We start from the raw sequence: 110,139 nt of genomic DNA on the forward strand, positions 1-110,139 counted from the left end.
CGACGCCATCTTGATGCGCTGCTTCATGCCCTTGGAGTAGTTGCCGATCGGGCGCCCGGCGGCGTAGTCCATCTCGACGAGGCCGATGGCCCGCCGCGCGGCGGCGTCCGGATCGGGCAGCCTGTGCAGCTTCGCCATCGCCGTGATGAACTGCTCGCCGGTGAGGAAGTCGTACGCCGACTCCCGCTCGGGGACGAGCCCGAGGCTGCGGTAGGCGGACGGGTTCCGCCAGATCGGCGCCCCGTCCAGCGTGACGCTCCCCGACGACGGCGCGAGGAACCCGCCCATCATGTGGATGAGCGTCGACTTGCCGGCGCCGTTCGGGCCGAGCAGCCCGGTCACCCCGGGCCCGACCTTCATCGACACGCCGTTGACGGCGACGACGTTCCCGTACCAGCGGGACACGTTCTCCAGAATCAACTCGCTCATACCTTTTGTGGGGGGACGACCCCCCACACCCCCCGCCTCGCTTCGCTCACTCACGACAGCCCCGCCTTCCGGAACCGGCGGTACAGAACCCCGATCGAGCCGACGACGATAACGACGCACAAGGCCAGTGCCACGACGCCGCCGGTGACGCCGGGCGCGATGCCCGGCGAGGACGACTGCGCGCCGAGCAGCCTGACCTGGACGATGTCGACCAGGTTGAACGGGGTGGCCAGCCCGATCCAGCCCTGGAGGGTGAAGTTGGTCTGCGCCTCGGCGATGCCCTGCACGGCCCCGACGAACGCGGCGCTGATCATGTAGACGGCGATGACCGCGGCGACGCCGAAGCCGCGGCGCGGCGTGAACGCCGCGACGACCATCCCGATCGCGGCGAGCACCAGCGCGTACAGCAGGCAGCCGACGAGGGCGCCGAGGTACTTCAGCAGCTGCTCGCCGGAGTCGGGCATCTTGGTGATCAGCCCGCCGGCGTACAGGACGGTGACCGGCACCGCCATCAGCGCCAGCAGCGCGGTGGTCAGCGCGGCGCCCTTCGCCAGCACGAAGTCGAGATGGCCGACCGGCCGGGAGAAGTACAGCGGGATGACGTGGAACCGGACCTCGCGGGAGGCCAGCACCGGCGCCTGCGTGGCCAGGAAGATCGCCACGATGACCTGCATGATGTTCGCGTAGGACGCGTAGCGGATCAGCGCGTCCGGCTCCTTGCTGAACGCGAACGCCGCGACCGACCCGGACGCCGGCAGCAGCATGATCGCCGCCAGCAGGAACGGCATCACCTTGGCCCGCGCGGGGCGGCCGAGACCGAACGCGGCGCGCAGGTTGTGCACGTACAGCGACCGCAGCACGTACGCGCGGCCGTTGCGGCGGCCCTCGTAGTGGCGGTAGCCGATGTCGTGGATGGTGCTCGTGCTCATCGGGGGGCTCCCTGCTGGACGGGTCCGGCGGGCGGCGGGACGGCTCCGGCGGGGGCGGGCGGCGCGGGCGGCCCGGCCTGGAAGACCTCCTCGATGTGGTGGCGGCGCTGCTCCATCCGGATCAGCCGCAGCCCGAGGTCGGCGACGCCGTCGCGGATGAGGTCGTAGGTCGCCTCGCCGGCGATGTCGACGATGAGGAACCGGCCCTCCGGCCGGACGGACACGCCCTGGTCGTGCAGGTGCCGCCCGAGCACGTCGCGCCCCTCGTCGACCTCCACGGTCAGCACCCCGCTCGCGGCGGTGTACGCCTCGACGGCCTGGGACCGCAGCAGCTTCCCGCCGTCGATGATGACGACGTGGTCGCAGACCCGCTCCAACTCGCCCAGCAGGTGCGAGGTGACGAGGACGCTGATCCCGAACTCGGCGCCGATGCGCCGGATCAGGTCGAGCATCTCGTCGCGGCCGGCCGGGTCGAGGCCGTTGGTGGGCTCGTCCAGGAACACGAGCTTCGGGTCGTGGACGAGGGCCTGCGCGAGCTTCACCCGCTGGCGCATCCCGGTGGAGTAGCCGCCGATGGGGCGGTACCGCTCCTCGTAGAGGCCCACGTGCCGGAGCGTGTCGGCGGCCCGTTCGCGGGCGGCGGTCGGGGGCAGCCCGCACATGCGGGCCATGTGCACGACGAACTCGGTCGCGGACACGTCCGGCGGCAGGCAGTCGTACTCGGGCATGAACCCGACGCTCTCCCGGATCCGCAGGCCCTCGCGCGCGATGTCGAGCCCCAGCACGGTCGCGGTGCCGGAGGTCGGCGGCAGCAGCCCGAGCAGGATCTTGATGAGCGTCGACTTGCCGGCGCCGTTCGCGCCCACCAGCCCGACGACGCCCGGTTCGACGGCCACGGTGAGCTCGTCCAAGGCGGTCACCCGGGGGAACCTCATCGTCAGGCCCTGGGTGGCAATGATCGGCATGTTTCGAACCTAGCGGCTGCCAAGGTGGGGCACGTCACCCTCAAGGGCGATGCGGGGGCAGCCTTTCGTCCGATGCGGCGTAGACCTAAGTCCGCCGCCGGAGCGCCGGACGTCGACCGTCCCGCGGGACCATCCCCCCACAGCGCCTTCTGGGCTCGCGGATGCAGCACGGGCCGATGCTGCCGCGAACGGCGGGTCCGTGTGCCCGCGGCACCAGCCCATACGGTTTGATCGGTTATTTGCACGGCTTTTGGTGAAAAACAACGACAGCTACCCCCAGGGCGGTGACGGTATGGCGCTGCGTGGCCCGATGCCGCATGACCGGATGCGGCGTGAGCGGAGGCGGTTCGACCGGAGGCGGTTCGACCGGAGGCGGCGGGAACCGGGCCGGAGGCTGCTGGTCGCGGGCGCGCTCGCGCTCGGCCTCGCGGCGGCGACCGGCTGCGAGGCGACGCTGAGCGCGGGCGACCCGTCCGGCTCGCCCGGCGCGGGCGCGCCCGCCGCCGGTGACGGCCGCGCCGTCAGCCCGCTGGACAACCCAGACGGCACCAAGCCGGGCCTCGCCGCCATCACCTCCGCCGGCGACCGCGCCGAGGCCCGCAAGATCATCGCGAAGGTCGCCACCAAGGGCCGCGGCCCGAAGACCGGGTACGAGCGCGACAAGTTCGGCTACGCGTGGATGGACAACGCGCCCGACGTCCCGTTCGCCCGCAACGGCTGCGACACCCGCAACGACCTGCTGAAGCGCGACGGCACCGAGGTCCGCCACCGGTCCGGCTCCGACTGCGTGGTCATCTCCCTCACGCTGGCCGACCCGTACTCGGGAAAGACGATCGAGTGGCGGAAGGCGAAGGCCACCGCCGTCCAGATCGACCACGTGATCCCGCTGTCGTACGGCTGGCAGATGGGCGCGTCGCGCTGGCCTAAGGGCAAGCGCCAGTCCCTCGCCAACGACCCGCTGAACCTCATCCCGGTGGACGGCCCGCTCAACGGCGCCAAGAGCGACTCCGGACCGGCGTCGTGGCTGCCGCCGAACAAGCGCATCCGCTGCTCCTACGGCGTCCGCTTCGCGCAAGTGGCGCTGAAGTACGACCTGCCGGTCACCGCGCCCGACAAGGAGGTCATGCTCGGCCTGTGCGGCGGATGACCGGCGCGGGCCGCGCACTGCGGCACCCCGGTCGCGGGACGGCCGAATATGCTCGTCCGATGAGCAACGAACCCGACGGCACGAAGGACGGCGAGACCGACGAGACCGGCGCGACCGGCGCAACGCCGCGCGTCCGCACCGAACGGGGGGTCGGCGCCCGCGCGACCGGGGCCGAGGTGACCGGGGCGTCCGCGACCGGGCTCTCGGTGCGGCTCGGCAACGGGCTCGGCTCGCTCGCGATCGGGTCAATGGCGCTCGGCGCGCTCGCGGTCGGCGCCGTCGCGATCGGCAAGCTCGTCGTGAAGCGCGCCGTCATCGCCCATCTGGAGGCCGGCACGGTCGAGATCAGGCACCTCAAGGTGGGGCGCCTGGAGATCGACGAGCGCTAGCCGAGGACGGTCCGCACGACGCCGGCGAGGTGCTCGGCGACGGACTGGGCCTCGTCGTGCGACGCCGCCTCGACCATCACCCGGACCATCGGCTCGGTGCCGCTCGGGCGGATCAGCACGCGGCCGGTCTCGCCGAGCCCCGCCTCGGCGGCCGCGACCGCCTCCGCCAGCTCCGGTGAGGTCTTCGCGCGCGCCTTGTCGACGTCCTTGACGTTGATGAGCACCTGCGGCAGCCGGGTCATGACCTTCGCCAGCTCGTCCAGCGGCCGGCCCCGCCGGGCCATCGCGGCGGCCAGTTGCAGGCCGGTCAGGACGCCGTCGCCGGTCGTGGCGTGCTCCAGCATGATGACGTGGCCGGACTGCTCGCCGCCGAACCCGAAGCCGCCCTCCTTCATCGCCTCCAGGACGTACCGGTCGCCGACCGCGGTCTCCACCACGGTGATCCCGGCCTCCCGCATCGCGAGCTTGAAGCCGAGGTTCGACATCACGGTCGCGACGACGGTGTCGGACGGCAGCGCGCCCGCCTCGCGCAGGTCGAGCGCCAGGATCGCCATGATCTGGTCGCCGTCCACGACCTCACCGGCCGCGGTCACCGCCAGGCAGCGGTCGGCGTCGCCGTCGTTGGCGATGCCGACGTCCGCGCCGTGCTCCCGCACGGCCTTCCGCAGCGCCTCCAGGTGCGTCGAGCCGCAGCCGGAGTTGATGTTCAGGCCGTCCGGCGCCGTCCCGATCGTGAAGACCTCCGCGCCGGCCCGGCGCAGCGCCTCCGGGGCCACCTCGCAGGACGCGCCGTTCGCGCAGTCGACCACGACGCGCAGGCCGTCCAGCGACACCTCGACCGTCGACACCAGGTGCGCGACGTACTGCTCGACGGCGCCGTGCGCCTCCCGGACCCGGCCGACGCCGGCGCCGGTCGGCGGCTCCCACGCCTCGCCGAGCCGCGCCTCGATCCGGTCCTCGATCTCGTCCGGGAGCTTGTAGCCGCTGCGGTCGAAGAACTTGATGCCGTTGTCGGGGGCCGGGTTGTGCGACGCCGACAGCATCACGCCGAGGTCGGCGTCCAGCGCGTGCGTCAGGTACGCCACCGCCGGGGTCGGCAGGACGCCGAGGCGCAGCACGTCCACCCCGGCGCTGGCCAGGCCCGCCACGACGGCCGCCTCCAGGAACTCGCCGGACGCCCGCGGGTCGCGGCCGACCACGGCGAGCGGGCGATGGCCCCGGAACGTGCCCTGCTCGCCCAGCACCCGCGCCGCGGAGACCGACAGGTCCATGGCGAGCGGAGCGGTCAGATCGCGGTTGGCGAGCCCGCGCACGCCGTCGGTCCCGAACAGACGAGCCACAGTTCAACTCCCGATGAGACTGGATGACCCCGGAAAAGCGGACGAGCCGCCGCACCCGCCGCGCCTCCCCCACGGACCTGCCGCGTGGGAGCACGGGGTGCGACGGCTCGTACCGTCGATCAACGCTTGCTGTACTGCGGAGCCTTGCGGGCCTTCTTGAGACCGGCCTTCTTGCGCTCCGGCACCCGCGCGTCGCGGGTGAGGAAGCCGGCCTTCTTCAGCGCCGGGCGGTGCTCGATGTTCGCGAACTGCAGCGCGCGGGAGATGCCGAGGCGCAGCGCGCCGGCCTGGCCGGTGGTGCCGCCGCCGTTGACGCGGGCGAGCACGTCGAACTGGCCCTCCAGGCCCAGCAGCACGAACGGCTCGTTCACGATCTGCTGGTGCACCTTGTTCGGGAAGTACTGGTCCAGGGTGCGGCCGTTGATCTTCCACTGGCCGCTGCCGGGGACGATGCGGACCCGCGCGATGGCCTGCTTGCGGCGGCCGGTGCCGGCCGCGGGGCCGGTCGCGACCGGCTGGCCGAGGTAGCCCTCGCCGGGCGCCTCGGGGGTCTCGGTGCTGTACTCGGACGGCGCGTCCTCGTACGAGTCGAGCTCGACGCCCTCGGCGCCGGTGGTGTCGTCCACGGTTCTCCTCAGGGTGTTCTAGCCAGGGCGGCGGGCCCGTCCATCGGGTGCCCCGGCGGCCTCATGTCTTCGCGATGCCTTCGCTCGGCGTTCTCGCGTGCGCCCGGCCGGGCGCGGGTGTCACTTCGCGGGCTGGCTGATCTGGGTGATCTCGAACGGGACCGGCTTCTGCGCCTGGTGCGGGTGGTCCGGCCCGGCGTAGACCTTCACCTTGCCGAACATCTTCCGGCCGAGGGAGTTCTTGGGCAGCATGCCCTTGATCGCCTTCTCGACCGCCCGCTCCGGGTTCTTGGCCAGCAGCTCGGTGTAGGTGACCGAGCGGAGACCGCCCGGGTAGCCCGAGTGCCGGTAGGCCTTCTTGCGCTCCGCCTTGTTGCCCGACAGCGACACCTTGTCGGCGTTCACGATGACCACGAAGTCACCGGTGTCGAGGTGCGGCGCGTAGATCGGCTTGTGCTTGCCCCGAAGCAGCTGCGCGACCTGACTGGCGAGACGGCCAAGCACGACATCGGTCGCGTCGATGACGTACCACTGACGCTGGACGTCAGCGGGCTTAGGGGTGTACGTGCGCACGGTCGTCAGCCTTCGTTTCTCGTCGACTTTCAGCGGTTTCGATCCTCCGCTCCCCCTCGCGGGCGAGCGCCACATGTCAGCGGAAATCCTGCTCGCGCCGATCAGAGGATCATCCGACCCGGCGCTCCGGGAGGCCGGGGCCCCCACATCCGCGGCAGTTGACGCGAACACTCCGGGACGCACCGGCTCGCTGGTGCGTCGCCCCACCCGGAGGGCAGGCGTCACGCACACAACAAATAGGCAGGATACACGAGCCGCGGGGAAGGGGCGCAATCCGCGGTGCGGAGCGGCCTCAGCGACGCCGCAGAGCCCTTCCGCAGGGGACGTTCGGCAGCGTCATCGTGACCACGGGTAGCGCTTTCGATCTTTCTTAACGGATATCCGTAACACGGGGTGTATATGGGGATAAGGTGCCGGGCAACCGAGTCCACGCCGGCTCGCGCCGGCCCGCACCCGGGAGCCCTCGCTGTCCACTCCCCGCAGACCCGGCGACTCCGCCGGAGGCCGCCAGCCCAGGCACGACGGGCGGGGCGGCCGCGAGCCCCACTTCCGCGTCTCCCCTCCCCGCGACGAGCTCGTCGCGGGCGGTCCGCGGCGCCGCACGTCCCGCTCCGCGCCCCCGCCGGGCACTCACCGGGCGGACGGCGGCCGGGGCCAGGGCGGACCGGGCCGGGGAGGCCCGGGCCAGAGCGACCGAAACCAGAGCGGCCGAGGGCAGGGCGGCAAGAAGCGCGGCCGGTCCCGGCTGCGGAGCGCGTCCGGGCTGATGGCCGTCGTCACCGCGTCCGGGCTCGCCATCGGCATCGGCGTCACGATCGACCGGCTCGTCCTGCCCGAGCTGCGCTCGGACCGGACCACCGCGTCCGGTCCGGAGGCGGGCTCCCCCACCGGGACCCTGCCGGGCCCGCAGAGCGACATCCCGCCGAGCGCCCCCGCGTCCGGGACGCCGAAGAGCGGCACACCGGGCGCACCGAGCGCCACGCCCACGCCGGCGGCCACGGAGTCCGCGCCGCCGCTGAAGCCGATCCACCCCCGCAAGACCGCCTCGGCCGAGCCCTCGAAGTCAGCGGAGGCTCCCGCGCCCGGCGGTGCGCCACGGACGACGACGTCCGGCGGAGGGGGCGGGGGCGGCTCCACGGGCGGGTCGTCCGGGGGCTCGTCGTCCGAGGCCGCCGTCGTGTCGCTGACCAACGCCGAGCGCGCCAAGCAGGGCTGCAAGCCGCTGCGCATCGACCAGCGGCTCGTCACCGCGGCCCGCAGGCACTCCGCGGACATGGCGGCCAACGGTTACTTCGACCACACCTCGCGCAACGGCGACAGCCCGTGGAAGCGGATGGAGGACGCCGGCTACACGAGCCCCGGCGCGGAGAACATCGCCAAGGGCTACCCGACGGCCGCCGCCGTGGTGAAGGGCTGGATGAACAGCCCCGGCCACCGGGCCAACATCCTGAACTGCGGCCTGCGCGCCATCGGCGTCGGCCGGGCGTCCGGGCCCGGCGGACCGCTGTGGACGCAGGACTTCGGCTGGACGTGACGCACCCGCTCCTCCGAGCGCGACCTTAGGGGAATCACCGGCGTCCGGTTCGCCCCCATGTCATGGTGGGTGTCCGAACGTGAAGACCCCTGAATGAGGAACGGTAAGGTCCAACCCATGGGTTATCCGGGCGATCAAGGCAAACCCGGCGACTGGCCTCCCCGGCAGCCGCCCCGCGCGCCGTACGGACCCGGAGCCGGAGCGCCGCCGTACGGCCACGACGACGACGAGGCCCCCTTCGCACCGCGCGGGCGGGACGACGACCCCGCCGCGTGGAACGACGCGCCCACCGCCTCCTGGGACGAGCAGCCCACGGCCTCCTGGGACGAGCAGCCCGCCGGGGCCCGGAGCGAGCACCCGGCCCCGCCGTGGGACGACCGGCCCGTCGCGGGCGGCGCGTTCACCGGCGACGACTCCTTCGGCCCGCCCGAGGGGATGCCGCCGGGCCCGCCCGGCGCGTCCGGCGGCGGGCCCACCCCGCCCGAGCGGCGCCGCAACCTGCCGCTGATCATCGGCGGCTCGGCGGTCGCCGGGATCCTGCTCATCGGCGGCGGCGTCGGGATCTCCTCCATGCTCAAGGACGACGACGCGAAGCCCGCGAAGGCGGCGCCGTCGCAGGCCGCGCCCGCGCCGGAGCAGCCGACCCCGACCCCCACCGAGCCCGTCCTCACGCCGGTGAAGCTGAAGACCCGCACCACCGACCCGAAGCCGCTGACCCTCAAGGAGGTCTTCGGCAAGGCGAAGTTCACCGCCGGCGACCACAAGTACGTACGGACGGCCGTGAGCGCGCAGAAGAGCTGCACCGGCGTCGTCGGCGGCGCGAGCCTGGAGAAGGCCCTCAAGAAGGGCGACTGCACGCAGGCGCTCCGGGCCACCTACGCGCTCAGCAGCGGCTCCCTCATCGGCACCGTCGGCGTGTTCAACCTCAAGAGCGAGACCGCCGCCAAGGCGGCCGTGAAGGCCGCCGGCGGCAAGGACGCCTTCCTGCAGGCCCTGCCCGGCAAGGGCGTATCCAAGACCAACGGCAAGGGCGAGGCCTTCGGCACGTCGCAGGCGCGCGGCCACTACGTCATCATGACGTGGGTGCAGCGGCCGGACGGCAAGAAGATCGCGAGCAAGTACCATGCCGCCGTCCAGGTCTTCGGCACCCAGATGGTCAAGGGCAGCAACCTCGCCCTCGCCCTGCACTACAGGGAAACCGAAGGCAAGCCCCTCCAAAAGTGACCCCTCCGAATACCCTCACTGCTTATGTCTGGACCTGAAGACACTCGGGAGACCGCCGCGTCGGCGGGGACGTCAGGCGTCCCCGCCGATCCGGCGCCGCCCAGTTTCGGCGGGGGCGACGGCGAGAGCACCACCGGGACCGCCTCCGGCGGACCTGCCGCCGAACCCGCCCCGCTCCGGCTGCCCGCGTTCGGCCTCCAGGCGCCCTGGTGGGCCGCCGAGTCCGAGGCCGACGCCGCACCCGAGCCCGCGGCCGCCCCCGCGCCGACGGTCGACGCGCCCGCGCCCGCGGCCAAGACCGCCGCCCCCGAGCCGGAGGCCCCCGCCCCCGAGCCGGAGGCCGAGGCCGCCACCGAGACCGCTCCCCCCGAGGTCGCCCCCACCGAGCCGGCCCCCGCCGGCGCCTCGCCCGGGACGCTCGTCGCCGGCGCGGGAGTCCCGTCGGTCGACTCCCGCGGCGCCGTTCCCGCCGAGCCGCTCGTCAAGCCCCCCGTCTCGACCGACGACACCGACCCCGACGGCTTCACCGCCGTCCGTCCGGAGGGCGCAGCCCCCGAGGACGACACCGCTAAGGACGACACCACCGTGGACAACCCCGCCGTCAACGAGGCCGCGGAGGGCGGTCCCGCGTCGCTCTCCGCCTTCGAGAAGGCGAAGGAGGCCGAGAGCGCGGCGTCCGCGCAGACGGCCGTGCTGGTTCCCGACGCGATCCTGCCGCCCGGCGTGGTCCCGCCCACCGGCAGCGGACCGTTCCCGCACACCGAGACCGCCGACGGCGCCACGGCCGCCGACGGCCAGATCCCCGTGATCGCGCCGGTCTACCACACCGAGGGCGGCGTCCCGCTCGACACGCCGCCGCCTCCCGGCACGCCGCCGGCGCCGCCGAAGGGCGCGTCCGGCGGCGCGAACAAGCGCCGCACGGTGCTGATCGGCGGCGGCGCGGCGCTCGTCCTCGCGGCCGGAGCCGCGCTGTTCGCCCTGGGCGGGACGGGGTCGTCGGACGACAAGGGCAAGGCCCCCGAGCCGGCCCGGCCGTCCGCCGCCGCCCCGGCGCCGTCGTCCGCCGCCCCGGCACCGCCCAGCCCGACCCCGACCACCGCCGCGCTGACCATCGACAACGAGAAGAGCGACACCAAGGACCTCGCCTTCCGCGACGTGTTCCCGCAGGAGACGCTGAAGCTCGGCGGCCGGACCTACATCCGCGACCGCTGGTCCCTGAACCGCGACGTCAAGTACGCCGCCCGGGGCGCGATGCTCACCGCCCTGCAGCAGTACCAGTGCCGCAAGATCGTCCGCGCGACGTTCATCGACCGGAAGAACAAGCTCGCCGTCACCTCCGGGATCGCGGTGATGCCGACGAAGGACGCCGCGATCGCGGTGAGCCGGGCCGGCGACCCCGCCAAGTACGAGTGGTTCCGCGGCATGGCCGGCAAGCACTCCCCGGACATCGACCGCGCGGGCGGCTACGCGGCGGCGACCGTCCGCGGCCGGTACGTGGCCTACGCCTACGTCCAGTGGGCGAACGGCAAGAAGGCCGAACCCGGCGACCCCGTGATCAAGCAGGCCGCCCAGCGGTTCCTCGACTACGACCTGCGCCCGATCATGGCCCGCGCCCGCGGCTGACCGGACCTCTCACGGCCGCGCGCCCCACCGCGGGGTGCGCGGCCGTTCCGCGTCCAGACCGTGCCGTGTCTGGACCCTGCCGCGTCCAGGCCGTGCGGCGTCTGGACCGTTCCGTGTCTAGGCCGTACCGGGCTCGGACGAGGCGGGCTGCTGCTCGGCGGCGGCATTGGCGGCGGCGGTCGCGTTGAGCGTCCGGACCCGGCGGGTCTCCTGGGCGCGCCTCGCCAGGGCGTCGTCACCGGGGTAGCGGATCTCCTCCAGCGACAGCCCGTGCGCGGGCGCCACGTTCACGCCGGAGTCGCGGACGCGGGCCGCGAGCACCTCGGCGGGCCACTCCACGTCGCGCCGCCCGTCCCCGACCATCAGCAGCGCGCCGACGAGCGCCCGCACCATCGAGTGGCAGAAGGCGTCGGCCTCGACGGTCGCGAGCACCAGATGCGGGTCGCGGTCGTCGCGGGCCCACTCGTAGCGCAGCAGCTCCCGGATCGTCGTCGCGCCCTCCCGCTTGCGGCAGTACGCGGCGAAGTCGGCCTCCCCCACCAGGCGCCGCGCGGCGTCGTTCATCCGGCCCAGGTCGAGCGGGCGCGGATGCCACAGCACGTCGTGGCGGCGCAGCGGGTCGACCCCCACCGGGTTGTCGCACACCCGGTACACGTAGCGCCGCGACAGCGCGGAGAACCGGGCGTCGAACCCCTCCGGCGCGACCGACACGCGCCACACCCGGACGTCCGGCGGGAGCAGCCCGGCGAGGCGGCGCGGCATCGTGCCGTTGATCGCCGAGTACGCCGCCACCGGCACCACCAGGTGCGCGACCTGGCCGCTCGCGTGGACGCCCGCGTCGGTGCGGCCGGCGACGGTGAGCATGGGCGGCGGATCGAGCCGCAGCATCCGCGCCAGCGCGTCCTCGATGACGCCCTGCACGGTCCGCTGGTTCGGCTGCCGCGCCCAGCCCGCGAAGTCCGACCCGTCGTAACCGATGTCGAGCCGGAGTCGTACCAGTGCGGTCATGTCAGCCGATTGATCCTTCTGCAACGTTGCCGTTCCGATCCCTTGCGTGTGCGCGCCGCCGCTCCCCTGACCTGACCATGCGTCAAGTCTGGCAAAGAACAGGGCCCACCGCCCGATGTGGACGGTGGGCCCTGACGAATGTCGAGCAAACGCTCGGCCAGTTCGCGCGGCGGACTACTCCTTGCCGTCCTCCGCCTTGGCCTCCGCCGCCTCGTCCGCGGCCTTGGCCTCGGGCTCGGCGTCGGTGTCGGCGGCCTTGCTGAGGGTGACCTCGCCCTCGGCGGGCAGGTCCTCCTCGGCGACCTTCGCCGTCCTGCCGGTGGCGGCCGGCATCGGCTCGGTCACCAGCTCGATGACCGCCATGGGCGCGTTGTCGCCCTTGCGCGGACCGATCTTGGTGATGCGGGTGTAGCCGCCGGGACGGTTCTCGAAGCTCGGCGCGATCTCGGTGAAGAGCGCGTGGACGACGCCCTTGTCGCGGATCGTGCGGGCCACCAGGCGACGGTTGTGCAGGTCGCCCTTCTTGGCCTTGGTGATCAGCTTCTCCGCCAGCGGGCGCACCCGCCGGGCCTTGGCCTCGGTGGTGGTGATGCGGCCGTGCTCGAACAGCGCCGTCGCCAGGTTCGCCAGGATCAGCTTCTGGTGGGCGGCGCTCCCGCCGAGGCGGGCGCCCTTGGTGGGCTGAGGCATCGTGCTTCCTTCCTGCACCGGCCGTGTCAGGTACCGGTGTCAGCTGGTTCCGGTACGGCCGGGGCTCGCGCCCCGGCCGCCCGGCATCGGATTGTCTAGTACTGCTCGGTCTCGGCGTAGCTCTGGTCGTCGTCGCTGTAGTTGTCGGCCGCCGCGCTCGGGTCGAACCCGGGCGGGGAGTCCTTCAGCGACAGGCCCATGTCGTTGAGCTTCTGCTTGACCTCTTCGATCGACTTGGCGCCGAAGTTGCGGATGTCGAGCAGGTCCTGCTCGGAGCGGGCCACGAGCTCGCCCACCGAGTGGATGCCCTCGCGCTTCAGGCAGTTGTAGGAGCGGACCGTGAGGTTCAGCTCCTCGATCGGCAGGGCCAGGTCCGCGGCGAGCGCGGCGTCCGTCGGGGACGGGCCCATGTCGATGCCCTCGGCCTCGACGTTGAGCTCCCGGGCCAGGCCGAACAGCTCGACGAGGGTCTTGCCGGCGGAGGCGACCGCGTCGCGCGGCAGCATCGCCTGCTTGGTCTCCACGTCCAGGATGAGGCGGTCGAAGTCGGTGCGCTGCTCGACTCGGGTCGCCTCGACCTTGTAGGTGACCTTCAGCACGGGCGAGTAGATGGAGTCGATCGGGATCCGGCCGATCTCCTGGCCCGGCTGCTTGTTCTGCGCGGCGGAGACGTAGCCGCGGCCGCGCTCGACCGTGAGCTCCATCTCCAGCTTGGCCTTGTTGTTCAGCGTGGCGATGTGCAGGTCCGGGTTGTGGACCTCGACGCCCGCCGGCGGCGCGATGTCGGCCGCGGTCACCTCACCGGGGCCCTGCTTGCGCAGGTACATGACCACGGGCTCGTCGTGCTCGGAGGAGACGACGAGCTCCTTCAGGTTCAGGATGATGTCGGTGACATCCTCCTTCACCCCGGGAACCGTGGAGAACTCGTGGAGGACGCCCTCGATCCGGATGCTGGTGACGGCCGCACCGGGGATGGACGAGAGCAGGGTGCGGCGCAGCGAGTTGCCGATCGTGTAGCCGAAGCCCGGCTCCAGCGGCTCGATGGTGAACCGCGACCGGTACTCGTCGACCTGCTCTTCGGTGAGAGTGGGACGCTGAGCGATGAGCATGGTGGTGCCTTCTTTCCGCGGTGCCCGCTATTTGACGACCGCGTTCTGGAGTGTTCCCCGATCCGCCGGGGCCCCGTCGGGACCCCGGCGGACGCCTGAGCCCTACCCCGTTCCTACTTGGAGTAGAGCTCGACGATCAGCTGCTCCTGGACGGGAGCTTCGATCTGCTGCCGGACGGGCAGCGAGTGCACGAGGATCCGCATCTTCTCGCCGTCGACCCCGAGCCACGCCGGGACGGGGCGCTCGCCGATCTCGGCCTTGGCGACCTGGAACGGCGTCGTCTCCAGCGACTTGGGCTTGACGTCGATGATGTCGGCCTCGTTCACCAGGGCCGACGGGATGTTGACCTTCTTGCCGTTGACCCGGATGTGGCCGTGCCGGATGAGCTGGCGGGCCATGTCGCGGGACTTGGCGAAGCCGCCCCGGTAGACGACGTTGTCGAGCCGGCGCTCCAGGAGGGCGAGCAGGTTGTCGCCCGTCTTGCCCTGCTGGCGGTTCGCCTCGACGTAGTAGTTGTGGAACTGCCGCTCCAGGACGCCGTAGATGCGGCGCGCCTTCTGCTTCTCGCGGAGCTGGAGCAGGTACTCGGTCTCCTTCGGCCGACCGCGCCCGTGCTCACCCGGCGGGTAGGGACGGATCTCGATCGGGCACTTGGGGCCCATGCACTTGCTGCCCTTGAGGAACAGCTTCATCTTCTCGCGGCGGCAGAGCTTGCAGTCCGCACCGGTGTAACGAGCCATTGTTCTAGATCTCCCCTGCCTCAGACCCGGCGACGCTTCGGCGGGCGGCAGCCGTTGTGCGGAACGGGCGTGACGTCCTGGATCGAGCCCACCTCGAGGCCGGTCGCCTGCAGCGAGCGGATGGCGGTCTCGCGGCCCGAGCCCGGGCCCTTCACGAAGACGTCGACCTTGCGCATGCCGTGCTCCATCGCGCGCCGGGCGGCGGCCTCGGCGGCCTGCTGCGCGGCGAACGGGGTGGACTTGCGCGAGCCCTTGAAACCGACGTGGCCCGAGGAGGCCCAGGAGATCACGTTCCCGTTGGGGTCGGTGATCGAGACGATCGTGTTGTTGAACGTGCTCTTGATGTGGGCGTGCCCGTGAGCGACGTTCTTCTTCTCCTTGCGGCGCACCTTCTTGGCGCCGACACGGCTCTTAGGAGGCATGTGCTCTCTCTACTCTTGAGGTCATCGATCCGGAGGACCGACTCCGGACTGCTACTTCTTGCCGGCCTTCTTCTTGCCGGCCACGGTCTTCTTCTTGCCCTTGCGGGTGCGCGCGTTGGTCTGCGTGCGCTGACCGTGCACCGGAAGCCCGCGACGGTGCCGGATGCCCTGGTAGCACCCGATCTCGATCTTGCGGCGGATGTCGGCCTGGACCTCGCGGCGAAGGTCGCCCTCGGTCTTGTAGTTCGCCTCGATCCAGTCGCGGAGCTTGACCAGCTCGTCGTCGCCGAGCTGGTGCACCCGCAGGTCGCCGCTGATGCCGGTACCCGCCAGGGTCTCCAGCGCCCGCGTCCGGCCGATGCCGAAGATGTAGGTGAGAGCGACCTCCAAGCGCTTGTCGCGCGGGAGGTCGACGCCGAGGAGGCGTGCCATGTGGGCAGTTCCCTTCATAGTGCGGAGGTATGGACGCACCGCGTCCGCACACACCCTGCCCGGGTGGCGGCCCCGGCCTCCGGCGGTCCGAGGGTGGTCCTCACACGCGGCTGCCGTACGAACCGATCACCGGTTCGTACGGCGGCGTGTGAAGGCTGCGGTGCGCTTGTCGGTTGTGGCGTCAGCCCTGACGCTGCTTGTGGCGCGGGTCGGAGCAGATGACCATGACCCGGCCGTGCCGGCGGATGACGCGGCACTTGTTGCAGATCTTCTTGACGCTCGGCTTGACCTTCACTGGGTCTCCTAGGAGTAAGGGTCACCCCTGTGCCGCCACACACAGGGAAGGCAACCCCAGTGGGTGTTACTTGTAGCGGTAGACGATCCGACCGCGCGTGAGGTCGTAGGGGCTCAGCTCCACAACGACGCGGTCGTCCGGCAGGATCCGGATGTAGTGCATCCGCATCTTGCCGCTGATGTGGGCGAGCACCTTGTGCCCGTTCTCCAGCTCCACCCGGAACATGGCGTTCGGGAGGGACTCGATGACGGTGCCCTCGATCTCGATGGCCCCTTCTTTCTTGGGCATGTCCTCCGCGCTTCACTGATCGGCTCATTGGACGCGGCCCGGGTCTCCGGTGGAGAATCGACCGCAACCCACCACGACGCGCGTGCGTCGGAAACGGGGAATCAGGCGGCCGGCGACGGACCGACAAAGGAGTCTACGTCAACCGGACGCAGAACGTGAAATCGGCGCACGCCACGAGTCCGGAGACTGCTCCCGACACAAGCATACATCGCGTGCGCGTTGTACCTTTCAGGAGAGAGACGTCAGAGGAGGATCAGCATGCCGAGCTATGACTTCGCGCTGATCCTCAGCCGTCCCCTGTACGAGGACGAACTGGATCCGCTCTTCGACCGCACCCACGGCGCGGTCACGGTCTCGATCATCAGCGAGCCGCAGCACGCGGAGCGGCCCGGCAACGCGTCCTGCTCGTGGTCCGGCGCCACCCTCGCCGCCGCGATCATGGAGGTGGTCGAGCACGTCGAGGAGAGCGCGCCCGGCCTGCACGTGCTCCAGGTCGAGGCCGATCCGCTGCTGACGATCCGCGACATCGCCGAGCGCGTCGGCCGCTCGCTGGACTCCGTCCGGCACGCGATCACCGGCGCCCGCGGCGCCACCGGCTTCCCCTCCTCGGAGATGTCGACCGCCGGCCACCGGCTGTGGCGCTGGTCGAAGGTCGCCGCCTGGTACGGCCTGGACGACCCGCAGCTCGTCGAGGCCAAGCCCACCGTCCAGGCCATCAACGGCTGGCTGGCCCTGCGCGACGTCGTCCCCGACGTGGCCCCGCCCGCCGAAGAGGTCACCACGGCCCTGTCCCTGGTGATCCCCCACGTCGCCTAGCGACCGCGCCCGCCCGGCCGCGGGGCGGGCCTTCACCGGGTGGATCGGCAGCGGACCGGATCCGGTTCCACGCTCGCGAACCACCGGGACGGGATGACCCGGCCGTCGGAGAGGCGATGCGTCTCCGGGCCCGGCGCCGGGTCGAGCCCGGCCCGCCACAGCGAGCGGACGCTCGCGGCGTTCTCGGGCTCGGCGCCCGCCCGGACCTCCCGGAAGCCCAGATGGCGGTGGGCGAGCGCGAGGCCGGCGGTGAACAGCTCGGCGCCGAGGCCGCGGCCCCGGTAGCCGGGGGCCAGGCTGCCGCCCAGCTCGCAGCCGTCGCCGGACAGCGGCGTCAGGGAGAGCGACCCGGCGGTCGTGCCCCGGTCCGGATCGATGGCGATCATGCTCAGGCCGAGACGGGGGCTCGGCAGCCCGAACCGGCCGCGCCCCCGGCCCGCGGGGGCGGCCAGGAGGCCGGCGCGCTCCCGCTCGGGCACCAGGATCCCCGGCTCCCAGCCCAGCCACCGCTGCGCCTCGGCGTCGCTGGCGGCCGCCCGGATGCGCCGCGCGTCCGACCACGTCGCGGTGCGGAGGAACAGCCGGGGCGTCACGATCTCGTGGCGGCCGCCGGAGCAGCCCCGGACCCGTAAGGCGGACCGCTGACGCGTCCCCATGGCCGCACCTCCGGTGTGATCTATCGCCGAGCAAGGTAGCGGGTGGAGGCTGGTAACGGAAGGCGCCCGTAATGTCGTTGTGCACGGGGCGGAGTCGACAGTGCGGGCGGGCGAGGGCGAAGATCGTCCGGGGGGCGCGGCCCGGGGGTGGTGCGGAGACGGGCCCGGTCATGTGTTCAGGGCAAGGGGAGTGGATCGATGGCGATCATCGCGCAGCTGAGCGATATCCATCTGGCGGCCGGGCGCGACGGCGAGGTGGACGACGGCTCGGGCCCCGTGCGGGCGCTGCGGGCCGCCGTGTCGAGCCTGCTGTCGCTGCCGGCCCGTCCGGACGCGGTGGTCCTCACCGGCGACCTCGCCGACGCCGGGCGCCCCGCCGAGTACGCGCGGCTGCACGCGCTGCTGTCACCGCTGCCGATGGCCGTCTACCCGCTGTGCGGCATCCACGACGACCGCGACGAGATACGCAGGGCGTTCGCCGACCATCCGGCGGTGGCGGCGACCGGCACCTCCCCCAAGGCGCCCGTCCAGTACGCCGTGGACGTCGCGGGCGTGCGGCTGATCTGCTGCGACACGACCGTGGACGGCCACTCCCACGGCCACATGAGCGAGGACCGCCTCCGCTGGCTCGACGGCGTGCTGAAGGACGCCCCCGACACGCCGACGGTCGTCGCCACCCACCATCCGCCGTACCCGATCGGCATGCGGTTCATCGACGACCTGCGGTTCGTCGACCCGGCCGGTTTCGCGGCGGTGCTGGCCCGGCACCCGCAGGTGGTGCGGGTGATCTCCGGGCACGTCCACCGGGCGTCCGTCGGGTCGCTCGCGGGGCGGGTCTGCACCACCTGCCCGAGCACCTACCGGCAGCTGTTCCTCGACCTCACCAAGCAGGGCCGCGCGGCCGTCACCGGCGAGCCCGCCGGGTTCGCGCTGCACCTCATCGGCGCGGACGGCACCGCCACCACGCACTTCGCCCCGACCGGCAACTACCGGCCGCTGATGGACGTGGAGTGACCCCGGGCCGCGCCCGGGCGTCAGCCGTGGCCGGAGCGGCCCCCGAAGATCGTCCGCATCAGCAGGATGGCGCCCCACGGGCCCGCCACCCAGATCCACCACGGGTACACCGCGCCGGTGGTCACCAGCAGGATCAGCCACACGGTGAAGTTGATCGCGCTGACCGTGGCCCACGCACCCCACATCGCCCACGTCCCCCGCGACGCGAGGTCACCGGAGGAGGGCTTCGCCACCGAGGCGGTGCTCTTGGGCTGGGCGGCCGGGACGGGCAGCTGGTACAGGTCCTCCTCTGGCAGGTCGGAGGTCACCTCCTGCAGCTCCCCGAACGTCCTGGCCGCGTAGACGCTCTCCAGCCGCTCCTGGAGCTCGTCCATCGTGATGCGGCCGAGCGCGCAGTGCTCCCGCAGGCTCGACGCCACGCGGTCGCGGTCGGCGTCCGACGCCCGGATGTCAGGGTTCGGCGCCATCGTTCCTCCGCTTCTCAGGACGAGCTGTCAGTCCCATTCTGCGCGGTCGCACCGAGCTTCTGGAACCACCCGCGGCCCTCGTCGAGCGCGGTCAGCACGCGCGGGCCGTCCGCGGTGACCGCGAACGTGTGCTCGAAGTGCGCCGAGTACCGCCCGTCGGTGGTGACGACCGTCCAGCCGTCGTCCAGCTCGCGGGTCTCCTTGGTGCCGAGGTTCACCATCGGCTCGACCGCGAAGCACATGCCCGGCTCCAGCACGGGGCCGTGCCCGGCCTCGCCGTGGTTGGGGATCAGCGGGTCCATGTGCATCTCGGTCCCGATGCCGTGCCCGCCGTAGCCCTCGACGATGCCGTAGCGGCCCTGAGAGCGAATGTAAGCCTCGATCGCGTGCGACATGTCCGTGAGCCGTGCCCCGGCCCTTCCGGCCGCCAGACCGTGCCACAGGGACGTCTCGGTGACCTCCAGGAGCCGCCGCAGCTCGTCGGTGATCTCGCCGACGGGCACCGTGATCGCCGCGTCGCCGTGCCAGCCCTCGACGATCGCGCCGCAGTCGATCGAGATGACGTCGCCGTCGCGCAGCGTCTTGCCGGCGCGCGGGATGCCGTGCACGATCTCCTCGTTGATGGACGCGCAGATCGTCCCGGTGAAGCCGTGGTAGCCCTTGAAGGACGGGATGCCGCCGTTGTCGCGGATGTGCTGCTCGGCGAGCGTGTCCAGGTCGAGCGTGGTGATCCCCGGCTCGACCGCGCCGCGCAGCAGCTCCAGCGTCCGGCCGACGAGCAGCCCCGCCGCCCGCATCAGCTCGACCTGCTCCGGGGTCTTCATCTGGATGGTCGGCCTGCGCCGCTTGAACATCATTCCCCCTGCACGGGTTCGGCCGCCGACGGAAGGGGCGCGGAGCCCGCGGCTCCGCGCCCGTCCGTCACTTCTCGGGAGGGCCCGCCATCTCTCCGGCGGGGCCCGTTCACTTCTCCGGCGGGCGCGTCACTTCTCCAGCGGACGCAGCGCGGCCAGGGCGCGCTTCGTGACCTCTTCGACCGGGCCCGTGGCGTCGATGCCGACGAGGATGTTCTCGTCGGCGTAGAACTGCACCAGCGGCGCCGTGTCGTGCCGGTACACCTCCAGGCGGTGCATGACGACCTCTTCCTTGTCGTCGTCGCGCTGGAACAGGTGACCGCCGCAGTCGTCGCAGATGTCGTCCTGCTTGTCGTCGAAGTCGACGTGCCAGATCCGGCCGCACCGGTCGCAGGTGCGCCGGCCCGACAGCCGCCGGACGACCTCGTCCTCGTCGACGACGAGCTCCAGGACGATGTCCAGGCGCGCGTCCCACTCGGCGAGGATCTTCTTGAGCGTCTCCGCCTGGGGGACGTTGCGCGGGAACCCGTCCAGCAGGAACCCGTCGCGGGCGTCCTCCTCGCCCAGCCGGTCGCGCACCATCGCGATGGTGATCTCGTCGGGGACGAGGTCGCCGCGGTCCATGTACTGCTTGGCCTGCAGGCCGAGTTCGGTCCCGCCGCTCACGTTCGCGCGGAAGATGTCACCTGTCGAGATCTTCGGGACCGACAGATGAGATGCGATGAACTGGGCCTGCGTCCCCTTGCCCGCTCCCGGGGGGCCCACCAGCACGATACGCACTACCGGAGGAAGCCCTCGTAGTTGCGCTGCTGCAGCTGACTCTCGATCTGCTTCACGGTATCCAGTCCGACGCCGACGACGATGAGGATGCTCGCGCCACCGAAGGGGAAGTCCTGGGTCGCGTTCAGGAGTGCGAACGCCACCATCGGGATCAGGGACACGAGCCCCAGGTACAGCGCACCGGGTGTGGTGATCCGGGTCAGCACGAAGTCGAGGTATTCGGCGGTCGGCCGACCAGGACGGATACCTGGGATGAATCCACCATACTTCTTCATGTTGTCGGCGACTTCAGTGGGGTTGAAGGTGATCGCCACGTAGAAGTACGTGAAGAAGATGATGAAGACGAAGAAGATCCCCATGTGCCAGGCGTTGTCCTGCCGCAGGTACGGCTGGATCTTCTGCAGCCACTGCGTGTTGGGCCACAGCTGCGTCGCCAGGATCGGCAGGTAGAGCAGCGAGGACGCGAAGATGATCGGGATGATGCCGGCCTGGTTCACCTTCAGCGGGATGTAGGTCGACGTCCCGCCGTACATGCGCCGGCCCACCATCCGCTTGGCGTACTGGACGGGGATGCGCCGCTGCGCCTGCTCGACGAACACGACGCCCGCCATGATGGCGAGGCCGACCAGGATCACGACCGCGAAGACGAAGCCGTTCTTGGCCTTGTAGATGCCCCAGAACTGGGCGGGGAAGACCGCCACCACCTGGGTGAAGATCAGGATCGACATGCCGTTGCCGACGCCGCGGTCGGTGACCAGCTCGCCCAGCCACATGATCACGGTCGTGCCGGCGACCATGCAGATCACCATGGTGATGATCGGGAAGACGCCGGTGTCGTACAGGATGTCGTCGCTGCCCGCGGCGTTCTGGAACAGCTGCCCGGTGCTCGCCATCGCGACGATGCCGGTGGCCTGCAGGATCGCCAGGCCCACCGTCAGGTACCGGGTGTACTGGGTGATCTTCGTCGTGCCGGCCTGGCCCTCCTTCTTGAGGGCCTCCAGCCGGGGGATCACGACCGTCAGCAGCTGCAGGATGATGCTCGCCGTGATGTACGGCATGATCCCCAGCGCGAAGACCGACAGCTTCAGCAGCGCGCCGCCGCTGAACAGGTCGATGAGACCGTAGAGCTGGCTGTTCTTCTTGGCCGCGTCCGCGGTCTCCTTCAGGACCTCCACGTTCACGTTCGGTGTCGGCAGGATCGAGCCGATCCGGAACACCAAGATCATGAACAGCGTGAACAGAAGTTTCTTACGCAGGTCAGGCGTACGGAAAGCCCGAGCGAACGCGGTCAGCACCATTCCTCCTGCGCGACTGGCGGGTTCACGGCCACCGAGCGGCCGGTTACAGCATGAGAACGGGCGGAGGATACCCGAGGAGACGTGCAAGTGCGCAATCTCACGCGAGTCGCCTTCGCCCGTAGGACTCTAACAGCAGATGACGCCGGGGCCGCCCCGCCATTCCCGGAGCCTTCACGGCCCCGGGCGCTCGGCGAGTACGGCCCCGGCATCGGACGTCGTCCTTCTTACAGCTCGTCGGTGGATCCGCCGGCCGCGGCGATCTTCTCCTTGGCGGCGCCGGAGAAGGCGTGCGCCTTCACCTGGACCGCCACGGAGATCTCGCCCGTGCCGAGGACCTTGACCGGACGGCCGCGGCGCACCGCGCCCTTGGCCGCCAGGTCCTCCGCCGTGACCTCGCCGCCCTCGGGGTAGAGCGCGGCGAGCTTGTCCAGGTTCACGACCTGGAACTCGACCCGGTTCGGGTTCTTGAAGCCCTTCAGCTTCGGCACCCGGCGGATCAGCGGCATCTGGCCGCCCTCGAACCCGACGGGGACGGTGCTGCGGGCCTTGGTGCCCTTGGTGCCGCGGCCCGCGGTCTTGCCCTTGGACGCCTCGCCGCGGCCCTTGCGGGTCTTGGCCTTGTTGGCGCCGGGGGCCGGACGCAGGTCGTGGACCTTGAGCGGGGTGCCCTCGGAGGTGTCCTTACCGAGATCAGCCGCCATGTCAGTCGACCTCCTCGACGGTGACCAGGTGCGCCACCGTCCGGATCATGCCGAGCACCTCGGGGCGGTCCTCGCGGACCACGCTCTGCCCGATCTTCTTCAGGCCGAGGGTGCGCAGCGTGTCACGCTGGTTCTGCTTCTCGCTGATCACGGACTTGGTCTGCGTGATCTTCAGGTTGGTCATGACGACGCGGCCTCCGCCCTGGGCTCGCTGCCCGCCGCGCGGGCGCGCAGCATGGCCGCCGGGGCGACGTCCTCGATCGGCAGGCCGCGCTTGGCCGCGATCTCCTCCGGACGCTTCAACGACTTCAGCCCCGCGATCGTGGCGTGCACGATGTTGATGGCGTTGTCGCTGCCCAGCGACTTGCTCAGCACGTCGTGGATGCCGGCGGCCTCCAGGACGGCGCGCACCGGGCCACCGGCGATGACGCCGGTACCGGGGCTGGCCGGACGCAGCAGGACCTCGCCCGCCGCGTCCCGCGCCTGCACCAGGTGCGGGATCGTGCCCTGGATCCGGGGCACCTTGAAGAAGTGCTTCTTGGCCTCTTCGACGCCCTTGGCGATCGCCGCGGGCACCTCCTTGGCCTTGCCGTAGCCGACACCGACGGTGCCGTTGCCGTCACCGACGATCACCAGGGCGGTGAAGCTGAAGCGACGCCCGCCCTTGACGACCTTGGCGACACGGTTGATCGCCACGACCTTCTCGATGTACGACTGGCCCTTGTCGGCGCCACCGCGGCGGTCGTCGCGGCGATCGCGACGGTCGCCACCCTGACCGCCGCCACGCCTCTGCGCTGCCATCAGTGGTTCCTTCCCTTAACGGTGGTGGGTGGGGGCTGGAGCACGGTCATCAGAGCTCGAGGCCCCCCTCGCGCGCACCGTCCGCGACAGCGGCGATGCGGCCGTGGTACTTGTGGCCACCGCGGTCGAACACGACCGAGTGGACACCGGCGTCCTGGGCCCGCCGGGCGACGAGCTCGCCGACCTTGCGGGACTTGGCCGTCTTGTCGCCGGAGTCGGCGCGCAGGTCGGCCTCCATGGTCGACGCGCTGGCCAGCGTGTGGCCCTTGTCGTCGTCGATGACCTGGACGAACACGTGGCGGCTGGAGCGGGTCACGACCAGGCGGGGCCGCGCGGCGGTGCCCACGACCTTCTTCCGGACCCGCAGGTGCCGGCGCTTGCGGGACTTGGCCCGCGCCGACGTGGCCCCGGCGGCCAGGGTCTTGGTGCCTGCCATGACTACTTACCAGCCTTTCCGACCTTGCGGCGGATCTGCTCACCTTCGTAGCGCACGCCCTTGCCCTTGTACGGGTCCGGCTTGCGCAGCTTGCGGATGCGGGCGGCGATCTCGCCGACGAGCTGCTTGTCGATGCCCTCGACGGTCAGCTGCGTCGGCTTCTCGACCGTGAACTTGATGCCCTCGGGCGCCTCGAACGGGATCGGGTGGCTGTAGCCGAGGGAGAACTCCACGTTCTGGCCCTTGGCCACCACCCGGTAGCCGACGCCCTGGATGACCAGGGTCTTCTTGTAGCCCTCGGTCACCCCGACGACCATGTTGTTGATCAGCGTCCGGGTGAGCCCGTGCAGCCCGCGGACCTTGTTCACGTCGTTCGGCCGGGTGACGACGATCCTGCCGTCCTCCTGGCTGACCTCGATGGGCTCCGCCACGGTGTGCGACAGCGTGCCCTTCGGCCCCTTGACGGTGACCTCCCGGCCGTCGAGGCTCACCTCGACACCGCTGGGCACGGAGATGGGAAGACGTCCAATACGAGACATTGTTCGGTACCTCCCCTCACCAGACGTAGGCGAGGACTTCCCCGCCCACGCCGCGCTTGCCCGCCTGCCGGTCGGTCATCAGGCCGGAGGACGTCGAGATGATCGCGACGCCCAGTCCGCCCAGGACCTTCGGCAGGTTGTCCTTCTTCGCGTACACGCGCAGACCCGGCTTCGAGACGCGCTTGATGCCGGCGATCGAACGCTCCCGGGTCGGGCCGAACTTGAGCTCGATCACGAGCTCCTTGCCCACCTTGGCGTCCTGCACGTTCCAGCCCGAGATGTAGCCCTCCTGCTGGAGGATCTCGGCGATGTGCGCCTTGATCTTCGAGTACGGCATCGCCACCGAGTCGTGGTACGCCGAATTCGCGTTGCGCAGACGCGTCAGCATGTCTGCGATCGGGTCGGTCATCGTCATGGCCTACTGGCCCTCCCTCGCCACGGTTTCCTCGGGGTGATGCGTCCCGTGGACCTTTGGCGCGGTCGTGGACGCCCTCTCGGGCGCCCGGTTGGTCATTACAGGCCGGCGTCCGCCCCCCGGGGCGCGTGCCCCGGGGGAGGCGGTCACCAGCTGGACTTCGTGATGCCGGGCAGCTCGCCGCGGTGGGCCATCTCCCGGAAGCACACCCGGCAGAGGCCGAACTTCCGGTAGACGGAGCGCGGGCGCCCGCAGCGCGAGCACCGAGTGTACGCGCGCACCCCGAACTTCGGCTTCCGCGCCGCCTTGGCGATCAGCGACTTCTTCGCCATGCTCAGCTCTCCTTGAAGGGGAAGCCCAGGAGCTTGAGCAGCGCCCGGCCCTCGTCGTCGGTCTTCGCGGTCGTCACGACCGTGATGTCCATGCCCCGCTGCCGGTCGACCTTGTCCGGGTCGACCTCGTGGAACATGACCTGCTCGGTCAGCCCGAAGGTGTAGTTGCCGTTGCCGTCGAACTGCTTCGGCGACAGGCCGCGGAAGTCGCGGATGCGGGGCAGCGCGGTGGCGAGCAGCCGGTCCAGGAACTCCCACATGCGGTCGCCGCGCAGCGTGGCGTGCGCGCCGATCGGCATGCCCTCGCGCAGCTTGAACTGCGCGATGGACTTGCGGGCCCGGTTGACCGCCGGCCGCTGGCCGGTGATCACCGACAGGTCGCGGATCGCGCCCTCGATCAGCTTGGCGTCCTTGGCCGCGTCGCCGACGCCCATGTTGACCACGATCTTGGTCAGCGTGGGGATCTGCATGACGTTGGCGTAGCCGAACTGCTCGCGCATCTGCCCCGCGATCTCCTCGCGGTAGCGGACCTTGAGCCTCGGCGTCGGCACGGGACGCTCGGTGACGGTCTCGGTCATCGGTCTCAGATCTCCTTACCGCTACGGCGCGAGATCCGAACCTTCGTGCCGTCGTCGTTGATGCGGTAACCGACCCGTACCGGCTTGCCGTCCTCGACGATGGCGACGTTGCTGACGTGCAGCGGCGCCTCCACCGTGACGCGGCCGCTCTCCTTGCCGGCACGCTGCTGGTCGGCCTTGATGTTCTTGGTGATGAGGTTGACGCCCTCGACGACGACGCGCTCGGCGCGCGGGTCGACGCGCAGGACCTTGCCCGTCGCGCCCTTGTCCTTGCCGGCGAGGACGATGACCTCGTCGCCCTTGCGGATCTTCATCAGAGCACCTCCGGCGCGAGCGAGATGATGCGCATGAACTTCTTCTCGCGCAGTTCGCGGCCCACCGGGCCGAAGATACGGGTGCCGCGGGGGTCGCCGCCGTCCCGGATCAGGACGGCGGCGTTCTCGTCGAAGCGGATGTAGGAGCCGTCCGGGCGCCGGCGCTCCTTGCGGGTGCGCACGACGACCGCCTTGACGACGTCACCCTTCTTCACGCCCGCGCCGGGAAGGGCGTCCTTCACCGTCGCGACGATGATGTCGCCGACTCCCGCGTAGCGCCGACCCGAGCCGCCGAGAACCCGGATGCAAAGGATCTCCTTCGCACCCGTGTTGTCGGCGACCTTGAGTCGCGACTCCTGCTGGATCACGTCAACTCCTGTTCGTCACACCGGTTCTGCACCGGATCTCGTCCGGCCCAGCCTGGTGGAACCAGTCATGTACAAGTGCGGGACTCGCGCCCCGCGGGCCTACTTGGCCTTCTCGAGGATCTCCACCACGCGCCACCGCTTGGTGGCCGACAGCGGGCGGGTCTCCATGAGACGGACGCGGTCGCCCACGCCGCACTCGTTGCCCTCGTCGTGCGCCTTGTAGTTCTTCGTGCGGCGGATCACCTTGTGGTACCGGCGGTGGGTCACGCGGTCCTCGACGGACACGACCACGGTCTTGTCCATCTTGTCGCTGACCACGAGGCCCTCCAGGACCTTGCGGGTAGTCCGCTGCTGCGTCTGCTCGGTCATTCGTTGCCCTCCGCGGCGTCGTCCTCGGCGACCGTGACGATGCCGAGCTCGCGCTCCCGCATCACGGTGTAGATGCGGGCGATCTCGCGCTTGACGGTGCGCAGCCGCCCGTGGCTCTCAAGCTGGCCGGTCGCGGCCTGGAAGCGGAGGTTGAACAGCTCCTCCTTGGCCTCCTTGAGCTTGGTGACCAGGACGTCCTCGGGCTCGGTCCGCAGGTCGTCGGCGGTAAGACCCTTGGCCATCAGGACTCACCCACCTCTCGCTTAACGATCTTGCACTTCATCGGAAGCTTGTGGATCGCGCGGGTGAGCGCCTCCCGAGCGATCTGCTCGTTCGGGTAGGAGATCTCGAAGAGCACGCGGCCCGGCTTCACGTTGGCCACCCACCACTCCACGGAGCCCTTGCCGGAGCCCATGCGGGTCTCGGCGGGCTTCTTGGTCAGCGGGCGGTCCGGGAAGATGTTGATCCAGACCTTGCCGCCGCGCTTGATGTGGCGGGTCATCGCGATACGAGCGGCCTCGATCTGCCGGTTCGTCACGTACGCGGCCTCGACGGCCTGGATGCCGTACTCGCCGAACGTCACCCTCGTGCCGCCCTTGGCCATGCCACGGCGCTTCGGGTGGTGCTGCTTGCGGTGCTTGACCTTGCGAGGGATCAGCATCGGTTACTCAGCTCCCCTCACCCTGCGGAGCAGCCTCGGCCGCCGGGGCCGGCTGCTCGGAAACCTGCTGCTGCTGCTTCTGCTCGCCGCCGCGGGCGCCGCCGCGCTCGCCGCCGGCACCGCCGCGGCCACCGCGGCCACCGCGGCCGCCGCCACGGCGGTCACCGCGGCGCTCACGGCCGCCACCGCCGCCGGCGGCGCGCTGCTGCGCGGCCTGCTGCTCGCGCTCGGCGCGGGTCTGCGCGGCCTCGCCCTTGTAGATCCACACCTTGACGCCGATGCGGCCGAACGTCGTCCGGGCCTCGTAGAAGCCATAGTCGATGTCGGCGCGCAGCGTGTGCAGCGGGACCTGGCCCTCGCGGTAGAACTCCGACCGCGACATCTCGGCGCCGCCGAGGCGGCCGCCGCACTGCACCTTGATGCCCTTGGCGCCGGACTTCATCGCGGACTGGATCGCCTTGCGCATGGCGCGGCGGAACGCGACCCGGCTGGACAGCTGCTCGGCCACGCCCTGCGCGACGAGCTGCGCGTCGATCTCGGGGTTCTTCACCTCGAGGATGTTCAGCCGGACCTGCTTGCCGGTCAGCTTCTCCAGGTCGCCGCGCAGCCGCTCGGCCTCCGCGCCGCGGCGGCCGATGACGATGCCCGGCCGGGCGGTGTGGATGTTGACCTCGACGCGGTCACGGGTCCGCTCGATCTCCACCTTGGAGATGCCCGCCCGGTCCATGCCCTTCTGCAGCATGCGCCGGATCTGGACGTCTTCCTTCACGTAGTCCTTGTAGAGCTTGTCGGCGAACCACACGGACTTGTGGTCGGTCGTGATGCCGAGCCGGAACCCGTGCGGGTTGATCTTCTGACCCACTACCGGGCCCTCCTCGTCTTCTTACCGCCGCCCGAGGCGCTGGACGCCTCTTCGCGCGACTCCACGACCACCGTGATGTGGCTCGTGCGCTTGTTGATGCGGTAAGCCCGGCCCTGGGCGCGGGGACGGAAACGCTTGAGCGTCGGCCCCTCGTCCACCCACGCACGGCTCACGACGAGCGTGTCCGAGTCGAGCTTGAAGTTGTGCTCGGCGTTGGCGATGGCACTCGCCAGCACCTTGCCCACCGGCTCACTCGCAGCCTGGGGGGCGAACCGCAGCACCGCCTGAGCCTCCGCGGCAGGCAGGCCGCGGATGAGGTCCACCACGCGGCGGGCCTTCCTGGGCGTGACGCGGATGTACCGCGCCTGGGCCCTGGCTTCCATCGCTGTTCCCTCTCTCCTACGTGCGTACTGCTCTGCCTGCTCAGCCTCGGCGGCTGCGGCGGTCTTCCTTGACGTGGCTGCGGAACGTGCGCGTCGGCGCGAACTCGCCGAGCTTGTGCCCCACCATGGCGTCGGTGATGAACACCGGGACGTGCTTGCGGCCGTCGTGCACGGCGATCGTGTGACCGATCATGTCCGGCACGATCATGGAGCGCCGCGACCACGTCTTGATGACGTTCTTGGTGCCCTTCTCGTTCTGGGCGTCCACCTTCTTCATCAGGTGGTCGTCCACGAACGGGCCCTTCTTAAGGCTACGTGGCATGACGAGCGACTCCTACCGCTTCTTCTTGCTGCGACGACGGACGATCAGCCGGTCGCTCGACTTGTTCGCCTGGCGAGTGCGGCCTTCCTTCTTACCGGCGGGGTTCACCGGGTGGCGGCCGCCGGAGGTCTTGCCCTCACCACCGCCGTGCGGGTGGTCGATCGGGTTCATGGCGACACCGCGCACGGTGGGGCGCTTGCCCTTCCACCGCATGCGGCCGGCCTTGCCCCAGTTGATGTTCGACTGCTCGGCGTTGCCGACCTCGCCGACCGTCGCGCGGCAGCGCACGTCCACCATCCGCATCTCGCCGGAGGGCATGCGCAGCGTGGCGTACTTGCCCTCCTTGGCCAGCAGCTGGACGCCGGCGCCCGCGCTGCGGGCGATCTTGGCGCCGCCGCCGGGGCGGAGCTCGATGGCGTGCACGACCGTACCGGTCGGGATGTTGCGCAGCGGCAGGCAGTTGCCCGGCTTGATGTCCGCGCCCGGCCCGTTCTCCACCCGGTCGCCCTGCTTGAGGCCGCGGGGCGCGAGGATGTAGCGCTTCTCGCCGTCCACGTAGTGCAGGAGCGCGATCCGCGCGGTGCGGTTCGGGTCGTACTCGATGTGCGCGACCTTGGCCGGCACGCCGTCCTTGTCGTGCCGGCGGAAGTCGATCAGGCGGTAGGCGCGCTTGTGCCCGCCGCCCTGGTGCCGGGTCGTGATGCGGCCGTGGTTGTTGCGGCCGCCCTTCTTGGGGAGCGGACGCAGCAGCGACTTCTCCGGCTCGTCGCGCGTGATCTCGACGAAGTCGGCCACGCTGGAGCCGCGACGCCCCGGAGTCGTCGGCTTGTAGTTACGGATGCCCATCTTTTTCGTTCATCCCTTGTCTGCTTCGGGACCTCGGCCGTTTAGGCCGGGCCGCCGAAGATGTCGATCCGCTCGCCCTCAGCCAGGCTGACGATGGCGCGCTTGGTGTCCTTGCGCTTGCCGTAGCCGAACCGGGTCCGCTTGCGCTTCCCCGGGCGGTTGAGCGTGTTCACGTTCGTCACCTTGACGCCGAACACGGCCTCGACGGCCTGCTTGATCTGCGTCTTGTTGGCGTCCGGGCGGACGACGAAGGTGTACTTGTTCTCGTCGAGCAGCCCGTAGCTCTTCTCCGAGACGACCGGCGCGATGATGACGTCGCGGGGGTCAGCGATCTTGTTCATGTGCGACCCTCCTTACTTCTTCGCCGCGCGCGAGATGAACTCGTCGTACGCCGCCTTCGTGAAGACGACGTCATCGTTCACCAGCACGTCGTAGGTGTTGAGCTGGTCGGAGACGAGCACGTGCACGCTGGGCTCGTTGCGCAGGCTCTTCCAGGTCAGCTCGTCCTCGCGGTCCAGGACCAGGAGGACGCGCTTGGCCTCGGTGACCTCGCGCAGGGCCTTGAGCGCCGTCTTCGTCTTCGGGGTGTCGCCCTCGATGAGGCCGTCCACGACGTGCACCCGGCCGTACCGGGCGCGGTCGGACAGGGCGCCGCGCAGCGCGGCGGCCTTCATCTTCTTGGGCGTCTTCTGCGAGTAGTCCCGCGGCTGCGGGCCGTGCACGGTGCCGCCGCCGGCGAACTGGGGCGCGCGGGTCGAGCCCTGGCGGGCGCGGCCGGTGCCCTTCTGCCGGTACGGCTTCTTGCCGCCGCCGCGGACGTCGCCGCGGGTCTTGGTGGCGTGCGTGCCCTGGCGCGCGGCGGCCAGCTGCGCCACCACGACCTGGTGGATCAGCGGCACGCTGGTCTTCGCGTCGAAGACCTCGGCGGGCAGGTCGATGTCGAGCTTGGAGGTCACTTGCCCGTCCCCTTCACTGCGTCGCGGACCAGCACCACGCCGCCGTTGGGACCGGGAACCGCGCCCTTGATGAGGAGCAGGTTCTTCTCCGCGTCGACGGCGTGGACGGTCAGGTTCTGCACGGTGGTACGGGCGTTGCCGTGCCGCCCCGCCATGCGGAGGCCCTTGAAGACGCGACCCGGGGTCGCGCAGCCGCCGATCGAGCCCGGCGAGCGGTGCTTGCGCTGGGTGCCGTGCGAGGCGCCGAGGCCCTTGAAGCCGTGGCGCTTCATGACACCGGCGGTGCCCTTGCCCTTGCTCGTGCCGGTAACGTCGATCTTCTGGCCGGCCTCGAAGACGCTGGCGGTGATCTCCTGGCCGAGTTCGTACTCGGTGGTGTCGTCAGCCCGCAGTTCGACGAGGTAGCGGCGCGGCGTGACGCCGGCCTTCTCGAAGTGGCCCGTGCGCGGCTTGTTCACCTTGCGCGGGTCGATCTGCCCGTACCCGATCTGGACGGCGGCGTAGCCGTCCTTCTCCTGGGTCTTGAGCTGGGTGACGACACACGGCCCGGCCTGGACGACGGTCACCGGAACGATCCGGCCCTCATCGTCGAAGACCTGGGTCATGCCGAGCTTCTCGCCCAGGACGCCCTTCCTCTGCGTACTCATCTCTCGGTGCGTCCCTTAGAGCTTGATCTCGATGTCAACGCCGGCCGGAAGGTCGAGCCGCATCAGCGAGTCGACCGTCTTGGGCGTCGGGTCGATGATGTCGATCAACCGCTTGTGCGTGCGCATCTCGAAGTGCTCGCGGCTGTCCTTGTACTTGTGCGGCGAGCGGATGACGCAGTACACGTTCTTCTCGGTCGGCAGCGGCACCGGGCCCGCGACCTTGGCGCCCGTCCGCGTCACCGTCTCAACGATCTTCTTCGCGGAGGTGTCGATGACCTCGTGGTCGTAGGCCTTGAGCCGGATGCGGATCTTCTGTCCCGCCATGGTGGCCTCGGTGTCCTTTGCTGTAGTGCCGCTGTTTACTTCAGAGTCGTGACGCGGCGGCCCGGCGTGGGAGGTCCCAGCGGCCGGGCCGCCGCGTGACGAGGGGTGTTACTTGATGACCTTGGTGACGCGACCGGCGCCGACCGTCCGGCCACCCTCGCGGATGGCGAACTTCAGGCCCTCCTCCATGGCGACGGGCTGGATCAGCTCGACGCGCATCTCGGTGTTGTCGCCCGGCATGACCATCTCGGTGCCCTCGGGGAGGTTCACCACGCCGGTGACGTCCGTGGTCCGGAAGTAGAACTGCGGACGGTAGTTGTTGAAGAACGGCGTGTGGCGGCCGCCCTCGTCCTTGGACAGGATGTAGACCTGCGCCTCGAACTCGGTGTGCGGGGTGTTGGTGCCCGGCTTGATGACGCACTGGCCGCGCTCCACCTCCTCGCGCTTGATGCCGCGCAGGAGCAGGCCGACGTTGTCGCCCGCCTGGCCCTGGTCGAGGAGCTTGCGGAACATCTCGACACCGGTGACGGTGGTCGAGGTGGACTCCGGCTTGATGCCGATGATGTCGACGGTCTCGTTGACGTTGACGACACCGCGCTCGATGCGGCCGGTCACCACGGTGCCGCGGCCGGTGATCGAGAAGACGTCCTCGATCGGCATCAGGAACGGCTTGTCGGTGTCGCGCACCGGCTCCGGCACGTTCTCGTCGACGGCGTTCATCAGCTCGACGATCGACTCGGCCCACTTCTCGTCGCCCTGCAGCGCCTGGAAGGCGGACACGCGCACGACCGGGACGTCGTCGCCCGGGAACTCGTACTCGGAGAGCAGCTCGCGGACCTCGAGCTCGACGAGCTCCAGGATCTCCTCGTCGTCCACCATGTCGCACTTGTTCAGCGCGACGACGATGTAGGGGACGCCGACCTGGCGGGCCAGGAGCACGTGCTCCTTGGTCTGCGGCATCGGGCCGTCGGTGGCGGCCACCACCAGGATGGCGCCGTCCATCTGCGCCGCACCGGTGATCATGTTCTTGATGTAGTCGGCGTGCCCCGGGCAGTCGACGTGCGCGTAGTGCCGGGCCTCGGTCTGGTACTCGACGTGCGCGATCGAGATGGTGATGCCGCGCTCGCGCTCCTCCGGCGCCTTGTCGATGTCCTCGAACGGCGTGAAGGGGTTGAGGTCCGGGTACTTGTCGTGGAGCACCTTGGTGATCGCCGCGGTAAGCGTGGTCTTACCGTGGTCGATGTGTCCAATGGTGCCGATGTTCACGTGCGGCTTCGTCCGCTCGAACTTGGCCTTCGCCACTGGTTGCTCCTTGTTGCGATCCTCGGCCGTCTAGACGACCGCTTCGATGTACGTCCTGGTGATCTGTGGGCAGGCCCGGGTGCTTACTCGCCCCGCGCCTTGGCGATGATCTCCTGCGCCACGTTCGTGGGAACCTCGGCGTAGGAGTCGAACTGCATGGTGAAAACAGCCCGGCCCTGGGTCTTGCTGCGCAGATCACCCACGTAGCCGAACATCTCCGACAGGGGCACGAGCGCCTTGATGACGCGCATGCCGTGCCGCTCGTCCATGGACTGGACCTGACCGCGGCGGCTGTTGAGGTCGCCGATCACGTCGCCCATGTTCTCCTCGGGCGTGGTGACCTCGACCGCCATCATCGGCTCCAGCAGCGTGGGGGACGCCTTGCGGGCGGCCTCCTTGAACGCCATGGAACCGGCGACCTTGAACGCCATCTCCGAGGAGTCGACCTCGTGGTAGGCGCCGTCCTGCAGGGTGACCTTGACGCCCACCATCGGGTAGCCGGCGAGGACACCGAACTCGGCGGCCTCCTGGCAGCCCGCGTCGACCGACGGGATGTACTCCCGCGGGATGCGGCCACCGGTGACCTTGTTCTCGAACTCGTAGCCGTCGGACCCGCCGCCCAGCGGCTCCAGGTCGATGATCACGCGGCCGAACTGGCCCGAGCCGCCCGTCTGCTTCTTGTGGGTGTACTCGACCTTCTCGACCTTGCGGGTGATCGTCTCGCGGTAGGCGACCTGCGGCTTGCCGACGTTGGCGTCGACCTTGAACTCCCGCTTCATCCGGTCGACGAGGATCTCCAGGTGGAGCTCGCCCATGCCGGAGATGACGGTCTGCCCGGTCTCCTCCTCGGTGCGGACCTGGAAGGAGGGGTCCTCCTCGGCGAGCCGCTGGATCGCGGTGCCCAGCTTCTGCTGGTCGGCCTTGGTCTTCGGCTCGATGGCGACGTGGATGACCGGCGCCGGGAAGTTCATCGACTCCAGGACGATCGGGTCCTTGTCGTCGCACAGCGTCTCACCGGTGGTGGTCTGCTTGAGGCCCATCACCGCGACGATGTCGCCGGCGCCCGCGCGCTCGATCTCGGTGCGCTTGTTGGCGTGCATCCGGTAGATCTTGCCGATGCGCTCCTTGCGCTCCTTGACGGAGTTCATGACGTTCGCCCCGGCCTCCATGACGCCGGAGTAGACGCGCACGAAGGTGAGCTTGCCCAGGTGCGGGTCGCTCATGATCTTGAACGCGAGCGCGGAGAACGGCTCCTCCTCGCTCGGCTTGCGCGAGAGCACCTTCTCCTCGTCGCGGACGGCGTGGCCCTCGATGGCCTCGACGTCCAGCGGGGAGGGCAGGTAGCGGACGATCGCGTCCAGCAGCGGCTGCACGCCCTTGTTCTTGAAGGCGGTGCCGCACAGCACCGGGGTGAGCTTCGCGGCGATCGTCGCGCGGCGGATGCCCGCGTAGAGCTGCTCGACCGAGGGCTCCTCGCCCTCCAGGTACAGCTCCATGACCTCGTCGTCGTTCTCGGCGAGGGTCTCGATCAGCTTGTCGCGCCACTCGCGGGCCGTCTCGGCGTGCGAGTCGGGGATGTCGACCGTGTCGTACATCTCGCCGAGCTTGGCCTCCTCGTTCCACACGAGGGCCTTCATCGTGACGAGGTCGATCACGCCCTTGAAGTCGGCCTCGGCGCCGATCGGCAGCTGCAGCGGCAGCGGCGTCGCGTTGAGCCGGTTCTCGATCATGTCGACGCAGCGGTGGAACTCCGCGCCGACCCGGTCGAGCTTGTTGACGAAGCACATCCGCGGCACGCCGTACCGGTCGGCCTGGCGCCACACGGTCTCGGACTGGGGCTCCACGCCGGCGACGCCGTCGAACACCGCGACCGCACCGTCGAGCACCCGCAGGTTGCGCTCCACCTCGACGGTGAAGTCGACGTGGCCCGGGGTGTCGATGATGTTGATCGTGTGATCGGCTTCGTCCACGGACCAGTGGCAGGTGGTCGCGGCGGAGGTGATGGTGATCCCCCGCTCCTGCTCCTGCTCCATCCAGTCCATGGTGGCCGCACCGTCGTGGACTTCGCCGATCTTGTAGCTCATCCCCGTGTAGAACAGGATGCGCTCGGTCGTCGTGGTCTTGCCCGCGTCGATATGGGCCATGATCCCGATGTTGCGGACCTTGGCCAGGTCTACACCGGTTTTGGTAGCCACTGTCGTCCTCGCGTCGTCTCGTCGTTGCAGTTCCGCCGGGGTTACCAGCGGTAGTGGGCGAAGGCCTTGTTGGACTCCGCCATCTTGTGCGTGTCCTCGCGCTTCTTGACAGACGCGCCAAGACCGTTGCTGGCGTCGAGCAGCTCGTTCATCAGCCGCTCGGTCATGGTCTTCTCGCGGCGCTGCCGGGCGTAGAGCACCAGCCAGCGCAGGGCGAGGGTGGTGCTGCGGGCCGGCCGCACCTCGACGGGGACCTGGTAGGTCGCGCCGCCGACGCGCCGGCTGCGCACCTCCAGGGTGGGCTTGACGTTGTCGAGCGCGCGCTTCAGCGTGACGACCGGGTCGTTGCCGGTCTTCTCGCGCGCGCCCTCGAGGGCGTCGTACACGATGCTCTGCGCGATCGAGCGCTTGCCGTCCAGGAGAACCTTGTTGATGAGCGCGGTGACCAGCGGCGAGTTGTACACCGGGTCAGCGATCAGCTGGCGCTTGCCAGCAGGGCCCTTGCGCGGCATCAGCTCTTCTCCTTCTTCGCGCCGTAGTGGCTGCGCCCTTGCTTGCGGTTCCGGACGCCCTGGGTGTCGAGGGCACCACGGATGATCTTGTACCGAACGCCCGGGAGGTCCTTCACACGGCCGCCGCGCACGAGCACGATCGAGTGCTCCTGCAGGTTGTGACCGACGCCGGGGATGTAGGCCGTGACCTCGATCCCACTCGTCAGGCGGACACGGGCCACCTTGCGAAGCGCGGAGTTCGGCTTCTTGGGCGTCGTCGTGTAGACGCGCGTGCAGACACCCCGGCGCTGGGGGCTGCCCTTGAGCGCGGGCGTCTTGTTCTTGGTCACCTTGTCCTGGCGGCCCTTCCGGACCAGCTGCTGGATCGTGGGCACCGCGTCTCCGTCTTCCTCGTACCGAGCCGGTAAGTCTTATTGCTGCAATCACCACCTCAGGCGAGGCTGTGACCTGCCGGTTTCCCGACCTCTCCGACCCACGCGGTCGGGCGTGTCGCCGCCTCACGGAAATACACCCGCGCGAAACCGACACAGACCGCCCGGCCCCTGAAAGGGCCGAATCAAGCCGGGGAGTAGATGCGGCGCTGGGGCTGGCCGACCGGCCTCGCCGACGCGCACGCACAGTGGCCCGCAGAGCGGGCGCAAGTGAAGAGGTTACCTATCGCCGGGCCAAAGTGCAAAGCGAGCGCGCACTACCGTGCGCGCCCCTGCGACGCAAGCCGCGGGACGGTCAGGGAGCCTTCTCCCTGTGACGGTAAACGACGAAATGCCGACGGATGTTCCCCACCCTGAGCGTGTCCGCCCGGGGTGGGCACCCGTCGGCATTCTGTCTCACGTCCCCCCGGTTGGGGAAGATGTGGCCGAGGCTTTACCTGCGTTCTCGCGTCCTGCTAGAGGACGAACGCGACGACCAGGACGACGAGGATCACCACGACGGCGACCGCGCCGACGACGATCCACAGCATGTTCTTGCCGCCGCCCTTGCCCTCGCCGGCCGCGCCGCCGTAGCCGGCGGGCTGCTGGCCGTACTGGCCCGGCTGCCCGAACTGCGCCTGCTGGCCGAACTGGTCGGGCTGGCCGTACTGCTCGGGCTGGCCGAAGCCCTGCTGGCCGTACTGCTGCTGCTCGCCGGGCTGGCCGAACTGCTGGCCCTGCTGCCCCTGCTGGTACGGCTGGCCCTGCTGCTGGTACGGCTGGCCGTACTGCTGCTGCTGTTGCTCGCCCGGCTGCTGGCCCGGCTGCTGGCCGAAGCCCTGCTGCTGCCCGAACTGCTGGCCGCCGGCCTGCTGCTGGGGCTGCTGGCCCCACTGCTGCTGGCCGATGTCGAGCCGGGTGGCGTCGCCCAGGCCGCCCGCCTGCTCGGGGGCGGGGGCGGCATGCCGGCCCTGCGACGCGGCGGACGGGTCGAACGCCTCGGTGGCGCGCGCGTCCTCGACGCCGCTCTCCCCGGGCGGCCGGTACAGCTCGTCCACCGAGGGCGAGGGGCCGGACGTCGTCGAGCCGGCGCCGAAGCCGGACTCGGGCGGCGGCACCATCATCGTCCGCTCGTGGTCGGCCTGCTCCCCGCGGCCCTGGCCCGGCTGCGGCGCCTCCGGCGACCAGGGCTCCGGCGTGGACGGCGGGGCCGGCGCCTGCCACGGCTCGGCCGGCGGCTCCTGCCGCCGCTCGGGACCGGTGGCGACGGGGACGTCGGTACCGGGCGACCAGTGCAGGGTCGCCTGGTCGTCGATCGGGGGCCGCTGCGGCTGCTCGGGCTGCGGCTGCTCGGGCTGCGGCGCGCCCGTGCCGGGACCGGGGACGATCACCGTGCGGTCGCCGATGCCCTCCTGCGGCTGCTCCGCGGGCGTGGGCTGCGTCGGCTGCGCGGGCGGCGCGGCGGGCGGCTCGGGCGGCGGGAACCCGCCGGGCTGGCCGAACTGCTGCCCGTACTGCTGCTGCTCCTGCGGCGCGCCGTGCATCGGCTGCTGCGGGTACCCGGACTGCTGCTGCGGAGGCTGCTGCCCGTAGCCGGGCTGCGGCTGGCCGTACTGCTGCGGCTCGCCCGGCGGGACGTACTGCTGCGGGTCCTGCGGGGGCGTGAAGCCGCCGGGGCCGCCGGGGCCGCCGTAGGCGGGCGGCTGCCCGTACTGGGGCTGCTGCTCCTGGGGGGCGCCGTAGGGCTGCGGGGGCGGCGGCGGAGGCTGCTCGCCGAACTGCGGCATCGGCTGCTCGACCATGGTCGGCGGAGGCGGCGCGGGCCGCTCGTCCTCGCGCTGCTCGGGCGGCGGTGCGGGCGGGCCGGCCTGGCCGCCGAGCTGCGGGGCGCCGAACACCACGGTGCGGTCCCCGAGGGGGCGGGCGGGCGGCTCCTGCCGCTCCTGCGCGGGCTGACCCTCGTCCTCCGGCAACGGCCTCTGCGGTCCCTGCGTGCCGTCGTTCTCGGTCATCGTCGGGCTCCTTCAGCGCCGTCGGTCCGGGGCTCCTCAGCTCCCGGGTGCCCGGAGGCGGACGGCGCTTGTCGCCGCCTCCGAACCTTCACCCATGTCACCACGCGGCGGTCTCGCCGAGCGTGGGCGTTCTCGTCCACAGCCTGCCCCGATCGCCCGCAGGATCGCAAATCACCACCCCTGATAGACGCCGCCCGTCCCCGGCCAGTTCCCGGCCCGGGGACGGGTCCGTCCCACCTCGTCAGGAGTGCCCTGAAATCGCGTGCGGACGGTACGGGGCCTCCAGTCGCGCGACTTCCTTCTCGTCCAGTTCGAGGCGCTCCGCGGCGATCGCGTCGTCCATATGAGTGAGTTTCGTCGCTCCCACGATCGGTGCGGTCACCCCGGGCCGTCCGAGCAGCCACGCGAGCGCCACCTGCGCGGCCGGGACGCCCCTCTCGCCCGCGACCTCGCGCACGGCGTCGACCACGTCGAAGTCGTCGTCGGTGTAGAGGCCGTCACCGAAGGCGTCGTTCTGGGACCGGACGGTCTTGCGCTCGCCGCCCCGCTCCCGGTTCCCGGCGAGCATGCCGCGCGCCAGCGGGCTCCACGGGATGAGGCCCACCCCCTGGTCGAGGCAGAGCGGGTTCATCTCGCGCTCCTCCTCTCTATAGAGGAGGTTGTAGTGGTTCTGCATCGCGACGAACTTCGTCCAGCCGCGCAGCTCGGCGGTGTACTGCGCCTTGGCGAACTGCCACGCGTACATGCTGGACGCCCCGATGTAGCGGGCCTTGCCCGCCCGGACCACGTCGTGCAGGGCTTCCATGGTCTCTTCGATGGGCGTCCCGTAGTCCCAGCGGTGGATCTGGTACAGGTCGACGTACTCGGTGCCCAGCCGCCTGAGCGAGGCGTCGATGCCGTCCAGGATGTGCTTGCGGGACAGGCCGCGGTCGTTGGGCCCGTCCCCCATGGGCATGCAGACCTTGGTGGCGAGCACGTAGTCCTCCCGCCGCGCGAAGAACTTCGGCAGCAGGCGCCCGGTGATCTCCTCGCTGGCGCCCTGGGAGTAGACGTCGGCGGTGTCGAAGAACGTCACGCCGCCATCGACGGCCCGCCGGACGATCGGCTCCGCCTCGTCCTGCCGTAGGGCCCACTTGCGCAGCGCCGGGTCACCGTAGCTCATCATCCCCAGGCAGACCCGCGACACCTTCAGCCCGCTCTTACCGAGCCGCACCTGTTCCATGTCCAACTCCTTTCAGCCTTATCCACGGTGCATCGTCAGACCGCCGACCACCAGATCCAGACCGGCCCGGTTTCAGCCGGGTCAGCTCGCCGTAGTGGGCGGTCTCGACGGCGAGATCGACCTTGCGCACCCTGCCGGCTACCGGGACCACACCTATCTGCTGTCGGGCACCCTGCGTTGGGACGGCGACTCCACGGCTGGAAGCTCTGCAACACACCTCCTTGTGTCCGCCCCCGAGGCGGGCACTCCTGCAGCTCACCACCGCAAGTTGGCGGCTCCGCTTCCGAGCTGGCGGGCGGCGCTGGACCAGGTCAAGATTTCGTACGTGTCCACGGAGTGCGGATCCTTCGATGACGTCCCACTGCATGCACTGTTTCCGCAGAGCGAAGCCGTGGACGCGGAACTGATGCGCAGTGCTGCCAGAGCGGTGGACGCGAGGCGTCCCTCGTCTCACCGGCCGTTGTGGGAGTGGGCTCTACAACACGCCGTATTTCCGGGGACACGGGTTCCCGGCACTCCGGTGATCCTGCTTGCGGCCATCACCATCTCGGCCCGAGACGCCGACTGGCTTGAGTTCGAGCTCGGCGTCTCATGGACACGGGAAGGCCTGCTCTGCGCGTCCGCTGCCGTGAGCGTGGCCTGCTGGTGCGACCTGGACCACGGGACTCACTACATCCACCCTTTCACCCTGGTCGTCGGTGATGGCCTTGTGCGATCCGGGTCAGTTCAGATCCGCCTTGCTGAAGGAGGTGGCGCCCTGGAGGGTGAGCCCGAAATCACTGCCCGGGAAGACGAGGACGTGGCCCTGCCCCTCGCCGTAGTGGGCGGTCTCGACGGAGAGATCGTCCTTGCCGTCGCCGTTCAGGTCGGTGAGGGACGCGTTGGCGCCGAAGGCCCGCAGATCGGTTCCGGGCGGGACGGGCACGCTGGGCGCCGCCCTATCGATGCGCCGCGCCGCGACGGGATCGAGGCCGTGCTCGCCTCCGGACAGGGCGGTGATGAGGGTGGGGAGGCCGATGGCCGTCAGGTCCGCGTCGCCGTCGCCGTCGGTGTCGCCGATGGTCAGCCGCCTGACGCCGTCCCTGGCCGGAAACGTGATCTGCTTCGCGGGCCGGAGCCCGTGGGCGGTGCCGAGGAAGGCGGCGTAGGTACCGGTTCCGGGGGCCGCGGTGATCACGTCGGTTTTGCCGTCGCCGTTCACGTCACCGGCGACGGGAGCGCCGATGTCGTCGAGAACCTTGTCGTTGCCGAAGCCGACCGCCTTCGTGCTGAGCCCGTCGGCGGTGCCCAGGCGCAGTTCGGCGTTCCAGAAGTCCTCGCCCTCTTCACCGTCCGCGGCCGGGGTCGCGACGATCAGCACGAGATCCGAACGGCCGTCGCCGTTGACGTCGGCGGTGACCGACCTGCGGGCCGCCGCGACCTCGCCCGGTCCGATCCCGTTACGGGTGACCTCGGCTCCGACACGGCCCGTCACGGGCACCTGGACGGGGGTGACGGGCTCGGTGGTGACGTCGCGGTAGACCCAGCAGTCCCCTCTGCCGGTGACGACCAGGTCCTTGCCGCCCTTCCCGTCGAAGTCGCCGACCGCCAGCCCGTCGAAGGAGCGGGCATCGGAATGCTGGAGCAGCACCGTCCGGCCGCCGAGGCCCGTTGCCGAGCCGTAGAAGATCACGAGCGAGGACGTGTTGCGCGCTTCGAGCGTATGAACCACGAGGTCGGCGTAGCCATCGCGGTCGAAGTCGGCGGCATCGGTCGTCGACACGCCGTACGTGCCGGCGGGAAGGCCGGGGGTGGACGGGCCGAAGCTCTGGCGGCGGCCGGGGGCCGGCCCCTGCGGGCTGCCGTAGACGACGTCGATCAGGCTGAGCTTCTTCTTCGGGTCCTTCACGTCCGTGCGGCCCGAGACGACGAGGTCGCCGTAGCCGTCGCCGTTGAAATCGGCGGCCTTGGCGGGCTTGGTGAACGTGGCGGGTTGCGCGGGCGTGACGGGCCGCAAGGGCCCGGCCGGGCTTCGAGCGGGTGAAGGAACGGCGTTCGGGCGCCGGTCGTCGTCCAAGGTCGTCGCGGCCGCGGCACCGAGGCCGGCGATGAGGACGGCGCCGACCGCGATCAGTGAACGTCTCTGCACGGGTCCTCCCGACGCTGATGATCATGGACGCTACCACCCGTCCACGGCGGCGGCCGTCCGGGGCGTGCGGGGCGCAACCGGCGCGTGGGCTTCGGGATAGAGGAGGGTGTCAGCATCCTCCAGGCCCCCGAGAGGCACCCCATGAGAACACGCGCATGCACGCGGTGAGCCGCGCCGAGGGCGATCTCGACGATTCCCGGATCGTCGCCGCGTCGCTGGACGACCCCGAGGCGTTCGGCGAGCTGTTCCGCCGCCACGCGCCGCGGCTGCACGCCTATGTCAAGCGGCGCCTCGGCCCGGCGCTCGCGGACGACCTGGTGTCGGAGGCGTTCGCGACCGCGTTCCGGCAGCGGGCGAGGTTCGACGGGCGGCGGGAGTTCGGCGCCTGGCTGTGGGGCATCGCCGCCAATCTGATCGCCCGGCACCACCGGCAGGAGACCCGCATGTACCGGGCGTTCGCCCGGACCGGGACCGACCCCGCCGAGGACGGCGTCGCCGACGTGGCGAGCGACCGCGCGTCGGCCGCCGCGCTGGGGCCGGGCCTCGCGAAGGCGCTCGCGTCGCTGAACGCGCAGGAGCGCCATGCCGTCCTGCTGCTGGCGTGGGCCGAACTGTCCTACGCGGAGATCGCGACGACGCTCGACCTGCCGCTCGGCACCGTCAAGGCCAAGATCCACCGGGCCCGGACGAAGCTCCGCAAGGCCCTTCCCCAGGAGGAGACCCATGGATGAGCTCGACGCGCTGCGGGGGATGCGGACCGCGCTGGCCGAAAAGGAGAGCCCCGAGCGCCTCGCCCTGCGCACCGACTGGCGCAGCGCCCCCCGGGGACGTCCCCGGCGCGGCCTGAAGATGCCGGTGATCGCGGTCGCGGCGACGGCCGCCGTCACCGCCGGCGCGGTCACCGCCGTCGCCCTGCTGCCCGGAGCGGACTCGGCCCCCGCGCCCCACCGCACCACGGCCATCGCCCCCGGCAATGTGCTGCTGGTGGCTGCGACCAACGCGCAGAAGGCTCCCACCGGGCGGTACTGGCACACCAGGACCGTCATGGGCGACGTCTACGCGGTCGGCAAGAGCGCCGCGAACCACTACCTGGTCGATTCCCGTCAGGGCAACGAGACGTGGGTCGACGCCACCGGACTCACCCGCCAGACCCACCTCGATCTGGCCGACGTCCCCCTCACCGAGCGGGACAGAGAGAAGTGGGAGGCGGCGGGTTCGCCCGGATGGGTCAGCGTCCCGAACCCGGAGGGACCGGACGGTGAGGTCCACCTGGACATGTCGGGGAAGACCAGCCGTTCGCCGTGGCCGGAGTCCGTCGAACGGTTCTACGGCATGACACCGGGCCAGATCGCCGAGCTGCCCACCCGCCCGGAGGAGCTGCGGAAGGTGCTGCTGAACCTCAAGGGGCACTGGCACGCCGTCTCGAAGGACGGTGAGAAGGAGGAGCCGATCCGCGCTCTGCGGGGGCAGGAGCAGGTCCGGGCGCTGAGCGAGGTGGCCGGCACCCTGCTGTCCACCGCGCCGGCGCCGCCGGCGGTGCGTGCGGCGGTGTTCCGGATGCTGGCGGGCCTGCCCGGCGTCAGGGCCGAGGGCCCGGCGACCGATCCGCTCGGCCGCCCCGGGACGGCGATCTCACTGCCGCTGCGGACGACCGCGCCGCTCGGGGTGTACACCGCCCCGAAGCAGCTCGGCACCTACCGGCGCCAGTTCATCGTCGCCGCGGACTCCGGTTCCCTGCTGGCGATCCGCGACCTGGTCGTGAAGCCGCCGCGCGGCAGCCGGCCGATCCCTCCCGGGGACGACGGCAAGCCGCGCTCGCTGAAGGCGAAGAACATGCCCGACCGCTTCCACAAGCCCGGCGAGATGGTCGCGTACAAGGCGTTCGAAGTAGCCGAGTGGACCAACGCCCAACCCAAGCTCTGACCCCACCCGAGAGGCCCGTCCCCGGCAGGACGGGCCTCTCGCCCGCACCGGGCCTGCGATGCCGGGGGCCGACTCAGTCCCACCAGAACGACCACGTGTTCGCCCCCTGGATGTCCTTCGCGTACTCGCGCAGAGTCCCCGGCCCCTGCTGGACGTTGTCGGGGCAGAAGGCGAAGTGCTCGGCGGCCACGTGCAGGGCGTGCTCCTCGGTGACGGGCGGCGCGGCGACGCTCACGTCCAGCGTGTCGAATCCGACCCTGACCACCCGGACCCCGAACCGGTCCTCCCAGCTCCGCAGCATCGCCGACAGCGGGGACGGCTGATGGTGGTTGACCGGCCCCTGCCAGCCCATGATCGCGAGGGTGTCGGCACTCCGGGCCGCCGCGACCAGGCCCATCCGCGCCGTCCCGTCGTCGAACCGTCCAGCGCACCAGTCGGCGACGTCGTCCGGGGCGTGGCCGGACGTGCCGGGCGCCGCGAGGCCGGGGCAGGTGCGCCCGAAGGGTTCGAGGTCCTCGAAGTCGTAGCCGATGTCCTCCTCGCCCTCCTCCTCGGCGGCCCATTCGTCCCACTCCGCGCGCATGAACTCGGCCGGATCGCAGCGGTCGATCTCCGCCGCCGATTCCGGAATCACGTCTCCGACCGTCCAGGGGGCGCCCGGGTTCCGGAAGTTGCCGGGCACCAGCAGCAGCGGCCAGAGACCCGACGCGGAGTGGGCCGCCCGCAGCCTTTGCCACAGGTCGGCGGAGGCCGGCGCGTCGCTCAGCCAGTACGCGGGACGCTCGACGGGAGGCAGGCCGAAGTCGGTGTATGTCGGCGCGAACGGCCGGACGAGGCGCCCGGCGGGAAGCCCGAGCTCAAGGGCACGCCCCTCCGCGCCGTCGGGGAACAGGGCCGCGAGGTCGGTCATGCCCGGGATGCTGGCATTCGCTTCGGACAATGGGGGTCAGCGGTCGGTTTTCCAGGGTGCGCCTTCTGGTGGGGTGCCGTGGGTGAGGATGTGCCGGACGATCCGGAGCGCCTCCGGTAGTGGGACCGTGTCCTCGAGTGATGAGTTGTCGCGCCCGCTCCCGTCATACATGTGACGGCACACGACGAGGGAAAGGATGACGTGATGAGGGTGGACACGCGGCTGGAGGAGCTGGGCTTGGGCGATCTGGGGGACGTCGGCCAGTCGGAGTTCTCCGGGCTGGCGGAGCGGCACCGGCGCGAACTCCATGTGCACTGCTACCGCATGCTCGGGTCGTTCGAGGACGCCGAGGACACGGTGCAGGAGACGTTCCTGCGCGCCTGGCGGCGGCGGGAGACCTTCGAGGGCCGGTCGACGTTCCGGGCCTGGCTGTACCGGATCGCCACCAACGCCTGCCTGGACCTGCTCGCCAAGCGCCGCCCGGAGCCCGCGACCGGCGGCGAGGTGCCGTGGCTCCAGCCCTACCCGGACCGGCTGCTCGACGAGGTGCCCGCGGGCGACGCGGACGAGCCGGAGGCCGTCGCCGTCGCGCGGGAGACGATCGAGCTGGCGTACCTGGTCGCGGTGCAGCACCTCGCGCCGCGCCCCCGGGCCGTGCTGATCCTGCGGGACGTGCTCGGCTGGCCGGCGAAGGACGTCGCGGAACTCCTCGGCGACTCGGTCAACTCCGTGAACAGCGCGCTCCAGCGGGCTCGCGCCGGGATGCGGGAGCACCTGCCCGCCGAGCGGCAGGACTGGACCGGCGACGAGGAGGACGCCGCGACGCTCGATGTCGTGCGCCGCTTCAGCGAGGCCACCGTGGCCATCGACATCGACGGGCTCACCAGTCTGCTGCGCGACGACGTCCGCTGCTCGATGCCGCCCACGCCGGGCCTGCAGGTGGGCCGCGACTCGGTGGTGAACGACTGGGTCCAGGACGGCTTCGAGAGCATGTCGGGCCTGCGCGCCGTCGGGACGTCCGTGAACCGGCAGCCCGCCCTCGGCTTCTACCAGTGGGACGAGCGCGAGGGCGCCTACCTGCCGCTGACGCTGGACGTCCTGCGCATCACCGGCGGGGCGGTCACCGAGATCACCACCTTCCACGCCGACCGTTTCGCGCAGGTCGGGCTGCCGGAGCGGCTGCCCGCGGACGGCGCCGAGTGACCCGGTTCCTCGGCGCGAGCATCCCCCGGTCAGGCACGGAAGGTTTGGAGCACGCCATGAACGTCGTCGCAGATCCGCTATCGGCCCAGACCAATCAAGCCCACCGGTTCCGCAGGCTCACCGGAACCGGTCTCCTCGCCGCGCTCGCGGCGATGGCGGCCACCACCGTCGCCGCCGCGCTCGCCAAGGCCGCCGGTGCCGACTTCGAGATCCCGGACGGCGGCGAGTCGATCCCGCTGCCCGGCTTCGCCGTGGTGACCGGCTTCTTCTCGGTCGTGGGCGTCGCCATCGCCGCCGCCCTCCTGCGCTGGAGCGCCCGTCCCGCCGCGCTCTTCCTGTGGACGACGGTGCCGCTGGCCACGGTCTCGCTGGTCCCGCCGCTCGTCTCGGGGGCGAGCACCGCGACCGTCACGGCCCTTCTCGGGCTGCACGTCGTCCCCGCGGTGGTGATGATCCCCACTCTGGCGCGCACCCTCCGCACCCTGACCGACTGACGCCGAGCCCGCGATATCCCTCGCACGACTGAGGCGAACATGCCTGGTCCGGCCGCGATACTGGGTGAATGTCCGATCGGCTCCGTCAGCTCCGTCTTCCCGGGCGCCCGCGGTCCCGCGCGGGCGCCGGCCGCCTCGTGGACGTGCTGGTCGCCGTGGCGGTCGCGGTGCCGGTGTTCGTGCCGTTCGCCACGGCGCCGGACGCGTCGCCGCTCGGCGCGGTGTTCAACCTCGGCACGGTCGTCCCGCTGGTGTGGCGGCGGCGGGCGCCGTTCGCGGTCGCGCTGGTCATCGCGTCCTTCGCCATGGCCGTGTCGCTGTACGACCGGCCCGGCCAGGCGTTGCAGTACGGCGCGCTGGTGGCGATCTACACGCTCGCCGACCTCGGACGGCACCGCTGGCAGCGCTGGGGCTTCATCTGCGCGCTCGTCGCGACGACGCCGCCCGGCGCGCTGCTCATCAAGGACAACGACGCCTCCGAGTTCATGTTCACGCTGCTGCTGCCCATCGCGGCGTTCCTGCTGGGCGCGCTGGCACGGACCGCACGGGAACGGTCGGACGCGCTGATGGAGCGTTCCGCGCAGCTCGAACGCGAACGTGAGGCGGAGGCGGCGCGGGCGGCGGCGGAGGAGCGGGCCCGCATCGCCCGCGACATGCACGACGTGCTCGCGCACGCCGTCAGCATCATGGTCGTCCAGGCCGAGGCCGGTCCGGTGGTGGTCCGCACCGACCCCGACCAGGCGGAACGGGTCTTCGACGCCATCGCGGACGCGGGCCGGGACGCGATGGCCCAGCTGCGCCGCACGCTGGGCGTCCTCAAGGAGGAGCAGGACTACGGCGTCCGCGCGCCGCAGCCCACGATCGGCGCACTCCCCGACCTGGTCCAGCACGTCGACCGCACCCAGGTCAGGGTGCGGCTCGCGGTCGAGGGCGGGAGCCGCGCGCTGCCCCCCGACGCCGACCTGGCGGCCTACCGCATCGTCCAGGAGGCGCTCACCAACACGGTGAAGCACGCCGGCGCGCGGGAGGCCGAGGTCCGGCTCCGCTGGACCGACCGAGAACTGGAGATCACGGTGACCGACGACGGGCGGGGCGGTGCCGGGGCGGACGCGGGATGGCGGCGCGGCGGCAACGGCCTCATCGGCATCCGGGAGCGCGTCGCCGCCTGCGGCGGCACGGCCGAGGCCGGTCCGCTGCCGGGCGGCGGGTTCCGCGTCCTGGCGCGGCTCCCCTACGCGGCGGCGGTGACCGCGTGATCCGGGTCGTGCTCGCCGACGACCAGGAGCTGGTCCGCAGCGGCTTCGCGATGATCCTGGACGCGCAGCCCGACATCGAGGTGGCGGGCGAGGCGGGCGACGGCACCGCCGCGATCGCCGCCGTGCGCGAGCACGCGCCCGACGTGGCGCTGCTCGACATCCGCATGCCGGGCCTGGACGGCATCGAGGCCGCGAAGGCCGTGTGCGCCGAGACCCCCACCCGCGTGATCATGCTGACCACGTTCGACCAGGACGACTACGTCTACGACGCCCTCTACGCGGGCGCCAGCGGGTTCCTGCTCAAGGACGTGCGCCGCGACGACCTGGTGCACGCGGTCCGGGTGGTGGCGGGGGGCGACTCGCTGCTCGCGCCCGCCGTGACCCGGCGCCTCATCTCCGACATCACCCGCAACCGCCCGCGCCCGGGTGCGCCCGCGTCCGACCGCCTGTCGGTGCTGACCGAGCGCGAGCGGGAGACGCTGCGGCTGCTCGGCCGCGGGCTGTCGAACGCGGAGATCGCTGCGGCGATGGTCGTCAGCGAGCACACGGTGAAGACCCATGTGAGCAACGTGCTGTCCAAGCTCGGCATCCGCGACCGCGTCCAGGCCGTGATCGTCGCGTACGAGACCCGGTTGATCGAACCCTCCTGAGCGGACGGGTCCGTCGCGCGAGGGAGCCGCGTCGCGGTCCTCCCCCGCGCGACCGAGGTCCGAAGACCGCTCGCGGCGGCGATCCGCCGGCCACCCCTCTCCTTCGAGGATCGAGATCACCAGAACGCAGGTCTCGAACGACGGGAGAACCCCTCATGTCCAGGATCGCCTTCCACCTGGCGCCGGCCCTCATGCTCGCCTACGGGGTCGTCCGCCTCATCGACGGCCGCGACGGCCAGCACGGGCCGGGACCCGCCTGGACGGTCGGCCACGTGCTCTTCCTCGGCTCCCTCCTGCTGTACGGAGGGGTGATCGCGGGGGTGTACGGCCGGATCCGGGCCGCGTCCGGCGGTACCGCGAGCCGGGTCGCGGCGGGTGTCACGACCGTCCTCGCGACCCTCGGACTGGTGACGTTCGTCCGCGTCGCGATCATCGACATCGTCGTCGGCCTGCGGGCCGCCGACCCCGTCGCGAAGAGCATGCTCTCCGACCGGTACGCCGACGTCCCCGCCGTCCTGCCGCAGGCGCTCTACGAGATCGGCCCGGTGTTCTTCATGCTCGGGCTGGTGGCGCTGCTCGTCCAGTTCGCGGCCACCACGCCGGGACGCAAGGCCGTGGCCGCCCTGAGCCCCGTCCTGGTCGCGCTCGGGTTCGTCGCCATCATGCTCGACTTGAACCTGCTCCCGGCGGGCGCGGCCCTGATCTGGATCGCCCTCGTCCCGTGCATGCGCGCCCAGCGCCCGTCCTCCCTCGCTCGTACCGAGACCAGCGCCCGCGCCACGGCCTGACCGGCCCCAAGGAGACACACATGATCAAGCAGAGGCGCGCGCTCCGCGGCGCGTTGGCCATCTCCCTCGCGGCCGGTGTCGCGGTGGCCGCCCCGGCCGGCACCGCCACCGCCACCGCCGACCAGACCGCGCTGCGAGAACTGATGCACCGGCTGACCACGGTCGACGGCGGGCCCGGAGCACTGCTGGACCTGCGGGACGGACGCGGCGACACCACGCTGACCAGCGGTGTCGCGGACGTGACGAGCGGCGCGCCGATGCGCGCCGGCAGCAGGTTCCGGATCGGCAGCATGACCAAGCCGTTCGTGGCGACGGTCGTCCTCCATCTGGTGGGCGAGCGCCGCGTCGTCCTGGACGCGCCGGTCGAGCGCTACCTGCCCGGCGTCGTCCGCGGCAACGGCAACGACGGGCGCGTCATCACCGTCCGGCAACTGCTTCAGCACACCAGCGGGATCCCCGACTACCTCACCTACCTCGACCCGCAGGAGATCCTGAAGGATCCGCTCGCCCACCACGACGTCCACGACCTGGTCGACCTCGCGCTCGCCCACCCGCCCCTGTTCGAGCCCGGCAAGGGCTGGCGCTACTCCAACACCAACTACCTTCTGGCCGGGATGCTCATCGAGAAGGTCACCGGACGCACCTACGGCGAGGAGATCCGCCGACGCATCATCAAGCCTTTGCGCCTGCGCGACACCTCCGTACCGACGGACGCGTCCACGATCTCCGGACGGCACCCGCGCGGCTACGCGCGTCCGGGCCCCACGGCGCCGCTCCTCGACATCACGGCGGTGAACCCCTCGGTCGCGGACGCCTCCGGCTCGATGATCTCCAGCGGGGCCGACCTCAACCGGTTCCTCGGCGCCCTCGTCAGGGGAAGGCTGCTGCGCCCGGCCCAGCTACGCGAAATGATGAAGACCCGCCCGACCAACCCCGGCGACCCGAGCGACGACGGCGGCCGGGCCTACGGCCTCGGCCTGGAGAGCCGCTCGCTGCCCTGCGGCGGCCTGTACTGGGGCCACGGCGGCGACATCTTCGGCTACGAGACCGTCGGTGGCGCCACGGTCAGCGGACGCGCGGCGACCGCCATGGTGAACCTCGACCCAGGCGGGACGTACGCGCAGAGCAACGACATGAAGACCGCCGTCCAGACGGCCCTCTGCACATGAGCGCTGCGGGGGCACGCTCAGCCGTGCAGGGCGGGACGTGGGCGAAGCCAGGCGAGGACGCCGCGGCACCGCGGAGTGACCACTACGGTGCCGCATATGGGAGCTAAAGCCCGGCTGTCGCTCGTCGCCGTCATGGTGGTCGCGGCCGGTCTCGTCGGCTGGCGGCAGTCCTGGCGGGTCTGGCCGCCCGAACCGCACGTCGACCAGCGGCTCGCCGCCGCCGCGCTGCCGGTGATCGACCGTCACTTGCAGGACGGCCGCGCGGTGGTGTGGCGGAGTTCCCTGCCCGCGCGGCTGCGTCCGCGCTGGTTCTGCGCCGAGGAACCCATCGAGGTTCAGCGCCAGGGCTCCCGCATACGCGTATCGCTGGACGCCATGTGCAAGGACTACGCCCGGGAGGGCGGCGATCTCGTGACCCGCGCAGGGGTGCGGACGCCGTTGCTGGTGACGCTCGACCACGGCGGCGAGGTTCCGGCCGTCCGGCACGTGGCGCGCCCGGTCGACGGTGCGGGGTTCCGCCCGTCCCTGGAACGCATGTTCTCCGCGCGCGCGATCGCCGAGCACGACCGGCGCCGTCGCCTGGGCAAGGGACCGGACGCCCCGGACGCCGAGGCGGCCCGTGCGTTCGGGCTGCCCGCCGGTACCAGGGCCCGTCCCTACGACGGTTGACCGGACGACGGCGTCCGGGCGGGACATGCGTAGGGCCCGTCCCCCCCGGACGGGCCCTACACGGGTGCGGCGGTCAGCCGAAGGCGGAGCACTCCACCACGGCGCGCCGCTCGGTCATGCCCTGCTGAACCGCCGAGTCCACGCACTGCTGCTGCTTCTGCGTGAGCTTCGGCTGGCCGCACTCCGTGACGCTGGAGTACGTGCGGCAGTCCTGGCGCGTGTCCGTCCCCTGGGCGGAGTCGGACGCCTGGGCGACGGCCGCGCCGCCCACGCCTCCGACCCCGACCACGGCCGCGATCAGTGCACCGGTCATGACCCTCTTCATATGCTCTCGCTCCCCCGTCGCTTACATCAGGCAACGCCCACCTTCATCCCCGGGGGCTAACCGCCCAAAACACGACAAAAGGTCAAGAAAAGCGAGCGTCTCCGCAGGTCAAGCCCCGGTGACGGGACGGGGCCGGGCGAACTCCGCGCGGACCCCCAGCAGCCGGACCGGACGGCCGCCGCCGAACCGCGCCAGCGCGGCGAGGGCGGCCTGCTCGATCCGGTCCGGAGCCGTCGTCGGCGCGTCCAGCGTCGTGCCGTGAGTGCGGGTCGTGAACGGCGCGTAGCGGACCTTCACGATCACGCGGGCCACGTCCCCGCCGTCGTCCGCCACATCGGACGCGACCCGGCGCGCCAGCCGGGAGACCTCGCGGCGCACGCTCGCCCAGTCGTCCAAGTCTTGCTGGAAGGTGGTCTCCCGGCCGCGGGAGCGCGGGACGTGCGGGGCGTCGCTCACCGGCGAGCCGTCCAGGCCCCGGGCGAGCCGCACCAGCCACGGGCCCGTCGCGGGGCCGAACCGCTCGGCGAGCGCGTCTGGATCCGCCGACGCCAGTTCGGCGACCGTGGTGATGTTCAGGTCCTTCAGGCGCTTGGCGGTCTTGGCCCCGACGCCCCACAGCGCGTCGGTCGGCCGGTCGCCGAGGACCGCGAACCACGTGCCGCCGGTGAGCCGGAAGACCCCGGCCGGCTTGCCCAGCCCGGTCGCGATCTTCGCCTGGAGCTTGTTCTCCCCGATGCCCACCGTGCAGTCCAGGCCCGTCGCGGCGCGGACGCGGGCACGGATCTCCGCCGCCACCGCCTCCGGATCGCCCTCGACCGCCAGGAACGCCTCGTCCCAGCCGAGCACCTCCACCACGGCACCGAGCCCGCGCAGCGTCTCCATCACCCGCGCCGACACCGACTCGTACAGCTCGCGGTCCACCGGCAGGAACACCGCGTCCGGGCAGCGGCGCGCGGCCGTGCGGAGCGGCTGCCCGGAGTGGACGCCGTAGGCGCGCGCCTCGTAGGACGCGGTGCTCACCACCCCGCGCTTGGTCGGGTCGCCGTCGCCGCCGACGATGACCGGCCGCCCGCGCAGCTCCGGCCGGCGCAGCACCTCGACGGCCGCGAGGAACTGGTCCAGATCGACGTGCAGCACCCAGGGAGCCACCCTTCGATTGTGCCCACTGCCAGCGGGAACACCGCCACCGCCCGAGGCCGCGCCTGATCGCCCGCGTGCGCCAGATCACACGCGCCAGGCTGTCACAACCGGAGGGGCTGTCACGTCAATCCTGGCGTCCGCGGAAAGACTTCAAGGAGACCAACATGGACGCTCGCCTCAACCTCTACGACGTTTCCTTCATGCCCAAGTTCATGAAGTACGTGCAGTCGGCGGGGAGGCTCGTCACGCAATCGGGGCTGCCCGTCACGACGCAGCACCTGGTGGAGATCCGGGCCAGCCAGATCAACGGCTGCGGCTTCTGCGTCGACATGCACACCAAGGAGGCCGCCCACCACGGCGAGACGCAGCTGCGGATCAACATGGTCGCCGCCTGGCGCGAGGCCACCGTCTTCACCGAAGCCGAGCGCGCCGCGCTGGAGCTGACCGAGCAGGGCACCCGGATCGCCGGCGCGCCCGAGGGCGTTAGCGACGAGGCGTGGGCGAACGCCGCCAAGCACTACGACGACGAGCAGCTCGGCGCCCTGGTCGCCCTCATCGCGCTGATCAACACCTGGAACCGGCTGAACGTGATCACCCGGCAGCCCGCCGGTGACTACGTGGCCGGCTCGATGGGCTGACCCGGCACCGATCAGGCCCACCCTCGCGGAGGCCCCGCCCGCACGGCGGGGCCTTCGCCATTCCCGCCCTCCCGGCGCGGCGGACCGTGGTACGCATTCCGGATGGACGCTAGGGATGCGGCGACAACGCGCGAGCAAATGCTGGAAGCCTTCGGCGCGGACGGGGTGCTGCTCGTGCCCGATTCCGGGGTCGCGCACGAGCCGACGCGGCGGTGGCTGGCCGACGTCGGGCTTCCCAGGGACGCGGCGGACCTCCTGCTCGGCGCCGCGAGCGACCTCCGCACCGCCGCCGAGATCTCGTCCAAGCCCCTCGCCGAGGACGTCGGGAAGATGCTCGTCCTCGGGAGGGTGACCGAGCAGGGCGGCACCGTCCTGCTGGACGCGACGACCGGCGAGGTGTTCGAGAGCTTCCTCGGCATCAACGACCCGGAACTGCTCGCCCCCGACCTGCCGTCGCTGGTGCGGCTCTGCGCCGCCGTGACGCGCATGCACCGCGACGAGGGCGAGTTCGCGCGCTTCGCCGGACGCCACGGACCGGCCGCGGCCGCCGAACTGACCACCACCCTGCGCGAGCTGATCAGCGACGTCGACCCGAGGCTCCTCGACCCCTCCGACCGGTACTCCGCCCACTGGCGGGTGATGGCCCACATCTGCCCGCTCGCCCGCGTCGCCGCACCGGGCGAGGACCTCGCACTCGCCCTCCCGGACGGCCTGATGGCCGAGGCGTTCGGCGAGGACGGCCACTGCCTCTACGACGACGCCGACCTCCCCGGCACCCTCACGCACGAGCCCACGCGCCGCTTCCTGCGCGAGCACGGCCTCGCCGACGTGAACTACTGCATGCTGGACAAGCCCGCGCAGACCCTCGCCGAGTACCTCCGCAGCCAGCGCGGCGACTACCCCGACTTCGTCGCCGACTACTTCCGGGACCATGTCCTCGACGACGGCGAGACCCTCCCCGGCGCCATCGGCGACCTGGTCAGGCTCGGATGGTTCGCCGACGAGATCGACCTCATCCTGGACGGCGCCACCGGGGCCGTCCACGGCTGGTTCGTCGCCGAGGGGGGCCCGCACCCGATCAACACCGACATCTCGACGGTCGCCTTCGCGCAGTGGCTGGTCCGCCAGGTCCAGCTCCTCGACCCCGTCCACGACCTCATGCAGGGGGAGGCCGCGGTCATCGCCAACCTCGTCCGGATCCTCGGCGCCGCCGACCCCGTCGCCTGCCGCCCGCTCAGCGGCGACGGCGACCGCCGCTACTGGCCGGAACTGTTCGACGACGGCTGCGCCGCCGGCATCTACTGAGCGCCCAACGGCCCCGCGGTTCCGCGCTGCCCGCCGCGCATGCGAAGAGGCCCCTCCCGGACGGGAAGGGCCTCTCGCGTGTCGTCAGTCAGAGTGTCCGCGAGCCGGGGCGCCGCGCGCGGCGGCGCCCCGGACCGGGACGTCAGCGGTTGTACTGGCCGAAGTCGTACTCCTCCAGCGGGACGGCCTCGCCGGAGCCCTGCCCGAAGGCGTACTCGGCGCCGTCGTCGTAGGACCCGACGGAGTAGACCGCCGCCTTCGCCTCCTCGGTCGGCTCGACCCGGACGTTGCGGTACTGCGGCATGCCGGTACCGGCCGGGATGAGCTTACCGATGATGACGTTCTCCTTGAGGCCGAGCAGCGGGTCGCTCTTGGCGTGCATCGCGGCCTCGGTGAGCACCCGGGTCGTCTCCTGGAAGGACGCCGCCGACAGCCACGACTCGGTCGCGAGCGAGGCCTTGGTGATGCCCATCAGGACGGGGCGGCCGGCGGCGGGCGTGCCGCCCTCGGCCACGACGTTCCGGTTCGTCTCCTCGAAGATCGGACGCTCGACCAGGTCGCCCGGGAGCAGCTCGGTGTCGCCCGACTCGAGGATGTTCACCCGCTTCAGCATCTGGCGGACGATGATCTCGATGTGCTTGTCGTGGATCGACACGCCCTGCGACCGGTAGACCTCCTGGACCTCCTGGACCAGGTGGAGCTGCACGGCGCGGGGCCCGAGGATGCGCAGCACCTCGTGCGGGTTGATCGCACCCGCGATGAGCTGCTGGCCGACGCCCACGGACTCGCCCTCCTTGACCAGGAGGCGGGACCGCATCGGCACCGGGTAGGCGATCTCGTCGGAGCCGTCGTCGGGGACGACGACGACCTTGCGCGACTTCTCCGTCTCGTCGATCTTGACGCGGCCGGCGACCTCGCTGATCGGGGCCACACCCTTGGGGATGCGGGCCTCGAACAGCTCCTGGACGCGCGGCAGACCGTGCGTGATGTCGCCACCGGCCACACCGCCGGTGTGGAAGGTGCGCATGGTCAGCTGCGTGCCCGGCTCACCGATCGACTGCGCGGCGATGATGCCGACGGCCTCGCCGACGTCCACCCGCTTGCCGGTGGCCAGCGAGCGGCCGTAGCAGGCGGCGCAGACACCGATCTTGGCCTCGCAGACCAGGGCGCTGCGGGTCCGGACCTTGGTCACCCCGGCGTCGACCAGCCGGGTCACGACCGCGTCGGACAGGTCGGTGTCGGCGGGGTAGATGACCGTCCCGTCGACGACGACGTCCTCGGCGATGGTGCGGCCCGCCAGGCTCGTCTCCGTGGTCGGCAGCTTGATCAGGCTGCCGTCGGACTGCCGCTCCACGAGCTCGAACGGGATCGTGCGGTCGGTGCCGCAGTCCTCCTCGCGGACGATGACGTCCTGCGCGACGTCCACCAGGCGCCGGGTCAGGTAACCCGAGTCGGCGGTGCGCAGCGCGGTGTCGGCCAGGCCCTTGCGGGCGCCGTGCGTCGAGATGAAGTACTCGACGACCGACAGGCCCTCGCGGAAGGACGACTTGATCGGACGCGGGATGGTCTCGCCCTTGGGGTTGGAGACCAGGCCGCGCATACCGGCGATCTGGCGGAGCTGCAGCGGGTTGCCGCGGGCACCCGACTGGATCATCATCCAGATCGGGTTGGCCTTCGGGAACGCCTTCTCCATGTCCACCGCGACGTCCGCGGTGGCCTTGTTCCAGATGTCGATGAGCTCCTGCTTGCGCTCATCGTCGGTGATCAGGCCGCGGTTGTACTCCCGCTGCACCTTGTCGGCCTGCTGCTCGTAGCCGGCCAGGATGTCCTGCTTGTTCGGCGGCGTGATGACGTCGTCGATCGCGATCGTGACGCCGGACCGGGTCGCCCAGTGGAAGCCGGTGCTCTTCAGCGCGTCGAGCGCGTTGGCGACGGCGACCTTCGGGTACGTCTCGGCCAGCTCGTTGACGATCGCCGACAGCTGCTTCTTGCCGATCTCGTCGTCGACGAACGGGAAGTCGTCCGGCAGCGTCTCGTTGAACATGGCGCGGCCGAGCGTCGTCTCCAACCGGTACGGCCGGCCCGGCTCGTAGCCCTCCGGCGCGATCCAGTCGCGCGGCGGCGGGACGTCCTTGAGCCGCAGGCTGATCTTGGCCTGCAGGTCGAGCTCGCCCCGGTCGTAGGCCATGATCGCCTCGGCGACCGAGCCGAACGCGCGGCCCTCGCCGGTCGCGCCGTCCTTCTGCGTCGTCAGCCAGTACAGGCCGATGACCATGTCCTGGGTGGGCATGGTGACGGGCTTGCCGTCCGACGGCTTCAGGATGTTGTTGGTCGACAGCATCAGGATCCGCGCCTCGGCCTGCGCCTCGGCGGACAGCGGCAGGTGCACCGCCATCTGGTCGCCGTCGAAGTCCGCGTTGAACGCGGTGCAGACCAGCGGGTGGATCTGGATGGCCTTGCCCTCGACCAGCTGCGGCTCGAACGCCTGGATGCCGAGGCGGTGCAGCGTCGGCGCCCGGTTCAGCAGCACCGGGTGCTCGGTGATGACCTCTTCCAGCACGTCCCACACGACCGGGCGGGCCCGCTCGACCATCCGCTTGGCGGACTTGATGTTCTGCGCGTGGTTGAGGTCGACCAGCCGCTTCATCACGAACGGCTTGAACAGCTCCAGCGCCATCTGCTTGGGCAGGCCGCACTGGTGCAGCTTCAGCTGCGGGCCGACGACGATGACCGAGCGGCCGGAGTAGTCGACGCGCTTGCCCAGCAGGTTCTGCCGGAACCGGCCCTGCTTGCCCTTGAGCATGTCGGACAGCGACTTCAGCGGGCGGTTGCCCGGCCCGGTGACCGGGCGGCCGCGGCGGCCGTTGTCGAACAGCGCGTCGACGGCCTCCTGCAGCATCCGCTTCTCGTTGTTGACGATGATCTCGGGCGCGCCCAGGTCGAGCAGGCGCTTGAGCCGGTTGTTGCGGTTGATGACCCGGCGGTACAGGTCGTTCAGGTCGGACGTGGCGAACCGGCCGCCGTCGAGCTGCACCATGGGGCGCAGGTCCGGCGGGATGACCGGGATGCAGTCCAGCACCATGCCGAGCGGGCTGTTGCGGGTGTTGAGGAACGCCGAGACGACCTTCAGCCGCTTCAGGGCGCGGGCCTTCTTCTGGCCCTTGCCGGTGCGGATGATGTCGCGCAGCTTCTCGGCCTCGGCCTCGAGGTCGAAGTTCTGCAGCCGCGCCTGGATGGCCGCGGCGCCCATGCCGCCCTCGAAGTACTTGCCGAACCGGTCGCGCATCTCGCGGTAGAGCAGCTCGTCGCCCTCCAGGTCCTGGACCTTGAGGTTCTTGAACCGGCTCCACACCTCGTCGAGGCGGTCGAGCTCGCGCTGCGCGCGGTCGCGCAGCTGCTTCATCTCCCGCTCGGCGCCGTCGCGCACCTTGCGCTTCTGGTCGGCCTTCGCGCCGGCCTCCTCCAGCTCCGCGAGGTCGCCCTCCAGCTTCTGCTGGCGGGCCTCGACCTGCGCGTCGCGGGCCTGCTCGATCTGCTGGCGCTCCACCGAGATGTGCGCCTCCAGCGTGGGCAGGTCGCGGTCGCGCCGCTCCGCGTCCACGCTGGTGATCATGTAGGCCGCGAAGTAGATGATCTTCTCGAGATCCTTCGGGGCCAGGTCCAGCAGGTAGCCGAGCCGGGACGGCACGCCCTTGAAGTACCAGATGTGCGTGACCGGCGCGGCCAGCTCGATGTGGCCCATCCGCTCGCGGCGCACCTTGGCGCGGGTCACCTCGACGCCGCAGCGCTCACAGATGATGCCCTTGAAGCGGACGCGCTTGTACTTGCCGCAGTAGCACTCCCAGTCCCGGGTCGGGCCGAAGATCTTCTCGCAGAAGAGCCCGTCCTTCTCCGGCTTGAGGGTCCGGTAGTTGATCGTCTCCGGCTTCTTCACCTCGCCGTGCGACCACTGGCGGATGTCGTCGGCGGTCGCCAGACCGATGCGAAGCTCGTCGAAGAAGTTGACGTCAAGCAACTGTTCTCCCCTTGAGTTCTCAGACTTCGTCGACGCTCATCGCGCCCTCGTTAGGACGGCGGGACAGGTCGATGCCGAGCTCCTCCGCGGCGCGGAAGACGTCCTCGTCGGTGTCGCGCATCTCGATGGACATGCCGTCGCTGGAGAGCACCTCGACGTTGAGGCACAGCGACTGCATCTCCTTGATGAGCACCTTGAAGGACTCGGGAATGCCGGGCTCGGGGATGTTCTCGCCCTTGACGATGGCCTCGTACACCTTGACGCGGCCGAGGACGTCGTCGGACTTGATGGTCAGCAGCTCCTGGAGGGCGTAGGCGGCGCCGTACGCCTCCAGCGCCCACACCTCCATCTCACCGAAGCGCTGGCCGCCGAACTGGGCCTTACCGCCCAGCGGCTGCTGAGTGATCATGGAGTACGGGCCGGTCGAGCGCGCGTGGATCTTGTCGTCGACCAGGTGGAGCAGCTTGAGGATGTAGATGTAGCCGACCGAGATCGGGTCGCGGTAGGGCTCGCCGGTGCGGCCGTCGAACAGCCGGGCCTTGCCGCCCGGGCCGACCATGCGCTGGCCGTCGCGGTTCGGCAGGGTGCTCTCGATCAGGCCGGTGACGTCGTCCTCGCGGGCGCCGTCGAACACCGGCGTCGCGGTGTTCGTCCACGGCGGCGCCTCGTCGGCGCCGATCTCCTTCAGGGCGCGCTTCCACTCGGCGTCGTCGCCCTCGACCTTCCAGCCGCGGGAGGCGACCCAGCCGAGGTGGGTCTCCAGGACCTGGCCCACGTTCATGCGCCCGGGGACGCCCAGCGGGTTCAGGACGATGTCGACCGGGGTGCCGTCCTCCAGGAACGGCATGTCCTCGACCGGGAGCACCTTGGAGATGACGCCCTTGTTGCCGTGCCGGCCGGCGAGCTTGTCGCCGTCGGTGATCTTGCGCTTCTGCGCGACGTACACCCGGACTAGCTCGTTCACGCCGGGGGGCAGCTCGTCGCCGTCGTCGCGGGAGAACACCCGGACGCCGATGACCTTGCCCTGCTCGCCGTGCGGCACCTTCAGCGAGGTGTCGCGGACCTCGCGCGCCTTCTCACCGAAGATCGCGCGCAGCAGCCGCTCCTCGGGGGTCAGCTCGGTCTCGCCCTTCGGGGTGACCTTGCCGACCAGGATGTCGCCGGGGACGACATCGGCGCCGATGCGGATGATGCCGCGCTCGTCGAGGTCGGCGAGGACCTCCTCGGAGACGTTCGGGATGTCCCGGGTGATCTCCTCGGGGCCGAGCTTGGTGTCGCGGGCGTCGACCTCGTGCTCCTCGATGTGGATCGAGGAGAGGACGTCGTCCTGCACCAGGCGCTGGCTGAGGATGATGGCGTCCTCGTAGTTGTGGCCCTCCCACGGCATGAACGCCACGAGGAGGTTCTTGCCGAGCGCCATCTCGCCGTTGTCGGTGCACGGCCCGTCGGCGACGACCTGGCCGACCTCGACCCGCTGGCCCTCGTCGACGATCGGCTTCTGGTTGAAGCAGGTGCCCTGGTTCGACCGCTTGAACTTGGAGACGCGGTAGGTCGTCCGCGTGCCGTCGTCGTTCATGACGGTCACGTAGTCGGCCGAGACCTCCTCGACGACGCCGGCCTTCTCGGCCGTGATGACGTCGCCGGCGTCGGTCGCCGCGCGGTACTCCATGCCGGTGCCGACCAGCGGCGCCTCGCTGCGCAGCAGCGGGACGGACTGGCGCTGCATGTTGGAGCCCATCAGCGCGCGGTTGGCGTCGTCGTGCTCCAGGAACGGGATCATCGCCGTGGCGACCGAGGTCATCTGCCGCGCCGAGACGTCCATGTACTGGACCTCGCGGGCCGGGACCAGCTCGATCTCGCCGCCCTTGCGGCGGACGAGGATGCGGTCGTCGACGAAGGTGCCGTCCTCGTTCAGCAGGGAGTTGGCCTGCGCGATGACGTAGCGGTCCTCCTCGTCGGCGGTGAGGTAGTCGATCTGCTCGGTGACCACACCGTCGACGACCTTGCGGTACGGCGTCTCGACGAACCCGAACGGGTTCACCCGGCCGAACGCGGCGAGCGAGCCGATCAGGCCGATGTTCGGGCCTTCCGGCGTCTCGATCGGGCACATGCGGCCGTAGTGCGACGGGTGGACGTCGCGGACCTCCATGCCCGCCCGCTCACGCGACAGACCACCGGGGCCGAGGGCGTTCAGGCGCCGCTTGTGCGTCAGCCCGGCCAGCGGGTTGGTCTGGTCCATGAACTGCGACAGCTGGCTGGTGCCGAAGAACTCCTTGATGGAGGCGACGACCGGCCGGATGTTGATCAGGGTCTGCGGCGTGATCGCCTCGACGTCCTGGGTGGTCATCCGCTCGCGGACGACGCGCTCCATGCGGGCGAGGCCGAGCCGGACCTGGTTCTGGATCAGCTCGCCGACCGTGCGCAGGCGCCGGTTGCCGAAGTGGTCGATGTCGTCGACCTCGATCGGCACGGGGACGGCCCCGATGGTCGCCTCCTCCTCGCCGGCGTGCAGCCGGACGAGGTACTCGATCGTGGCGACGATGTCGTCCTCGGTGAGCGTGCCCTGGCGCATGTCCAGGTCGAGGCCGAGCTTCTTGTTGATCTTGTAGCGCCCGACCTTGGCGACGTCGTAGCGCTTCGGGTTGAAGTACAGGTTCTCCAGCAGCGTCTGCGCGGACTCGCGCGTCGGCGGCTCGCCCGGGCGCAGCTTGCGGTAGATGTCGAGCAGGGCGTCGTCCTGGCCGGAGGTGTGGTCCTTCTCCAGGGTGACGTTGATCGACTCGTAGGAGCCGAAGCGCTCGCGGATGCGCGCCTCGTCCCAGCCGAGCGCCTTCAGCAGCACCGTGACGGGCTGCTTGCGCTTGCGGTCGATGCGCACACCGACGTTGTCGCGCTTGTCGATCTCGAACTCGAGCCAGGCGCCGCGGCTCGGGATGACCCGGCAGCCGTAGATGTCCTTGTCGGACGCCTTGTCGAGGGCGCGGTCGAAGTACACGCCGGGCGAGCGGGTCAGCTGCGAGACCACGACGCGCTCGGTGCCGTTGATGATGAAGGTGCCCTTGGGGGTCATGAGCGGGAAGTCGCCCATGAACACCGTCTGGCTCTTGATCTCACCGGTGGTGTTGTTGATGAACTCCGCCGTCACGAACAGCGGGGCGGAGTAGGTCATGTCCTTGTCCTTGCACTCCTCGACGGAGTACTTGGGCGGCTCGAACCGGTGGTCCCGGAACGACAGGGACATGGTTCCGGAGAAGTCCTCGATCGGACTGATCTCTTCGAAGATCTCCTCCAGCCCCGACTGGGTCGGGACGCTCTTACTTCCGGCCTTCTGGGCCGCCTCGACCCGGGCCTTCCACCTCTCGTTGCCCAGCAGCCAGTCAACGGAGTTGGTCTGCAGTGCAAGGAGGTCCGGGACTTCGAGCGGCTCCTTGATGCGCGCGAAGGAGACGCGGTTCGGACCGGTTGCGGTATTCGAGGCGTTGCGCGAGGCTGCCAAGAGTGGTCCTTCCGAGGGCTCGCGGCGTAACTGACGACACGCACGCCAGACGATCCACGTCCGAGACCTGCACAGAGGGGTCCAAAAGGGACCACGGCAGGGGTGCTCTCACACGCGGATAGTCAGAGGGCAGCGCAAAGGGGCAGTGTAGCCGACTGGTACACCGCTCGCAACTCTAGCGCCGCAGTATGCATCACGTTGCCATGGAGCATCGCCCCTCAGCGCCTCTCAGTCAAGAGCGGACTTGGACTTTTCGGGCTCTGACCTGCAGTGAGGAACGCCATAGTTTATCGGGGGGGCGACCCCCCGAGCCCCCCGTTGCGAGCCGGTCGATCCTCACGCCACCTGGCGGGTTTCGGCGACCGTGCAGGTTGGCGGGGTGTTGCTGCGGTCGACCGGCTCGGCGGGTCGGCCGGCCTCCGGGCGCTGGAGCGCCCTCCGGCCGGCCGACCCGTGGCTGTCGCTCAGGTTGTTTGCGGGCGTCCGGATTCCCATTCAGGAGAGTGTGTTCTTACTCGTTCACTAGGGCACCCCGTGACCCTGAGCGGGTTCACGGGGTGCTGTGGGCGTGGGCGGGCCCCTACGAGATGACCTTCAGGTCCGAGGCCAGCCACTTGCCGTCCTTCTTGACCATCGTCATCTTGATGCGCAGCGGCTCGGGGAGGCGCTGCTGCTTGTCGGCCTTGGTGCGGGACGAGCGGTTGGCGTAGACGAGGGTGACGACCTTGTCGGGCGTGGCGCTCACGACGCCGACCTTCATCACCGTCGTGTTCGAGACCGCCTGCTGCTGGACGGCGACCGTCTTCAGCTCCTGGGCGAGCTTCTCGTAGTCGGTGTGCAGCTTGCCCGTCGTCAGCGCGGACGCGGACTTCAGGTCGGTGTCCAGGGTCTGGAAGTCGTACGACGACAGCTTCTGGGCGGCGCGGGACGACGCGAACGACGCGTCCTTGCTCGCCTCCTCCGTCGCCTTCTGATCGCTGACCTTGAGGTACAGGGCCGTGGTGCCCGCGCCCAGCGCGACCGTCAGGACGGCGAGGACCGCGATGACCGTCGTCAGGCCGCCCCGGCGGGAGCGGCGAGGCTCGTCGTCATCGTCGCCGTCCTCCTCCGCCTCCTCCGCGTCGTCGTCGGCCTCGTCGTCGGCCTCGCCCTTCGGGAGCTTCTTGGTCAGCTTCGTACGGGCCGGCTTGGTGTCGTCGCCCTCGTCGGGCTCGCCCTCGGCGTCGGCGTCCGCCTTCTCGGACGCTGAGGCTTCCTCTCGCGCGTCTTCGGGGGCGGGAGCGTCTTCGGAGTCCTTTTCGGACGGTGCGGGCTTCTCGGGCGACTTGACGGCGTTTTCCGGGTCGTCCGTGTCGGCCTCGTCGCCCTCGGCCGCGGCGGCCTCCTCGGCGGCCTGCTGCGCCAGGCGGGCGGCCTCGCGGGCCTTCGCGGCGGCCTCCTCGGCCAGCTCCGCGGCCCGCGCCGCCTCCTCGGCCTTGGCGGCCTTGTCGCTCTTCTCGTTCTTCTTGTCCGACTTCTTGTCCGATGCGGAGCGCTTGCCCCGGCCGAGCATCGTCACGGGACAACCTCCAGTCCGGACACGAGCCAGCGGTCGTCGACCCGCGTGAGGTCCATCTGGTAGCGGTAGCCCTGCGGCGTACCGTTCTTGACCTTGTCGTTGGTGACGGTCCCGTTGAGGGAGACCATCACCTCGGCGGAGTCGCCGTCCATGGAGACCAGCGCGGCGTCGACGTCGTTGACCGTCGACTTGGCCTTCACCTTGGTGATCTGCTGCATGAACGCGTTCGACTGGCTCGCGAGCTTGTTCTTCAGGTCGCCGGTGGTGCCGGACACGATGCGGTCGAGGTCGCGCTGCGCCGTGGCGGCGTCCAGCGACATCAGGTTCACGCCCATCTGGCGCGCCGACTGGACCGCCTTCGCCCGCTGGTCGGCCTCGTCCTTGTTGCGGAGGGTCACGACCCCGAGCCAGCCCGACGCGATCGCGAGGCCGACCACGATGACGCCCAGCGTGATCGCCGTGACCATGGGCAGGCGCCGCCTCATCGTGCCCGCCTCACTGGCTCAACGGTCCGAGCAGGAGCCACTTCCACGAGGATTCTTCTCCCAACTGACGGGTTCCGGCGCTGCGCGGCATCACGTATCGCTTGCCGTCGGGCCCGTAGACCGCACCGGTCGTTGGATCGTATCCAGCGAATTCCACTGACTCGGACGGATACGAGAGGATCAGCTGTCCGTCGGAGAGCTGCCCGGTCGGCGCCGCCGCGGCGGCCTTGGTCTTGGCGTCGCCGCCGCTCTTCGCCTGCGACTTCCCGTCGTCGCGGGTGCCGTACGCGCCGCCCTCGGGGAAGCCGGCGCCGGTCGTGGCGCCCTCCGGGACCTTCGGGTACGGCAGGATCTCGCTCTTGGGGAAGTTGCGGGCGCCGCGCACCGCGGTGCCCGCGTCGGACGGGGCCTTGCAGCCGGCGTCCAGGCGCGGCTTCTTCGGGGACGTGTCCTGCGGCCAGCGGTGCTTGACCCCGCCGTAGCCCTCGGTGCACGCGGGCGGCGAGTCGATGTTCAGCGCGAGCCCGAGGTGCTGGGTGCCGTCGCCGGGCGTGACGGTGAACGCGCCGGCGACCGTCACCGGGTACAGGATGAACAGCGACCGCAGGCCGGCCTGGCGGGACGTGATGATCTGCCCGGTCGTGGTGAGGTTCGCCAGGAGGGTGGGCAGCGTCGGGGCGAGCTGGTTGATCGCCTTGTGCGCCTCGCTCACGGCGCCGGGCGCGCCGTCGATGGTCGCGCGCAGCGCCGGGTCGTCCTTGCGGAGGGACGTCGTCAGCTCGTTCAGGTTGCGCGCGAAGCCGCGGATGTTCGCGGCCTGGCCGCGCTGGGTGTCCAGGACGGTGACGCCGTTGTCCAGCAGCCGCTTGGTGTCGGGGTACGCCTGCTCGGCGGTCTTCAGCAGCCGGTCGGTGTCGTCCAGGATCGACTGGAGGTCCTCGGCGGAGCCGGAGAACGCCTTGTCCAGCTCGTCCACGATGATGCCGAGGTCCTTGGTGTTGACCGACCCGACGAGCGAGTCGACGTTGCGCAGCAGCTCGGCCGTGGAGACGGGCAGCGTCGTGCGGTCCCTGGGGATCGTGTACGGGTCGCCCTCGTCGAGGAACGGGCCGGTCTTCTTGACCGGCTCCAGGTCGATGTACTGCTCGCCGACCGCGGACCGGTTGGCGACGACGGCCTTGGTGCCGTCGCGCGGGATCCGCTCGCCGCGGTTCAGCAGCAGCTTGACGCGGATGCCGTCCTTGGTGAGCTCGATCGGCCCGACCCGGCCGACGGGGACGCCCCGGTAGGTGACCTCGGCGTTGGTGAACACGCCGCCGGAGTCGGTGAGGTCGACGTAGGCGACGTACTGCTTGCCGAGCAGGTCGCGGCCGATGCCGATGTAGTTCACCGAGACGATCACCACGCCGACCACGGTGATGACGGCGAACACGATGAGCTGGAAGATCACACCGCGCTTGAGGATCATGAAAGGCCCCCCGTCATCAGGGTCCGCAGACCGCCGTCATCGGGTGCGAGCGCGCCCGTCCGCCGCGGCGTCGGCGTCTTCGCCGCCGGCGACTTCGCCGGGGCCGGCGTCGACTGGCCGGGGACCCCCGGCAGCCCGCCGCCGGGCGATTGAGGGAGCACGCCGAGCGGCGAGTCGGGCAGGGTCACGTTCGGCACCTGGAGCATGTTGCGCATCTGCGTGCCGCTGCCGAGCATGTTCTCGAGGTCGGTGCCACCGAGCAGGTTGCGGGCGATGGACTCGAAGTCCAGGTCGACGGTCAGTCGCACGTTGCCGTAGTCGCCCGCGATGACGTTCTCGAACGTCGCCGGGAACGGGAAGGTGATCAGCGACTCCAGCGACCGCGGCAGGTCGTTGCCGGCCTTGTTCAGGTTGCGCAGGATCGTGTCGATGTCGCGGAGGTTCGCCAGCAGGTCGGCCTTCGAGCGGTCGATCACGTAGGTGGTGGTGCGGCTGAGCTTGTTCAGCGCGACCAGCATCTTGGTGAGGTCGGCGCGGTTGCGGTCGAGCACGGCGATCGCGGGGCCGGTCTCGTCGATGGTGTCGCGGATCGTCTTGCGCTCGGCCGACAGCTTGCCGGTGAGCCGGTCGATGCTGTCCAGCGCCCGGGTGATGGCGGCGCGGTTGCGGTCCAGCGTCCCGGTGAAGGTGTCGACCCGCTCCAGCACCGACCGGATCGTCGACTCCCGGCCGGTCATCGCGGCCTGGAGCTCGTGGCTGATCGTGGAGACCTGCTCCAGCCCGCCGCCGTTCAGCAGCAGCGACATGGCCGACAGCACCTCTTCGATCTCGGTGCCGCGGGACGTGCGGTTCAGCGGGATGAGGTCGCCGGAGGACAGCGTGCCGGACGGCGCCTGGTCCTTCGGCGGTTCGAGCTGCACGAACTTCTCGCCGAGGAGGCTGGTCTGGCTGACGGTCGCGATCGCGTTGTCGGGCAGCTTCACGTCGCCGCGCAGCTTGACCGTGACGAGGGCGTGCCAGCCGCCCTGCTGCCCCTGCTGCTGCCCCTGCTGCTGCCCGGTCGCGACGGGCGCGGTGCCCGGCGCGCCGGCGAGCTTGATGTCCTCGACCTTGCCCACCGAGACGTCGTTGACCTTGACCGCCGACTGCGGGACGAGGTCCAGCACGTTCGCGAACTCGATCTTGACGGTGATCGGGTTGGAGCCGAGGTCGGGGCCGCCGGGCAGCGGCAGCGAGGAGACGCCGTTGAACGAGCAGCCCGACAGGGCCGTCGTCGCGGCGAGCGCGGCGGCGCCCAGCAGGCGGGCGCGGCGCATCGGCCGTGTCCTGCTCATCGGCCACCTCCCGGCAGCAGCGCGCTGAGGTTCCCGGCGCGCTGCCCGCTGTTCGCGGTCCTGTTGGTCGTGCTCGTCGTGCCGGTCTTGCTCGTCTTGCCGGTCTTGCTCGCCCGGCCGCCGGGGCCGTAGGCGTCCGGCGGGATCGGCACCGGGTCGTAGTGCGTGGTCAGCGCGGTGATCCAGGACAGGTCGAGGCTGAAGCCCGTCAGCGCCTTGCCGATGCCGTTGTACGGCTCGACGAAGTCGAGGCACTCCTTGGCGGGCGTGCCCACCGAGTACGCCAGCGAGCAGATCCAGTCGGCCAGGTCGTGGAACTGGCGGAAGTTGTCGCGGGTGTGGATGGTGCCGCTGATCGGGTCGTAGGCGCGGGCCAGGTTGTTGACCGCCAGCGGGCCGGCGGTGAGGATCTCGGCGAGCGCGTCCTTCTCCTTCACCAGCACCCCGGTGATCTGGGCGAGCTGCCGGACGTTCGCGGCCAGCTCGCCGCGGTTGTCCTTGACGAACCGCTGCACGTTCCGCAGCGTCGGGGCGAGCGTGTTGAGGGCCGCGCTCAGCTCCTCCTTCTCCCCCGCGAGCTGCGCCGACACCCCGTTGAGGTGCCCGCTGAACGACTTGATCTGCTGGTCGTTCGCCTTCATCGCGTCGGTGATGATCCGCAGGTTCTTGATCGTCGCGGCGACGTCGCCGCGGTCGGTGCTCAGCGTGCTGAGCGCCTTGGACGCGTCCGCGATCGTCTGCCGGATGTCGTCGCCCTGCCCCTCCAGGTTCGCGGCGCCGACCTGCAGCAGCCGCGACAGCGACCCCTGCTGCCCGTCCGCGCCGGGCGCGTTGGCGCCCTCCGGGCCGAGGGCCTTGGTGAGGTCGTTCAGGCTGCCGCCGACCTCGTCCACCTCGACCGGGACGGCCGTGCGGCTCGTGGTGAGCGTCGCGCCGTCGGCGAGGACCGCGCCGTTCTTGTAGACGGGCGTCAGCTGGATGTAGCGGTCGGCGACGAGCGTCTGGTTGATGATGACCGCCTGCGCGTTGGCGGGCACCTTGTACTTGGCGTCGTACTTCAGCTCGACCTTCACCGCGTCGCCGACCGGCTCGACGCTGGTGACCTCCCCGACCGGGATGCCGAGGATGCGGACGTCCGCGCCCTTGTAGAGGCCGACGGTCTTGGTGAAGTACGCCGTGAGGTGGCGCTGCTTCGGCTCCTGGAGGATCAGCAGGAGCGCGGCCACCAGCACGGCGGCGGCGAGGACCGCGCCGCCGAGGCGGAGGATGGTTCCTGAGTTACGCACTAGTGACCTGCCTGCTCACGGGAGGAACGGCAACGGGTTGTCGCTGGAGTTGCCGGTCTGGTTGCCGTTCTGTCCGCCCTGCTTCTTCGTCGTGGTCCCGCCGGTCTTCGGGGCGTCCTGGATCGAGGCCGGGATCGGGACCAGGTTCTGGATCCACGAGTCGAACCAGCGGCCGGTGCCGGTGACGTCGGAGAACTGCCGCGCGAACGGCGCGAACAGCTGCAGGATCCGGTCCAGGTTGGCCTGGTTGCGCAGCAGGACCTTGTTGACCTTCGCCAGGTTGTCCAGCATCGGCCGCAGCTGCTTCTCGTTCTCCTTGATCAGCGCGTTCACCTGCTGGGACAGCGTGACCGTGTTGAGCAGCAGCTGGTGGATCACGGCGCGGCGCGCCTGCACCGCCTGCAGCACCTTGTCGCCGTCCTGGACGAGCTTGGCGAAGTCCTGGTTGCGGTCGGCGAGCAGCTGCGAGACGTCCTTGGCCTTGCCGGCCAGCTCGTGCAGCTCGTCGTCGCGGGACGCGACCGTGTTGGACAGCCGCCGCAGGCCCTGCAGCGACGCCCGCACCTCCGGCGGCGAGTTCTTGAAGGTCTCCGACAGCACGTCGAACGACTTCGCGACCTGCTGGACGTTGATCGCGCCGACCCGCTGGCTCAGCTCGCTGATCGCCGGGACGACCTCGAACGGGGTGTGCGTCCGCTCGATCGGGATGCTCTTGCCGAGCTTGCCCCGCCCCCGCGGGGTGAGCTCCAGGTAGTGCGCGCCGAGGATCGTCTTGATCTTGATGCCGGCCTCGGTGCGGTCGCCGAGCTTCACCCCGTCGTCCACCCGGAAGGTGACCTTGACGTGGTCGCCGTCGAGGTCGAGCGCGGTGACCTTGCCGACCTTGACGCCCGCGATGCGGACCTCCTCGTCGGCCTTCAGCCCGGCCGCCTCCTTGAACGCGGCCGTGTGCGTCCTGCCGCCGGCGACGAGCGGGATGCTCTCCAGGTTCATCGCCACCGCGACCAGCACGGCGATGACCGCGAACGCGGAGAGGGCGATGGGGACCGGGTTGCGCTCCCGGAACGGGATCCTCATCTACTTGCACCTCGCGTTCTCGTTCACGATCGCCGGCGTCTGGTAGACCGGTCCGCCCGGCAGCCGCACCCGCGCGTCGAGGCCGCAGATGTACATGTTGAACCAGGACCCGTACGAGGAGATGTTCACGAGGCCCTCCAGCCGCTTCGGCGACCGCTTGAGCCCTCCGTCGATGGCCTTCTCGTTGGCCGCGAACGTCCCGGCGAGCTTGCGCAGCCCGGCGATGTCGTCCTTGATGTCCGGGCGGGCCTGCGACAGCAGCCCCTGCGTGGTGCCGGTCAGATCGTTGATCGCCGCGACCGAGTCGAAGATCGCCTTGCGGTCGCCGGAGACGCCGCTGACGAAGCCGCGCAGGTCCCGCACGAGCTGGTCGACCTGCTGGTGCCGCTGGTCGATGGTGCCGAGCACCGTGTTCAGGTTGTCGACCACCTGGCCGATGACCTTGTCGCGGTCGGCGAGCGTGTTGGTCAGCGACGCGACGTGCGCGAGCAGGCTGTTGATCGTCCCGCCCTCGCCCTGCAGCACCTGGACGATCTGCATCGCCAGCGTGTTGACGTCCTTCGGCTCCAGCGCCCGGAACAGCGGCCGGAACCCGTTGAAGAGCGTGGTGAGGTCCAGCGCCGGCTTGGTCTGCGAGATCGGGATCGTCCCGCCCGGCTTCAGGTAGGCGTTGGCCTGCCCGGCGCCGTCGGTCAGCGCGAGGTACCGCTGCCCCATCAGGTTGCGGTAGCGGATCTGCGCCTGCGCGGACGCGGGGATCCCGGCCTTGAGCGGGCCGTCCTGCTCGACGCTGAACGTCACCTCGGCCTTGTCGCCCCGGTAGAGCCTGATCTTCTCGACCTGGCCGACCCGGACGCCCGCGATGCGGACGTCGTCGTTGTCCAGCAGCCCGGTCACGTCCGAGAAGATCGCCTTGTACTCGCGGGTCTCCTTGAAGCGCATGTTGGAGATCGTCATCGCCAGCACGCCGGTGGCCACCGAGGTGATGACCACGAACGTCAGCAGCTTGATCGCCGCACTCGTCGTCTTCACTTGATCGTCACCACCGATCCATCGCCCAGCAGCGGCCCGAACATCAGCTGCGACACGTCCGACAGCTCATCGGCCGGGGTCCGCGTCATCGGCCCGAGGACGCTCTTGACCTGCTGCTCGGGGGTGAGCGAGCCGGTGTCGACGAACACGTTCGACAGCGCCCGGCCGCGCCCGGCGCCACCGCCGTTGGGGTCGTCGGGGTTCTTCCACCACAGGTCGTCCTGCGTGCCGTCCAGGGCGAGGTAGTCCGGGAACGGCTTCTTCGGGTTCGGCAGGCCGTAGCAGCGCGGGTTCCGCTGGTCCTTGGCCTCCGGCCGGTCCAGCGGGTTCTTGTAGCCCGGCCGGGGCTTGACGATCTCGATCGTCAGGTTGAAGGTCTTGGACCCGCCGCCGCCGGCCGCCCGCTCGGCCTCCGGCTTGATCTTCATCAGCCCGGCGAACACGCACGGCAGCGACGGCGAGTACCGGGCGACGAGGCTCGCCACGTCCCGGTTCGCGATGTTCACGCCGATGATCTTGGGGCCGTTGTGCCGCATGAAGGCGTCGCCGTCCTGCGCGAGCGCGGTCGTCGCCGGGATCAGCTGCTCGATCGTCGCCTTCTTGGAGGTGATCGTGCGGCTGGTCACGTTGAGGTTGCGCAGCGTCTGCAGCAGGTCGGGCGCCGCCTGGGCGTAGATGTCGGACACGTCCGCGAGGCCGTGCAGGTCGTGCACCAGCGTGCGGAGCTGCGGGTTGATCTTCTTCAGCAGCGCGTCGGCCTGCTCGATGTTCTCGCCGATCTGGTCGCCGCGGCCCTGCAGCGCGGTGGCGAGCGCGTTCAGCGTCGCGTTCAGCTCAGCCGGCTTCACCGCCTGCAGCAGCGGCAGCAGGTCGTTCAGCACCTTGTCGATCTCGACGGCGGTCTGCGAGCGGTCCTGCTGGATGACCTGGCCCGCGCGCAGCCCGGCAGGGCCGGCCTGCGCCGGGACCTGGAGGTCGACGTACTTCTCGCCGAACAGCGTCTTCGGCAGCAGCCGCGCCTGCACGTTGTTCGGGATCAGCTTGGCCTTGTCCCGGTCCAGCGCGAGGTGCAGGACGGCGCCGTCGGACGTCGCGTCGGTGCCGCGGACCTCGCCGACGATCAGGCCGCGGACCTTCACGTCCGAGTGCGGCAGCAGCTGCAGCCCGGCCCGCTCGGTCTTCACCGACACCTCGGTGACCGGCGTGAACGCCTTGTTGTAGAACGCCACGGTCAGCGCCAGCAGCAGGACGATCACGATGATCATCGAGATGCCGAGCAGGCGGTAGCGCACACGGGTACTCATCGCGCGCTACCCCGCAATCCGGACGGACGTGGTCGTGCCCCAGATCGCCATGCCGAGCAGCAGGTCGGCCACGTTGATCACGACGATGCTGGTGCGCACCGCGCGGCCGACCGCGACGCCGACGCCGGCCGGGCCGCCGGACGCGTGGTAGCCGTAGTAGCAGTGGATCAGCATCACCAGCACCGCGAAGATGATCACCTTGCCGAACGACCACAGGATGTCGTTCGGTGGTAGGAACAGATGGAAGTAGTGGTCGTAGGTGCCGGTCGACTGCCCGTAGAACACTGTCACGATCACCCGCGTGGCCCCGTAGGAGGCGAGCAGGCCCACGATGTACAGCGGGATGACCGCGATCATCCCGGCCAGCATCCGGGTCGTGACGAGGAACGGCATCGACGGGACGGCCATGACCTCCAGCGCGTCGATCTCGTCGGAGATCCGCATCGCGCCGAGCTGCGCGGTGAAGCCGCAGCCGACCGTCGCCGACAGCGCCAGCGCCGACACCAGCGGCGCGATCTCGCGGGTGTTGAAGTAGGACGCGACGAACCCGGTGAACGCGGCCGTGCCGATCTGGTTCAGCGACTCGTAGCCCTGCAGGCCGACCTGGCTGCCGGTGAAGAACGTCATGAACCCGACGATCACCACCGAGCCGCCGATCACCGCGAGGCCGCCGGTGCCGAGGCTCACCTCGGCCAGCAGCCGCAGCACCTCGGTGCGGTAGCGGGCCAGCACCCGGAACACCCACGCGAACGCGCGGGCGTAGAACGACATCTGGTGGCCGAAGTCGTCCAGCCGTTCGAGGGGGGCGTTCACCACGCGGGTGACCGCCTTTCCCGTCTTTCCAGGGGCGGCCATCACATCCCCTTCGACGGGACGAACTGGAAGTACAGCGTGGAGATCAGGAAGTTCTCCAGGAACAGCAGCATGAACGTGATCACGACGGTCTGGTTGACGGCGTCGCCGACGCCCTTCGGCCCGCCCTTGGCATTCAGCCCCTTATAGGCGGCGACGAGGCCGGCGGTGATGCCGAATACGAATGCCTTGAATTCCGCCTGCAGCAGGTCGGGCAGTTGCGCGATCGCGTTGAACGACGCCAGATAGGCGCCGGGCGTGCCGCCCTGCAGCATGACGTTGAAGAAGTAGCCGCCCATGAGGCCGACCACCGACACCAGGCCGTTCAGGAACAGCGCGACGAACGCGCAGGCGAGCATCCGCGGGACCACCAGGCGGTGCAGGGGGTTGATCCCCAGCACCTCCATGGCGTCGATCTCCTCGCGGATCTTCCGCGACCCGATGTCGGCGCACATCGCCGACCCGGCGGCACCCGCGACCAGCAGCGAGGTGACCAGCGGGCTGGCCTCGCGGACGATCGCGACGACCGCGGTCGCACCGGTGTAGGACTGCGCGCCGAGCTGCCGGATCAGCCCGCCGACCTGCAGGGACAGGACGCCGCCAAAGGGGATGGCGACCAGCATGGTGGGGACGACGGTGACGCTGACGATGAACCAGGCCTGCTGGATGAACTCGCGCCATTGGAACGGCCACTGGAACGTCGCGCGCGCGGTGTCGAGGCACAGGGCGAAGAACCGCCCGGGTTCCTTGACGACCACGTTGGCCGCGCCGTCACCGATCTTGCGGAGCGTCACCGACGACCCGCCGCCGTTCTTCCCCTCTCGCCGGTTCGCGCCGATGCCCGACTGTTGAGGAGTGGACATCAGTACCCTGCACCACCTGCATGACGTCCAGGCGGCGGGTTACCCGGGAACTGGCCGCCGGGACCGCCGGGGGGCGGGCCTGGCGGCGGGCCGCCGGGGCCTCCCGCGGCAGGAGCGCCGACGGGCGACACGGACGCCACGTACCGCGGCCACTCCTCCACCCAGTTGCGGCCGAGGTCGTCGATGAACGAGCCGGGCGGCGGCGTCACGCCGTGCGCGGCGCACCACGCGCCGGGCGCGTGCATGCCGGCCCGCAGCATCCCGTTGCTCGGCATCTGCTGCGGCGGGATGGGCGGCAGCTTGCCCGAGTCGAGGCCCATCCTGGCCTCGGCCTCCAGCTCGGAGGCGTCCTTCTCCTCCGACATGCCGATCGGGCCGACCTTGCTGGCGTTGAGGAACTGCCGGACGACCGGCTCCTCGCTGGACAGCAGCATCTCCCGGGGCCCGAACATCGCGAGGTTGCGCTGGTACAGCAGCCCGATGTTGTCCGGAACGGTGCGGGCCGTGTTGATGTCGTGGGTGACGATGAGGAACGTCGCGCCGATCTGCGCGTTCAGGTCGATGAACACCTGGTTCAGGAACGCGGTGCGGACCGGGTCGAGGCCGGAGTCCGGCTCGTCCACCAGGAGGATCTCCGGGTCCAGCACGAGCGCGCGGGCCAGCCCGGCGCGCTTCTTCATCCCGCCGGAGATCTCGCCGGGCAGCTTGTGCTCGGCGCCGAGGAGACCGACCATCTCCATCTTCTCGAGGACGATGCGCTTGATCTCGGACTCGGACTTCTTGGTGTGCTCGCGCAGCGGGAAGGCGATGTTGTCGAACAGGTTCATCGAGCCGAACAGCGCGCCGTCCTGGAACAGGACGCCGAACAGCTTCCGGGTCTCGTAGAGCTGGGACTCGGGCAGGTAGGGCAGGTCCCTGTCGCCGATCCAGATGTGCCCGCGGTCGGGCTTGAGCAGCCCGACGAGGGACTTCAGGAACACCGACTTGCCGGTACCGGACGGGCCCAGAAGAACGGAGATCTCACCTGCGGGAATGGTCAGCGACACGTCCTGCCAGATCACCTGGCGGCCGAAGGACTTCGTCAGGCCCTCGACTCTGATCTCGACGCCCACTCGTCACCTTTCGTCCAGGCCGGGGGGAATCCCGAACCAATGAGCGAGTAGCACTCAGGCTCTTGCTGTCGTCACACGGCGTGTCCGCCGTGTTGCTACCGTCCGGTAGCCGCGCCGGGTTCCACTACGGTAGCGGGCCGCCGTCCAAATGGAAGGGGTTCCCGTCCAGATCAGCGGCTAAATGCGACGTCGTAAGACAATCGTTACTTACGGCGTCTATGAGACTAGTGGTCCAAGAACCAGCGCCTCAAGCCCGGGGTTCCGGCAGGCCGCGGGCCGCCGCCCACCCACCGGACCCGGACGGCAGGGACGCGGACCGCCTGGTGTGACCACGGTGTCGAAACGGGACGCTACGCCGCCCGCCGAGGGCCGCACAACCCGTCACGGCACACGCTTTTGGACCGGCCTTTATCACTCCGGCACAGGAAACGGCGCCCACTCGCGCACCTCGGGACAGCGTTCACCTCACCACGCGAAAGAGGCGGCCACCCCAGGTGGGGTGACCGCCTCTCAGGAGAGCGGTCGAGCCGCGAGGCTCCGGAGCCGTCCTACTTGACGGTGACCGTGGCGCCGGCCTTCTCCAGGGCCTCCTTGGCCTTGTCGGCGGTCTCCTTGTTGACCTTCTCCAGCAGCGGCTTCGGCGCGCCGTCGACCAGGTCCTTGGCCTCCTTGAGGCCGAGGCTCGTCAGGGCGCGGACCTCCTTGATGACCTGGATCTTCTTGTCGCCGGCACCCTCGAGGATGACGTCGAACTCGTCCTGGACGGCGGCCTCCTCGCCACCGCCGCCGCCACCCTGCTGGGCCGGCTGGGCGACGGCCGCGACCGGGGCGGCGGCCTTGACGTCGAAGACGTCCTCGAACTGCTTCACGAACTCGGAGAGCTCGAGAAGGGTCATCTCCTTGAAAGCGTCGAGCAGCTCGTCGGTGCTGAGCTTCGCCATGATGTCTCCTCCGCTATGGCTTGAAATCTCGGGTGTACGGAACCGCGGGTGCGCCTACTCGGCGGCGGGTGCCTCGCCTGACGCGTCGGCGGCCTCGCGCTTGGCGCGCAGCGCCTCGGCGAGCTGGGCCGCCTGCGTGGGCAGCGCGTTGAACAGCGCGGCGGCGTTCGCCATCGAGCCCTTCATCGCACCGGCCAGCTTGGCGAGGAGAACCTCGCGGGACTCGAGGTCCGCCAGCTTGGTGACCTCGGCCGCGTCCATCGACTGACCGTCGATGTAGCCGCCCTTGATCACCAGCATCGGGTTCGCCTTGGCGAAGTCGCGCAGGCCCTTGGCGGCCTCGACCACGTCGCCGCGCACGAACGCGATGGCCGACGGGCCTTCGAGCAGCGAACGGAACTGCTCGTCGACACCGGCCTCGTTCGCGGCGCGCTTGGTCAGCGTGTTCTTCACCACGCGGAACCGCGCGTTCTCGCCGAGGTTGTCGCGCAGCTCCTTGACCTGCGCGACGCTAAGCCCGCGGTACTCGGTCAGCACGGCGCCGCTGGAGCTCTCGAACTCGCTCTTGAGCTCGGCGATCGCCGCGTCCTTGTGGGCCTTGGCCATAGCCCTCCTTCCGATTACCTGGGTGGTCCGATCCGCGCCCGCCCGCCCTCGCGGGACGGGGGGTGCCGATCCACCAAAAAACGCCCCGGCGCAGGCGCACGGGGCGTCCAGGCACGGCACGGAGGCCATGCGGAAGCTCTCGTCTCACCTACGCAGGCCGCCCGAACTGAGTCGGGTCCTTCGGTCACCCCACGGACATGAGGTGACGACCGGCGGTCTTCGGCATCGCCCAGAATACGTCGGCCCACCGCGTTAGGCCAAATCAGTCAGGCCGGGGGGCGGACGGCGGAGGAACCACGGGCGGGACGGCGGAGGGACCGCGCCCCTAGCGGGTCGCGGTCCCTCTGCCGTGCGGTGCGCCGATTCAGGCGCGTGGTTCCAGATGCGCGGGATCAGGTGCGCGGCGCTCCGGTGCCGAGCTGGTTCATCAGCTCGCCGAAGTCGGTGACCTCGCTCGCCGGCGGCTCCTCGATCTGGACGGGCTTGCCGAACTCGCGGTACTGCGTCGTCACGGTCAGCTCGCCGTCGGAGCCCTGGGAGCCCTTCATCGTCATCTTGCGGGGCAGCTGCTGCCCGTCCACCCAGAGGTCGAAGTGCATGTTCTGCATGCCGACCTGGCCGAGCGTCTTGCGGTACGCCTCCTGCTGGTCGGCGGGCAGCGTCGCGATCGCGTCCTCCATGCGGTAGGTGCCGGTGTAGTGCGTCGTCTTGACGCCGTCGACCGTCTCCTGGCCGACCTCCCGCGCGTCCTTGGAGGCGGTCAGCATCTTGGTGTTCTGCACCGGGTCCATCTGGCGGGACTGCTGCAGCATCTGGTCGATGTTCATGCCGGACTTCTCGCTCAGCTCGCTCAGCGAGAGCTTGATCCAGGGCTTGCTCGACCCGCCGCCGAGCTGCGACAGCATCGGCATCTTCATGTACATGTTGCCGTTCAGGAGGCGCTGCTCCATGCCGCCCATCGACTTGCCGCCGACGGTCATGTCGGTGAAGTTCATGCTGTAGGCGATCTCGGGCTTCGTCCGGTACTGCATGGTGCCGCTCATCGTCATGTCGCCGTCGGCGGAACCGGTCGTCTGCATCGACAGGTCGGCCTTGAACGAGTCGACGTCGCCGGTCTTCTCCGCGGCCTTGCCGAGCACCTGCGCGGCCGTCAGCTTGATGTTCTTGCCGGCCTCGTCCACCTTGTTGCCGGCGTCCCCGAGGCAGCCGGTGAGGGACAGGGCGAGGCCGGTGGCCAGCGCCGTACCGGCGGCGAAACGACGGATCATCGTGGGGGTCTCCTTCTGCGTCTGGTCGCCCGGCGCACGGGCCGAACACTGGGTCAGACGCCGGATCGGCCCCCGCGGTTCATTCCGCCGCCTCGGCCGGCCGGAGCGCCGCTCAGTTCCCGCCGAGGAGGGAGCCGAGCGAGAGCTGACCCACCTGGTCGGACGGCGGCGGGTTCACCGTGAAGGTCTTACCGTAGTCGCTGTAGCGGACGGTGACGGAGGCGGTGTCGCCGCCCTCGCCGTCCACCTTCGAGACGATCTTGCGCGGCAGGTTGTCGCCGTCCGTCCACAGATCGAAGTTGATCTTGCCGTTGGCGCGATCCTTCGGCAGCCACTTGCTCACCTTCTCGCGCGCCTGGGCGTCGAGGCGGTTCAGCGCGTCGTCCACGGTGACCGTGCCGGCGTAGTGCACGGTCTTCACGCCGTCGACGGTCTCGGTGCCGACGCGGCGCGCGTCCTTGGAGCCGGTGAACATCTTCGTCTGCTCGGCCGGGTCGACCTTCTGCACCTGGTCGACCAGGTTCCGCACGTCGAACCCGGTGTGCTGCGCCACCTGGTTCACGTCGATCCGCACCCACGGCTTGCCGCCGCTGACGAAGCGGGCGAGCTGCGGGACCTTCGCGTACAGCACGTCGTCCTTGAAGACCGCCTGGCCCTTCGCGCCCGGCAGGGTCTGCCCGTTGCGGCTGACCTCGTCCAGCTTCGCGCTGAACCGCAGCGACGGGCGCAGCTGGAACTGGCCGTCGGCGTGGATCTTCCCGGACTCGTCACCGGTGCCGGTCACGGTGAGGTCGGCCTTGAAGGCGTCGGCCTTCGCGGTCTTCTGGGACGTCTTGAGCAGCGCCTGCCCTGCGGTGAGCTGCATGTCGTCCGTGTTCGCCGACCCGTCCCCGTTGCATCCGGACAGGACGAGCGCGGCACCCACGGCGGTACCGCCGGCAGCCACCACGAGTCGTCGGTTCATGAGGGTCGAGCCTCCCTTGTCGTCCTCCTGGTGACCCCAGTCTCGCGGGACGCCGCCGTCCGGGCATCCCCCGGTGGTACGAACGGGCCGCCCCGCGGTACGACCAACGGCGTAGCCCGCCGTAGCCCGCGCCGGACGGAAGGACCGCGCCGGACGGACGGGAGGGAGGGCGAGGGTCAGCGGTAGGAGCCGAAGGACATCGTGCCGTCGAGCACGGCGGCGGGCGCCTTCGCGGTCAGCTTGATCGTCGTCGGGCGGGCGCTGCTGTCGGCCCACAGGTCGATCCCGCAGCCGGTCGAGTCGGGGATCACGGGCCGCAGCAGGGCGGTGGTCTCCTGCGGCAGCAGTGCGTAGACGCTGCTCATCAGGGCCTGCGCGGCGAAGCGCGTCCGGCCGGACGCGTCCGGCTCGCTCGCGGTCGTCCCGGGCAGCGTCCCGATCATGAAGGTGAACTGCCGGGGGTCGGACCCGTTCTGCAGCTGGCCCAGCTGCGCCGCGCTGAGCGTGGACTGCGTCCACTTCGCGCCGTCGAAGCCCTTGAGGACGTTCCCGCTCACGACCACCTTCTGGGTGATCTTGCTGGCCTCGCCGTCCAGGACCGTCTTGGTGATGCCGGTGGCGCTCATCGCGAACTTCGGCCAGAGGGTGAAGGTGGCCGTCTCGACCGCGTGCTTGTAGTCGCCCTCCCCGAGCGCCACCTTCATCTCCGTCTTGCGGGTGAAGGAGTGCAGGCTGGGGCCGGGCTGAGGCGGTGCCGTGGGCAGGCCGTGCGGGACGGCGCCGTTCCCGGCGGCGGGGGCGCCCGGACCCCGCGTCTTGCCCTGGCCGGTGCTCGGAACGGAGGCGCCCGGCGAGACGGTGCCGGCTGCGGCGCCGTTCGGGTTGGTCTCGTTCTGCTGGGCCATGACGGCCGCCGGAGGCATCGACCCGGCGTCCTTGGCCGACTCACCGCCGACCTTGACGACCATGAGGACGGCCGTGGGCACGACGGCCACGGCCACGACGGCGGAGATGGCGATGGCCCGGTCGGTGCGACGCTTCACGAGCCCAATTCAACACCAGGTTCCTCGCCGGTAACAAAGTGATCGGAAAACGAATTGTCCGGTTCCGGACCACGATCTAGGTATCCGCCGGGTGTGGTGGTAGAGGAGCCGGGCCAGTCGGGGCGGCGGCGAGGCGCGCGCGGAGGGCCGACTTGCGGATCTTGCCGGTGCCGGTGCGCGGCAGCGCCTCGGCGTACTCGATGCGGCGCGGCGTCTTGAACCCGGCCAGGCGGGCCCGGCAGGCCGCGACCAGGTCCCGCTCGCTCGGCGGGTCCCCGTCCGGGACGACGACCGCGCAGACGGTCTGGCCCCAGCGCGGGTCGGGCAACCCGACCACCGCGACCTCGGCGACGCCGGGGACCGTGCGCAGCACGTCCTCGACCTCCCGCGACGACACGTTCTCGCCGCCCGTGATGATCACGTCCTTGAGCCGGTCGACCAGGTAGAGGTAGCCGTCCGCGTCGACCCGGCCGGCGTCGCCGGTGCGATACCAGCCGCCGGCGAACGCCTCCGCCGTCGCGTCCGGATCGTCCCAGTAGCCGGGCGTGACCTGCGGGCCCCGGACGGCGACCTCGCCGAGCGCGCCCGGCGGGACCGGCGCCCCGCCCTCGTCCAGCACCGCGATCTCGACGCCCGCGGCGGGACGCCCCGCCGACGCCGCCAGCTCCGGCCGCCCGGCGAGCGCGGCGCGGTGGTCGTCCGGGGACAGGAACGTCGCGTTGCCGGACAGCTCCGTCATCCCGTAGCCCTGGTTGAAGTCGCATCCGAGCACCTCGCCCGCGCGCCGCAGCAGCGGCACCGGCATCGGGGCCGACCCGTACGCGACCACCCGGATGCCGGTGCGCAGCAGTGCCAGCGCGTCCGGGTCGTCCGCGGCGTGGGCGAGCAGGTCCTCCAGCATGGTCGGGGCCAGCGAGAGGTTCGTGACGCCGTGCCGGCGCGTCGCGTCCACGAGCGCGGCGGGGGTGAAGCGGCGCAGCACGACGGCGTGCCGCCCGAAGAGGTGGTGCAGGACGACCTGGTACCCGGCGACATGGCACAGCGGGAACGGCGTGCAGAAGACGTCGTCCGGGCGTACGGGCCTGCCCGAGGCCGTGACCTCGATCCCCGCGAGCAGGCTCCGATGCGTGAGGCGCACGCCCTTGGGACGGCCCGTGGTGCCGCTGGTGAACATCACCCACGCGACGCCGTCCTGTGCGGAGGCGTCGGAGGTGGCGGGCGTGGCGGGCGTGGCGGGCGTGGCGGGCGCGGGGCCGTCCCAGGGCACATCGTCGATCCCGACCAGCGGCGGATGCCCCGCCGGAAGATCGCCCTCGGCGGCCAGCCGGTCGAGCAGATCCCTCTCGCCGAGGACGAGCACGGCACCGCTGCGGGCGATCTGGTCCGCCCATTCGCGCGGGTGAAGCCGCTGGTTGAGCGGCACAAGGATGCGGTCTTCGCACGGAACGCCGTAGTAGGCGGCGACGTATTCGAGCCGGTTGTGCGCCAGCAGCGCCACCCGCGCACCCGGTGCGCATCGGGCGGAGAGGTAAGCGCTCAGGGCGTCCACACGCGCGCGCAGTTCCTGGAAGGTCCATGTCGTGCCGTCCACCGACAGCGCCGGGGCGTCGGGGGTCCGCGTCGCCGCCGCTGCGAGCACCTCGTAGAGGCTGCGCGGCGAACCGTCCATCTCTGTGCTGGGCATCCCGGGGAATCTACCGAGCGCGCGGCGAGACGGGCCGCGGCGGTACCGGTGGCCGGAACGGCGGAAGGGCGTCCCCGCCGCGGCGGGGACGCCCTTCCGGTGAGACGTGCTCTGGTCGAGACGTGCTCTCAGTCGGCCGAGGAGCCGATCAGGCAGGCGCCGATCAGGCGGTCTCGAGCTCCGCGGTCAGGTTGCGGACCGCGTTCGGGTCCACCGGGATGCTCGGGCCCATCGACGTCGTCAGCGCCGCCTTCTTCACGTACCGGCCCTTCGCGGCGGACGGCTTGAGCCGCTGGATCTCGTCGATCGCCGCCGCGTAGTTCTCCACCAGCTGGCGCTCGTCGAAGGACGCCTTGCCGATGATGAAGTGCAGGTTCGCGTGCCGGTCGACACGGAACTCGATCTTGCCGCCCTTGATGTCGGTCACGGCCTTGGCGACGTCCATCGTGACGGTGCCGGTCTTCGGGTTCGGCATCAGGCCGCGCGGGCCGAGCACCCGGCCGAGCCGGCCGACCTTGCCCATCTGGTCCGGCGTGGCGACCACCGCGTCGAAGTCCAGGAAGCCGCCCTGGATCCGCTCGATCAGGTCGTCCGAGCCGACCAGGTCGGCGCCCGCGGACTCGGCCTCCTGCGCCTTCGCGCCGACGGCGAAGACCAGCACGCGGGCGGTCTTGCCGGTGCCGTGCGGCAGGTTGACGGTGCCGCGCACCATCTGGTCGGCCTTGCGCGGGTCGACGCCGAGCCGCAGCGCGACCTCGACGGTCGCGTCGAACTTGGTGACCGCGGTCTCCTTGGCCAGCTTCACGGCCTCGGCCGGGCTGTACAGCCGGTCCCGGTCGATCTTCTCCGCGGCGGCGCGGTAGCCCTTGCTGCGCTTCATGTGCGTTCCTCCAGTGGAACTCGTGGTGCGGGCCTGCGCGGGCCCTCCCACAGGCGGGTGCTACTTGACGTCGATGCCCATGGACCGGGCGGTGCCGGCGACGATCTTCTCCGCGGCGTCCAGGTCCTTGGCGTTCAGGTCGGGCATCTTGGTCGTGGCGATCTCGCGGATCTGGTCGCGGGTCACCGAGCCGACCTTGTTCTTGTGCGGCTCGCCGCTGCCCTTCTCCACGCCCGCGGCCTTCAGGATGAGCTGCGCGGCCGGCGGGGTCTTCGTGACGAAGCTGAACGACCGGTCCTCGTAGATGGTGATCTCTACGGGGATGACGTTGCCGCGCTGGGACTCCGTGGCAGCGTTGTACTGCTTGCAGAAGTCCATGATGTTGACGCCGTGCGGACCGAGCGCGGTACCGACCGGCGGCGCGGGCGTCGCCTGCCCGGCCTGCAGCTGGACCTTGACGAGCGCGGCGACCTTCTTCTTCGGAGGCATGTGAACCCCTTAGTCCCATTTATCGGTGGTTCCGACTCCCGGACATCCGGGCAACACGGCGGCTGGGACGCATCCACCGTGTAGGAACCGCTGGAACCCGGCCTCTCCGCGTGCGCGGCGGCCGGATGCTGTGTCGCCGACCCTCGCGTCCGCTCGCCTCCCGGCTCGGACCTATCGGGTCGGCCGCCTCCGGTCGAACGGAGGACAACCCGTACAGGATACGGCCTCGGCGGGGTGCGCCGGTCCGTTCGGGCCGTCCGGCGGCGTGCCGTGCGCGGCGCCCGCGCGAATCCGGGCCGTCCTTGCACGAACGCGGGCCGTTCCCACATGAGTTCGGGCCGTCCCCGCACGAGTTCGGGCCGTCCCCGCGCGGCGGGAACGGCCCGGACGTGGCCTGCGGGGCTCGGTCAGATCTTGGAGACCTGGTTGAACGAGAGCTCGACGGGGGTCTCGCGGCCGAAGATGGAGACCAGCACCTTGAGCTTCTGCTGCTCGGCGTTGATCTCGTTGACCGTCGCGGGGAGGGTGGCGAACGGGCCGTCCATGACGGTGACGGACTCGCCCACCTCGTAGTCGACTGCGGCCGGCGCCTTGGCCTGCTCCTTGGCGGCCTTGGCGACGCCCTCCTCCGGCTCGGGGGCCAGCAGGTTGGCGACCTCGTCGAGGCTCAGCGGGGACGGCTTGTTCAGCAGGCCGACGAAGCCGGTGACGCCCGGGGTGTTGCGGACGGCGGCCCAGGACTCGTCGGTCAGCTCCATCCGGACGAGGATGTAGCCCGGCAGGACCTTCTCGTTGACCTTCTGCCGCTTGCCCTGCTTGATCTCGGTCACCTCGTGCTGGGGGACCTCGATCTGGAAGATGTAGTCCTCCATGTTGAGGGTCTGCGTGCGGGTCTCGATGTTGGTCTTGACCCGGTTCTCGTAGCCCGCGTAGGAGTGCACGACGTACCAGTCGCCCGGCTGGAGCCGGAGCTGCATCTTGAAGTCGGCGTACGGGTCGGCCGGCGGCTCGGCCGGGCCCTCCTCGCCGTCCTCGCCGTCCGCGCCCTCGACGGCCTCGGCCAGCTCCGCGGCGCCCTCGGCGGCGTCCGGCGCGGGGGCCTCCTCGCCCTCGAGCTTCGTGTCCGAAGGCTCGCCGTCGCCGGCGGAGACGACCGCCTCGGCCGTCTCGTCGGCGGGCTCAGCCGCCAGGTCGGCCGCAGCAGCCGCAGCGGACTGGGCCTCTTCAACGGCCTCGTCGTAGGGCTGTGAGGACTCGGACACGGTGACTCTTTCTCTCGGACTGCGGTGACGGTCTTGCCGGTGATGTCTTACCAGGGTACGGCGGGCTCGCCGGAATCGTGCGCAGCGGCCGCGCGGCGTCAGCCGAAGACGGCGTAGACGCCCTGCTGCAGGCCGTAGTCGAACGCGGAGACGATCGCGACCATGATCAGCACGAAGACCAGCGCGGCCGTCGTGTAGGTGACCAGCTCCCGCCGGGTCGGCCAGATGACCTTGCGCAGCTCGGCGATGACCTGGCGGACGAACAGCGCGGGAGAGGTCCGCCGGGAAGCGGACTTCTTCTTGCCCTTGCTCTTGCCTTCGTCCTTGGCCTCGGGCTCGTCGCGCTCGTCGCGCGTCTCAGTCGCCATTTGCCGCCGTTCACCTCATAGGTCGTGATCCAACCACCGACGTGGTTGCCGCGCGGTCCCGGGCCGGGTTCCGCCACGGCGCCGCCGTGGCGCGGCCGGCACGGGTGCGCGCACCGCACCTCGCAGGGCAGGAGGGACTCGAACCCCCAACCGCCGGTTTTGGAGACCGGAGCTCTACCAATTGAGCCACTGCCCTTCATTCTCCGGCTAAGGAGAACACCCGGCCGCGGGGCCGGGGTGGTGCCGCGTCCCAGCTTACGGCCTCATGGAGATGCCCGCGTGCGGACAGGCTCGTATACCGGTGACGCTTCACTCGGAGGGTGAGTCTACGTGCCGGAGGGCCCCGCGTCGAACCGATAACCCCGGATCCTTCACGGCACCGCATCGGGCGCGGCATCGGGCGCGGCGGGTACGCGGCGGCGAAGACCGTCCGACCGGCCCGGATATATGTCTCAGCTCACGAGGCCGCGTCTGTAACGATAGGGACATGAGCACTGACCGTCCTCGCATCTCCAAGCGCATCGCCGCGATATCCGAATCCGCCACGCTGGCCGTCGACGCCAAGGCCAAGGCGCTGAAGGCGGCGGGCCGCCCGGTCATCGGGTTCGGCGCGGGCGAGCCCGACTTCCCGACCCCGGACTACATCGTCGAGGCGGCGGTGACCGCGTGCAGGGTGCCGCGATTCCACAAGTACACGCCGGCGGGCGGCCTGCCCGAGCTGCGCGCCGCCATCGCCGAGAAGACCGAGCGCGACTCCGGCTACAAGGTGGAGGCCGGCCAGGTCCTGGTGACCAACGGCGGCAAGCAGGCGGTGTACGAGGCGTTCGCGGCGCTGCTCGACCCGGGCGACGAAGTGATCGTCCCCACCCCGTACTGGACGACCTACCCCGAGTCGATCAAGCTGGCGGGCGGCGTGCCCGTGGACGTCGTCGCCGACGAGACCACCGGCTACAAGGTGACCGTCGAGCAACTGGAGGCGGCCCGCACCGACCGGACGAAGGTGCTGCTGTTCGTGTCCCCGTCCAACCCGACCGGGGCCGTGTACTCGCGGGACGAGATCGAGGCCATCGGCCGCTGGGCCGACGAGCACGGCCTGTGGGTCGTCACCGACGAGATCTACGAGCACCTCGTGTACGGGAGCGCCGAGTTCCACTCGATGCCGGTCGTGGTGCCCGAGCTCGCCGACCGGACGCTCGTCCTGAACGGCGTGGCGAAGACGTACGCGATGACGGGCTGGCGCGTGGGCTGGCTGATCGGCCCGGCGGACGTGGTGAAGGCCGCGCAGAACCTGCAGTCGCACGCGACGTCCAACGTGGCGAACGTGTCCCAGGCCGCCGCGCTCGCCGCCGTGACCGGCGACCTGTCCGCGGTGGCGGAGATGCGCAAGGCGTTCGACCGGCGCCGCCAGACGATCGTGCGCATGCTGAACGAGATCCCCGGCGTGGTCTGCCCCGAGCCCGAGGGCGCGTTCTACGCCTACCCGTCGGTCAAGGCGCTGCTGGGCAAGGAGCTGCGCGGCAAGCGTCCGGAAACGTCGGTGGAGCTGGCGTCGCTGATCCTGGAGGAGGCCGAGGTCGCGCTGGTGCCGGGCGAGGCGTTCGGCACGCCCGGCTACTTCCGCCTCTCCTACGCGCTGGGCGACGACGACCTCACCGAGGGCGTCTCGCGGGTCGCGAAGCTGCTCTCCGAGGCGAGCTGACCACCGCGAAACGCGAGCCGCGAGGAAGCGAAGAAGGACGCGCCGCCGCCGAGGCGGGCGCGAAGGAGGACCGGCCCCGGGCGTGCACTTCGCCCGGGGCCGGTCCTGTGCGGACGGGGCATGCCCGGCCCCGTCCGGGGAGCGCCCTGGCACGGCGGCCCGCAGCGGCCCCTCAACGCCGGCGGGCCGCCCTGCCAGGGCAAAGGTCAGTGCTCTCTCACGACCGGTCTCTCACGACCGGTCTCTCACGACCGGGTCCTGCGGGGCCGCGTCATGGCCGGACGCCTTCGGCGATGCGCATGAGCCGGTCCTTGGCCGTGCCCCTGGTGGTGACGGTGACGCCCACCCCCGGCCGCGCCAGCCAGGAGATCTGGCGCGCCGAGCCGGGCCCGTCACCGACCAGCGCCGGCATCCCCCGCACGGAGGTCCGCCCCGGGACGCCCGGCGTCCGGACCAGGTCGCGCGGGCCGGTGAGCCCGCTGCCCGTCACGAGCACGACCTCCACCGCTCCGGCCTCGCCGCGCCACGCGCACGTCGTGGTCCTGCGCCTGGAGTCGCCGGTGACGGCGCACGGGCCCTCGGCGGCCAGGCCGTCCGGGATGTAGGTGATCCAGTCCGGCAGCTTCTCCAGCACGCCGCCCGCGCCGGGCTCGACCGGTGCCGCGCCGCCGCCGGCCTCGGCCGACGGGTGCGCCTCGGGTTTCGGCGAGCCGCCTGCCTCGGGCCTCCCCTTGGACGGCGGGGACGCGGGGAGGCCCGAGGCGGGGGGTCGTTCCGGCGGCCGGGACGCGGAGGCGGTCCCGGTGGGGCGGGCCGTCTCGGTGCTCCCGGCCGGTGCGGCCCGGAACGACTGGTAGGCGGGCACCAGGGCGAGCGCCGCGACCGATGCGGCGGCGACGCCCGCGGCGGCGTGCACGCGGGCCCTGCGGCGCCGGTGCCGCCGTTTGACGTCGGCTGCGAGCGACGGTGCCGCGGTCGTCCCGGCCACCTGCTCGGCCATGGCCTTCCGCAGTTCGGTCTCCAGATCCATCGCTCAGCTCCCCAAAGGCGCCAGGTTCGAGTCGAGGCGCTCCCGGAGCCTGGCGAGCCCCCGGGACGCCTGGCTCTTGACCGTTCCGACCGAACAGCCGAGAGCCCGCGCCGTCTCCGCCTCCGAGAGGTCCTCCCAGAAGCGCAGGACGAGCACGGCCCGCTGGCGCGGGCCGAGCCTGCGCAGCTCCTCCATGAGCGTCCCCCTCAGCTCGACGGCGTGGTTCGGCGAGGCCGCCGGGGTCTCCGGCGGCCGCGCCATGTGGATCTCGCGGAGCACCTTCCACCGGCGGGCGCGGCTGATCACGAGGTTGACCAGGATGCGGCGGACGTAGGGTTCCGGGTCGCTGCCCGGTTCCAGCCGCCCCCACTGGCGGTAGGCCTTCTCCAGCGCGGTCTGCAGGATGTCCTCGGCGTCCTGCCGCGCCCCGCACATCAGTGCCGCCGTGCGCAGCAGGGCATCGCCGCGTGCCGCCACGAACTCCACGAACGACTCGTCGTCTCGACGCCCCACTGTGCTCCGTCCCGGCTGGTGCGGTTCCGGTTGTGTTGTGGTCCCGGTGATGGGGACCGGTCCTGCCGTGCCGTGGACGGGCGGCCCCGCGCCTGGGCCGCCCGCCCGCGTCTTGTGGTGCCGCGGGCCCGGGTGTCCGGGCCTCGCGCTATCGGGCCTGCCGCAGGGCGGCGGCCATGTCCGGCAGCCCGCCGGCGAGGACGCGGCTGCCGTCGAGGTACATCGAGTAGCCGTTCGGGTCGAACACCAGGACCCCGCCGCCCTTCGGGCTCTGCCAGCCGGCGACGCCCGCGACGGCGAGCGGGGTGCCGCTCTCGGGCAGCTTCAGCGCCTTGCGCAGCTCGGCCTGGGACATGCCGGCGGGCGTCTTCAGCGTCTCGACGGTCACCCACCGGCCGGCCTTGCCGACCCACTTCTGCGTGACGGCGCAGACGCCCTGCTCGCGGAGCTCGGCCGAGCCGGGGACCGTGGAAGCGTAACGCAGGCCCTTGGTCAGCATGGCGGCCTTCTCGGCGGCGCTGCCGACCTTCACGGCGGGCTTCACCGTGCCGCAGTCGAGCTTCGGCGCGGCCGGGACCCCGGGCCTGGCCGGGACGCGCGCGGCCGACGGCGCGGTCCGCGCGCCCGCCGGGGCGTCCTTGGTGGATGGCAGGCAGGTCGGCACGTTCGCGGGCAGCTTGCCCTTGGCGTCCGCCGGGACCTCGACACCGGGGATCTTCGCTCCGGGGATCTTCCCGCCGGGCAGCTCGCCCTTCGGCAGGCCGGGAGCCGGGGCTTCGGGCACCTTCACACCCGCCGGGTTCTCCTTCAGCTGGCGCTCGACCTGCTTGCGCTGCTGCTCGATCTGCATGCGCTGCCGCTCGACCTGCTTGCGCTGCTCCTCCAGCTGCTTCTTCGCGCCGGTCTCCGGGAGCTTCGCGGCGGGGATGCCCGTCTTGGGCAGGCCCGGCTTCGCCGGGATGCAGGTCGGCAGCGTCTTGGGCGCGGCGTCCGGCACCTTGCGCTCGGCGGCGGCGGGGGCCTTGGCGTCATGGGACTGGAGGCCCACCTCGTGATGGGAACCGGTCATCGCCCACGTCGCGCCGCCGCCGACGGCGACGGTTCCGATGGCGGACGCGGCGATCAAGGCGGCCTTCAGGGTGATCATGGCGTGTGTCCCTTTCTGCCCGGGTCTTTCAGCGGGGGTGCTCGCGGGGGGGCGGGTCGCCCGTTCCTCTCTGGCGCCCCTCGTATACGCACGGTGGCCGGAAGGGGTTGCACGCAGTTCCGAAGTTTTTCCGGATGCCCATGGGACACGATGGCCGCGCGGTGTCATGCGAGGTAGTCCGGTGTGATGATCCTGCGGGTGAGGGGATCCGGCCGGGCCGGTGATCCGGCAACATTGGCTCATGGAGGCCAGTACCGTTTCAGTCCGTCCGGTCCCGCGGAGCACCGCCCGTCCGGACGTGGGCCTGCTCCCGAAGGCGCACCTGCATCTGCACTTCACCGGGTCGATGCGGCATTCCACGCTGGTGGAGCTCGCGAACCTGCACGGCGTCCATCTGCCGGACGCGCTCGTCGAGGACTGGCCGCCCAAGCTGCACGCGACCGACGAGCGCGGCTGGTTCCGGTTCCAGCGCCTGTACGACATCGCGCGCTCGGTCCTGCAGACCCCCGACGACCTGCGCCGGCTGCTGCGCGAGACCGCGGAGGACGAGGCGGCGGAGGGGTCCGGCTGGCTGGAGATCCAGGTCGATCCGAGCGGCTACGCGGCGCGCTTCGGCGGGCTGACCCCGACCGTGGAGCTGGTGCTGGACGCGGTGCGGGAGGCGTCGGCGGCGACCGGCGTCGGCATCGGCGTGGTGATCGCCGCGAACCGGACCCGGCATCCGCTGGACGCCAAGACGCTGGCGCGGCTGGCCGTCCGGTACGCGGGCGAGGGCGTGGTGGGGTTCGGGCTGTCCAACGACGAGCGGCGCGGCCGGGCCTACGACTTCGAGGGCGCGTTCCGGATCGCCCGGCGCGGCGGCCTGCTGTCGGACCCGCACGGCGGTGAGCTGCTCGGCCCGGCGAGCGTCCGGGAGTGCCTGGACACCCTGAGCGCCGACCGGATCGGGCACGGCGTCCGCGCCGTGGAGGACCCGCGGCTCCTCGACGCGATCGTGGAGCGCGGGGTGACGCTGGAGGTGTGCCCGGCGTCCAACGTGGGGCTCGGGGTGGCGGCGACCGCGGGCGACGTCCCGGTGCGGCGGCTGTTCGAGGCGGGCGCGTCGATCGCGCTGGGCGCCGACGACCCGCTGCTGTTCGGGTCGCGCCTGGCCCGCCAGTACGAGCTGGTCCGCGCCGAGCACGGGTTCACCGACGCCGAGCTGGCGGAGCTGGCGCGCCAGTCGATCCGGGCGTCGGCGGCCCCGGACGACCTGCGCCGCCGCCTGCTGGCGGGGGTCGACGCCTGGCTGGCGGGCTGAGCCGACCGGTCCCCGGGGGGCGGGCTGAGCCGCCCGGTCCCCGGAGGGGCCTAGCCGCCGGAGTCGGCGAAGGTCTCGACGCCGCGCAGGCCGTCCGCCCAGGCCGCGGTCGAGCCGGGCACGTCGTCGCCGTACGGGACGCCGAGGGCGCTCAGGACGTGCACGAGCAGCCCCGCCGACAGGAACCGGGCGATCTCCTCGGGCGCCGCGCCGGTCAGGTCGTGGACGGTCCGCCACAGCCGCGCCCAGCGGACGCGGCCGAGCCGGGCGGTGTCGGTGTCCCGGACGGCGACCGCGTAGATCTTCAGCAGGAACCGCGGGAGCGCGGGCGCGTCCTGCGGGAGCCGCTCGCACGCCCGCGCCATCGCGTCGAGCGCCTCGGCGCCGTGCAGGCCGGCGGCGGCGTCCCGCAGGACGCCCTCCAGGTCGTCGAAGCAGCGTTCGGCGGCGGCGAGGAACAGCGCGTGCTTGGACGGGAAGAGCCGGAACATGTAGGGCTGCGAGACGCCGATCCGCCGGGCGATCGTCCAGGTGGACGTGCCGTCGTAGCCGCCCTCGGCGAACTCGGCGATCGCGGCCCGCACCGCGAGCTCGCGGCGTCGCTCGGCGCTCATCCTCGGGCTCATGCCGTCCAACGTAGTGGCGCCCCCGCGCCGCCACGTCACCCGGCGGGGGTCCACATGCCGCGGTGTTCCAGGTGGGCGGCGAGCTGGTCGCCGGCCCGGACGATGTGGTCGCGCATCTCGGCGGCGGCGGAGCGCGCGTCGCCGGTGCGGAGGGTGGCGAGGATGCGGGCGTGGTCGCGGGCGGCGAGGGCGGGCCAGCCGGGGAGCCGCCCGTAGAGGCCGCGCGGGGCGTACCGGGCCACGGTCCCGAGCGACCAGGCGAGCTTCGGGGAGTCGGCGGCCAGGTTGATCCGCCGGTGGAAAAGGTGGTCGTACTCCTCCACCAGGTCGGACCTGCGGGCGGACGCGGCGCGTTCCAGCCCGCGCTGGAGGGCGGCCAGCTCGCGGAGTTCGGCGGCGCCGATCCGCGGGCAGGCGCGCGCGGTGAGTTCGGCGGCGATGCCCGCCTGCACCCAGAACAGGTCGCGGACGTCCCGCTTCGACAGCGGCGCGACGACGAACCCGCGCCGGGGCTCCAGCACGACGAACCCTTCGCTGCGCAGCGACTTCAGCGCCTCACGGACGGGGGTGACGCTGATGCCGAACTCCACGGCGAGGCGTTCCAGCCGCAGGTGGTCGCCGGGGCGGAGCCGGCCGTCCATGATCATTTCGCGGAGGCGCGCGGCGGCCTCGTCGCCGAGCTGCGGCCGGGTGCCGAGCGCCCGCCGGGGCGGGGGGAGGGGCGCGGGTGGGGCCACGGCGGTACTCCCGTCCGGGCCCTGCCGCGGCCGAGCCCCGCGGCGGTCAAGGGCCCTGCCTCCATGGTTCCCGCTCCGGACCCGTTTCAGCCCGGCCGGGAAGGGTGTTCAGGCCGACCGGGCAGTGCTCGGGGCGGTCCAGCGGGTCCCGAAGCCGGCGAGTCCGATGGGGTTCAGAGGGAGACGCCGACCATCACGGGCTCGTTGACGAGTTCGACGCCGAAGGCGTCGCGGACGCCGTCGCGGACCTCGCGGGCCAGCGCGAGCAGGTCGGCGGTGGCGGCGCCGCCCGGGTTGGTGAGGGCGAGGGTGTGCTTGGTGGAGATCCGGGCGGGGCCGCGGGCGTGGCCCTTGGCGAACCCGGCGCGGTCGATCAGCCAGGCCGCGGACGTCTTCACCCGGCCGCCGGCCTCCGGGTAGCGGGGGAACGCCGCGTCCGGGCCGAGGCGCTCGGCGACGCGGCGCTCCAGCTCGGCGAGCTGGGCGGCGTCCAGGATCGGGTTGGTGAAGAACGATCCGGCGCTGCGGGTGTCGGGGTCGGCCGGGTCCAGGACCATGCCCTTGCCGCGCCGCAGTTCGAGGACGGCGTGCCGGGCCTCCTTGAGGGTGACCCGGTCCCCCTGCTGGACGCCCAGCTTGCGCGCCAGTTCGGCGTAGGCGACCGGCTGGGACTCCTCGGCCTCGTGCAGCGCGTACGTCACGTCCAGGACGACGTACCGGGGGTTGCCCTTGAAGACGCTGTGCCGGTAGGTGAAGCGGCAGGCGTCGCGGTCGAGGGCGACGACGGCGCGTTCCTCCCGGTCGTAGGCGCGCACCTCGACGATGGTCTCGCTGACGTCCTGCCCGTAGGCGCCGACGTTCTGGATGGGGGTGGCGCCGACGCGGCCGGGGATGCCGGACAGGCACTCGACCCCGGCGAGGCCGTCGGAGACGCAGCGGGCGACGAACGGGTCCCAGTCCTCGCCGGCCTGGACGCGGACGAGGACCGTGTCGCCGCCGGCGGACGCGCGCTCGGTGCCGCGGGTGCCGACGTGCAGGACGGTTCCGGCGAAGCCGTCGTCGGACACGACCAGGTTGCTGCCGCCGCCGAGCACGAGGAGCGGTTCGCCCGCGTCGTCGGCCTCGCGGACCGCGGCGATCACCTCGTCCTCGGTCGTCGCCTCGACGAACCGCCGGGCGGGGCCGCCCAGCCGCAGCGTGGTGTATCCCGCCAGGTTCACGTCTTCGGCGAACACCGCCACGTCGTCCTCCCCCTAGCCGTGCGTGCCCGGCCCCACGCGGAGGCATCGGCCGGGACGGGCCCGGCCGATGCGTCGGCGTCCGTCAGGCGAGCTTGACGACCGCCCGCGCGCGCGTGAGGACCTTCTGGTCGTTCGACCTGGCGGTGAGCGCCACGACGACCTTGTTGTCGTCGAGCTTCTCCTCCACCTTGCCGCTGATCTCCAGGGTCGCGCCGCCCTCGTCGGGGACGACCACCGGAGAGGAGAACCGTACCCCGTAGTCGACCACCGCACCCGGGTCGCCGGCCCAGTCGGTGACGAAGCGCCCGCCCTGCGCCATCGTGTACATGCCGTGCGCGATGACGTCCGGAAGGCCCACGGCCTTCGCAACGGACTCGCGCCAGTGGATCGGGTTGAAGTCCCCGGACGCGCCCGCGTACATGACGAGGTTGGCGCGGTCGACGGCGTAGCTCTGGGCGGGGATCTCGGTGCCGACCTCGACGTCGGCGTAGTTCACCTTGGCGGTCATCAGGCCCCCCGCTCCACGATCGTGTTGTAGGTCTTGCAGATCAGTTCGCCCTCGGTCGTCTTGACGTCGGTCTCGACGACCATCTTCTCGTTGTTCCCGATCGACTTGATCTCGGTGATCGTGGACGTGCAGGTCACGACGTCGCCGGCGTGCAGCGGGCGGGTGTACTCGAAGCGCTGCTCGCCGTGCACGACCATCGCGTAGTTGAGCCCGAGGTCGGGGTCGGCGAGGCCGGGGTTGCCGAGGGAGACCACGATCGGGAAGGTGGGCGGCGCGATGACGTCGGGGTACCCGGCCGCCTTGGCCGCCTCCTGGTCGCGGTAGAGCGGGTTACGGTCGCCGATGGCGTCCGCGAACTCGCGGATCTTCACCCGGCTGACCTCGTACGGCTCGCTGGGCGGGAAGCTCCGCCCGATGAAATCGCGGTTGAGTGCCATGCAATCCGTCCCTCCAGGTCGAACGGGCCGCGCCGCCCCGGCGCCCGCCTGTGTGTCTCCGGGTCGGACGGTAACAGAATGACGTTCAGCCCGCCCCCGCCGGGTCTCACTGGCGGGGACGGGCTGAACGATGTCAGGGCAAGCGCGCGAAGAAGACGGCGTTATGCCGTTTGTCGCCGGGCCGTGCGGCGCTCGGCTACCGGGTCTCCCGGTGCGGGCGGTGGCAGCGGCAGTTGGGGCAGTACTTCTTCAGCTCAAGGCGGTCCGGGTCGTTGCGCCGGTTCTTCCGCGTGATGTAGTTGCGGTGCTTGCACTCCTGGCAGGCCAGCGTGATCTTCGGCCGGACGTCGGTGGCAGCCACGATGGAGTGCCTTTCTGGGTAAGGGACATTATCTACGGACCTCGGCCGCCCGGGCGGGCGGCCGGCGATTCGACCCAGCCTGCTCACCTCCCGGAGGAGGTGAGAGCCATGGGTAGTAGCGAGGGCCGGACTTGAACCGGCGACACAGCGATTATGAGCCGCTTGCTCTGCCTGACTGAGCTACCCCGCCGTGATGGTCGGTGTGGACCGGATTGCAAGGATACCGGATGCTCACCGAACCCTGGAAACGCGAAAACCCGGATCGGAATCGGGGCTTCGGTCTCGCGGGTTCCGCTGGACCGCCTCCCAGGTTACCGGGTGCGCCGGTGAGCTGCGAAACGTCCTGCTGGAACCGGAGGGACGGTACCACAGCGCCCGGTACGGAGCGAATCAGCGCGATCCCGCCCGGGGCCGGTGCCCGCCCCGGGCCGCACTCGCCCGAGCCATGACCGCTCGGAGACGACGAAGGCCGCCGTCCGAAGAGATCGGATGGCGGCCGGGTTGCCGTGAGCCCCTTTACGGAATCGAACCGTAGACCTTCTCCTTACCATGGAGACGCTCTGCCGACTGAGCTAAAGGGGCTTGCGTCGTTCGCGCAGTGAAACCATACACGGCCTGAGCGCGTGGTGCGAACCGGATTGCCCCGCCGGCGTCGGCGCTGGTCAGCGCAGCAGGCTCCGGGCGATGACGAGCTGCTGGATCTGGCTCGTCCCCTCGTAGATCCGGAACAGCCGGACGTCGCGGTAGAAGCGCTCGACGGCCACGCCGCGCATGTAGCCCATGCCCCCGTAGACCTGGACGGCGCGGTCGGCGACGCGCCCCACCATCTCCGAGCAGAAGTACTTGGCGCAGGACGGCCCGAGCTTGGTGTCCTCCCCCGCGTCGTAGGCGCGGGCGGCCTCCAGCACCATGGAGCGTCCGGCGTAGAGCTCGGTCTGGGAATCGGCGATGAGCCCCTGGATGAGCTGGTAGTCGCCGATCGTCTTGCCGCCCTGGCTGCGCTCCTTGGCGTAGGCGACGGTCTCGTCCAGGATCCTCTGGGCGAGGCCCACGCAGACGGCGGCGATGCTGACCCGCCCATGGGCGAGGGACGCCATCGCGGTACGGAAGCCCGTTCCCTCAGGGCCGACCATGGCTTCGGCGGGCACGCGCACGTTGTCGAAGAAGACCTCGGCGGTGTGGGCGCCGCGCTGGCCCATCTTCTCGTCGGGCGGGCCGACGCTCAGGCCGTCCGTCCCCTTCTCGACGAGGAACGTGGAGATGCCGCGCGAGCCGGCGCCGCCCGTCCTGGCGAAGACCATGAAGACGTCGGCCTCGGGGGCGTTGGTGATGAACCGCTTCGCGCCGTTGATGACGTAGCCGCCGTCGCCGTCGGGGGCCGCGGACGTGGACAGCGTGCTCGGGTCGGACCCGGCCTCGGCCTCAGTGAGCGCGAACGCGCCGACGACCTCGCCGGACGCGAGCCTGGGCAGCCAGGCGTCCTTCTGGGCCTCCGTCCCGGAGTTCACCAGGACCTGCCCGGCGATGCCGTTGCTGGTGCCGAACATGGAGCGGAACGCCGGGCTGGCGTAGCCGATCTCGAAGACGAGCCGGACCTCCTCGCTCAGCGACAGGCCGAGGCCGCCGTACTGCTCGGGCAGCGCGTACCCGAACAGGCCCATGTCCCGGGACGTGCGGCGCAGCGCCTCCGGGATCGCGTCGGTCTCCTCGATCTCGTCCTCGCGCGGGACCACCTGCTCGCGGACGAAGCTGCGGACGGCCTTGAGCACGTCCTCGAAATCCTGTGGCTCCATGACCCCATTCTAGAATCAGATTCCAAGATGTGGTGGGTCTCCGGCCGATTCCCCTCCGTCCCGCCCGCTGTGCGAAGGTGATCAACCATGCCGCTACAGCACGCCGTCGAGGAGGCCGTCCGGGCGGCCATCGCCGAGGACCGCTCCTTCGGCGACCTCCTGCCTCCCCTCATGCAGGCGCCCCGGACCGCCTCCCCCGCCGAGATGACCGCCGCGCTGCCCCGCCTCGCCGAGGGCATCGCGCAGGCGCCGCCGAACCTCGGCGGCTGGCTCGCCGTCACCTCCGGCGCCTGGATCGAGAACGGCGCCGACCCCGCGCCCGTCGGTCCCGCGATCGTCCAGCGGACCACCGAGGTCGCCGCCGCCGCGCTGGCCTTCGGCGACGCCTGGGCGGAGGCCACCAAGGGCGGAACGCCGCCCGACATGCAGGAGGAGCAGCCGTCCCAGCAGGCGGTCGACACGGTCGGGCCCGTCCTCGGGGACGGCGCGGTCGTGACGATGATGGCCTGGTTCGCGCTGCCGCAGTTCGCCCTGGCGGGCTGCACCGTCCTGCAGAAGGCACCGGACGTGCGGGCGTCCATCGAGGACCGCGACCTCCACCTCCGCGCAGCAGGGGCGACGTCCCGCCACCTCGGGCAGATGGAGCACTACGAGGCGCTGCTGCGCGTCCTGGACGGCGAGCGCATCCTCGTCCTCGACCGCGCGAGCCGCATGGGCTGGACGGTCACGATCGGCGGGATCGGCGACAACTTCCAGCTGCACATGCTGCTCGGAGGGGCGCTCATCGGCCGCCCCGGCGGGCTCACCGGCGAGCGCCCCGCGCCGGAGATCATCGCGTGCTTCCTGAACGCCGACGCCCCGCCGGGGCCGCCCGTCGTGTCGAGCCCGTGGAACCTCGTCGACGCGCACGGCGAATGGATCTGGAACGAGGGCGTGCCCGCCGACATCCCCGCCGTCAACGGCACCCGCGTCATCGTGATCGACCCGCCGTCCTACACCCGGACGTTCCCGGCCGGGCGGCGCTTCCCGATGATGCCGGCCACGCTGCGCGTCGACGGGATGCACCTGCCTGAGGACCTCGGCGCCTGGTGGCCGAACATCAAGCCCGCGACCCGCTGAACGCCCCTGGAACCGGACGCTAGAAGCGCACCAGGACGGCGGTGGCGTCGTCGTACTGCTTGCCCCTGGGCTTCGTGCCCGCCGCCTCCGCGGCCCTGGTGCGCCGGACCAGTTCCCTCGGGCCCTGCTCGTCCAGCAGCTGGAGCAGCTCGTCCCACCCCATCAGGCCGAACCGCTCGACCAGCCTGGACGCGCCGTCGCTGAGCACCGCCGCGCGCCGGAGGCCGTCGACCGGGACCTCGCCGGTCAGCCCCTCGTAGGCGGCCTCCGGCTTGGTGCTCGCCACCCAGAACCCGCCGGGGCTGTTCCGCGACCGGCGCACGCCTTCGAGGGTGTAGCTGGGCAGATGGTCGACCCGGTCGTCCCGGAACACCAGGATCTCGCCGACGTCCACCACGATCGGGGAGTCGGCGAGCACGAACCACTCCACGGCCGCGCCGCTGCGGCGCAGCAGCGACACCGTCGCGGACGGGCTGTCCGGGTTCTGCAGGTCGCACGTCCCGGTGTGCGCCTCCCCCGTCACCTTGATCGCCTCCGCGACCAGGTCGGGCAGCGGCTTGCCGTCCTCCAGCGCCAGCAGCGCCGCGATCCGGCCGCCCAGCCGGCGCACCAGCCACGCCGGATCGTGCCGGCACCCGCTGTCCACCCCCTGCGGCGCCGTGGCGCCGTCCAGCAGCACCACCCAGCCGGGCCCGGCCGCCACGAAATCCTCGTTCGGCCGCCCCGGCGTCGCCTCACTCACATAACTCACCTGCACGAATGCAGGTCTACCCGGTGGAGCGCCCGGCCGGTGACCGGTAGACCAAACCCGGAACCCGCGCCCCGCGGCCCGGACGCCGTCCGGTATCACCCGCGCGTACGGCCCGCGGTGATGATCTTCGGGCTCCGATCGGGCGGCTATGGGACGGATGCCGACTTCGCGGAGTTTGCGGGTACCGGGCGGCGCGCGACTCGCCGCGGCGGGCGCGGCGGGCGCGGCGGGCGCGGCGGGCGCGGTGCTGGCGCTCGGGTGGGCGCGCAGGAACCTGGTGGTCGTCACCGTCCACGGGACGAGCATGCTGCCCACGCTGCGGGACGGCGACCGCGTCCTGGTGCGGCGGCGGTCGCTCGACGAGGTGCGGTGCGGCGACGTGGTCGTGCTCGAACCGCGCCTGAACGGCCCCTACCGTCCCGGCCCCGCCGGGCCCGACGGCCGGATCTGGAACGTCAAGCGCATCGCCGCCCTCCCCGGCGACGAACTGCCGTCCGGCGTACCGGGAGGCGGGCGGGTCGCCTCCGGCGCACCGGGAGGAGGGCGCGTCCGCCCCCTTGCCGCAGGTGATCAACGTCATTGGCTTCGGCACCGGCGAGCGTTGATCATGTCTGGCGAGACGCGCCGCCGCTCGGAACCCCGCAGCCGGAGAGATCCGGCTCGACCTGTGAGGAGCTCCTCATGATCCGTGCCCTCAACCGCATCGGCGACCGGATGCTCGGCCGCGTCCTGCCGTCCACCACCGCCCGCGCCGAGCCCTGCTGGTGGACCGACACCGGCCTCCGCTGCTGCATCTACGCCGGCAAGACCTACTGCAGCCACCGACATCCGCCGTGCAGTACGCCGCGCTGACCGCCCGCTGCGCCCTGGGGCTCGTCTTCCTGGTCGCGGTGGCCGGCAAGGTCCGGAGCCGGGACGCCTTCCGCGAGTTCCGGCGGTCGGTGCCCGGCCTGGCCCCCGGCCTGCCCACGACGGCGACGTCCGTCGCGGTCGTGGCCGCGGAGGCGGCGGCCGTCGTACTGCTGGCCATCCCGCGGACGGCGCCGGCCGGCTTCGCGCTCGCGGGCGCCGTCCTGCTCGCGTTCACCGCGGGGATCCACCGCGCGCTCCGCGACGGCGGGGGCGCGACGTGCCGCTGCTTCGGCGCGCGCCCGTCCCCGGTGAGCCGCGCGCACATCGTCCGCAATCTCGCCCTCGCCGCGCTCGCCTGGGGCGGCCTCGCCGCGCACCTCGCGGCGGCCGGGCCCGTGCACCCCGCGGGCGCCGCCATCGCGGCGGGGAGCGCGGCCGTCCTCGCCCTGCTGGCCGTCTTCTTCGACGACCTCGCCGACCTGCTGATCGCGCCTCGCGCGCACCCCCCGATGACGCGTCCGGCACCATCACGAGCCGACACCACCACGAGCCGACACCACCACGAGCCGGCACCACCACGAGCCGGCACCACCACGAGCCGGCACCACCACGAGCCGGCACCACCACGAGGGAGCACCGTTGCCGTATCTCGTCGCGGCCGTCGTCTTCGTCGGCGTCCTCTGCGCGTTCGACCTCCTCCTGCCCCTCGCCGTCGTCCGCCGAGCCCGCGATCGTCGGCCTGTTCTCCACCACCTGCGCCGGATGCCGGGAGCGGCTGCCCGAGTTCGCCGACCGCGTCCGGCCGATGGACGCCGGGCGCGTCCTCGCGGTGATCGAGGGCGAGCGGGACGACGCCGAGCCCTTCATCGCCGCGCTCTCCCCGCTCGCGACCATCGTCGTCGAGCCCGTGCACGGGCCGGTGACCACGGCGTTCGGGCATCCGGCGTCCCCCAGCTTCCACCTCGTCGGCGAGGACGCCGTGGTGACGTCCTCGCCCCTCTCGCCGGCCGGGCTGCCCGTGCCGGCCCGCGCGTGAGCCGACGGGGCGCGCGCTCCGGCGCCGTCGCCGCCCTGGCCTGGCGCGCGCGCCCGGCAGCCACCGCCGCGTCGGTCGTCCTCGCCGTGCTCGGCGGGCTGGCACCCGTCGCGACGGCGTGGCTGACGAATCTCGTCCTGGACGCCCTCGCCACCGGCGGGGACCGGGACGACCTGCCGTGGCTCGCCGCCGGGCTCGGCACGGGCGCACGAGCGTCCTCATCTCCCACCGCCTGGGCGCGGTGCGGGAGGCCGACCTCATCGTCGTCCTGTCCGAAGGCAAGATCACCGAACGCGGCGCGCACGACGCCCTGATGGCGCTGAACGGCGAGTACGCCCGCCTCTACACGCTCCAGTCCAGCGCCTACGCTCCCCGCTGAGCGTCCGGGTAGGGTGCCCGAGGAGGTGATCATGGACGCTGTCGGGACGCGCCGGAGCGCGAACCGGCCGGCGAAGGCGAGCGTCTTCTTCGCGGGCTCCGGTGTGGCGGCGCTGCTGAACTTCGCCACGGGCATCGCCTGGATCAATCCCGCGATCTTCGTGGGGATGGCGGTGCTGTGCGGGCTGGCGGCGATCGTGGCCGGGCACATCGGCCGCTTCCGGGGCCGCCGCCTCGGCGGGGACGGCCGCGGGATGGCACTGCTGGGGATCCTGGTCGGCTGGCTGCTGATCTTCATCTGCGTGCTGGCGGTCATCGCCGTCTTCGGCCTGATCGCGGGCCTCGCCGTCCTCGTGGACCACGCTCAGTAGCCATCCGTCCTGTGACCTCGTTAGCAGGGGGTTATCACCTCTGAGATAGGTGACTCTCCGCGAGGTCTATCTAGAGTTCGACATATGCCCCCTCGGATGACCTTGCAGACGCTTCTCGTCCTGAAGGAGATGCTGGCGGATCCGGACCGCGAGCACTTCGGCCTGGAACTGAGCAGGCAGACGGGCCAGCCGACCGGGACGATCTATCCGATCATCGTCCGGCTCGAACGCTGCGGATGGGTCGAGAGCTCCTGGGAGCCGCCGGAGCGCCATCTCGGCGAGGGCCGGCGCAGGCGCCGCTACTACAAGCTCACCAGCGAAGGAGCCCAGCAGGCACGTGCGGCGATCGCCAAGGCGGAACGCTCGCGCGGCACGTCCTGGCGTCCTCGTACGGAGGGGAGCCTGCCATGACCGTCGACTCGATCATCTCCAGGCTGCCCGCCGAGACCACCGACTCGGAGCGCGAGCGCATCCGGCGCGCCCACGCCTTCGCCGCACGCCTCCATGACGGCCGGCGGCGCCATAGCGGCGACCCCTTCATCACCCATCCGGTCGCGGTGGCGGAGATCGCCGCCGACGCCGGGCTGGACGCGCAGATGATCTGTGCCGCTCTGCTCCACGACGTCCTCTCGGACGCCGACTGCGACGAGGCCGACCTGAACTTCGAGTTCGGGGACGAGATCGCCTCGCTCGTCCGGGGGCTGACCGATCTGGAAGCGTTGGAACCGGCCGATCTGCACACGGCGGACGAACGAGTCCTGACACTCAAGCTCCTCGACCGCCTCCACAACATGCAGACGCTCCAGTACGTGGATCAGCAGAAGCAGCTCACGAAAAGCCAAGAGACATTGGAGCTGATGACGCCCCTGGCCGTCCGGCTCGGCCTGAACCACATAGCCGACGAGCTGGAAACCCTTGCTCGCGCACGCCTCAACACGTCACCTCAGGGAGCGAGGGCGAGCGCCCGGGCCCTGGCGTGCGCCACCGCGCTTCTACCTCGTGCGGCCAGATCCCGTTACCTGGAGGAATGGCTGGGTGAACTCGACGCCCTGCCGACCAGGAAAGACCGCATTCTCTTCACGTGGCACGTACTGGTGAGCGTCCCCCACCTGGCGCTGCTACTGCGAAACTCGACATGGATCGCCGCGCTCCGCTGGATTCTCAGCTCCAACGTCCGCACCTGGACGCCCTTGCTCGCGCTCCTCGGCTGGATAACCGCGGAAACGGCCAAGGACAATCTCGGCGAAGCGGTGGTCGTCCTGATCACGCTGCCGCCCGTCCTGAACGCGGGCGTCAAATGGCTACGAACCAGGTTCGTCCATCAGGAGTGACTCGTCGGCGCGGAACCTCGCACCCGCGCCGCGAGCAACGTGGCGGGTCGACTCTAGGGTCGTTGCCATGACTGATCTGGACCATCTCGTGTACGCGACACCGGACCTGGCGACGACTGTGGAGCAGGTCGCCGAACGGGTCGGGGTACGCCCAGTGGAAGGCGGGCCGCACATCGGCCTCGGCACCCGGAACTTCCTGCTGGGGCTGGGCGGCCGCAGCTACCTGGAGATCGTCGGTCCGGATCCCGACCAATCCGAACCGGCGGCGTCCCGCCCGTTCGGCGTTGACGACCTCACCGCGCCCGCACTGGTGGCCTGGGCCGTGGCGACCACCGACATCGACGCGGCAGTTGCACGAGCGCGCGAGGCCGGAGTCGATCTGGACGCCCCATACGAGATGTCACGACGACGGCCAGACGGCACGCTCCTGAGCTGGCGGCTCACCCCGCCCCTCCCAGGCGTGCGGCCGTTCCTGATCGACTGGGGACGCACAGCCCACCCGACGGAAACGCTGCCGGTCGTGCCACTGCTCTCCTTCGAGATCGAACACCCTGCCCCCGAGGCGCTGCGAACCGAATTGGCTGCCCTAGGCGTCACACCGAAGGTGAAGAAGTCGGAACGACCAGGCCTGACCGCCCAACTGGACGGCCTGACACTCGCCCCGCCGCACTGACCCTTTTTCAGTGATGGCTTCGCAGTTCGGCGGGACGGCGCCGGCCTCGACGAGACGGCCGGGTCTGCGGAGCTTGGCGTGCGAGCGCTTGGCCTGCTGCTGGAACTTGGGCTTGTCGTATCCCTTGTACGGGGTGGTGATCACCGGTAAGGGCACGCACAACGCAAGATGCACCATCACAATCCACAAGACAGCGAAATCGAAATGCCCGAAATAAGGCATCCGCGATAATTGCGAACAGCGATAGCGGACACCCGAAAGAATCATGGTCGAATTTCAATCCAAAGGAGCGAGGCAATGTCCGGACGGATATGATGGTCGCATGAGTTCAAATAAGGGCGATCTTGATGTCGCGTCCGCCATGGAATTGGTGAACGCGGTCTCGGCGATCGCCGCTGAACTCGCCTCCTGCACCGCCCCCGACTCGCCGGCCGCCTGCCTGGAGTTGGCCGAGGCGCTCGCCGCAGCCATCGATCTGCAGGAGGCCGCGCTGGCCGGACTCGTCGGTGTGGTGGACGGTGCCCGTGAGGTGCAGCGGTGGGGTTTCCCCTCCACCCGCTCGTGGCTGCGGTCCCGTATGGGCATGCGCGAAGCCCGCGCCAAAGAGCGGCTGACCCTGGCGCGGCAGCGCCACCGTCTCACGGAGGTCACCGAGCGGTGGACCGCCGGTGAGTTGTCGGCCGGGTACGCCGCGACCATCGCCGAGGCCACCGCCCGCCTGGACGACGATGACTGCGTCACTGCCGAGACCACCCTGCTCGGCATGGTCGACCAGGGCTTCTCGGCCGGGAAGGTGGCCTCGTTCGGTAGGCGGATTCGTGACGTGATCGCCGAGCGCGACGGGTGTGAGCAGGCCCCGCAGGACGTGAAGCGGGGGTATGAGCGGTCGTGGATCGACTCGACCCGGTCGCTCGACGGTGGCCGCTACATCAAGGGCTGGTTGAACGCTGAGGACGCCGCGATCTGGGACGGCACCCTGGCACCGCTGGCCAAGCCCGCCGGAACCGACGACCACCGCGATCTGTCGGAGCGGACCGCAGCGGCCTTGACCGGCGTGCTGGCGGGTGGACACACGGCCACCAAGGTCACCGTCATCTGCGACCTGGACACCCTCACCGGCGGCACCACCCCGGCGCGGCTGACCGACGGCACTCCTATCCCGGCAGAGCAGGCCCGCAGGATCGCGCTGAGCGCCGGGGTGTCACCGCTGCTGCTCGGCGCCGGGAACACCCCGCTGTACCTGGGCCATCGGGTCAGGTTCGCCACCGTGCCGCAACGGCAAGTGCTGGAGACCCTGTACTCGACGTGTGCGGTGCAGGGCTGCGGGGTACCCGGGACGCTGTGCGAGGTCGACCACGTCCACGGCTGGGCACTCGGCAACAACCCCACCGACATCGACAAACTCACCCTCACCTGCGGCTGGCACAACCGCTACAAACACACCCACCCCGACCGACTCCACATCACCAAAACACCCGACGGCCGATACACCTACCGCCTCCACCCACCCGACACCGACGCCCTCCACCAGCGAAGACACCCACCACCCACATGGCCCCAAGCCGCATGAACAACAGACCAACGCCCAAGCCCGCCCGCCCCCAGCGGCGCGGGCCGGGCCCGGCTGCCCACACTCGGCGACCTACCCGTGCCTATCCACCACGCGGAATTCGTCACGCTGCTTCGCCACCACATCAATGAGTTCGGGTCCCGGCCGGGGACCGGCTGTTCGTCGGGCCGCGCAGCGAAATCACACTGGCCGGACATACCTCGGGACCTGGCACGAGACAAGGGCGGCGGCGCTGAGCGAGCGTGAGGCAGCCTCGCCGTTAGCCAAGACCCCGTACGGCCTCCGCCATGCAACGGTGTCGACATGACTCGGTGTAAGCCCGGACACGGTTCCATCAAGGGTGGCCGTGGGCCGTCGACGCAGCCGACGCGCAGCGCCCTTGACGGGTTTGGCCGTCGCCATCCTCGACGGGGCGGGGTCGGGGGAGCCCCGCACCTTTCCAGGTTCGCCTGCAACTCTCCTGGTAGGGGAAGCGCTGGCGTGAAGCTAGAGGGACATCCAGCAGTACAGATGTCTGCCTTGCTCGCGTGCTCGCTGGGCGATCTCGCGCAGTCCGCGCATGATCTGCTCCAGCTCGACGGGCTCGGCCGCGCCCCAGAACTCTTCTGTCTGTGACCGGGGCGGCGCTGCGGCAGCGAACTGATCGTCGCTCGCATCTGCCATGAGGGTCACGAAGTCGTCGGGGACGGTCACGACCCATTGCTGGGTGTCGCTCTCTTCGTTGGGACCAATGAGGTCGGCATGGCGGGGCCTGCCGCTGACTTGTCCGTAGGGGCGTCCGTGAGGATCGCCTCAAGGGTGCCTAGCTGAACAGCCGGATCGATTCCGCCTTCCACATGCTCTTTCGGTGTTTGTCCTTCAGGCGGGTGGCCGGGACCTGCCCCCCCAGTCGATGACCTGGGCGGCCTCGTCGTCGCTTGTCGCAATGAAGTAGTCGTAGAGAATCCCCATGCGGAGCAACCTTGCCAGACGCTTTGCACAGCTCGAACCGCCCTGCGGCACGCGAGAGGCGGCGCGACACCGTGACCGCCGGCGGCCGGGTGGCAAAGCTAAGCTACGCGACGCGCGGCCAGGCGCGAGCGCCTCCGCCCTTGAACGACCAGCCTGCGGCGGCCAAGGCGGTGGCTCGTAAGCCGGCGGTCCTCTACAACGCCTTTGAGTATGCGGTCGAGTTGGAGGAGTTCGACCGGAACACGATCGACGAGGTCAAGTGAACGCCTCCCATGCTCGCCGAGAGGTGGACTGGCGTGTCGTGCTCGGGCCTCGCAGATGCGAGAGTGCCTGACGGCGGTCACCTACGTCGGCAAGCGGGGAAGGGGCCGGCGGCTGCGGGCTCTCTACGCGTGCATGTATTACGCGGCACTTCGCCCGGCTGAAGCGGTGGCCCTGCACCGAGACGACTGCCATCTTCCGGCAACTGGCTGGGGTCGCCTCGTCCTGACCCGCTCCTACCCGAAACGGGATCGCGGTGGACCGACAGCGGGTCGACTCACGAGCAACGCGGCCTCAAGCTCCGCCCGGCGGCCGAGGTTCGGACGGTCCCGATCCCGCCCGTCCTGGTGGAGATCCTCCGCGACTACATCGCCGAGTTCGGGACGGCCGAAGACGGGCGGATCTTCCAAACCGAGCGGGGCGGCATCGTCGGGTCGACGGCCTACGGCGACGTGTGGGCGGCGACTCGGGCTCTGGCCTTCACACCGGAACAGGTCGCCTCTCCCCTGGCGCGGCGGCCGTACGACCTTCGGCATGCCGGAGTGTCCCTGTGGCTCAACTTCGGTGTTCCGGCAACCGAGGTCGCCGAACGTGCGGGGCACAGCGTCAAGGCCCCGTTGCAGGTCTACGCCAAGTGCATCGACGGGCAGCAGGACCAGGGGAACAAGCGGATCGACGATGCGCTCGGCGAGTGACAGGCCGTACGGTGGAGGGGCTCCGGTTCATCCCGGGGCCCCTCGTCCGCGTCTAGGGCAACCTGCGGAAACGTCCTCGATCTCATCCCGCGAATATCCCGCGACCAGCGACAAACGGGTGCCTTCGGTGGCGTCTGGCTGCATCCGGGGGATCTTGGAAAGCGAACAGCCTCCGACCGTTTGCACTGGTCAGAGGCTGTTTCAGCGTGAGTGGCGGGTCCAGGATTCGAACCTGGGTAGGCTAAGCCGACGGATTTACAGTCCGCTCCCATTGGCCACTCGGGCAACCCGCCGTGGTGACGCCTGAAAGAATAGCGGACCGCGCGAGTGGGTGTGACATCGAGGCGGGGCGGGGAGTCGATACGCTCTGTGGATCGGAAGTTGCTGCTGAGGGGATGTGTGGGCCGTGGCCGACTCCAGCTTTGACATCGTCAGCAAGCTCGACCGGCAGGAGGTCGACAACGCGCTGAACCAGGCCGCCAAGGAGGTGGCCAACCGGTTCGACTTCAGGAACGTGGACGCGGGGATCAAGTGGTCGGGTGAGTCGATCGAGATCCAGGCGAACACCGAGGAGCGGGCCAACGCGGTGCTGGACGTGCTGAAGGACAAGCTCGTCAAGCGGGGGATCTCGCTGAAGGCGATCGATGCCGGGGAGCCGAAGCCGTCGGGGAAGGTGCACAAGCTGAGCGTGGGGCTCAAGGAGGGCATCGCGCAGGACGAGGCGAAGAAGATCGGGAAGATCATCCGGGATGAGGGGCCGAAGGGTGTGAAGGCCCAGATCCAGGGGGACGAGCTGCGGGTCAGCGCGAAGAAGAAGGACGACCTCCAGCAGGTCATCGCGCTGCTGAAGGGCAAGGACCTCGAGGTGGCGCTGCAGTTCGTGAACTACCGCTAGGTGTTTGAGGAGCGCGTCGGCCCCATCCCCCGCAGAAGGGGCCGGCGCGCTCTCGTGTGTTATGACGCGGCGGCGGCCGGGATGGTTCGGCCCGATTTCAGCGGCGGCCCGCCATGCGCTCCAGGCGGGCGATCCGGTCGGCGGTGGGCGGGTGGGTGGAGAAGAGCTTGCCGATGCCAGCCCCGGCGAACGGGTTGGCGATCATCAGGGAGCTGGTGGTGGCGAGCTCCGGGTCCTGGGGCAGGGGCATCGCGCGGGTGCCGGCGTCGATCTTGCGGAGGGCGGACGCCAGGGCGAGCGGGTCGCCGGTGAGGCGGGCGCCGGCGGCGTCGGCGGAGTACTCGCGGGTGCGGGAGATCGCCATCTGGACGACGGCGGCCGCGACCGGGCCCAGGACGAGCATCAGGAGGGCGCCGAGGATGCCGGGGCCGTCGTCGTCGTCGGCGCGGCCGATCGGCAGGAAGATCGCCAGGTGGGACAGGTAGGTGATCACAGTGGCGATCGCGGCGGCGACCGAGGAGATCAGGATGTCGCGGTTGTAGACGTGGGACAGCTCGTGCCCGAGGACGGCGCGCAACTCCCGCTCGTCCAGGATGTGGAGGATGCCGCGGGTGCAGCAGACGGCGGCGTTGCGCGGGTTGCGGCCGGTGGCGAACGCGTTGGGCTGGCGGGTCTCGGAGATGTAGAGCCGCGGCATGGGCTGGCGCGCGGCGGTGGAGAGTTCCCGGACGAGCCGGTAGAGGGTCGGGGCCTCGACCTCGCCGACCGGGTGGGCGCGCATGGAGCGCAGCGCGATGCGGTCGCTGAAGAAGTACGCGATGCCGTTGGTACCGAGGGCGATGATCAGCGCGATCGTCAGCCCGGTGGCGCCGCCGAACGCCCATCCGGCGACGAGCATCAGGGCGGACAGCGCGGCGATCAGTGCTGCCGTCTTGACGCCGTTGTGGTGCACTTCCGTTGCCTCCCCGTCGACTCCGGCATGAACATCAACGGTTTGACCTGGGTGAACGTTCCCGGTCAGACGGCCTGCAGGACGAGCTGCGGCGCGATCGACAGGGCGATCGCGCCGGCGGCGGCCGCGGTGATCGCGGCGCGGACCGGCAGGCCGGGTCCCGTGTCCCGCTCCTGCCCGGAGGGGGACGGTCCGAACAGGCGCACGGCCCAGGCCAGGTAGTAGTACAGCCCGATGACCGTGTTGATCGCCATGATGACGGCGAGCCAGGTGACGCCGCCGGCGACGGTGGCGCGGAACACGACGACCTTGGCGAACAGCCCCATCACGCCGGGCGGGAGCCCGGCGAGGCAGATCAGGAAGAAGGCGAGGGCGGTGGCGGCGGCGGGGCCGCGGCGGGCGAGGCCGCGGTAGTCGTCCAGGGTGCGGAGCCGGTGGTAGCCGATCACGACGGCGAACGCGCCGAGGTTCATCACGGCGTAGAGGGCGACGTAGGCGACGGTGGCGGCGGTGGCCTCGCCGAGGCGGTGCGAGCCGACGGCGAGGGGCGCGAGCATGTAGCCCGACTGGGCGACCGACGACCAGGCCAGCAGGCGGATCGGGGTGCGCTGCCGCAGGGCCAGGAGGTTGCCCAGGGTCATGGTGAGGGCCGCGAGGACGCCGAGGATCGGGCCCCAGACGTGCCCGTAGGCGGGCAGGCCGATCGCCAGGACGATGACGAGCCCGGCGAATCCGGCGGCCTTCGAGACGACGGACAGGAACGCGGCGACGGGCAGCGGGGCGCCCTGGTAGACGTCCGGGGCCCAGAAGTGGAACGGGACGGCGGCGACCTTGAACGCGAACCCGGCGAGGACGAGGACGGAGCCGACGGAGGCGACCGGGTCGAGGTCGGAGGGGAGGTCGGCCAGGGCGGGCGCTATGCGGTCCAGGTGCATGGAGCCCGTCGCGCCGTAGACGAGGCTGATCCCGAACAGCATGACCGCGGTGGAGATGACGGAGACCAGGAACAGCTTCAGCGCGGCTTCGGACGCCGTCCCGTCGTAGCGGCGGAGGGCGGTGAGGGCGAAGACCGGGAGGGACAGGGTCTCCAGGGCGACCAGCAGGAGGACGAGGTCGCGGGCGGCGACGAGCGCCAGCGCGCCGATGACGGCGGCGAGCAGCAGGAAGTGGTACTCCCCGGCCGGCATCCGCGAGTCGGTGATCTCCTGGAGGGAGAGCAGGACGACGATCGCGGCGGCGGCGAGGACGATCCCCTGGAACAGCAGCGTGAAGTCGTCGGCGACGTAGGAGCAGGACGGCGGGCCGCCGGAGCGCAGGCCGTCCGGCAGGCAGAACGTGGCGCGGCGGTCGCCGGAGGCCAGCGCGATCACGGCGATGAGGGCCGCGACGAGGGACCCGGCCGACAGGAGGGAGAGGGCGCGGCGGGGCGCGTCGAAGGCGTCGGCGAGCAGCAGGCCGAGCGCGGCGGCGGCGAGGATCAGCGGCGGCGCGATCGCCGCGTAGTCGATGCCCTGGATCATCAGCCGCCTCCGAACAGCGCGCGGACGGGTCCGGTGGTCACGTCCAGCAGGGTCTTCGGCCACAGGCCGATGAGCAGCGTGAGCGCGATCAGCGGCACCCACGCCGCGTACTCCTGTACGGACACGGCGGCGAGCGGCCCGCGCGCCGGCTCGCCCGAAGAGGACGACGGCCCGTGGGTGAGCTTGGCGAGCATCCGCAGGAAGTAGGCGGCGGTGAGGACGGCGCCGAGCGCGGCGACGGCCATGAACGTCACGAACGTCTCGCGGGGCAGGTCGGCGTGCGGCCGGTACGCGCCGATGAGCGCGAGGACCTCGCCCCAGAACCCGGCGAGGCCCGGCAGCCCGAGGGACGCGACGGACGCGAAGGTCAGGATCGAGGCGAGCCGGGGCGACGTGCCGAGCATGCCGCCGCCGATCGAGGCCATGTCGGTGGTGCGCCAGCGTTCCTTGACCGCGCCGGCGAGGAAGAACAGCAGCCCGGTGATCAGGCCGTGCGCGATGTTGCCGAACAGCGCCGCGTTGATCCCGACGGGAGTCAGCGTCGCGATCCCGAGGAGCACGAACCCCATGTGCCCGACGGACGAGTAGGCGATCATCCGTTTGAGGTCGCGCTGGGCGAGGCAGGCGAGCGCGCCGTAGATGATGCCGATGACGGCGAGGAGGCCGAGCCAGGGCGCCCAGAACGCGGCGCCGTCCGGGGCGAGCGGTACCGCGACACGGACGAGCCCGTAGGTGCCCATCTTCAGCAGCACGCCGGCCAGCAGGACGGACCCGACGGTCGGCGCCTCGGTGTGCGCGTCCGGTAGCCAGGTGTGCAGCGGCCACATCGGCGCCTTGACGGCGAACCCGATGCCCATCAGCGCGAACGCCGTGATCTGGATGCCGCGGGACAGCCCGGAGCCGTGCAGGTCGGCGAGCGCGGTCATGTCCAGCGTGCCCAGTGTCGCTCCGACGAGGAGCATCCCGGCGAGGAGGAGGCCGGAGCCGAGGAGGGTGTAGAGGATGAACTTGGTGGCGGCGGCGCGGCGCCCCGTCCCGCCCCACAGCATGATCACCACGTACATCGGGACCAGGACGGTCTCGAAGAACACGAAGAACAGCACGAGGTCGAGGGCGACGAAGGTGCCGAGCATCCCGATCTCGAGGACGAGCAGCAGCGCCGTCAGCAGCCGGATGCGGCCGCCCTCCGGCGGGTGCCGCAGCGTGTAGAGGAAGCAGAGGAACGTCAGCAGCGCGGTGAGGACGACGAGCGGCAGCGAGATGCCGTCGACGCCGAGGTGGAAGCGCAGGCCGATCGCGGGCGACCAGGACCGGTCGACCTCCAGCTGCATGCGGGACGTGGCGCCGAAGTCGAACGCGGTCAGCGCGGAGATCGCGACGAGCAGCGTCGCGCCGGACACGGCCGTCCCGAACGCGCGGACGGCGAAGCCGGTGCGCAGGAACCGGTCCGCCGGGACGAGCAGCGCCAGCGCCCCGGCGAGCGGGATCGCCAGCATCAGCACGAAGATCACAGGAGGATCACCACCCCGGCCACGATGACGACGACGCCGGCGAGCAGGCCGGTGAGGTAGGTCTGCGGGTTGCCGTTCTGCGGGACGCGGAGGATCCCGGCGAGGCGGCGGGCGCCGTGCGCGGTGCCGACGACGGCGGCGTCCACTCCGCGCCGGTCGAACTCGACGACGTACCGGGCCAGGGCCCGTACCGGGCGGACGATCGCCGCGGCGTACAACTCGTCCACGTAGAAGGCGCGCGCGAAGACGGGACGGACCGGGCCAAGCGCGCGCACAGGGTCCAAGGCGGGGTCACGGTTCCACACGAGGAAGGCGGCCCCCGCCCCGAGGACCACCAGCACGGCGCTGAGCAACGAGGCCCCGAGGTGGGGACGGAGCTCTTCGGCACCGAGCCCGAAGAATCCGAGGATCGCGGCGGGGACGGCCAGGGCGGCGACCGTCCACGACATGAGGCGCGACGGGTCGCGGGGCTCGTAGGCGCCGCGCGGCTCACCGAAGAACGTCACCAGCCAGGTGCGCATCGCGTAGGCGGCGGTGAGCACGACGGTCAGGAGCAGCCCCAGGTACACCAGCCACGCCGCCGCGGCCGGGAGGGTCACCGCGCCCGCTGACAGGGGCACGGCCGGTGCTTGGACCTTCGCGACCAGCGCCTCGCAGACCTGGGACGCGGCGGCGCACTTCGGCGGGCTCGCGATCTCCGGAGGCGGCGCGTAGTCGACCCAGCCCGCCGCGTGGGCGGAC

Annotated in this window: 123 protein-coding genes and 4 tRNA genes (2 of these 127 running past the window's edge); 34 read left to right on the top strand and 93 right to left on the bottom strand. The window is 70.8% G+C overall.

All coding sequences use genetic code 11. The features are described 5' to 3' along the window. The 3 genes in view from CHF16_RS03520 to CHF16_RS03530 are tightly spaced (at most 50 nt apart) and all read right to left on the bottom strand, a layout consistent with a single transcriptional unit that may run on beyond the window. A protein-coding gene (locus tag CHF16_RS03520) for an ABC transporter ATP-binding protein (RefSeq protein WP_089324432.1) crosses the window boundary here: on the bottom strand, positions 1-429 show its 5' end (the start). It extends 483 nt beyond the left edge of the window; only the first 429 of its 912 coding nucleotides appear in the window; its start codon is at positions 427-429; its stop codon lies off the left edge, out of view. A 50-nt stretch (positions 430-479) separates the two neighbouring features. Beyond that, positions 480-1,358, bottom strand: a complete 879-nt coding sequence (locus tag CHF16_RS03525) for an ABC transporter permease (protein ID WP_089324433.1) — start codon at positions 1,356-1,358, stop codon at positions 480-482. Beyond that, positions 1,355-2,323: an ABC transporter ATP-binding protein gene (locus tag CHF16_RS03530; RefSeq protein WP_089324434.1), complete on the bottom strand. Its 969-nt coding sequence runs from the start codon at positions 2,321-2,323 to the stop codon at positions 1,355-1,357. Before CHF16_RS03530 ends, CHF16_RS03525 begins: the two co-directional genes overlap by 4 nt. A gap of 292 nt (positions 2,324-2,615) precedes the next feature. On the opposite strand from CHF16_RS03530, the gene CHF16_RS03535 reads away from it, so the two are divergent. Continuing rightward, positions 2,616-3,470, top strand: coding sequence for an HNH endonuclease family protein (locus CHF16_RS03535; RefSeq protein ID WP_245868190.1), 855 nt, complete (start codon positions 2,616-2,618; stop codon positions 3,468-3,470). Between the two features lie 59 nt (positions 3,471-3,529). Next, positions 3,530-3,859, top strand: a complete 330-nt coding sequence (locus CHF16_RS03540; protein ID WP_089324435.1) for a hypothetical protein — start codon at positions 3,530-3,532, stop codon at positions 3,857-3,859. Here the strand turns inward: CHF16_RS03540 and glmM are convergent. The 3 genes from glmM to rplM all read right to left on the bottom strand — a co-directional run bounded on the left by glmM (position 3,856) and on the right by rplM (position 6,398). Continuing rightward, positions 3,856-5,199 (bottom strand): phosphoglucosamine mutase, encoded by a 1,344-nt coding sequence (gene glmM / locus CHF16_RS03545; protein WP_089324436.1) that lies wholly within the window; start codon positions 5,197-5,199, stop codon positions 3,856-3,858. The genes CHF16_RS03540 and glmM overlap by 4 nt on opposite strands. A gap of 119 nt (positions 5,200-5,318) precedes the next feature. Continuing rightward, positions 5,319-5,825, bottom strand: a complete 507-nt coding sequence (gene rpsI / locus CHF16_RS03550; protein ID WP_089324437.1) for a 30S ribosomal protein S9 — start codon at positions 5,823-5,825, stop codon at positions 5,319-5,321. A 120-nt stretch (positions 5,826-5,945) separates the two neighbouring features. Further along, positions 5,946-6,398 carry a 50S ribosomal protein L13 gene (gene rplM, locus CHF16_RS03555; RefSeq protein ID WP_089324438.1) on the bottom strand — a complete coding sequence of 151 codons (453 nt, stop codon included), beginning with the start codon at positions 6,396-6,398 and terminating at the stop codon, positions 5,946-5,948. 766 nt (positions 6,399-7,164) lie between these two features. Here rplM and CHF16_RS03560 point away from each other — a divergent pair. The 3 genes from CHF16_RS03560 to CHF16_RS41800 all read left to right on the top strand — a co-directional run bounded on the left by CHF16_RS03560 (position 7,165) and on the right by CHF16_RS41800 (position 10,779). Next, positions 7,165-7,932 (top strand): CAP domain-containing protein, encoded by a 768-nt coding sequence (locus tag CHF16_RS03560; protein ID WP_089324439.1) that lies wholly within the window; start codon positions 7,165-7,167, stop codon positions 7,930-7,932. A gap of 117 nt (positions 7,933-8,049) precedes the next feature. Next, positions 8,050-9,156 (top strand): hypothetical protein, encoded by a 1,107-nt coding sequence (locus tag CHF16_RS03565; RefSeq protein WP_089324440.1) that lies wholly within the window; start codon positions 8,050-8,052, stop codon positions 9,154-9,156. A gap of 24 nt (positions 9,157-9,180) precedes the next feature. After that, entirely contained in the window at positions 9,181-10,779 is a 1,599-nt protein-coding gene (locus CHF16_RS41800; RefSeq protein WP_089324441.1) for a hypothetical protein, read from the top strand. A 117-nt stretch (positions 10,780-10,896) separates the two neighbouring features. On the opposite strand, the gene truA is transcribed toward CHF16_RS41800, so the two are convergent. The 8 genes from truA to infA form a co-directional block, all read right to left on the bottom strand. Next, positions 10,897-11,787, bottom strand: a complete 891-nt coding sequence (gene truA, locus CHF16_RS03575; RefSeq protein ID WP_179271370.1) for a tRNA pseudouridine(38-40) synthase TruA — start codon at positions 11,785-11,787, stop codon at positions 10,897-10,899. Between the two features lie 174 nt (positions 11,788-11,961). Further along, a complete protein-coding gene (rplQ, locus tag CHF16_RS03580; protein WP_089324442.1) occupies positions 11,962-12,477 on the bottom strand; it encodes a 50S ribosomal protein L17 in 516 nt (171 codons plus the stop codon). A gap of 95 nt (positions 12,478-12,572) precedes the next feature. Further along, complete coding sequence (locus CHF16_RS03585) at positions 12,573-13,586, bottom strand: DNA-directed RNA polymerase subunit alpha (protein ID WP_089324443.1); 1,014 nt, start codon at positions 13,584-13,586, stop codon at positions 12,573-12,575. Between the two features lie 113 nt (positions 13,587-13,699). Then, positions 13,700-14,326: a 30S ribosomal protein S4 gene (gene rpsD / locus CHF16_RS03590; protein ID WP_089324444.1), complete on the bottom strand. Its 627-nt coding sequence runs from the start codon at positions 14,324-14,326 to the stop codon at positions 13,700-13,702. A 20-nt stretch (positions 14,327-14,346) separates the two neighbouring features. Beyond that, complete coding sequence (gene rpsK, locus CHF16_RS03595; protein ID WP_021596710.1) at positions 14,347-14,748, bottom strand: 30S ribosomal protein S11; 402 nt, start codon at positions 14,746-14,748, stop codon at positions 14,347-14,349. A 51-nt stretch (positions 14,749-14,799) separates the two neighbouring features. Continuing rightward, positions 14,800-15,180 carry a 30S ribosomal protein S13 gene (gene rpsM / locus CHF16_RS03600; protein WP_089324445.1) on the bottom strand — a complete coding sequence of 127 codons (381 nt, stop codon included), beginning with the start codon at positions 15,178-15,180 and terminating at the stop codon, positions 14,800-14,802. Positions 15,181-15,361: 181 nt separating this feature from the next. Further along, a complete protein-coding gene (gene rpmJ / locus CHF16_RS03605; protein ID WP_021596712.1) occupies positions 15,362-15,475 on the bottom strand; it encodes a 50S ribosomal protein L36 in 114 nt (37 codons plus the stop codon). Positions 15,476-15,541: 66 nt separating this feature from the next. Beyond that, complete coding sequence (infA, locus tag CHF16_RS03610) at positions 15,542-15,763, bottom strand: translation initiation factor IF-1 (RefSeq protein WP_067629441.1); 222 nt, start codon at positions 15,761-15,763, stop codon at positions 15,542-15,544. A gap of 258 nt (positions 15,764-16,021) precedes the next feature. Between infA and CHF16_RS03615 the strand changes: the two genes are divergently transcribed. Continuing rightward, positions 16,022-16,579, top strand: coding sequence for a hypothetical protein (locus CHF16_RS03615; RefSeq protein ID WP_089324446.1), 558 nt, complete (start codon positions 16,022-16,024; stop codon positions 16,577-16,579). A gap of 32 nt (positions 16,580-16,611) precedes the next feature. Here the strand turns inward: CHF16_RS03615 and CHF16_RS03620 are convergent, their stop codons facing one another. Then, entirely contained in the window at positions 16,612-17,235 is a 624-nt protein-coding gene (locus CHF16_RS03620) for a GNAT family N-acetyltransferase (RefSeq protein ID WP_089324447.1), read from the bottom strand. Positions 17,236-17,433: 198 nt separating this feature from the next. On the opposite strand from CHF16_RS03620, the gene CHF16_RS03625 reads away from it, so the two are divergent. Then, positions 17,434-18,249, top strand: a complete 816-nt coding sequence (locus CHF16_RS03625; RefSeq protein WP_089324448.1) for a phosphodiesterase — start codon at positions 17,434-17,436, stop codon at positions 18,247-18,249. 20 nt (positions 18,250-18,269) lie between these two features. Here CHF16_RS03625 and CHF16_RS03630 read toward each other — a convergent pair whose 3' ends face one another. From CHF16_RS03630 to CHF16_RS03785, 32 genes are all read right to left on the bottom strand, one after another. Next, complete coding sequence (locus CHF16_RS03630; RefSeq protein WP_089324449.1) at positions 18,270-18,716, bottom strand: DUF1707 SHOCT-like domain-containing protein; 447 nt, start codon at positions 18,714-18,716, stop codon at positions 18,270-18,272. 14 nt (positions 18,717-18,730) lie between these two features. Further along, on the bottom strand, positions 18,731-19,570 hold the full coding sequence (gene map / locus CHF16_RS03635) for a type I methionyl aminopeptidase (protein ID WP_089324624.1): 840 nt from the start codon (positions 19,568-19,570) through the stop codon (positions 18,731-18,733). Positions 19,571-19,699: 129 nt separating this feature from the next. After that, on the bottom strand, positions 19,700-20,350 hold the full coding sequence (locus tag CHF16_RS03640; RefSeq protein WP_089324450.1) for an adenylate kinase: 651 nt from the start codon (positions 20,348-20,350) through the stop codon (positions 19,700-19,702). Then, positions 20,350-21,645 (bottom strand): preprotein translocase subunit SecY, encoded by a 1,296-nt coding sequence (secY, locus tag CHF16_RS03645; protein WP_089324625.1) that lies wholly within the window; start codon positions 21,643-21,645, stop codon positions 20,350-20,352. The genes CHF16_RS03640 and secY overlap by 1 nt, the downstream gene beginning before the upstream one ends. A gap of 227 nt (positions 21,646-21,872) precedes the next feature. Continuing rightward, positions 21,873-22,349: a 50S ribosomal protein L15 gene (rplO, locus tag CHF16_RS03650; RefSeq protein ID WP_089324451.1), complete on the bottom strand. Its 477-nt coding sequence runs from the start codon at positions 22,347-22,349 to the stop codon at positions 21,873-21,875. A gap of 1 nt (position 22,350) precedes the next feature. Further along, positions 22,351-22,533, bottom strand: a complete 183-nt coding sequence (rpmD, locus tag CHF16_RS03655; protein ID WP_089324452.1) for a 50S ribosomal protein L30 — start codon at positions 22,531-22,533, stop codon at positions 22,351-22,353. Beyond that, complete coding sequence (gene rpsE, locus CHF16_RS03660) at positions 22,530-23,150, bottom strand: 30S ribosomal protein S5 (RefSeq protein WP_386874519.1); 621 nt, start codon at positions 23,148-23,150, stop codon at positions 22,530-22,532. Before rpsE ends, rpmD begins: the two co-directional genes overlap by 4 nt. 49 nt (positions 23,151-23,199) lie before the next feature. Continuing rightward, positions 23,200-23,586, bottom strand: a complete 387-nt coding sequence (gene rplR / locus CHF16_RS03665; protein ID WP_089324454.1) for a 50S ribosomal protein L18 — start codon at positions 23,584-23,586, stop codon at positions 23,200-23,202. A gap of 2 nt (positions 23,587-23,588) precedes the next feature. Continuing rightward, positions 23,589-24,125 carry a 50S ribosomal protein L6 gene (gene rplF, locus CHF16_RS03670; protein ID WP_089324455.1) on the bottom strand — a complete coding sequence of 179 codons (537 nt, stop codon included), beginning with the start codon at positions 24,123-24,125 and terminating at the stop codon, positions 23,589-23,591. A gap of 16 nt (positions 24,126-24,141) precedes the next feature. After that, complete coding sequence (gene rpsH, locus CHF16_RS03675) at positions 24,142-24,540, bottom strand: 30S ribosomal protein S8 (protein ID WP_089324456.1); 399 nt, start codon at positions 24,538-24,540, stop codon at positions 24,142-24,144. Between the two features lie 146 nt (positions 24,541-24,686). After that, positions 24,687-24,872 (bottom strand): type Z 30S ribosomal protein S14, encoded by a 186-nt coding sequence (locus tag CHF16_RS03680; protein ID WP_018657585.1) that lies wholly within the window; start codon positions 24,870-24,872, stop codon positions 24,687-24,689. 2 nt (positions 24,873-24,874) lie between these two features. Continuing rightward, positions 24,875-25,450: a 50S ribosomal protein L5 gene (gene rplE, locus CHF16_RS03685; protein WP_089324457.1), complete on the bottom strand. Its 576-nt coding sequence runs from the start codon at positions 25,448-25,450 to the stop codon at positions 24,875-24,877. 5 nt (positions 25,451-25,455) lie between these two features. Beyond that, positions 25,456-25,764, bottom strand: a complete 309-nt coding sequence (gene rplX, locus CHF16_RS03690) for a 50S ribosomal protein L24 (protein WP_089324458.1) — start codon at positions 25,762-25,764, stop codon at positions 25,456-25,458. Continuing rightward, entirely contained in the window at positions 25,764-26,132 is a 369-nt protein-coding gene (rplN, locus tag CHF16_RS03695; protein ID WP_067629407.1) for a 50S ribosomal protein L14, read from the bottom strand. The genes rplX and rplN overlap by 1 nt, the downstream gene beginning before the upstream one ends. A 99-nt stretch (positions 26,133-26,231) precedes the next feature. Next, a complete protein-coding gene (rpsQ, locus tag CHF16_RS03700) occupies positions 26,232-26,501 on the bottom strand; it encodes a 30S ribosomal protein S17 (RefSeq protein WP_089324459.1) in 270 nt (89 codons plus the stop codon). Further along, entirely contained in the window at positions 26,498-26,743 is a 246-nt protein-coding gene (gene rpmC, locus CHF16_RS03705; RefSeq protein WP_089324460.1) for a 50S ribosomal protein L29, read from the bottom strand. The genes rpsQ and rpmC overlap by 4 nt, the downstream gene beginning before the upstream one ends. Next, a complete protein-coding gene (rplP, locus tag CHF16_RS03710; RefSeq protein WP_021596731.1) occupies positions 26,743-27,162 on the bottom strand; it encodes a 50S ribosomal protein L16 in 420 nt (139 codons plus the stop codon). The genes rpmC and rplP overlap by 1 nt, the downstream gene beginning before the upstream one ends. Positions 27,163-27,169: 7 nt before the next feature. After that, positions 27,170-28,024 (bottom strand): 30S ribosomal protein S3, encoded by an 855-nt coding sequence (gene rpsC, locus CHF16_RS03715; protein ID WP_089324461.1) that lies wholly within the window; start codon positions 28,022-28,024, stop codon positions 27,170-27,172. Next, entirely contained in the window at positions 28,024-28,407 is a 384-nt protein-coding gene (gene rplV, locus CHF16_RS03720) for a 50S ribosomal protein L22 (RefSeq protein ID WP_089324462.1), read from the bottom strand. Before rplV ends, rpsC begins: the two co-directional genes overlap by 1 nt. 40 nt (positions 28,408-28,447) lie before the next feature. Further along, positions 28,448-28,729, bottom strand: a complete 282-nt coding sequence (gene rpsS / locus CHF16_RS03725; protein WP_067889244.1) for a 30S ribosomal protein S19 — start codon at positions 28,727-28,729, stop codon at positions 28,448-28,450. Positions 28,730-28,741: 12 nt separating this feature from the next. Continuing rightward, positions 28,742-29,575: a 50S ribosomal protein L2 gene (rplB, locus tag CHF16_RS03730; RefSeq protein ID WP_089324463.1), complete on the bottom strand. Its 834-nt coding sequence runs from the start codon at positions 29,573-29,575 to the stop codon at positions 28,742-28,744. A gap of 41 nt (positions 29,576-29,616) precedes the next feature. Continuing rightward, positions 29,617-29,916 carry a 50S ribosomal protein L23 gene (gene rplW, locus CHF16_RS03735; RefSeq protein WP_089324464.1) on the bottom strand — a complete coding sequence of 100 codons (300 nt, stop codon included), beginning with the start codon at positions 29,914-29,916 and terminating at the stop codon, positions 29,617-29,619. Between the two features lie 12 nt (positions 29,917-29,928). Continuing rightward, on the bottom strand, positions 29,929-30,531 hold the full coding sequence (gene rplD / locus CHF16_RS03740; protein ID WP_089324465.1) for a 50S ribosomal protein L4: 603 nt from the start codon (positions 30,529-30,531) through the stop codon (positions 29,929-29,931). Beyond that, a complete protein-coding gene (rplC, locus tag CHF16_RS03745; RefSeq protein ID WP_089324466.1) occupies positions 30,528-31,178 on the bottom strand; it encodes a 50S ribosomal protein L3 in 651 nt (216 codons plus the stop codon). The genes rplD and rplC overlap by 4 nt, the downstream gene beginning before the upstream one ends. A 15-nt stretch (positions 31,179-31,193) precedes the next feature. Further along, positions 31,194-31,502 carry a 30S ribosomal protein S10 gene (rpsJ, locus tag CHF16_RS03750; RefSeq protein ID WP_018657599.1) on the bottom strand — a complete coding sequence of 103 codons (309 nt, stop codon included), beginning with the start codon at positions 31,500-31,502 and terminating at the stop codon, positions 31,194-31,196. 108 nt (positions 31,503-31,610) lie between these two features. Next, complete coding sequence (gene tuf, locus CHF16_RS03755; protein WP_089324467.1) at positions 31,611-32,804, bottom strand: elongation factor Tu; 1,194 nt, start codon at positions 32,802-32,804, stop codon at positions 31,611-31,613. 83 nt (positions 32,805-32,887) lie between these two features. Further along, complete coding sequence (fusA, locus tag CHF16_RS03760; protein ID WP_089324468.1) at positions 32,888-34,999, bottom strand: elongation factor G; 2,112 nt, start codon at positions 34,997-34,999, stop codon at positions 32,888-32,890. Between the two features lie 41 nt (positions 35,000-35,040). Then, positions 35,041-35,511: a 30S ribosomal protein S7 gene (rpsG, locus tag CHF16_RS03765; RefSeq protein ID WP_067806994.1), complete on the bottom strand. Its 471-nt coding sequence runs from the start codon at positions 35,509-35,511 to the stop codon at positions 35,041-35,043. After that, positions 35,511-35,885, bottom strand: a complete 375-nt coding sequence (gene rpsL, locus CHF16_RS03770) for a 30S ribosomal protein S12 (protein ID WP_089324469.1) — start codon at positions 35,883-35,885, stop codon at positions 35,511-35,513. Before rpsL ends, rpsG begins: the two co-directional genes overlap by 1 nt. A 512-nt stretch (positions 35,886-36,397) precedes the next feature. After that, a complete protein-coding gene (locus CHF16_RS39245; protein ID WP_143227862.1) occupies positions 36,398-37,933 on the bottom strand; it encodes a hypothetical protein in 1,536 nt (511 codons plus the stop codon). 241 nt (positions 37,934-38,174) lie between these two features. Beyond that, a complete protein-coding gene (locus tag CHF16_RS03780; protein WP_089324470.1) occupies positions 38,175-39,155 on the bottom strand; it encodes an aldo/keto reductase in 981 nt (326 codons plus the stop codon). A gap of 721 nt (positions 39,156-39,876) precedes the next feature. Continuing rightward, on the bottom strand, positions 39,877-41,283 hold the full coding sequence (locus CHF16_RS03785; RefSeq protein WP_089324471.1) for an FG-GAP and VCBS repeat-containing protein: 1,407 nt from the start codon (positions 41,281-41,283) through the stop codon (positions 39,877-39,879). Positions 41,284-41,438: 155 nt separating this feature from the next. On the opposite strand from CHF16_RS03785, the gene CHF16_RS03790 reads away from it, so the two are divergent. Together CHF16_RS03790 and CHF16_RS03795 are read left to right on the top strand one after the other, a co-directional pair. Beyond that, entirely contained in the window at positions 41,439-42,014 is a 576-nt protein-coding gene (locus CHF16_RS03790; RefSeq protein ID WP_089324472.1) for an RNA polymerase sigma factor, read from the top strand. After that, the gene (locus CHF16_RS03795) at positions 42,007-43,206 is read left to right on the top strand and encodes a CU044_5270 family protein (RefSeq protein WP_089324473.1); all 1,200 of its coding nucleotides are present in this window, start codon (positions 42,007-42,009) and stop codon (positions 43,204-43,206) included. The genes CHF16_RS03790 and CHF16_RS03795 overlap by 8 nt, the downstream gene beginning before the upstream one ends. Positions 43,207-43,279: 73 nt before the next feature. Here CHF16_RS03795 and CHF16_RS03800 read toward each other — a convergent pair whose 3' ends face one another. Beyond that, positions 43,280-44,116 carry a DUF4253 domain-containing protein gene (locus CHF16_RS03800; RefSeq protein WP_089324474.1) on the bottom strand — a complete coding sequence of 279 codons (837 nt, stop codon included), beginning with the start codon at positions 44,114-44,116 and terminating at the stop codon, positions 43,280-43,282. 204 nt (positions 44,117-44,320) lie between these two features. On the opposite strand from CHF16_RS03800, the gene CHF16_RS03805 reads away from it, so the two are divergent. The 7 genes from CHF16_RS03805 (at position 44,321) to CHF16_RS03835 (ending at position 50,345) form a co-directional block, all read left to right on the top strand. Next, positions 44,321-45,319, top strand: a complete 999-nt coding sequence (locus CHF16_RS03805) for an RNA polymerase subunit sigma-70 (RefSeq protein ID WP_089324475.1) — start codon at positions 44,321-44,323, stop codon at positions 45,317-45,319. 56 nt (positions 45,320-45,375) lie between these two features. Next, the gene (locus CHF16_RS03810) at positions 45,376-45,813 is read left to right on the top strand and encodes a DUF6069 family protein (protein ID WP_089324476.1); all 438 of its coding nucleotides are present in this window, start codon (positions 45,376-45,378) and stop codon (positions 45,811-45,813) included. A 68-nt stretch (positions 45,814-45,881) separates the two neighbouring features. Further along, a complete protein-coding gene (locus tag CHF16_RS41185; RefSeq protein ID WP_089324477.1) occupies positions 45,882-47,069 on the top strand; it encodes a sensor histidine kinase in 1,188 nt (395 codons plus the stop codon). Further along, positions 47,066-47,719 (top strand): response regulator, encoded by a 654-nt coding sequence (locus tag CHF16_RS03820; protein ID WP_245868191.1) that lies wholly within the window; start codon positions 47,066-47,068, stop codon positions 47,717-47,719. The genes CHF16_RS41185 and CHF16_RS03820 overlap by 4 nt, the downstream gene beginning before the upstream one ends. Before the next feature lie 155 nt (positions 47,720-47,874). Next, complete coding sequence (locus CHF16_RS03825) at positions 47,875-48,507, top strand: hypothetical protein (RefSeq protein ID WP_089324478.1); 633 nt, start codon at positions 47,875-47,877, stop codon at positions 48,505-48,507. Positions 48,508-48,527: 20 nt separating this feature from the next. Beyond that, a complete protein-coding gene (locus CHF16_RS03830; RefSeq protein ID WP_089324479.1) occupies positions 48,528-49,676 on the top strand; it encodes a serine hydrolase domain-containing protein in 1,149 nt (382 codons plus the stop codon). A gap of 96 nt (positions 49,677-49,772) precedes the next feature. Next, the gene (locus tag CHF16_RS03835; RefSeq protein WP_143227863.1) at positions 49,773-50,345 is read left to right on the top strand and encodes a hypothetical protein; all 573 of its coding nucleotides are present in this window, start codon (positions 49,773-49,775) and stop codon (positions 50,343-50,345) included. 73 nt (positions 50,346-50,418) lie between these two features. Here the strand turns inward: CHF16_RS03835 and CHF16_RS03840 are convergent, their stop codons facing one another. Together CHF16_RS03840 and CHF16_RS03845 are read right to left on the bottom strand one after the other, a co-directional pair. Beyond that, the gene (locus CHF16_RS03840) at positions 50,419-50,658 is read right to left on the bottom strand and encodes a hypothetical protein (RefSeq protein WP_089324481.1); all 240 of its coding nucleotides are present in this window, start codon (positions 50,656-50,658) and stop codon (positions 50,419-50,421) included. Positions 50,659-50,778: 120 nt separating this feature from the next. After that, positions 50,779-51,819: a DNA polymerase IV gene (locus tag CHF16_RS03845; protein WP_089324482.1), complete on the bottom strand. Its 1,041-nt coding sequence runs from the start codon at positions 51,817-51,819 to the stop codon at positions 50,779-50,781. A gap of 155 nt (positions 51,820-51,974) precedes the next feature. On the opposite strand from CHF16_RS03845, the gene CHF16_RS03850 reads away from it, so the two are divergent. Then, a complete protein-coding gene (locus tag CHF16_RS03850; protein WP_089324483.1) occupies positions 51,975-52,448 on the top strand; it encodes a carboxymuconolactone decarboxylase family protein in 474 nt (157 codons plus the stop codon). Positions 52,449-52,586: 138 nt separating this feature from the next. Then, a complete protein-coding gene (locus tag CHF16_RS03855) occupies positions 52,587-53,753 on the top strand; it encodes an SUKH-4 family immunity protein (RefSeq protein WP_179271371.1) in 1,167 nt (388 codons plus the stop codon). Between the two features lie 142 nt (positions 53,754-53,895). On the opposite strand, the gene CHF16_RS03860 is transcribed toward CHF16_RS03855, so the two are convergent. The 24 genes from CHF16_RS03860 to CHF16_RS03975 all read right to left on the bottom strand — a co-directional run bounded on the left by CHF16_RS03860 (position 53,896) and on the right by CHF16_RS03975 (position 83,336). Further along, positions 53,896-57,768, bottom strand: a complete 3,873-nt coding sequence (locus CHF16_RS03860) for a DNA-directed RNA polymerase subunit beta' (RefSeq protein ID WP_089324485.1) — start codon at positions 57,766-57,768, stop codon at positions 53,896-53,898. Positions 57,769-57,787: 19 nt separating this feature from the next. Next, complete coding sequence (gene rpoB, locus CHF16_RS03865) at positions 57,788-61,264, bottom strand: DNA-directed RNA polymerase subunit beta (RefSeq protein ID WP_089324486.1); 3,477 nt, start codon at positions 61,262-61,264, stop codon at positions 57,788-57,790. Between the two features lie 580 nt (positions 61,265-61,844). Next, positions 61,845-62,822 (bottom strand): hypothetical protein, encoded by a 978-nt coding sequence (locus CHF16_RS03870; protein WP_089324487.1) that lies wholly within the window; start codon positions 62,820-62,822, stop codon positions 61,845-61,847. Next, positions 62,819-63,307: a hypothetical protein gene (locus CHF16_RS03875; protein ID WP_245868192.1), complete on the bottom strand. Its 489-nt coding sequence runs from the start codon at positions 63,305-63,307 to the stop codon at positions 62,819-62,821. Before CHF16_RS03875 ends, CHF16_RS03870 begins: the two co-directional genes overlap by 4 nt. Positions 63,308-63,317: 10 nt before the next feature. Beyond that, positions 63,318-64,775: an MCE family protein gene (locus CHF16_RS03880; protein ID WP_089324489.1), complete on the bottom strand. Its 1,458-nt coding sequence runs from the start codon at positions 64,773-64,775 to the stop codon at positions 63,318-63,320. Beyond that, a complete protein-coding gene (locus CHF16_RS03885) occupies positions 64,772-66,109 on the bottom strand; it encodes an MCE family protein (protein WP_089324490.1) in 1,338 nt (445 codons plus the stop codon). The genes CHF16_RS03880 and CHF16_RS03885 overlap by 4 nt, the downstream gene beginning before the upstream one ends. Further along, complete coding sequence (locus CHF16_RS03890) at positions 66,106-67,395, bottom strand: MCE family protein (RefSeq protein ID WP_245868193.1); 1,290 nt, start codon at positions 67,393-67,395, stop codon at positions 66,106-66,108. Before CHF16_RS03890 ends, CHF16_RS03885 begins: the two co-directional genes overlap by 4 nt. A gap of 15 nt (positions 67,396-67,410) precedes the next feature. Continuing rightward, positions 67,411-68,472 carry an MCE family protein gene (locus tag CHF16_RS03895; protein ID WP_089324491.1) on the bottom strand — a complete coding sequence of 354 codons (1,062 nt, stop codon included), beginning with the start codon at positions 68,470-68,472 and terminating at the stop codon, positions 67,411-67,413. Further along, positions 68,473-69,504 carry an MCE family protein gene (locus CHF16_RS03900; RefSeq protein WP_089324492.1) on the bottom strand — a complete coding sequence of 344 codons (1,032 nt, stop codon included), beginning with the start codon at positions 69,502-69,504 and terminating at the stop codon, positions 68,473-68,475. Then, complete coding sequence (locus tag CHF16_RS03905; protein ID WP_245868194.1) at positions 69,501-70,808, bottom strand: MCE family protein; 1,308 nt, start codon at positions 70,806-70,808, stop codon at positions 69,501-69,503. The genes CHF16_RS03900 and CHF16_RS03905 overlap by 4 nt, the downstream gene beginning before the upstream one ends. A 6-nt stretch (positions 70,809-70,814) precedes the next feature. After that, positions 70,815-71,663, bottom strand: coding sequence for an MlaE family ABC transporter permease (locus CHF16_RS03910; protein ID WP_089324494.1), 849 nt, complete (start codon positions 71,661-71,663; stop codon positions 70,815-70,817). Next, complete coding sequence (locus CHF16_RS03915) at positions 71,663-72,523, bottom strand: MlaE family ABC transporter permease (RefSeq protein ID WP_089324495.1); 861 nt, start codon at positions 72,521-72,523, stop codon at positions 71,663-71,665. The genes CHF16_RS03910 and CHF16_RS03915 overlap by 1 nt, the downstream gene beginning before the upstream one ends. After that, positions 72,523-73,635: an ABC transporter ATP-binding protein gene (locus CHF16_RS03920; RefSeq protein ID WP_245868195.1), complete on the bottom strand. Its 1,113-nt coding sequence runs from the start codon at positions 73,633-73,635 to the stop codon at positions 72,523-72,525. The genes CHF16_RS03915 and CHF16_RS03920 overlap by 1 nt, the downstream gene beginning before the upstream one ends. A gap of 548 nt (positions 73,636-74,183) precedes the next feature. Continuing rightward, positions 74,184-74,576: a 50S ribosomal protein L7/L12 gene (gene rplL / locus CHF16_RS03925; RefSeq protein ID WP_089324496.1), complete on the bottom strand. Its 393-nt coding sequence runs from the start codon at positions 74,574-74,576 to the stop codon at positions 74,184-74,186. A gap of 54 nt (positions 74,577-74,630) precedes the next feature. Further along, a complete protein-coding gene (gene rplJ / locus CHF16_RS03930; protein WP_089324497.1) occupies positions 74,631-75,182 on the bottom strand; it encodes a 50S ribosomal protein L10 in 552 nt (183 codons plus the stop codon). Between the two features lie 392 nt (positions 75,183-75,574). Continuing rightward, entirely contained in the window at positions 75,575-76,450 is an 876-nt protein-coding gene (locus tag CHF16_RS03935; protein ID WP_089324498.1) for an SCO4651 family lipoprotein, read from the bottom strand. A 112-nt stretch (positions 76,451-76,562) separates the two neighbouring features. Beyond that, positions 76,563-77,414 (bottom strand): SCO4651 family lipoprotein, encoded by an 852-nt coding sequence (locus tag CHF16_RS03940; protein ID WP_245868196.1) that lies wholly within the window; start codon positions 77,412-77,414, stop codon positions 76,563-76,565. Between the two features lie 176 nt (positions 77,415-77,590). Continuing rightward, positions 77,591-78,457, bottom strand: coding sequence for a hypothetical protein (locus tag CHF16_RS03945; protein WP_089324500.1), 867 nt, complete (start codon positions 78,455-78,457; stop codon positions 77,591-77,593). A 76-nt stretch (positions 78,458-78,533) separates the two neighbouring features. Beyond that, positions 78,534-80,141 (bottom strand): class I adenylate-forming enzyme family protein, encoded by a 1,608-nt coding sequence (locus CHF16_RS03950; RefSeq protein ID WP_218826513.1) that lies wholly within the window; start codon positions 80,139-80,141, stop codon positions 78,534-78,536. A 163-nt stretch (positions 80,142-80,304) separates the two neighbouring features. After that, the gene (gene rplA / locus CHF16_RS03955) at positions 80,305-81,021 is read right to left on the bottom strand and encodes a 50S ribosomal protein L1 (RefSeq protein WP_089324502.1); all 717 of its coding nucleotides are present in this window, start codon (positions 81,019-81,021) and stop codon (positions 80,305-80,307) included. Positions 81,022-81,081: 60 nt separating this feature from the next. Then, positions 81,082-81,510 carry a 50S ribosomal protein L11 gene (rplK, locus tag CHF16_RS03960; RefSeq protein WP_089324503.1) on the bottom strand — a complete coding sequence of 143 codons (429 nt, stop codon included), beginning with the start codon at positions 81,508-81,510 and terminating at the stop codon, positions 81,082-81,084. A gap of 407 nt (positions 81,511-81,917) precedes the next feature. Beyond that, on the bottom strand, positions 81,918-82,772 hold the full coding sequence (gene nusG / locus CHF16_RS03965; protein WP_089324504.1) for a transcription termination/antitermination protein NusG: 855 nt from the start codon (positions 82,770-82,772) through the stop codon (positions 81,918-81,920). Between the two features lie 98 nt (positions 82,773-82,870). Next, entirely contained in the window at positions 82,871-83,140 is a 270-nt protein-coding gene (gene secE / locus CHF16_RS03970) for a preprotein translocase subunit SecE (protein ID WP_089324505.1), read from the bottom strand. Between the two features lie 123 nt (positions 83,141-83,263). Continuing rightward, positions 83,264-83,336 (bottom strand) — tRNA-Trp (locus CHF16_RS03975). A 291-nt stretch (positions 83,337-83,627) separates the two neighbouring features. Between CHF16_RS03975 and CHF16_RS03980 the strand changes: the two genes are divergently transcribed. Further along, positions 83,628-84,839, top strand: coding sequence for a pyridoxal phosphate-dependent aminotransferase (locus CHF16_RS03980; RefSeq protein ID WP_089324506.1), 1,212 nt, complete (start codon positions 83,628-83,630; stop codon positions 84,837-84,839). 271 nt (positions 84,840-85,110) lie between these two features. On the opposite strand, the gene CHF16_RS39250 is transcribed toward CHF16_RS03980, so the two are convergent. From CHF16_RS39250 to CHF16_RS03995, 3 genes are all read right to left on the bottom strand, one after another. Then, positions 85,111-85,869, bottom strand: coding sequence for a hypothetical protein (locus CHF16_RS39250; protein WP_143227864.1), 759 nt, complete (start codon positions 85,867-85,869; stop codon positions 85,111-85,113). A 3-nt stretch (positions 85,870-85,872) separates the two neighbouring features. Then, positions 85,873-86,382: a SigE family RNA polymerase sigma factor gene (locus CHF16_RS03990; protein WP_089324508.1), complete on the bottom strand. Its 510-nt coding sequence runs from the start codon at positions 86,380-86,382 to the stop codon at positions 85,873-85,875. Between the two features lie 148 nt (positions 86,383-86,530). Next, positions 86,531-87,529, bottom strand: coding sequence for a hypothetical protein (locus CHF16_RS03995; protein ID WP_089324509.1), 999 nt, complete (start codon positions 87,527-87,529; stop codon positions 86,531-86,533). Between the two features lie 241 nt (positions 87,530-87,770). On the opposite strand from CHF16_RS03995, the gene CHF16_RS04000 reads away from it, so the two are divergent. Next, on the top strand, positions 87,771-88,829 hold the full coding sequence (locus CHF16_RS04000; protein ID WP_089324510.1) for an adenosine deaminase: 1,059 nt from the start codon (positions 87,771-87,773) through the stop codon (positions 88,827-88,829). A gap of 50 nt (positions 88,830-88,879) precedes the next feature. Here CHF16_RS04000 and CHF16_RS04005 read toward each other — a convergent pair whose 3' ends face one another. The 9 genes from CHF16_RS04005 to CHF16_RS04045 all read right to left on the bottom strand — a co-directional run bounded on the left by CHF16_RS04005 (position 88,880) and on the right by CHF16_RS04045 (position 94,532). Next, a complete protein-coding gene (locus CHF16_RS04005) occupies positions 88,880-89,455 on the bottom strand; it encodes a TetR/AcrR family transcriptional regulator (RefSeq protein WP_218826514.1) in 576 nt (191 codons plus the stop codon). A gap of 35 nt (positions 89,456-89,490) precedes the next feature. After that, complete coding sequence (locus tag CHF16_RS04010) at positions 89,491-90,192, bottom strand: GntR family transcriptional regulator (RefSeq protein ID WP_218826515.1); 702 nt, start codon at positions 90,190-90,192, stop codon at positions 89,491-89,493. A gap of 173 nt (positions 90,193-90,365) precedes the next feature. Further along, positions 90,366-91,433 carry a UDP-N-acetylmuramate dehydrogenase gene (locus CHF16_RS04015; RefSeq protein WP_089324512.1) on the bottom strand — a complete coding sequence of 356 codons (1,068 nt, stop codon included), beginning with the start codon at positions 91,431-91,433 and terminating at the stop codon, positions 90,366-90,368. 82 nt (positions 91,434-91,515) lie between these two features. Beyond that, a complete protein-coding gene (locus CHF16_RS04020; RefSeq protein WP_089324513.1) occupies positions 91,516-91,941 on the bottom strand; it encodes a MaoC family dehydratase in 426 nt (141 codons plus the stop codon). Then, a complete protein-coding gene (locus tag CHF16_RS04025) occupies positions 91,941-92,378 on the bottom strand; it encodes a MaoC family dehydratase N-terminal domain-containing protein (protein WP_089324514.1) in 438 nt (145 codons plus the stop codon). Before CHF16_RS04025 ends, CHF16_RS04020 begins: the two co-directional genes overlap by 1 nt. 196 nt (positions 92,379-92,574) lie before the next feature. Then, complete coding sequence (gene rpmG, locus CHF16_RS04030; protein ID WP_089324515.1) at positions 92,575-92,739, bottom strand: 50S ribosomal protein L33; 165 nt, start codon at positions 92,737-92,739, stop codon at positions 92,575-92,577. A gap of 116 nt (positions 92,740-92,855) precedes the next feature. Further along, a tRNA-Met gene (locus CHF16_RS04035) sits at positions 92,856-92,929 on the bottom strand. Positions 92,930-93,248: 319 nt separating this feature from the next. Then, positions 93,249-93,321, bottom strand: a tRNA-Thr gene (locus CHF16_RS04040). Between the two features lie 80 nt (positions 93,322-93,401). Next, positions 93,402-94,532, bottom strand: a complete 1,131-nt coding sequence (locus tag CHF16_RS04045; RefSeq protein ID WP_089324516.1) for an acyl-CoA dehydrogenase family protein — start codon at positions 94,530-94,532, stop codon at positions 93,402-93,404. An 87-nt stretch (positions 94,533-94,619) separates the two neighbouring features. Here CHF16_RS04045 and CHF16_RS04050 point away from each other — a divergent pair, with 87 nt between their 5' ends. Further along, positions 94,620-95,651, top strand: a complete 1,032-nt coding sequence (locus CHF16_RS04050) for a hypothetical protein (RefSeq protein ID WP_089324517.1) — start codon at positions 94,620-94,622, stop codon at positions 95,649-95,651. 19 nt (positions 95,652-95,670) lie between these two features. Here the strand turns inward: CHF16_RS04050 and CHF16_RS04055 are convergent, their stop codons facing one another. Further along, positions 95,671-96,393, bottom strand: a complete 723-nt coding sequence (locus CHF16_RS04055; protein WP_245868197.1) for a protein phosphatase 2C domain-containing protein — start codon at positions 96,391-96,393, stop codon at positions 95,671-95,673. A 166-nt stretch (positions 96,394-96,559) separates the two neighbouring features. Between CHF16_RS04055 and CHF16_RS04060 the strand changes: the two genes are divergently transcribed. From CHF16_RS04060 to CHF16_RS04095, 10 genes are all read left to right on the top strand, one after another. Continuing rightward, positions 96,560-97,087 (top strand): S26 family signal peptidase, encoded by a 528-nt coding sequence (locus CHF16_RS04060; RefSeq protein ID WP_179271372.1) that lies wholly within the window; start codon positions 96,560-96,562, stop codon positions 97,085-97,087. Then, on the top strand, positions 97,084-97,254 hold the full coding sequence (locus CHF16_RS40080; RefSeq protein WP_179271373.1) for a hypothetical protein: 171 nt from the start codon (positions 97,084-97,086) through the stop codon (positions 97,252-97,254). The genes CHF16_RS04060 and CHF16_RS40080 overlap by 4 nt, the downstream gene beginning before the upstream one ends. Next, positions 97,236-98,087, top strand: coding sequence for a MauE/DoxX family redox-associated membrane protein (locus CHF16_RS39255; RefSeq protein WP_179271374.1), 852 nt, complete (start codon positions 97,236-97,238; stop codon positions 98,085-98,087). The genes CHF16_RS40080 and CHF16_RS39255 overlap by 19 nt, the downstream gene beginning before the upstream one ends. Further along, positions 98,060-98,290, top strand: coding sequence for a hypothetical protein (locus CHF16_RS04065; protein WP_089324520.1), 231 nt, complete (start codon positions 98,060-98,062; stop codon positions 98,288-98,290). The genes CHF16_RS39255 and CHF16_RS04065 overlap by 28 nt, the downstream gene beginning before the upstream one ends. 178 nt (positions 98,291-98,468) lie before the next feature. Beyond that, positions 98,469-98,669, top strand: a complete 201-nt coding sequence (locus tag CHF16_RS04070) for a hypothetical protein (protein ID WP_245868214.1) — start codon at positions 98,469-98,471, stop codon at positions 98,667-98,669. Between the two features lie 31 nt (positions 98,670-98,700). Continuing rightward, positions 98,701-99,039 carry a hypothetical protein gene (locus CHF16_RS04075; protein ID WP_089324521.1) on the top strand — a complete coding sequence of 113 codons (339 nt, stop codon included), beginning with the start codon at positions 98,701-98,703 and terminating at the stop codon, positions 99,037-99,039. A gap of 96 nt (positions 99,040-99,135) precedes the next feature. Then, positions 99,136-99,450: a helix-turn-helix transcriptional regulator gene (locus CHF16_RS04080; protein WP_089324522.1), complete on the top strand. Its 315-nt coding sequence runs from the start codon at positions 99,136-99,138 to the stop codon at positions 99,448-99,450. Then, complete coding sequence (locus CHF16_RS04085; protein WP_089324523.1) at positions 99,447-100,370, top strand: HD domain-containing protein; 924 nt, start codon at positions 99,447-99,449, stop codon at positions 100,368-100,370. Before CHF16_RS04080 ends, CHF16_RS04085 begins: the two co-directional genes overlap by 4 nt. 67 nt (positions 100,371-100,437) lie before the next feature. Beyond that, positions 100,438-101,043 (top strand): VOC family protein, encoded by a 606-nt coding sequence (locus tag CHF16_RS04090; protein WP_089324524.1) that lies wholly within the window; start codon positions 100,438-100,440, stop codon positions 101,041-101,043. A 322-nt stretch (positions 101,044-101,365) separates the two neighbouring features. Next, entirely contained in the window at positions 101,366-102,613 is a 1,248-nt protein-coding gene (locus tag CHF16_RS04095) for an HNH endonuclease signature motif containing protein (protein ID WP_179271375.1), read from the top strand. Between the two features lie 486 nt (positions 102,614-103,099). Here CHF16_RS04095 and CHF16_RS04100 read toward each other — a convergent pair whose 3' ends face one another. After that, a complete protein-coding gene (locus CHF16_RS04100; protein WP_089324526.1) occupies positions 103,100-103,306 on the bottom strand; it encodes a hypothetical protein in 207 nt (68 codons plus the stop codon). 329 nt (positions 103,307-103,635) lie between these two features. Between CHF16_RS04100 and CHF16_RS39260 the strand changes: the two genes are divergently transcribed. Then, positions 103,636-103,827: a hypothetical protein gene (locus CHF16_RS39260; protein ID WP_143227868.1), complete on the top strand. Its 192-nt coding sequence runs from the start codon at positions 103,636-103,638 to the stop codon at positions 103,825-103,827. A 345-nt stretch (positions 103,828-104,172) separates the two neighbouring features. After that, positions 104,173-104,520 (top strand): site-specific integrase, encoded by a 348-nt coding sequence (locus tag CHF16_RS41190; RefSeq protein ID WP_089324527.1) that lies wholly within the window; start codon positions 104,173-104,175, stop codon positions 104,518-104,520. A gap of 211 nt (positions 104,521-104,731) precedes the next feature. Here the strand turns inward: CHF16_RS41190 and CHF16_RS04110 are convergent. After that, positions 104,732-104,813: transfer RNA gene (locus tag CHF16_RS04110), tRNA-Tyr, on the bottom strand. A 113-nt stretch (positions 104,814-104,926) separates the two neighbouring features. Between CHF16_RS04110 and CHF16_RS04115 the strand changes: the two genes are divergently transcribed. Continuing rightward, entirely contained in the window at positions 104,927-105,415 is a 489-nt protein-coding gene (locus CHF16_RS04115; protein ID WP_089324629.1) for a YajQ family cyclic di-GMP-binding protein, read from the top strand. A gap of 97 nt (positions 105,416-105,512) precedes the next feature. Here CHF16_RS04115 and htpX read toward each other — a convergent pair whose 3' ends face one another. The 4 genes from htpX to CHF16_RS04135 form a co-directional block, all read right to left on the bottom strand. Next, positions 105,513-106,367, bottom strand: a complete 855-nt coding sequence (htpX, locus tag CHF16_RS04120) for a zinc metalloprotease HtpX (RefSeq protein WP_089324528.1) — start codon at positions 106,365-106,367, stop codon at positions 105,513-105,515. A gap of 65 nt (positions 106,368-106,432) precedes the next feature. Further along, positions 106,433-107,887, bottom strand: coding sequence for an NADH-quinone oxidoreductase subunit N (locus tag CHF16_RS04125; RefSeq protein ID WP_089324529.1), 1,455 nt, complete (start codon positions 107,885-107,887; stop codon positions 106,433-106,435). Beyond that, positions 107,887-109,398: an NADH-quinone oxidoreductase subunit M gene (locus CHF16_RS04130; RefSeq protein WP_089324530.1), complete on the bottom strand. Its 1,512-nt coding sequence runs from the start codon at positions 109,396-109,398 to the stop codon at positions 107,887-107,889. The genes CHF16_RS04125 and CHF16_RS04130 overlap by 1 nt, the downstream gene beginning before the upstream one ends. Beyond that, on the bottom strand, positions 109,395-110,139 hold the end of the coding sequence (locus tag CHF16_RS04135; RefSeq protein WP_089324531.1) for an NADH-quinone oxidoreductase subunit 5 family protein. It continues 1,265 nt past the right edge of the window; the window shows 745 of its 2,010 coding nt (coding positions 1,266-2,010); the start codon falls outside the window, past its right edge; the stop codon is at positions 109,395-109,397. The genes CHF16_RS04130 and CHF16_RS04135 overlap by 4 nt, the downstream gene beginning before the upstream one ends.

Origin of the sequence: Actinomadura meyerae (assembly GCF_900188445.1) — a bacterium.
In the GTDB taxonomy this organism is placed as follows: Bacteria; Actinomycetota; Actinomycetes; order Streptosporangiales; family Streptosporangiaceae; genus Spirillospora; species Spirillospora meyerae.

Excerpts from the sequence above, each read along its gene's own strand:
- CHF16_RS03525 (WP_089324433.1), bottom strand. The coding sequence starts at position 1,358 with ATGAGCACGAGCACCATCCACGACATCGGCTACCGCCACTACGAGGGC.
- CHF16_RS03530 (WP_089324434.1), bottom strand. The coding sequence starts at position 2,323 with ATGCCGATCATTGCCACCCAGGGCCTGACGATGAGGTTCCCCCGGGTG.
- CHF16_RS03535 (WP_245868190.1), top strand. The coding sequence starts at position 2,616 with ATGGCGCTGCGTGGCCCGATGCCGCATGACCGGATGCGGCGTGAGCGG.
- CHF16_RS03540 (WP_089324435.1), top strand. The coding sequence starts at position 3,530 with ATGAGCAACGAACCCGACGGCACGAAGGACGGCGAGACCGACGAGACC.
- CHF16_RS03560 (WP_089324439.1), top strand. The coding sequence starts at position 7,165 with ATGGCCGTCGTCACCGCGTCCGGGCTCGCCATCGGCATCGGCGTCACG.
- CHF16_RS03565 (WP_089324440.1), top strand. The coding sequence starts at position 8,050 with ATGGGTTATCCGGGCGATCAAGGCAAACCCGGCGACTGGCCTCCCCGG.
- CHF16_RS41800 (WP_089324441.1), top strand. The coding sequence starts at position 9,181 with ATGTCTGGACCTGAAGACACTCGGGAGACCGCCGCGTCGGCGGGGACG.
- truA (WP_179271370.1), bottom strand. The coding sequence starts at position 11,787 with ATGACCGCACTGGTACGACTCCGGCTCGACATCGGTTACGACGGGTCG.
- rplQ (WP_089324442.1), bottom strand. The coding sequence starts at position 12,477 with ATGCCTCAGCCCACCAAGGGCGCCCGCCTCGGCGGGAGCGCCGCCCAC.
- CHF16_RS03585 (WP_089324443.1), bottom strand. The coding sequence starts at position 13,586 with ATGCTCATCGCTCAGCGTCCCACTCTCACCGAAGAGCAGGTCGACGAG.
- rpsD (WP_089324444.1), bottom strand. The coding sequence starts at position 14,326 with ATGGCTCGTTACACCGGTGCGGACTGCAAGCTCTGCCGCCGCGAGAAG.
- rpsK (WP_021596710.1), bottom strand. The coding sequence starts at position 14,748 with ATGCCTCCTAAGAGCCGTGTCGGCGCCAAGAAGGTGCGCCGCAAGGAG.
- rpsM (WP_089324445.1), bottom strand. The coding sequence starts at position 15,180 with ATGGCACGCCTCCTCGGCGTCGACCTCCCGCGCGACAAGCGCTTGGAG.
- infA (WP_067629441.1), bottom strand. The coding sequence starts at position 15,763 with ATGCCCAAGAAAGAAGGGGCCATCGAGATCGAGGGCACCGTCATCGAG.
- CHF16_RS03615 (WP_089324446.1), top strand. The coding sequence starts at position 16,022 with ATGCCGAGCTATGACTTCGCGCTGATCCTCAGCCGTCCCCTGTACGAG.
- CHF16_RS03620 (WP_089324447.1), bottom strand. The coding sequence starts at position 17,235 with ATGGGGACGCGTCAGCGGTCCGCCTTACGGGTCCGGGGCTGCTCCGGC.
- CHF16_RS03625 (WP_089324448.1), top strand. The coding sequence starts at position 17,434 with ATGGCGATCATCGCGCAGCTGAGCGATATCCATCTGGCGGCCGGGCGC.
- CHF16_RS03630 (WP_089324449.1), bottom strand. The coding sequence starts at position 18,716 with ATGGCGCCGAACCCTGACATCCGGGCGTCGGACGCCGACCGCGACCGC.
- map (WP_089324624.1), bottom strand. The coding sequence starts at position 19,570 with ATGTTCAAGCGGCGCAGGCCGACCATCCAGATGAAGACCCCGGAGCAG.
- rplO (WP_089324451.1), bottom strand. The coding sequence starts at position 22,349 with ATGGCGGCTGATCTCGGTAAGGACACCTCCGAGGGCACCCCGCTCAAG.
- rpmD (WP_089324452.1), bottom strand. The coding sequence starts at position 22,533 with ATGACCAACCTGAAGATCACGCAGACCAAGTCCGTGATCAGCGAGAAG.
- rpsE (WP_386874519.1), bottom strand. The coding sequence starts at position 23,150 with ATGGCAGCGCAGAGGCGTGGCGGCGGTCAGGGTGGCGACCGTCGCGAT.
- rplR (WP_089324454.1), bottom strand. The coding sequence starts at position 23,586 with ATGGCAGGCACCAAGACCCTGGCCGCCGGGGCCACGTCGGCGCGGGCC.
- rplF (WP_089324455.1), bottom strand. The coding sequence starts at position 24,125 with ATGTCTCGTATTGGACGTCTTCCCATCTCCGTGCCCAGCGGTGTCGAG.
- rpsH (WP_089324456.1), bottom strand. The coding sequence starts at position 24,540 with ATGACGATGACCGACCCGATCGCAGACATGCTGACGCGTCTGCGCAAC.
- CHF16_RS03680 (WP_018657585.1), bottom strand. The coding sequence starts at position 24,872 with ATGGCGAAGAAGTCGCTGATCGCCAAGGCGGCGCGGAAGCCGAAGTTC.
- rplE (WP_089324457.1), bottom strand. The coding sequence starts at position 25,450 with ATGACCGAGACCGTCACCGAGCGTCCCGTGCCGACGCCGAGGCTCAAG.
- rplX (WP_089324458.1), bottom strand. The coding sequence starts at position 25,764 with ATGAAGATCCGCAAGGGCGACGAGGTCATCGTCCTCGCCGGCAAGGAC.
- rpsQ (WP_089324459.1), bottom strand. The coding sequence starts at position 26,501 with ATGACCGAGCAGACGCAGCAGCGGACTACCCGCAAGGTCCTGGAGGGC.
- rpmC (WP_089324460.1), bottom strand. The coding sequence starts at position 26,743 with ATGGCCAAGGGTCTTACCGCCGACGACCTGCGGACCGAGCCCGAGGAC.
- rplP (WP_021596731.1), bottom strand. The coding sequence starts at position 27,162 with ATGCTGATCCCTCGCAAGGTCAAGCACCGCAAGCAGCACCACCCGAAG.
- rplV (WP_089324462.1), bottom strand. The coding sequence starts at position 28,407 with ATGGAAGCCAGGGCCCAGGCGCGGTACATCCGCGTCACGCCCAGGAAG.
- rpsS (WP_067889244.1), bottom strand. The coding sequence starts at position 28,729 with ATGCCACGTAGCCTTAAGAAGGGCCCGTTCGTGGACGACCACCTGATG.
- rplB (WP_089324463.1), bottom strand. The coding sequence starts at position 29,575 with ATGGGCATCCGTAACTACAAGCCGACGACTCCGGGGCGTCGCGGCTCC.
- rplW (WP_089324464.1), bottom strand. The coding sequence starts at position 29,916 with ATGAACAAGATCGCTGACCCCCGCGACGTCATCATCGCGCCGGTCGTC.
- rplC (WP_089324466.1), bottom strand. The coding sequence starts at position 31,178 with ATGAGTACGCAGAGGAAGGGCGTCCTGGGCGAGAAGCTCGGCATGACC.
- rpsJ (WP_018657599.1), bottom strand. The coding sequence starts at position 31,502 with ATGGCGGGACAGAAGATCCGCATCCGGCTCAAGGCCTACGACCACGAG.
- rpsG (WP_067806994.1), bottom strand. The coding sequence starts at position 35,511 with ATGCCGCGCAAGGGCCCTGCTGGCAAGCGCCAGCTGATCGCTGACCCG.
- CHF16_RS39245 (WP_143227862.1), bottom strand. The coding sequence starts at position 37,933 with ATGACCGAGAACGACGGCACGCAGGGACCGCAGAGGCCGTTGCCGGAG.
- CHF16_RS03780 (WP_089324470.1), bottom strand. The coding sequence starts at position 39,155 with ATGGAACAGGTGCGGCTCGGTAAGAGCGGGCTGAAGGTGTCGCGGGTC.
- CHF16_RS03790 (WP_089324472.1), top strand. The coding sequence starts at position 41,439 with ATGCACGCGGTGAGCCGCGCCGAGGGCGATCTCGACGATTCCCGGATC.
- CHF16_RS03795 (WP_089324473.1), top strand. The coding sequence starts at position 42,007 with ATGGATGAGCTCGACGCGCTGCGGGGGATGCGGACCGCGCTGGCCGAA.
- CHF16_RS03800 (WP_089324474.1), bottom strand. The coding sequence starts at position 44,116 with ATGACCGACCTCGCGGCCCTGTTCCCCGACGGCGCGGAGGGGCGTGCC.
- CHF16_RS03805 (WP_089324475.1), top strand. The coding sequence starts at position 44,321 with ATGAGGGTGGACACGCGGCTGGAGGAGCTGGGCTTGGGCGATCTGGGG.
- CHF16_RS03810 (WP_089324476.1), top strand. The coding sequence starts at position 45,376 with ATGAACGTCGTCGCAGATCCGCTATCGGCCCAGACCAATCAAGCCCAC.
- CHF16_RS41185 (WP_089324477.1), top strand. The coding sequence starts at position 45,882 with ATGTCCGATCGGCTCCGTCAGCTCCGTCTTCCCGGGCGCCCGCGGTCC.
- CHF16_RS03825 (WP_089324478.1), top strand. The coding sequence starts at position 47,875 with ATGTCCAGGATCGCCTTCCACCTGGCGCCGGCCCTCATGCTCGCCTAC.
- CHF16_RS03830 (WP_089324479.1), top strand. The coding sequence starts at position 48,528 with ATGATCAAGCAGAGGCGCGCGCTCCGCGGCGCGTTGGCCATCTCCCTC.
- CHF16_RS03835 (WP_143227863.1), top strand. The coding sequence starts at position 49,773 with ATGGGAGCTAAAGCCCGGCTGTCGCTCGTCGCCGTCATGGTGGTCGCG.
- CHF16_RS03840 (WP_089324481.1), bottom strand. The coding sequence starts at position 50,658 with ATGACCGGTGCACTGATCGCGGCCGTGGTCGGGGTCGGAGGCGTGGGC.
- CHF16_RS03850 (WP_089324483.1), top strand. The coding sequence starts at position 51,975 with ATGGACGCTCGCCTCAACCTCTACGACGTTTCCTTCATGCCCAAGTTC.
- CHF16_RS03855 (WP_179271371.1), top strand. The coding sequence starts at position 52,587 with ATGCTGGAAGCCTTCGGCGCGGACGGGGTGCTGCTCGTGCCCGATTCC.
- CHF16_RS03875 (WP_245868192.1), bottom strand. The coding sequence starts at position 63,307 with ATGAGGCGGCGCCTGCCCATGGTCACGGCGATCACGCTGGGCGTCATC.
- CHF16_RS03880 (WP_089324489.1), bottom strand. The coding sequence starts at position 64,775 with ATGATCCTCAAGCGCGGTGTGATCTTCCAGCTCATCGTGTTCGCCGTC.
- CHF16_RS03885 (WP_089324490.1), bottom strand. The coding sequence starts at position 66,109 with ATGAGCAGGACACGGCCGATGCGCCGCGCCCGCCTGCTGGGCGCCGCC.
- CHF16_RS03895 (WP_089324491.1), bottom strand. The coding sequence starts at position 68,472 with ATGAGGATCCCGTTCCGGGAGCGCAACCCGGTCCCCATCGCCCTCTCC.
- CHF16_RS03905 (WP_245868194.1), bottom strand. The coding sequence starts at position 70,808 with ATGAGTACCCGTGTGCGCTACCGCCTGCTCGGCATCTCGATGATCATC.
- CHF16_RS03910 (WP_089324494.1), bottom strand. The coding sequence starts at position 71,663 with ATGGCCGCCCCTGGAAAGACGGGAAAGGCGGTCACCCGCGTGGTGAAC.
- CHF16_RS03915 (WP_089324495.1), bottom strand. The coding sequence starts at position 72,523 with ATGTCCACTCCTCAACAGTCGGGCATCGGCGCGAACCGGCGAGAGGGG.
- rplL (WP_089324496.1), bottom strand. The coding sequence starts at position 74,576 with ATGGCGAAGCTCAGCACCGACGAGCTGCTCGACGCTTTCAAGGAGATG.
- rplJ (WP_089324497.1), bottom strand. The coding sequence starts at position 75,182 with ATGGCCAAGGCCCACAAGGACGCGGCGATCGCCGAGCTCAAGAGCGAG.
- CHF16_RS03935 (WP_089324498.1), bottom strand. The coding sequence starts at position 76,450 with ATGATCCGTCGTTTCGCCGCCGGTACGGCGCTGGCCACCGGCCTCGCC.
- CHF16_RS03940 (WP_245868196.1), bottom strand. The coding sequence starts at position 77,414 with ATGAACCGACGACTCGTGGTGGCTGCCGGCGGTACCGCCGTGGGTGCC.
- CHF16_RS03950 (WP_218826513.1), bottom strand. The coding sequence starts at position 80,141 with ATGCCCAGCACAGAGATGGACGGTTCGCCGCGCAGCCTCTACGAGGTG.
- rplA (WP_089324502.1), bottom strand. The coding sequence starts at position 81,021 with ATGAAGCGCAGCAAGGGCTACCGCGCCGCCGCGGAGAAGATCGACCGG.
- rplK (WP_089324503.1), bottom strand. The coding sequence starts at position 81,510 with ATGCCTCCGAAGAAGAAGGTCGCCGCGCTCGTCAAGGTCCAGCTGCAG.
- secE (WP_089324505.1), bottom strand. The coding sequence starts at position 83,140 with ATGGCGACTGAGACGCGCGACGAGCGCGACGAGCCCGAGGCCAAGGAC.
- CHF16_RS03980 (WP_089324506.1), top strand. The coding sequence starts at position 83,628 with ATGAGCACTGACCGTCCTCGCATCTCCAAGCGCATCGCCGCGATATCC.
- CHF16_RS39250 (WP_143227864.1), bottom strand. The coding sequence starts at position 85,869 with ATGGATCTGGAGACCGAACTGCGGAAGGCCATGGCCGAGCAGGTGGCC.
- CHF16_RS03995 (WP_089324509.1), bottom strand. The coding sequence starts at position 87,529 with ATGATCACCCTGAAGGCCGCCTTGATCGCCGCGTCCGCCATCGGAACC.
- CHF16_RS04000 (WP_089324510.1), top strand. The coding sequence starts at position 87,771 with ATGGAGGCCAGTACCGTTTCAGTCCGTCCGGTCCCGCGGAGCACCGCC.
- CHF16_RS04005 (WP_218826514.1), bottom strand. The coding sequence starts at position 89,455 with ATGAGCCCGAGGATGAGCGCCGAGCGACGCCGCGAGCTCGCGGTGCGG.
- CHF16_RS04020 (WP_089324513.1), bottom strand. The coding sequence starts at position 91,941 with ATGACCGCCAAGGTGAACTACGCCGACGTCGAGGTCGGCACCGAGATC.
- CHF16_RS04025 (WP_089324514.1), bottom strand. The coding sequence starts at position 92,378 with ATGGCACTCAACCGCGATTTCATCGGGCGGAGCTTCCCGCCCAGCGAG.
- CHF16_RS04045 (WP_089324516.1), bottom strand. The coding sequence starts at position 94,532 with ATGGAGCCACAGGATTTCGAGGACGTGCTCAAGGCCGTCCGCAGCTTC.
- CHF16_RS04050 (WP_089324517.1), top strand. The coding sequence starts at position 94,620 with ATGCCGCTACAGCACGCCGTCGAGGAGGCCGTCCGGGCGGCCATCGCC.
- CHF16_RS04060 (WP_179271372.1), top strand. The coding sequence starts at position 96,560 with ATGCCGACTTCGCGGAGTTTGCGGGTACCGGGCGGCGCGCGACTCGCC.
- CHF16_RS40080 (WP_179271373.1), top strand. The coding sequence starts at position 97,084 with ATGATCCGTGCCCTCAACCGCATCGGCGACCGGATGCTCGGCCGCGTC.
- CHF16_RS04065 (WP_089324520.1), top strand. The coding sequence starts at position 98,060 with ATGGACGCCGGGCGCGTCCTCGCGGTGATCGAGGGCGAGCGGGACGAC.
- CHF16_RS04075 (WP_089324521.1), top strand. The coding sequence starts at position 98,701 with ATGGACGCTGTCGGGACGCGCCGGAGCGCGAACCGGCCGGCGAAGGCG.
- CHF16_RS04080 (WP_089324522.1), top strand. The coding sequence starts at position 99,136 with ATGACCTTGCAGACGCTTCTCGTCCTGAAGGAGATGCTGGCGGATCCG.
- CHF16_RS04085 (WP_089324523.1), top strand. The coding sequence starts at position 99,447 with ATGACCGTCGACTCGATCATCTCCAGGCTGCCCGCCGAGACCACCGAC.
- CHF16_RS04090 (WP_089324524.1), top strand. The coding sequence starts at position 100,438 with ATGACTGATCTGGACCATCTCGTGTACGCGACACCGGACCTGGCGACG.
- CHF16_RS04095 (WP_179271375.1), top strand. The coding sequence starts at position 101,366 with ATGAGTTCAAATAAGGGCGATCTTGATGTCGCGTCCGCCATGGAATTG.
- CHF16_RS04125 (WP_089324529.1), bottom strand. The coding sequence starts at position 107,887 with ATGATCCAGGGCATCGACTACGCGGCGATCGCGCCGCCGCTGATCCTC.